We start from the raw sequence: 115,343 nt of genomic DNA on the forward strand, positions 1-115,343 counted from the left end.
CCCCCGCATCGTAAAGCGGCCTTCCTGACATAAAGAAGCCTCCCATTTCTCTTGTCCAAGAAATGGGAGGCAGTTCAATCTTGCGGGCGCTTTCCTTTTCTCGCCCGGCATCCTTCGCCGCCAAGCCGCATCGGACCGAAGGTCGCCTCGCCCCTTCCCCCGCACCGCAGCCGCGTCCGCCCGGCACCGCCGCCCGACAAGAGACGGGACTGTCTGATCCGAGGCCGCCTCGGACAGCGCCGGTCTCCCGGACGCCTTTTCGGGACAGGAAAGACGAGAATCGGGCGAAACGGAACTTTGAGCGCCCGCGAACCCCTCCCACAATGATGTAGCCGAGCCGTTTCCGCTCGGCTACATCGCAAGAGAAGGGGGAAAGATGGAGAAGACCACCGATGCCGCTGCCCGGCATGAAGGCAGCAGGTCCCTGGGCCGCCGCGCCTTCCTGAAGGGCGCCGCGCTGACCGCAGGACTGGCCGCCGTGACCGGCGTCGGCTGCAGCCCGAGCCAGCCGCAGCCGACAGACGACGCGCCCAAGAAGCCCGAAGCCGACGCGCAGCCCGCGAAACCCGTCAAGCAGGCGCCTCCCGAGGAGGTGTACCAGGGCATCTGCCGTGGCAACTGCGGCGGCGGCTGCATCATGAACGTGCACGTGCGCGAGGGCAAGATCGTGAAGACCTCCGCCATCCACCAGGAAGACGACCTAGACACCCGCATCTGCCAGCGCGGCCTCACCCATCCGCAGCGCGTCTACGCGCCCGAGCGGCTGCAGTACCCGCTGCGCCGCGTGGAGGGCACAGCGCGCGGAGCCGGCGAATGGGAGCGCATCAGCTGGGACGAGGCCATCACCTACATCACCGACAAGTGGAAGGGCTACATCGAGGAGGTGGGGCCGCAGTCCATCGGCGTGTTCTGGGGAGCAGGCACCTACTCCTACAACTACATGGTGTGGAACCGCCTGGTCAATCTCATGGGGCTGACCCACATAGAAGCCGGCTACGACATGGCGGCCCTCAACCAGGGTTGGCGCATGTACGGCATGTCCCAGTACCTCATCGGCAACCACGGCAACGACGTGGTGGACTCCAAGTACATCTTCACCTGGGCCCACGACGCCACCATCGCCGGCCAGTGCCGCTGGGCCTACTACCAGGAGGCCATGAAGCGCGGCGCGAAGCTCATCGTCATCGACCCGGTGTACACCGGCGCCGCCCAGAAGGCCGACCTGTGGGTGCCCATCAAGCCCGCCACCGACGGCGCGCTTGCCCTGGGCATGATGCACGTCATCTTCGAGGAAGGGCTCACCGACGATGCGGCCATGGCCCGCGCGACGAGCGCGCCCTACCTGGTGAAGGCCGACGACAACAAGATCCTGCGCATGAGCGACCTGGGCGTGGAGCCTACGGAGGGCCCGATCAACCCCATGACCGGACAGCCCACCCTCGTGGACCCCATGGTGTTCATGGCCGCCGACGGCACCACGGGCACTCCCGAGGAGATCGCCGACCCGGTCATCCACGGCACCTTCGAGGTGAACGGCATCTCCGTGACCACGGCCCTCGACCTGCTGGTGGAGCGTGCGAGCGAGTGGACTCCCGAGCGCACCGAGGAAGTGACCGAGGTGCCCGCAGACACCGTGCGGGAGCTCGCCCGCATGTTCGCCGAGGGACCGACCAACCTCAACGTGGGATTCGGCAACGACCACTGGAGCAACGGCCGGTCCATCACCATGTGCCAGCTGACGCTTCCGCTGATCACCGACCAGTTCGGCAAGAAGGGCGCGGGCGTGGGAGGCACCCAGGGCGCTTCCACTTCCGGCTGGGCGGAGGCCAACCTTGGCGGGCTGCTCTTCCCTCCGGGAGCCGTGGGCGGCCTGCAGTTCCCCATCAACTACCTGCCCGAGATCATGGAGACGGGCATGTACGGCGAGATGCCCTTCCCGGTGAAGTGCGTGGTCAACGTGGCCTCGAACCTGCTCGGCTGCGCCCCCGACCGCAACGCCTTGACCGCCGCCTTGGACAAGGTGGAGCTCGTTGTGAACGTCGACCAGGTGATGAACGACATGTCCCGCTACTCCGACGTCGTCTTGCCGGTGCCGCACTGGTTCGAGTTCGAGACCATCTCCAGCTGCCCGGGCAAGTGGGCCGACCTGAACGAAGCGGCTATCCCGGCCCAGTTCGAGTGCAAGGAAGACGTGGAGATTGCCGCGCTGCTGGGCCAGGCTATGGGCATCGAGCAGATGAACATCACCCCCGAGGACTTCTACCGCACGCTGCTGGACACCGACGCCCTGCGCGCCCGAGGCATCACCCTTGAGACCCTGCGCGAGAAGAAACGCATCAAGGCCTTCGACGACCAGTGGCTCTACGGCTCTCCCGAAGCCCCCTTCGTCACCGCAACGGGCCGCGCGGAGTTCTTCCTGGAGGACGTGGCCCCGCAGTTCCCGCTGATGGGATACCCGGTGGACGCGAAGCTCAACAGCCTTCCCCACTACGAGGAGCCGCTGGAGGCCTACGACGGCAACCCGCTGCGCGAAAAGTACCCGCTGACCATATGGAGCCATCGCGACAAGTTCAAGGTACACTCCACCTTCGCCGTGAATCCCATCTTAAACGAGATCGAGCCCGAGCCCACGGTGGAGCTGAACCCCGCCGACGCCAAGGAGCGCAACATCGCCGACGGCGACATGGTGTGCGTGTTCAACGACCGTGGAGAGGTGACCATGAAGGCCTACCTGGACGCGTCGATGCGACCGGGCTGCGTGTGGACCGAGCACGTGTGGCTGCAGGAGCAGTACGCCTCCGGCCATCTCATGGAGATAACGAGCCATGCGACAAGGGACGTGTGGATCGGAAACCAGCCCTTCGACACCCTGGTCCAGATCGAGAAGCTGTAAGGAGGAGCGACGAACATGACTCGATTCGCAATGGTCATCGACCTGAATACCTGCATCGGCTGCCACGCCTGCTCGGTGGCCTGCAAGGTGAACAACAACCTGCCCGTGGACCTGTGGTACAACCGCGTACTCACCGACGGCAGCGCCTACATGGACACGGCAAGCGGCACCTATCCCAACGACGTGCACCGCGAGCACATCCCCATGACCTGCCAGCACTGCAGCAACGCCCCCTGCGCCACCGTGTGCCCCACCGGCGCCACGTCCATCCTTGAGAACGGCGTGGTGGCCGTGGACGCCGAGCAGTGCATCGGCTGCGGCAGCTGCATCGAGGCCTGCCCCTACGACGTGCGCACCCTCATCAAGGAGGAGCCGAAGTTCGTCATGGACTTCGCCCTGGGCGATTGGGACGCGCCCGAGCACAAGGCCGGCGTGGTGGAGAAGTGCACGTTCTGCCAGAACCGCGTCGAGCGCGGAGAAGTGCCCGCACGCCCGCTAACCGCGGCTTCGCGCGCAACCGCCAGCTCTGACGACGCCCCCAGCATCGGCGCCCCAGGGCCAGCGCGCCGATTAATTGTTACACCTGCACTCATCGCCAGCCCCCTTGTGCTATGATTCGCCCGTTGTGCATGGTAGAGGCGCGGTCGCCATCAGTACCTTCCGGAAACGCGCTCGAGCGGCGCGGGGGCGAAAGGGTCGGCCGCCGAAGGGTTCGCGCACGCTCGAAGGCGCGGATGCCTGGGGTGCAGCCATAACAGGCTGCGCACTGTCGCTTGAATGCGGAGAGCTGCCTGTGAACGCGCGCCAACGCCCTTGACGCGCCTCCACGGCCCCAAGCTTTTCGCGGAAAGGAAGGACGTGGAATTCGTCAACACTGCCTGGGCATTGGTCCCGGCCCTGGGCGCCATCATCCTGGCCCTGGTGACCAAGGAGGTCTACGTGTCGCTCTTCGTGGGCGTGCTCGTGGGCGCGCTCCTGGTCTCGGGCTTCGACCCGGTGGCCACCTTGGACGCCATCATCGGCGACGGCTTCATCCCCGCGGTGGCCGACAACGCCGGCATCTTCATCTTCCTGGTCATCCTGGGCATCCTGGTGGCCCTGCTCAACCGCACCGGCGGCGCTGCCGCCTTCGGCAAGTGGGCCGCCAAGCACGTGAAGAGCCGCGTGGGCACCGAGTTCGCCACGTTTCTGCTGGGCGTGCTCATCTTCGTGGACGACTACTTCAACTGCCTTACCGTCGGCTCGGTCATGCGCCCCATCACCGACAGTAAGAACGTCTCCCGCGCCAAGCTGGCCTTCATCATCGACGCCACCGCAGCTCCCATCTGCATGATCGCGCCGGTGTCCTCCTGGGCGGCGGCGGTGTCGGGCGTGGCGGAGGATTTGGGCGTGAACGGCATCGAGCTGTTCATCCAGGCCATCCCCTTCAACTTCTACTCGCTGCTCATGATCGTGTTCGTGATCGGGCTCATCTTCCTGAACTTCGACTACGGCCCCATGGCCAAGGCCGAGCTTGCGGCCTATCGCGACGGCGACCTGGACAGCCTTGACACCGAGGAGCCCGAGACCAACACCAAGGCCTCCGTGGCCGACATGATCATTCCCATCCTGGTGCTCATCGTCTGCTGCATCGTGGGCATGCTCTACGTGGGCGGCTTCTTCGGCGGCGAGACCGACGGCGACATCATCGGCGCCTTCGGCAACACCGACGCCTTCGTGGCGCTGCCCTGGGGCTCGCTCATCGCGCTGGTGTTCGCGTTCATCTACTTCATCGCCCGCCGCCTGGTGAAGCTCTCCGAAGCCTCCGAGGCCTTCGTGAGCGGCTTCAACGCCATGGTGCCCGCCATCCTGGTGCTCACCTTCGCCGTGGCCCTGAAGAACATGACCGGCCTTCTGGGCGCCGACGTGTTCGTGGCAACCCTCATGGAGAACGCGGCTCCGGGGCTCTTCAACCTGCTGCCCGCCGTCATCTTCCTGGTGGCCGTGTTCCTGGCGTTCTCCACCGGCACCAGCTGGGGCACCTTCGGTATCCTCATCCCCATCGTGATGCCCATCTTCGCCAACGACCCCACGCTGCTGACCATCGGCATCTCCGCCTGCCTGGCCGGCGCCGTGGCCGGCGACCACTGCTCGCCCATCTCCGACACCACGGTCATGTCCTCGGCTGGCGCCGACATGCCCCACGTGGACCACGTGAACACCCAGCTGCCCTACGTCATGACCATGGCCGCGGTGTCCTTCGTGATGTTCGCCATAGCGGGCTTCGTGCAAAACGCCCTCATCTGCCTGCCACTGGGCATCGTGCTGACGCTGGTGGTGCTGGTGGTGCTCAAGAAGACCATCGGCCAGAGCGTGAAGGACATCACCCCCGCCAAGCCTGCCGCGTAAGAGCTCTCGCTCCCACACCCGCAAAGGCAACCCCCAAGCGGCGCCCCTTCGACAAGGGGCGCCGCTCTTTTTGTAGCGGGTCGCTGCGAGCACGCACCAACAAACATGGAGGCGGCCAAGCGCAAGCAAGCACTGGCCCAACTGAGAAATCCTCAGCGGGGCCGGGGCTTTCCGGCAACGTTGCGGCAAGGAACGCGCTAGCCAGCCGCTGCCAGGACGCGGGCGGCTTTCTCCACGGCGGCCTCTCGCATGAACTCGGATTTCTTGACGCCCGAGATGCGCGCCGCCCGCCCTATCATCTGAGCCGCAGATTCCGGGCATTTGAACGAGAGGTTCGCATTGGGCTCGCCAGACAGCCGGGGGCGGCCAGCGCGAACCGCCACAGGGCTGCCGCCCCAGGCGCCGTCCTCCCATTCGCGGGCGCGACAGGCGAAAGACCGCCTATCGACGCGCCCCGCTTCGCACAGGCTAGTCCCCTAGCGGCATGCGGAAGGCTGTGCGGGCGATTGCGGCGGCGGCTGCAAGCGCCACGGCTGACACGGCTGCGGACACCAGCGCGGCATCGACGGCGCCTCCTGCCAGAACGGTGCAGGCGCAGGACGCCGCCAGGCCCGCGATGGACAGCGCGATGCCGCCGAGCAGGGAGGCCATCACCGGGACCGAGCGCTTCACCACTTCGTAGGCGCTCTTCCAGCCGTAGTTGGGCATGCGGGCGTTGAGCAAAGCCCCCAAGCAGGCCGAAAAGCACGTAACCGCAGCCGGCACCAGCAGAAACAACGCAGCGTTTGCAGGAGGCACGCGAAGGCCCGCCGCCGCGAGAGCAGCGCCCGTCAAAATGGGAGCGCCTGCGAACAGCAGGTTCGCCAATACCTTCGACCCAAGCACCACCGAGGTCGGCTGCGGGACGGTCTCCATGATCCAGCGGGCGCTGCCCTCAAGCGACACCGAGCAGGAGCTGGTAACACCGGTGGCAGCGCAGAAGGCGAAGGCCCAGGGAAGCCCGGCCGCGGCAAGGCCTTCGAGGGTGACGGAGCCAAGCGCGCCCGCGCCGGCAGGCAGGCTCTCTGCAACAGTCGACAAAAGGGAGGGACCCGCCACGAAGCACGCGCATCCTACAGCGAAACCCAGCACAGGCCCGATGCCCATATTCATAAGGTAGATGGGCGTGGACAGCACCAGCCTCAGCTCCTTTTCCACAAGCGCCCGCACGGGATTGCGGGGCTGCTGCCCGAACGTTGCCCGACGGCCGCGCGACGAAGCGGGGGACGAGACGGCGGCGTTGAGCCGCTCGAAGAAGCGCGACACCACGGCGACGCAGAGAACGGCGCAGGCCACCGATGCCGCAGCGAACAACGCAAGGGCGAGCGGCTGCCCTTGGATAACCGCCGCCTGCACCCAGCCCGCGGGAAGCCACAGCCCGCTCGCAAACGCAGCGAAGGACGCCACCGCCTGCCCTAGAGCCGCCTGGGCGTCGCCTCCAAGCGCAGACGACGGCTGGGAGAGCCCTCCCATCGCCACCACCAGCGCCACCACCAGGACAAGCCCTGCGATGCCTGCAACCGCTTGGGCATGGCGCATCCGCGAAGCCACCAGCGACACCAGGAAGGCGACGGCCACGGCCAAGGCCAGGGGAATCGCCGGCACGAGCACCATGGAGAGCAGTGCCGCCAGCCAACCGGCGACGCCCACGCCAGCGGCGGGCAAGCTGGCAACATAGAGCGGCACCATGAGCACCGCGCACAGCAGCGCCGCCATAGCGTAGAGCGACGCCAGCCGGGACAGCACCACCTGCCATGTGGGAACCGGAAGCGCCATGACCGTGTCGTAATCCTTGAAGCCGAAAAGGGCCCCGCCGGCCTTCAACAGCGATGCCGCAGCTGCGGCGCAGGACCCCGCGAACACGGCGAAGGACGGCACCGACGAGGCCGCCCCCACCGACGCCATGGCTGCGCCCGTCGCATAGCAGTACACCGCCATCACCACGCCCACCAGCACGAACAACAGCGCCATGCCCGCCAAGGTCATACGCCGGCGAACATCGGTGCTGCGGATCGCCGCGTTGAGGCCGAAGGCGCCCAGGGCCTGGACGCGCAAGAGCGCCGCAAGCTTAGCCACGGCCCTCACCCCCTTCACGAGCCAGGCTCAGGAACACCGACTCCAGGGACTCGTCGCCGCACACGGACTCGGTCGCCCCCGCGCGCACGATGACGCCGTTCTGGATGATGGCCACCTCGTCGCAGAGCTTCTCCACCACCTCCAGCACGTGGCTGCTGAAGAAGATGGCGCTGCCGCTGCGGGCAAGCTCCCCCATGATCTGCTTCAGGTCGAAGGCCGCCTGCGGGTCGAGCCCCACGAAAGGCTCGTCGAGCACCAGCAGCTTCGGGTCGTGCATAAGGGCGCCGATCAGCACCAGCTTCTGCCGCATGCCGTGGGAGTAGGCGCTCACGAGCTCGCTCAAGCGCCCGGTAAGCCCCAGGCGGTCGCTGTAGCTGCGAATTCGCCGCTCGCGCACGGCCTTCCCGACACCGAACATGTCGGCCATGAACGAGAGGTACTGCCCGCCCGTCAGGTAATCGTACACGTCCGGGTTGTCCGGTACGTAGGCGACAACGGCCTTGCACCGCACGGGATGCTCGGTCACGGACATGCCGTCGATGAGGATCTGGCCGCCGTCGAAGCGCTGCGCCCCCACGATGGAGCGAATCAGAGTGCTCTTCCCCGCCCCGTTGGGACCCACGAATCCGAAGATGCGCCCGGGCATCACCTCAAGCGACAGGTCGTCGATCACCTTCTTGCGCCCGTAGCTCTTGGAAAAGCCCCGCACCTCCAGCATGGGTGCATTCGCGCATGCGTCGTCCATAGCGTCCTCCTTTGTTCCATCTGATATAGTTCATATATAACAGATTAGCGCAAAGGAAGCGCCGCCGCAAGGGCCCGCAACCCATCAACCCCATCGGCGCCGAAAAACGAGAAGACACCTCCATGGGCGAGGGCGGAGCGACGAAGGAATGCGGCGGCTCGAAATGAGGGAGGCAGCTAAGAGCATGGCAAACGAAGGCGGCCCGCGCCGAAATGACGCGGGCCGCCTTACGGAAAGGCTTTAGCAGCGCTGGCTAGTACAGCTTGGCGCCGGCGGGAATCTTCGGGTCCACCATGAGCAGGTTCAATCGCTCCTGGGGCTGCCCGTCCTCGCCCGGTTCCTCGTGGATGGCGGACAGCAGCATACCGCAGGAGTCGATGCCCATCATCTTGCGCGGCGGCAGGTTCGTGATGGCGATGAGCGTGCGGCCAACCAATTCTTCGGGCTTGTAGTAGGCGTGGATGCCCGACAGGATGACGCGGTCGACGCCGGTGCCGTCGTCCAGCACGAACTTGAGCAGCTTCTTCGACTTGGGCACCGCCTCGCACGCCTTCACCTTCACCGCGCGGAAGTCGGACTTGCTGAAGGTGTCGAAATCCACTTCGTCGGCGAACAGCGGCTCCACGATTACCTTCGAGAAGTCGATAGCGCCCGCGCTCTGTGCAGGCTCGGCAGCCCCCGCAGCAGGCGCCGCAGTCGGGGCAGCCCCCTTCCCCGCCGCCGGCGCCTCGTCGCGCATGTGGGGGAACAGCAGCACGTCGCGGATGGAGGGAGCGTCGGCCAGCAGCATGACCAAACGGTCGATGCCGATGCCCACGCCGCCGGCCGGCGGCATGCCGTACTCCAGCGCGCGGATGTAGTCGGCGTCGAAGCCCATGGCCTCGTCGTCGCCCATGTCCTTGGCCTTCACCTGGGCCCAGAACCGCTCGGCCTGGTCCACCGGGTCGTTGAGCTCGCTGAAGGCGTTGGCGTACTCGTGTCCCATGATGAACAGCTCGAAGCGGCTGGTGAGCTCGGGGTTTTCCGGTTTTTTCTTCGCCAGGGGCGAAATCTCCAGCGGATGGTCCACCACGAAGGTGGGCTGGATCAGCTTCTCCTCCGCCACAGCTTCGAAGATCTCGGAGATGAGCTTGCCCTTGCCCCAGGCCGCCTCGGCATGGCCTCCGTTCCTTTCCAGGATGGAAACCAGCTCGTCGCGGCTGCGCTCGAAGGACACCTCTTCGCCGGCGCCTTCGCTGGCCAGCTCCATCATGGAGGCCACGCGCCACTGGCCCGACAGGTCGATCCGGGTTCCCTGGTAGGTAATCTGCAGCGTTCCGTTGGCAGCCAGGCATGCGTCTTGGATGAGTCCGCGCGTAAGTTCAATCATGCCGTCCAGGTCGCTGAAGGCGCGATAGGCCTCCAGCGTGGTGAACTCGGGGTTGTGGTAGGCGTCCATGCCCTCGTTGCGGAACTGGCGCCCCATCTCGTAGACGCGCTCGAAACCGCCCACCAGCAAACGCTTCAGCGGCAGCTCCGTGGCGATGCGCAGAAAGTAGTCGCGATCCAGCGCGTTGAAGTGGGTGACGAAGGGCTTGGCGTTGGCGCCGCCCAGGATGGGATGCAGAAACGGCGTCTCCACCTCGTAGTAGCCGTCGGCCTCCATGTAGCGGCGGATGGCGGCCACGATCTTGAAGCGCTTCTCGAAGACGGTCTTCACCTCGGGGTTCATCACCAGGTCAACGTAGCGCTGGCGGTAGCGGGTCTCCTTGTCGGCCAGGCCGTGGAACTTCTCGGGCAGAGGCCGCAGGCTCTTGGACAGCAGGGTGTACGACTCCACCGCAACCGACAGCTGGCCGCGGCGGGTGCGCATCATGGCGCCGCGGGCGCCGATCCAGTCGCCCACGTCTATGTCGCACAGAGCCGCGTAGGCGTCCTCGCCCAGGGCGTTCACGCGGCAGAACAGCTGCATGTCGCCGGTAGCGTCGCGCAGCTCCAGGAAGGCCACTTTGCCCTGCACGCGGCGGGCCATCACGCGACCGGCCACCACCACCTCGTCGTCGGTGGACTCGCCATCGGCCAGGTGCGCGTAGGCGGCGTCCAGGTCGGCAAGATGGTGGCTGTAGGCGAAGGCGTCGCCATAGGGGTTCTGCCCGGCGTCGATGAGCGCCTGGCGCTTGGCCTGGCGGACCTTGATGGGATCGTCCTCTACCACCGACACGATGCTCTCTTCCTGCATCTTCGCTCCTTCATCAACTACGAATCAGACAAGCAGGTCGCCCAGGAGAGCAGTCGAGAACTTTCTTGGCGAGCGCAGATGGCGTGAAAGCGCTGCGAAACGGCCTTCGGACCGCAATCGGGGCTTTAAGTGTCATATGCGCCGCCAGGGAAGGCCTCGGCGGACGACCCGTTCCGTCGGCCGTCGGGTCGACGGAACCCGTTACTTAGCCTGCTCGACCTTCAAGATGGTCATCTCGATGTCGCGGCCGGTGGGGCCGGTGGTGGTCACCTTGTCGCCCTTCTTGTGGCCGAGCAGCGCCGCGCCCACGGGCGATTCGTTGGAGATCTTTCCCTCGTGGGCGTTGGACTCGGCGGCGCCCACGATGGAGAAGACACGCTCGCGGCCGTTCATGTCCACGGTCACGGTGCTTCCGATATGCACGCTGCTGGAGCGCTTGGGGGTGTTCACCACCGTTGCCTCGGCCAAGATATGGGTGATCTCGGCGATGCGGGCCTCCATGAGCCCCTGCTCGTTCTTCGCGTCGTCGTACTCGGAGTTCTCCGAGATGTCGCCGAACTCGCGGGCCACCTTGATGCGCTCGCCCACCTCGGCGCGCTTCTGGGTCTCCAGATAGTGGAGCTCCTCCTCCAGCTTGTCCTTGCCTTCCTGGGTGAGAATGTAGCTGCTATCCGCCATGGTTCAAACTCCTTGCCCGGCTGCCGGCCGGCGCTTCTGGGGTTCGGCGACCGACGCCGACCCGATGGTCATCCAAACATAAAACAAGCGGCACGGAAAGGGCCTCGCCCTGCTTCCGCGCCGCTAGCAATCATGAGTTAACGGCTACTCGGCCTTCTTCTTCACCGTCTTCTTCGTGGTGGTGGTCTTCTTAGCGGGAGCCTTCTTGGCGGGCTTCTCCTCTACCTCCTCCACCTCTTCGACCTCGACCTCTTCCTCGTCGTCATCGTCGGCGTCCTCGATTTCCTTGCTGCCGCCGCCCATGCCGTCGCGCAGGTTCTTGACGGTCTTGCCAAGGGCGCTGCCGAGTTTGGGAAGGTTCTTAGGACCGAAGATAAGCAGGATCACCACGAGGATGATAAGAAGCTCAGGAACGCCCATGCCCAAAATTTTCATGCCAAGTCCTCCAAGTGCTCGCCGGGACGGGACGAAGCTGTCGACCCCTCCCCTCCGATCGGCCCATCCGATACGGAGCCCTGATGCAAAAAAGGGATGCACTTCGCGTTCAAAGAACATCCCTTCGTAGCCTGGTCGGGATGACAGGATTTGAACCTGCGGCCTCTGCGTCCCGAACGCAGCGCTCTACCAAGCTGAGCCACATCCCGCTGACTGCCTTCCGACAGCGCAGGCAATCATAGCACATCGTTTGCAGTCGCCTGGGAAAAAAGCAACCTTCCGCGCCGCTTTCACAACCTTCGCGCAACTTGCCGGATATGCGATGCACATGTTAATTTGCGAGGCTAGCTGAACACCACCCCTTTTGAGCATGTCTACCCCCATATTCAGCTGAACAGTTCGGCTGAGTATGAGAATGGCCCTTGCAGGGCCGACGCTGCGGCATGGGGATGCAGTGCGGATCCAACCTGCGGGAAGGGGGCTCGGGCCTTCGAGCGAGCCCCCGAAGACGCTTGCCATCGCGCGCGTGCTCTCCAGCGACGCATCGAACATGTCGTTCAAGCGCCTCGCGGTCTGGCTCGTCGACACTTCGAGGTATTGGGAGTTCTGCTCGACGATGCGCTCGGAGTTCGATCCCATGAAAACGAGTAGCGCGCCCGCCATCACCGCAACGGCTAGTATCGCCGCGATGATCTGGGCACGCAGATCGCTTGGGTGCTTGCCTTTTCAATTCTCGCCAGCTGCCCTTTGACTGCTTTCCGCCGCTATGGAGCGACATCTATTCCTCTAAGCCGCGCTTACCCGAAGCGACCCGACACGTAATCGGCTGTGCGACTGTCCTTTGGATGGGTGAACAGTTCGTCCGTGTCACCCGCCTCCACCATCTCCCCCAAGAGGAAGAACGCGGTCTTCGTGGAGACTCGGAGGGCTTGGAGCATGTTATGCGTGACCATGATCACGGTGTATTTCGATGCGAACTCGGTGACCAGATCCTCGATCTTCGCCGTCGAGATCGGGTCGAGCGCGCTTGTGGACTCGTCGAGCAGCAGGACCTCTGGTTGCACTGCTAGCGCACGTGCGATGCACAAGCGCTGTTGCTGGCCGCCTGAGAGCCCAAGGGCGCTCTTCTTCAAACGATCTTTGACCTCGTCCCAGATAGCGGCGTCACGAAGCGACTGCTCAACGATCACATCGAGCTCCGCTTTGCCCTTGATGCCATGGGTGCGCGGGCCGAAGGCGATGTTGTCGTATATGCTCATGGGGAATGGATTGGGCTGCTGGAACACCATGCCCACTCGACGACGGAGGTCATTGACCGGCACATCGCGATAGATATCGTCGCCATCCAAGGAGACGAGCCCGTCCACGCGACAGCCGTCCACCAGGTCATTCATGCGGTTCAAGGCCTTGAGCAAGGTTGACTTGCCGCATCCCGAAGGCCCGATCAGTGCCGTGACCTCGTTCTTCGGGAAGTCAAGCGTGACGCCTTTGAGCGCTTGGAACTCCCCGTAGAACAGGTCGAGTTCCTCTACCCCCATCTTCGTCTCAGATGTGACAGGCAGCGACGGCGCGATCCGCGCATCCTGTTTTATCTCTTGCATCATAAGCCTCTCCTCTGGTGCCATGACTGCTTCAATCATCTACATTCCTCTCTTCAGTCTCTTTGCGGCGAAGTTGGCCCCCGTGTTCAAGATCACCACGAGGATCAGGAGCACGACGGCCGTCGCATAGGCCTCGTCCATGTGAAGGCCCTCGCTTGCGAGGACGTACATATGGACCGCAAGCGTCCTGCACGAATCGAATAGTGCAAATATCCCTTGACCGCCGAAGTCGGGAATCTGAGCCACGGTGCCAGCGGTGAAAAGAAGCGCTGCGACCTCTCCGACACATCGCCCCAGAGCGAGGAGCACGCCGCCCACGATGCCCGGAAGCGCGCTTGGCAGCACGCAGCGGAAGATCGTCCTGACATGGCCTGCCCCCAAGGCGAAGCCGCCTTGCTTGTAGGATTCGGGGACCGCCAGCAGCGCCTCTTCTGTGGTGCGCATGACGACGGGAAGAACCATGATGGCGAGCGTGCATGCGCCCGACATGAGGGAGAGCCCCCACCCGAGCATGGTCGTGAAGAAGAGCAGCCCGAACAGTCCGTAGATGATCGATGGTATGCCCTGAAGCGTCTCAGCCGTCATGCGGACGACTCTCACGAACCTGCTCGTCGATCGCGCGTACTCAACCAGATAGATCGCCGCACCCACACCCGTCGGCACCGCTAGCACCAAAGCGAGCAGGGCCATAAGGATGGTATCAACGAGAGCGGGCATGAGCGAAACGTTCTCGGATGTGTAGGTCCACTCGAACAGGGAGGGCTTGAGATGAGGGATGCCGTTTATAAGGATGTATCCCACGATCCCCGCCAGGACCAGAGCCGTGAGGATGGCTCCCACGTACACGAGAGCGCGCAGAATCTTCAACGTCATCGCTCCTCACCCCGCTTCTTAATGGCGCTGAACAGGAGGCTGATGAGCATGATGAAGACGAACAGCACGACGCCGGTTGCTATGAGGGCGCCCCTGTGGAGGTCGGCGGCATAGCCCATCTCCATAACAATATTCGCGGTCATCGTGCGAACGCCTTCGAAGATGGAGTTCGGTATGACGGGCTGGTTTCCCGCGACCATAACGACCGCCATGGTCTCACCGATCGCACGCCCGACTCCCAGCACAACAGCCGCCATGATTCCCGAGAATGCAGCAGGCACGAGGATGCGGAACACGGCCCGCTCACGGGTTGCGCCCAGGGCAAGGGCCCCCTCGTAGTAGCTTCTCGGAACGGCATCGAGGGCGTTCTTCGCCACGGTGATGACAGTGGGAAGGATCATGATCCCCAGCAGCAGGGATGCTGCCAGAAGCGAAAGGCCCCTGCCAGGCATCGTCGCCCTTATGAAGGGTACGAGCACCATCAACCCGAAGAAGCCATACACGACAGAGGGGATGCCGGCGAGCAGCTCGATGCCCGGCCGCAGAACGGATGCGACCCTGCTGCCCGCAAAGCGCGACAGGTATATCGCCGTCAGGATGCCCGCCGGAACACCGACGAGGATGGCACCGGCGGTCACGTAGATGCTCCCCACGATCATGGGAAAGATGCCGTACATGTCGCTTCCCGGCTTCCAGGTGGTGCCCAGCAGGAACTCGGGGATGCCGATCTGGGCCATCGCCGGAAGCCCGTTGGCGAAGAGGAACACGCATATCAGGGCAACTGCCAGAATCGAGATCGCGGCAGCGAGGGTGAACAGCACCCTCGCAAAGCCTTCTTTCCTTGCAGACTTCGACATATAGCTAGCCGATCACTTCTGCCCACGTGAGCGCTTCGCCGGAAAAGATCGCCTTCACTTGGCCGCTGGTGAGGCTGTCGACGATGGATGCGGGGGCGACGATCACGGCGATTCCGTCCTTGGCGATAGCCGTGGCGCTGACCCCGGACGAAACCTCCGAATCCTTCAGGTCACGCGATGCCATACCGATGTCGCACATGCCCTCGATGGCCATGTTGACGCCGGTGGTGGAGTCGGATTGCTGAACCTCGATGGTTACGTCAGGATTCACGGCCTTATACGCTTCGGCGAGCTTCTCCATGATGGGGGTGACCGAGGAGGACCCCGCGATCACGACTTTGCCACTTGCGCCAGCAGCGGTAAAGGGAGCCGCATTCTCGTCAACGCCTATGTAGCCGTTATCCTCGATGATTGCCTGACCATCGGAGCTCATGATGAAGTCCACGAAGTCCTGTGCCGGTGCGCTGAGGTTCTCGGCGAACACGATGTTGAATGGCCTTGACACCTTGTAGTCGCCGCTCTTCACGTTCTGGGCCGTTGCCTCGATGCCGTCGATCTTGACGGCCTTGACTGTGTCGTTGAGCGATCCCAAGGAGATGTAACCGATGGCATCGGGATCGCTGGCGACAGAGGTCATCATCACCGAGGTGGAGTTCGTGATGGCTGCGGCATCTGTCGTCATGTCCACCTTGTTGCCAGCCGCATCCTTCTCCTCAAGCCCGAACAGCTCTACGAACGCACCGCGCGTGCCTGAACCGTCTTCTCGCGAGTACACAGAAATCTCGCCATTGGCTTGGTTCGCAGACGAGTCGTTGCTTGACGAGTCTGAGCCGTTCGATGCGCAACCGACCGCACTGAGAAGACCCAGGGCGCAAATCGCAACAAGCACTGCGGTCAGGCCCTTTTTGATTAAAGCTTTGCTCATTTCATTTCCTTTCTTTGGATGTGCCTCCTCTTGTGGAGGGAGCCTGAAGAAGAGGCTCATTTGAAAAGATAACAAGAGCCCTTAAAGAGAGTGTCAGGCAATCGCAAAGCTTTTGTAAAGTCTCTCTAGCTCGCGCCGCTCAGCACCTGCGTATTCCTTAGATAAGGCTCGTTTCGCATTCAGACTGAAACGCCGGCAAAACTCTGAACGGAGCCATCTCGCTCATGCTTTCAGGTGGTGGCTTGGTTAGTCGCCCTTTCAGCGCACCTAGCAACCCGCATGCTCGCAGGCACCCGCGCATACGCGCAAGGGCCGCGTTCTCACGCTCCGAAACAAGTATCCTGTCTATCAGCGCATTTATATTCCGATAAAAACGACAAAAGAAAAACCGCAAAGGCTCTGTGACCTCTACGGTTATAGGAGATATATGTTCTATTAAGTGGAGATTCTACTTCTGGTTTCGTGGTGAGAAGTAGCGTTGCATAAGCAGGGTTTTTTTAACTGGCTCAAAGATTTATCAGATATACATATGCTTCCTCGTTATCAAAAGTAAAGCTCCTACAATAATTCCCACCATTTTTCTCGATTGTTTTTATTGAAGCAGCGTTGTCCTTTTCAACTGATAACTGCAACTGTTTCAAACCGTATTTTCTCGCAACCAAACATATTTGTCTTAATATTTCAGTAGCGTACCCTTTTCTTCTTTCTGACGGTCTTACGCTATATCCGCAATTACCAAAATCTTTTAGGAAATCATTTAATTGATATCTCAGATCAACAATGCCAACAATTCTATTATCTGACACCCTAACTGCAAAAAATGTATCTGTTAAAACCCAATTAGGGTCAACAGTCTCCGTACTTGAATTGGCAATAACCTTCTTAAGCCATTCCTCATAAGAAGAAATCTTATCAAATAATTCACTCCCATTGATTATCTGTTCTCCAAAATCAAAATGCTCCTGCCGATATTCAAGCGCTTTATCTTTCAATCCTAAACTCGGCTTTACAAGCCGTATTTCTTCATATGCCATCATTCATTCCTCCACTTTATAAAACCATGATTTCCATGCCATCATAACCGAATAAGATATTATCAAGTTCTTTTCAAGTTCCTAAATGGCGACACGCCAAGGATGACTGCCGCCTCTTTCGCTGTGATAGTCCTGCTCTCCTGCACGTTGATGGGATCTTCCGCGCCTTTCATTGCTCCTCCTTCGTCAGGGGTGCCATGCTATGCAGGATTTGCCCCACTTTCCAGAGGGTTAAAGGCTTTCGAAAGATAGGTTTAGATTCTCGAAATCCCTATTGGGATTCGGCGAATTTACCTGGTGAAACGTAACAAAAGGCCAGTTCGCGAACAATGCACGAGTTGCCGGTTGTGCGGCCTGCCCCGCCCAATCCGAGCAAATGCGAAGATGCCGGTTGCACACCCTGCCCCGCCCGGCCCGAAAGATTACGAAACAGCGCAGGAACGCCAACGGCTGCCCACCAAGCGCCCTAAGCGGCGCCCGAAGCCAAGCCGGCGGGTCTACCATGACCAAAGGTAGCGTCGAACAATCAACCTATGGAGGTGTGCAATGGCTGCTGAGGCAACGAACTACGCTCCGCTTGCGGGGATCAAGGTCATCGACTGGACCCAGGTACAGTCCGGGCCTTCCTGCACGCAGATGCTGGCATGGATGGGCGCCGAGGTCATCAAGCTGGAGAAGGTGCACGGCGGCGACCCCACCCGTTCCGAGATGAACGACGTGGACGGATCGTACTCCCTGTACTTCCTCCAGCTCAACGCCAACAAGAAGTCCGTCACGCTGGACATGAAGGACGACGCCGGCAAGAAGATCCTCACCGACCTTCTGAAGGACGCCGACATCTTCGTCGAGAACATCGGCCCGGGAGACGTGGAGAAGCTGGGATTCGGCTGGGAGCAGGTGCACGCCATCAACCCGAAGTGCATCATGGCCTCACTGAAGGGCTTCAACCAGGGCAGCCGCTTCTCGCACGTGAAGGCCTTCGAGCCCGTGGCCCAGTGCGCCGGCGGCTCGGCCTCCACCACCGGCTGGAACGACGGCACCTACCCGCAGCCCACGCAGTCGGGCGCGGCCCTGGGCGACTCGAACTCCGGCATGCACCTGCTCATCGGCATACTGGCCGCATTGGAGCAGCGTCATAACACCGGCGAGGGCTGCTACGTGTACCAGTCAATGCAAAACGCCGTGCTGAACCTGTGCCGCATCAAGCTGCGCGACCAGCTGATCTTGGACAACCTGGGCGAGCTTTCCTACTACGCCTGCTACCCGGGCTACAAGTGGGGCAAGGCCATCCCCCGCGCCGAGAACGCCGAAGGCGGCCTGGTGCTGGGCTGGTGCTACCGCGCCAAGGGCTGGGAGACCGACCCCAACGCCTACGTCTACATCGTCATCCAGCAGTCGCCGAAGGGCTTCGAGAACTTCTGCAACGCCATGGGCTTCCAGGATTGGCTGACCGACCCGAAGTTCGCCACGGCCAACGCCCGCGACGAGCACAAGGCCGAGGTGTACAAGCGCGTGGAGGAGTACACCATGCAGTACGACAAGTACACCCTGACCAAGGAGCTAGGCGCCAAGGGCGTGCCGGTGGGACCGGTGCTGGACTGGTACGAGATCGAGAACGACCCAGACCTGAACAGCGACGGCACTATCGTGACCATCGACCAGGGCGACGCTCGCGGCAGCTTCAAGACCATCGGCATGCCGTTCACCATGAGCAACTACACGCCAGACTACCAGCGCGCGCCGAAGTTGGGCGAGAACAACGACGAGATCCTGGGCGGGCTGGGGTACACCGCCGACCAGATCGCGCAGCTGAAGGCCCAGGGAGTCATCGGCAGCAACGACGGCGTACCGGCCGACCTGAAGCAGTCCTAAAAGGCGACAGCGCCGGCAAACCGCCAAACCGCAAAACACAAGGAAGGGGCTCCGTTCGGGGCCCCTTTTCGTATGCCGCCGGGCAAGACCCAAGGGGTTCGCGGCAGACCGAGACTCAAGAAGCGAACGGCGAACCGAAGCCCGAAAGCAGGGGAAGGGCCCCGATCGGGGCCCTTCCCCTGCACGGCGCCAGGCAAAAGGCCGCGCAGCATCGTCGCAGGCAGGCGGCTAGCCCTTGTACACCTCCACGGTGCGCACCAGCTCCTCGTGGCCGCGCACCACGTCCTTGGCGAGCTCGCTTTGCAGCAGCGCCGACAGCTCGGGCTCGCGCTCGGCAAGCGAGGCGAAGCGGTTCTGGCCCGAGAGGAACGACGGCAGGGTCTTGTCGGGCACCGTGCAGTCGATGGTGAGCGGGTCGGTACCGGCGGGAGCCGCCGGGTTGAAGCGGTACAGCGGCCAGTAGCCCGTGGCCACGGCGCGCTTCTGCTCACGTACCGCCGCATGCATGCCCTCGCGGATGCCCCAGGAGATGCAGGGGCACAGGGCTATGACGATGGAGGGGCCGTCGTAGGCCTCGGCTTCGCGTAGGGCATCGATGGTCTGCTGCATGTCGGCGCCCAGGCATACGTGGGCCACGTAGACGTAGCCGTACTGCATCATCATGCGGCCCAGGTTCTTCTTGGGCGTAGGCTTGCCGTTCACGGTGAAGCCGGAGACGCTGCCCAGCTGGGTGGCCTTGGACATCTCGCCGCCGGTGTTGGAGTAGCCCTCGGTGTCCAGCACCAGCACGTTGATGTTCTCCTTGCTGGCCAGCACCTCGTCCAGGCCGCCGAAGCCGATGTCGTAGGCCCAGCCGTCGCCGCCTATGCACCACACGCTCTTCTTGGCGAACAGGTCGGCCCGGGCCAAGAGCGCCGAAGGGTAGTCGCTGCCGTCGAAGACGCGCTTGAGCGGGGCGGCGTCGGAAGCCGAGCGGGCGCGGGCCGTCTGGGCGTCGAAGGCCAGCCGCCGCCGCAGCACCTCGCCTATCGCCCGCGAGCGCTCCGGGTCGCCCATGGCGCCCTTCCACTCCCGCAGCAGCGCCGCCGTCTCGCACGCCACGCCGCAACCGTCCGGGTCGGCCAGCGCCTCGTCGACCAGCAGGGAGAGGCCCTCGCGGCGGACGCGGATGCCCCGGGCGATGCCGTAGCCGTACTCGCCGTTGTCCTCGAAAAGCGAGTTTCCCCAAGCAGGGCCGCAGCCGTGCTTGTCCACGGTGTAGGGCATGGCCGGCATGTAGGCACCCCAGATGGAGCTGCAGCCGGTGGCGTTGGCGATGACCAGCCGCGGGCCGAACAGCTGGGTCAGCAGCTTCACGTAAGGGGTCTCCCCGCAGCCACCGCAGCAGCCGGAGAACTCCAGCAGCGGCTGGCGCAGCTGGGTGCCGGGCACGGTGTCGGCCGGCGCTACCTCGTCTTTGAGCGAGACGTTGTTCTGGGCGAACTCCAGGTTCCGTCGCTGTTCGTCAAGCTGGGTGGAAAGTGGCTGCATGACCAGCGCCTTGCCCGGCGCCGGGCAGTTGTCGGCGCACGACCCGCAGCCAACGCAGTCCTGCGGGTACACCTGGATGCGGAAGCTCATGCCGGCAAGGGCGGGCAGCTTGGCCGGGACGGTGTCGTAGCCTTCCGGCCTGTGGGCCAGCTCCTCGTCGGTGGCGACGAAGGGACGGATGGCCGCATGGGGACACACGAACGAGCACTCGTAGCACTGGACGCATTTGAGCGGGTCCCAGCGCGGGATGTCCTGGGCCACGGTGCGCTTCTCGTAGGCGCTCGTACCTGCAGGCACGAAGCCTGCCGGATCCATGGCCGACACCGGAAGCCGATTGCCCTCCAGCCGCTCCATGGGCTCGAACACCTCTTTCAGGTACGCTTCGTCGAGCACCGCGTTCTGGCGCGGGGGCAGTCCTTGCAGCCCTTCGTCGGGCGAGGCCGCTTCCTTGAGCGCGCTGGCCCAGGAATCCGGGTAGCGCACCTCCCGCACCGCGCCCGCTGCCTCGTCGATGGCATCCAGGTCACGCTTCACCGCGTCGGCGCCCTCATGGGCGTACAGCGCGCGCACGGAATTCTTCAGCGCGTCCACGGCCGTCCCGTAGGGCATAAGGTCGGTCAGCTTGAAGAACACCGCCAGCATGATCATGTTGATGCGGTTGCCCAGGCCGTGCTTGGCCGCCAAGCCTGCCGCGTCGACCACGAACAAGCGCGCCCGGCGCTTAGCCAGGGCCGCCTTCAGCGCCGGGGGCAGCTGCCGATCCAGCTCGTCGTCGGTCCACTGCGCGTTCAGCACGAAGGTGCCGCCTTCTTTGAGCTTGTCGGCCATGCGGTAGCCGCGCTTCACGTAAACGGACTTGTTGCACGCCACGTAGTCGGCGTTCTCGATGAGCCAGGGGGCGCGCACCGGTCCGTCGGCCAGGCGCAAATACGATATGGTAAGGCCGCCGGATTTCTTCGAGTCGAACCACGAGTACTCCTGAGCGAAGAGCCCCTTCGCCTCGCCGGCGATCTTTGCCGCCTGCTTGCTGGCCCCCACCGTGCCGTCGGATCCGAACCCGTAGAAGACGTACTGTCGCACGGTGTCGGGCAGGGTGGAAAGCGCGGGGCCCTTGGGCAGCGACAGATGGGTCACGTCGTCGTCGATGCCCACGGTGAAGCGGCGCTTCGGCTGGTCGGCGGCCATGTTGTCGAACACCGCCGCCGCCATGGAGGGGGTGAAGTCCTTCGACGACAGCCCGTAGCGCCCGCCCAGGACCGCGATGGCGCGCCCGCTCTCCTGCACCGCCGAGCACACGTCCAGAAACAGCGGCTCACCCAGGCTTCCCGGCTCCTTCGTGCGGTCAAGGGCGCACACCACCTTCGCCGTAGCAGGGATGGCGTCCATCAGGTGCTCGGCCGAGAAGGGCCGGTACAGGCGCACCTTCACGAGCCCCACCTTGCGACCCTGCGCCGCAAGCGAGCGCACCGCCGCCTCCGCCACGTCGCAGCTGGAGGCCAGGGTCACCACCACGTGCTCCGCATCCGGCGCGCCCACGTAGTCGAACAAGTGGTACTGGCGCCCGCACACCTTCGCCAAGCCGTCCATGTAGCCCTGCACGATGGCGGGCAGACGGTCGTAGCGGGGATTTGCGGCCTCGCGGTTCTGGAAGTAGATGTCGGGGTTCTGGGCGGTGCCGCGGATGCGCGGGTGCTGCGGCTCCAGGGCCTGGTCGCGGAAGGCCTGCACGGCGCCCCAGTCCACCAGGGGCGCTACGGCCTCGGGCGGGACGTCCTCGATGGTGCAGATCTCGTCGGAGGTGCGGAAGCCGTCGAAGAAGTGCACGAAGGGCAGCGACCCCTCGATAGCCGACAGGTGCGCCACCCACGACAGGTCCATGCACTCCTGAACCGAGGCCGACGCCAGCATGGCCACGCCGGTCTGGCGCACCGCCATGACGTCCTGGTGGTCGCCGAAGATGGACAGCGCGTGGGCCGAAAGCGAACGGCTGGTCACGTGCAGCACGCCGGGCAGCAGCTCGCCTGAGAGCTTGTACAGGTTCGGGATCATGAGCATGAGCCCTTGGGATGCCGTGAAGGTGCTGGCCAGGGCGCCGCCGGCCAGGTAGCCGTGCAGGGCGCCGGCCACCCCCTTCTCCGACTGCATCTCCTTGACCGCCACCGTCTGCCCCATGAGGTTGGTCTCGCCCGCCGCCGACCACGACTCCACGGTCTCGGCCATGCGCGATGCCGGCGTGATGGGATAGATGACGGCCGCCTCGGAAAGCGCATAGGCCGCACGTGCTGCGGCCGTCATCCCGTCTACTGTGATCTTGGTTGCCATGATCGGTCCTTCCCTCTTCGGGCGGCCGCTCGCAAAGCGGGCGCCCGGGCCGCAGACGGCGCCCGAGCGCTCGCGCGAAGCTAAACCGCTAGCCGAACATCTTGGTGATGATGGGCATCAGCCACACGATAAGAATGCAGGTGGCGGCGAAGCCCACGGTGGACACGGCCACCGACGAGGCGCCCTCGCGCACGTAGATGTTGTAGCGGCTGGAGATGATGATGCCGGAGAACGCAGGCGGCAGAGCCACGGCCATGACCAGCATGGACAGCTTGTCGCCGTCGCCGGCCATACCGCACAGGATGCCGGCCACCACGAACACCGCAGGGGTGAGGATCAGGCGGAAGAACGTGTTCCACAGCGTCTCGACGGACAGCGAGAACTTGACCGTGGACAGAGCCAGGCCGGCGGCCAGCACGGCCACGCCGGAGTTCGCCTTGGCGATCAGCTCGAAGCAGGGGTCGAGCTCGGCGGGGAACCGCACGCCGATGATGACCAGCGCCACGGCCAGAAGCGGCGCCCAGCAGACCGGCTGCTTCAGCGCGTTCACGATGGCGGCCACGTTGGGGTTCATCTTGCGTGCCGGCGCGTTGCCGCGGTTGCTGGAAGCGGCCACGTCCACCTCGCCCTTGGGGGTGAGCACGTCGTGGAGCTTGGTCTTAGCCTCGGCCAGCAGCCCCTCGTCCTTGTAGCCGCAGGCCTCGGCGGCCTTCTGACCGTCGGTCTCAGCTGCAGCAGAGGCAACGGCCTTGGCACCGGTCTGGGCGGCGTCGCTTACCTTGGCAGCCACCGAAGCACCGGCACTAGCCAGCTTGGCCTTGGCCTTGTCCTTCTCCTGACCCAGATTGATCAGGTAGAAGCCGATGGGGATGGTGATGGCGTTCACCACGATGGCCACGATGGCGATGACCAGGTTCGTGTCGACGTTGTTGCCGTAGATGGGATCGAGCACCGCGAATCCCAGAAAGCCGATGGTTGGCGAGCCGGCGATCAGGGCGCAGACGGCCGCCTCCTGGGTGGTGTGGTGGAACAGCACCTTGCACAGGACGAAGCTCAGCATGAACATGCCCACGACGCCCACCACCGACAGGATGGTCAGCGTAAGGTCGCTCACCAGCATCTCGCGGGTGGCCTTCACGATGGACACGAACAGCGCGGCGGGAAGCGCCACGTCAAGCACCAGCTTGTTCAGGCCCTGGCGCTGGTCGTTGTCAAAGAAGCGCAGCTTGCCGAAGATGTAACCCAAGATCATGATCACCAGGATCGGCAGAATGTCGTTGATGAGGATGGTCTCCATGACCCCTCCTTTCAATCCGCCGTGCGCGCCCCAACGAAGGCGCGCCCGGCAGCGTGCCGAGCAGGCTGCTCGCCCGCCCGGCACGTTCCCGAAGAACTCGCTAGTTGGCCGCCGGCTCCTGCACCAGCTTGCCGTCCACGATCCTCTCGTTCAGGTCCACCATCTCGGAGGTGGCCAGAGGACCCACCACCGGCTTGGGGTTCAGGTTACCGATATGCCCGCTCTCCACGCCGGCGTGCACGGACAGCTGCACGTTGATGAAGCAGGGCTTCTTCGAGGCCAGCGCCTCGGCGGTGAAGCGCTCAACCTCTTCGGGCGTGGTGGCGAAGTAACCGGTGCCGCCGAAGGCCTCGATCAGCTTCTCGTAGTGGGCCGTGGCGTCCAGGGTCAGAGGCGACGGATCGCCGTCGGTGCCCAGGTTCTCGAAGTCGCCGCGGTAGATGCCGCCGTTGTTGAGCACCATGAAGGTGATGGGAAGATGGAAGCGGCAGGCGGTCTCGACCTCCATGCCGTCGAAGCCGAAGGCGGAGTCGCCGTGGATGGACAGCACCGACTTGCCCGTGGTCACCGCAGCGCCGATAGCGTACCCGGTGCCAACGCCCATAACGCCCCAGGTGCCGCAGTCCAGGCGGTGGCGCGGCAGGTACATGTCCACGATGTCGCGGCAGTCGTCCAAGGTGTTGGCGCCCTCGTTCACCACGATGACGTCGTGGTTCTGGTCGATGACCTTCTTGACGGCGCCCAAGGCGTTGTAGTGGTCCATGGGCACGGTGGTCGCCGCGGTCTTGCCGGCGAACTTGGCGTCGTTTTTCGCAGCGTCGGCGGCCAGCAGGTCGGTCCATTCCTTGCTGGCGTGGATGCTGCGGGTGGAAAGCCCTTCCAGGAACAGCTTCATGGTGGACTTGATGTCGCCCACCACGGGGCACTCGATGGGACGCGAGTTGTCGATCTCCACCGGGTCGATGTCGATCTGGATGAATTTCACGTCCGGGTTCCAATGGCGCCCCTTGCCGAAGCTGAGCATCCAGTTCAGCCGCGCGCCCACCAGCAGCACTACGTCGGCCGTGCGCATGGCAAGGCCGCGGCAGGAAGCGGTGGATTGCGGGTCGTCGTCGGGGATGAGGCCCTTGGCCATGGACATGGGCTGGAAGGGGATGCCTGTCTTGTGCACGAACTCGGCGACCTCGTCGTCGGCCTGGGCGTAGGCAGCTCCCTTGCCCAGCAAGATCCAGGGGTTCTTGGCGTTGGCCAGAAGGTCGAGCGCCTCGTCGACGCTGGCCTGGTCGGGAACCATGGCCGGGGCCGGGTTCTTCACCGCGTACAGGCCGGCCTTGGCCGCCGCCAGATCCATGGTCTGGCCCAGCATGGTGTCGGGGATATCCACGTACACGCCGCCCGGACGGCCCGACACCGCGGCGCGGATGGCGCGGGCGATGCCCAGCGGGATGTCCTCGATGTTGTCGATGCGGTAGGCCGCCTTCGTGAACGGCACGGCGTAGGCGCGCTGGTCCAGGCCCTCGTACTGGCCCTCCTGCAAGTCGACGGTGTCGCGCGAGGACGAGCCGCCTATCTGGATGCAGGGAAAGCCGTTCATGGTGGCCTCCAGAAGCGGAGCAAGCCCGTTGAGGAAGCCGGGGGCGGAAACCGTCAGGAACAGTCCCGGCTTGCCGGTCAGGAAGCCCGAGGCGGCCGCAGCGTTGCCCGCGTCGGCCTCGTGGCGCATGCCCACGTACTTCATGCCCTTGGCCTGGGCCACGCGGGCGAAGTCGGTTACCGGGATGCCCACGACCCCGAACATGGTGTCGAGGCCGTTTTCAAGCAGCGCCTCCGCAAGGTAGTGGGCCCCGTCGGTGATGGGAGCCTGAGCGCTCGCTGTCGGCTGTACTGCGCTGTTCTCAGCCATAGAATGCCTCCTAGAACGATGGTCGAGTGAACAATCTCAATCGATTCTAGAAGCACTTCCGCCGAAAACCCGACGCGTCCCGCCAACTGCTAAGGCCCTGTAATCGCCAAGGCGCCGAAACGTCACCTTCGGCGAAAGCTGCGACAACGCGCCCCTAGCCGGTGTAGCCCACGTAGCTGCGGGGCACGATCTTGGCCACGAACACGCCGTCGGAGAGCACGTCGCCCGCGTCGTCGGTGGCCTTCACGTTCCAGAACAGCTTGCGGCCCACCTTGCTGGAGGGCTCGATGCGGTCGAGGTCGGCCGTGGCGTGCAGTCGCCCGACCTTTCCGCTGCGGCGATGGCGCACGTCGATGCCCACGCCGAAGGGGATCTCATCGTCGGCGGCCCACCCGTGGCTGGCCACGCTTGCCACCGACTCGATCAGGGCCAGCGTCGCCCCGCCGTGCACGTAGCCGAAGGCCTGGTAGATGGCGGGGCTGATGGGCATGGACATTTCCGCATGCTCGCGTTCGAGCACGTCGATGCGCATGTCTAGGGTGTCTGCAAGGGTCATAGGACCGCCTCCTTATCGGAAACTCGCGCACAGCGCCGCCAAGCGAGGGGCTCGGCAGGCTGGATCCGCACGACTCGTCAAGCGGGATCGCCGGGGCTGCCCTCCGGCTCCGCGGGCTTTTCGCCATCCCGGGCCGCAGGCTCGGCGCCGCCCTGGGAGGCAATTCCGCCCGGGGAGGCCAGCACCACCGCGAGCGCCTTCACCTGGCTGCGATCCCGGTCGCGCTGGGCGGAAAGCTCCCGCACCCGCTGCCCCACCGACGCGGCCACGGCGGCCACGTCCTTGGCACCGCCGCTCTGCAAGCCGCCGGCGCCCTTTTCCTTCGCACCGCGGGCCCTCACGCGGTTCCACCAGGCCTGCACCCTGCCCGTTTGCTCCTGGTATTCCTCGGCCAGACGCGGCGCCGACTCGCCGGGGATGATGGGCCGATCGAAGGCGCGGCGCTTCACGAACAGCCACACGGCCAGAAGCGTCACCGCAAGGCCCACCTCCCAGGTGTTCACGAACAGAAGCTCGCCGCCGGCCACCAGGATGAGCACCGTCTCGCACACAGCCCAGGCGGTACGGTAGCGCAGGATGAGTCCCACAGCCACCACCAGCAGAAACAGGCTTCCCAGCACGGAGGCGGGCCCGGCCACCAGCCCGCTCATATTCACCCAGTCGGTCAGCACCGTGAAGGGGGTGAACGTCTGCGGGATGATGGAGATTCCCAGGTTCACCAAAGCCACGATCATCACCAGCGTGCCCAAAAGCCACGCGGTGTCCTTGTCCTTCTTCTCCTGCGAGGCGTCCTTCTTCTCGGCGAAGAAGCCCGACTGGGACAGCAGCAGGGCGCCGATGCAGAAGGGGATCCAGAACATGATGCCGCGGTAGACAAGCGCGATGGCGGCGGCGGTGGCCACCGAGCAGCCGGCAGCGGTGAGGATGGCCGTGATGGCCGCCTCCACCACGCCCACGCCCTGGGGGGTGGGGCTTAAGATGACCGAGATGGCCGCCACCGCGAAGGCGGCGATGAGGGCCGAGACGTTCTCGAAGCCGAAGGCGTAGCCGATGGCCACCAGGCAGGCCATGTTCAGGATGGCCGAGAAGGCGGCGTAGGCGATGCACACGGCGGTGCCCTTGGGATTGCTGGCCAGAATGTTCGCGGATTCCTTGAAGGAGCTGGCGGTCTTCTCCCCCCAGCCGGCCGACAGCGAGCGCTTCACCACGGAAAGCACCTTGTTGACCGCCCGCTCGACGAAGGCGAACAGCCGGTAGAGCACACTGGGGCGGCGATGCCCCACCACGAACAGGCTGGACAGGCCCACCAGCACGCCGGCCAAGGCCAGGCCGCCTATGAGGAACAGCGTGTTCATGTCGCCGGAGATGAGCATGGTGAGAAACCCGATGACCGAGATGACGAACACCGCGGCGAAGTAGCCGATCTGGGACAGGATTGCCCCGGAGGTGGACTGCCCCGCATCGCAGCCGCGGCGATGGGCGTCGTCGATGATGAAGGCGACGCCGGTGGCGCCGGAGAACAGGCAGAAGGTGTTGATGAACACCAGCGAGAAGATGAGCACCACGTTGTGCCAGAACCCGGTGGCATGGCCCACGGCCTCGAAGGCGGCGTCGTAGGAGGCGGCCTGCACCAGATGGCGCGCCAGCATGAGCACGATGGAGACGATGAGCGGAATGAGGGCTCCGGTCTGCAGCGTGTTGACGAAGCTGTTCAAGTAGTCCACGTTGGCCAGCAAAAAGCACATGGCCACGATGGCCAGGACCAGCAGCAGCGCCTTCTTCATGAACCGTCCCTCCTTTCAGGGCCGCAACGCATCCCTACGCGCAGGACGCCCGCAGCGCGCAGGCGGCGGGGTCGCTACAACGCGCCGATGCGCAGGCGTCAAAGTATAGCATCACCCTTTCCCGCCGCCCGCGAAGCTGCCGCCTGCCTGCCGCCACTGGCCGTAGGTGCGGCTCACGTTGCTGTAATCGAACAGCGCCGCGAAGCAGAAGGCCAGAAGCAACGCGCCGGTGAGCATGCCGTCGCGCGGGGCGATGAGGAAGATGAGGGGCGCGCCGAGCAGGGCCAGGGGCACCGCCGCGTAGAGCAGGCACCCGCCGAAGCGCTTCCACAAACCCCACAGCACCGAGGCCATCACGTACAGGAACAGCCCCGAGGCCAGCGACCCCAAGGCCGCAAGCAGCGCCACGGCGGCCAACTTCGCCGCTATCACGGCGCACTCCAGCTTCAGCGTGCGCGCCGCCTCGGCCCGCAGCTGCTCGGGCGTCTTAGCGGGGCGCACCACGCGAAACGCCGCGAAGGGGTCGAAGGGGTCGGCGCCTGCGAAGGGATAGCCGCCGAAGGGGTCGGACGGGCCTCCCGGGCCGCGGCCGCCGACCGCCTGGCCGGAAGCCGGAGGGGTCGACGAGGCATGCACCCCGTCCCACGACGTCCACACGTAGGTGGTCCGCCCCGGTGCGAACGGCCAGCCGGCGAAGGGGTCGCCGCCCGCAGGCGAGCCCGCGCTGCCGCCCGGGCGGGCGTAGGGGTTGCCCGCATAGGGCCTGGGGTCGCGCCTGGGGTCGAACTCCGGGGTCCAGCTGCGGTTGAGCAGCACGTCGCGCGCCTCGTTGATCTCTTTGGTCAGCTCCTCGGCACGGGCATGCTCCGGCGAATCGAGGGGGTACTTGTCCGGGTGATGCTCGATCACCAGCTTGCGGTGGGCCTTTTTCACCTCGTCGTCGGTGGCGCCGTTTTGCAGCCCCAAAGCTCTCAGCGCTTCTGATTTCTTCATAGCCAAACTATAGCCAACCAGCGAAAAAGCCGCTTATTCGTTGCCGCGATGTCAGGAATAAAGCAAAAGCGGCGCGTACGGGTCAAGGTTTGTGGGCTTCGCCGAATCCCCGCTCGCCCGCCCTTCGCCAGCGGCGGCCCATGGGGTACACTTCGGGCATCTTCGCGCATTGCCCGCCCCCGGTTCGGAGAGGACGTACCATGGCCACCAGCAACCTGCGCTATCTGGAGCTGCTCTCAAAATCGTTTCCCACCGCGGCCAAGGCTTCGGCCGAGATCATCAACCTGAAGGCCATCCTGAACCTGCCCAAGGGAACGGAGTTCTTCTGCTCCGACATCCACGGCGAGGCCGAGGCGTTCTCCCATATCCTGCGCAACGCCTCCGGGTCCATCCGCATGAAGGTGGACGAGGTGTTCGGAGACGAGCTGACCGACGCGCAGAAGCGCGCGCTGTGCACCCTCATCTACTACCCGCAGGAGAAGCTGGCCGTCGAGCTTGGGCGCTGCGCCGACGAGAACGAATGGTTCTACGCCACGCTGCCGCAGCTGGTGGAGGTATGCCGCCGGGCGGCGCAGAAGTACACGCGCTCGAAGGTGCGCCGGGCCATGCCGGCCGATTTCGCCTACATCATCGAGGAGCTCATGAGCGAGAGCACCGCAGGGCCCGACAAGGAGGCCTACTACCAGGCCATCCTTCGGGCCGTGGTCGAGACGGGGCGCGCCCGGGAGTTCGTGGTGGCCATGGCCGAGCTCATCCAGCGCCTGTCCATCGACCAGCTGCACATCGTGGGCGACATCTACGACCGCGGCCCGGCGCCCGACACCATCATGGACGCCCTGGCCGGCTACCACGCCATCGACATCCAGTGGGGAAACCACGACGTGGTGTGGATGGGCGCCTCGCTGGGGCAGCCCGGCTGCATCGCCCACGTGGTGCGCAACTGCGCCCGCTACGGCAACCTATCCATCCTGGAAGACGCCTACGGCATCAACATCCTGCCCCTGGCCGCCTTCGCCATGGAAACCTACCGCGACGACCCCTGCGTCGCCTTCGGGCTGAAGGGCAACCCCGACCTGTCACCCTCCGAACTTGATATGAACGTGAAGATCCAGAAGGCCATGGCCATCATCCAGTTCAAGGTGGAAGGCGCGCTCATCGACCGCTACCCCGAGTTCGGCCTTGACAACCGCAAGCTTCTGGACAAGATCGACTACGAGCGCGGCACCGTGGTGATCGACGGCGTGACCCATGAGCTCACCGACAAGCTGTTCCCCACGGTGGACCCGGCCGACCCCTACCGCCTCACGGCCGAGGAGCAGGAGGTCATGGACCGGCTGGCCCAGGCGTTCACCTTAAGCGAGAAGCTCACGCGGCACATGCGCTTCTTCCTGGAGGCGGGCAGCCTGTACAAGGTATGCAACAACAACCTGCTCTTCCACGCCTGCGTGCCCCTGAACGCCGACGGCACGCTCATGGAAACCGACGTGTTCGGGAAGCGCTACGCGGGACGGGCCCTTTACGACGCGCTGGAGCAGTGGGTGCGCGAAGCGTTCTTCGGGCAGGACGACGAGCGGCGCCGGCGCGGGCGCGACCTTCTGTGGTGGATGTGGCTCTCGCCGGGGTCTCCCCTGTTCGCGAAGAGCAAGATGGCCACCTTCGAGCTGTACCTGGTGGCGGACAAGGCGGCGCGCAAGGAGCACAAGAACCCCTTCTACGCGCTGCAGGACGATGCGCAGGCCATGGGCAACATCTTCCGCGACTTCGGCCTAGACCCCGAAACGGCGCGCATCATCTGCGGCCACGTACCGGTGAAGGTGAAGGACGGCGAGGACCCGGTGCGCCTGGGCGGGCAGGTGCTCACCATCGACGGCGGCTTCTCGAAGGCCTACCAGCCCACCACCGGAATCGCCGGGTACACGCTCATATCCAACTCCTACGGCATGGTGCTGGCGGCCCACGAGCCGCTGGAGTCGGCCCAGGCCGCCGTGGAGCAGGAGCTGGACATCCATTCCGTGCGCCGCGTGGTCGACGAGGTTGACCGGCGCACCCTGGTGGCCGACACCGACACCGGAGCCAAGCTGAAAGCTCAGATAGCCGACCTGGAAGAGCTGCTGTCAGCCTACCGAAGCGGCCTCATAGCCGAGAAAGCCTAGGGAGGTCGGACCAGTCAAACCGAGGGCCGCCCGCAGCAGCACAGGCCGATGGCGCCTGCGCTGTTTCTCTCGTGCAGGATGCTGCGCCCGGCCGATTGCGCCTGCGCGCATGCTACACTACCCATATGCTGCGACTGACGGAGATACGTGGGGCACCACGGGGGAGCAGCTGCTACATATTCGCCGACCGTCTGGGCAAACTGTTTCAATGGAAGCGGTTTGCCCTTTTTCGTGGGCGGCCGCCCTCGCAGAAAGGACGCGTGATGCAGGACCTCGTCGAGCTTTTGAAGGGCAACCCTTACCCCGGACGCGGTATCGTGGTGGGCCGCGACTGCGTGTACTACTTCATCATGGGACGCAGCGTGAACAGCCGAAACCGCATCTTCGCCGCCACCGAAGACGGCATCCGCACCGAAGCCCACGACCCGGCGCTTCTGGAGGACCCGTCGCTGATCATCTACCATCCGGTGCGCACCCTGGGAGATGCGCTGGTGGTGACCAACGGCGATCAGACCGACACCATCGTGGAGGCTGGCGGTTTCCGCGAGGGCTGCATGCAGCGCGAATACGAGCCCGACGCGCCCAACTTCACCCCGCGCATCTCGGCCATCGTGAACGCCGACGGCACCTTCGAGATGTCCATCTTGAAGCACGGCGAGAGTGACCGCTGCATCCGCGAGTTCTTCTGCTACGAAGGCGCCGACGAGGGCTGCGGCTACTTCATCAGCACCTACCAGGGCGACGGCAACCCGCTGCCCACCTTCGCCGGCGAGCCCGTGCCGGTGCGCCTGGCCTCGCCCGACGAGGTATGGGCCGCCCTGAACGCCGACAACAAGGTGAGCCTCTACGCCAACGTAGGCGGCACCGTCACGCTGTTCAACAAGAACCTGGGAGACTAGAGGAGGAATCCATGAACGAACTGGAGCTCAAGTACGGGTGCAACCCGAACCAGAAGCCGTCGCGCATCTACATGAAGGACGGACGCGAGCTGCCCATCACCGTGCTGAACGGCAAGCCCGGCTACATCAACTTCCTGGACGCGCTGAACTCCTGGCAGCTGGTGCGCGAGCTGAAGGAGGCCACGGGTCTGCCGGCCGCCGCGTCCTTCAAGCACGTCTCCCCCGCCGGCGCCGCCGTGGGGCACCCGCTCACCGAAACCGACCGGGCCATCTACTTCGTCGATCAGGAGGGCGAGCTCTCCCCCATCGCCTGCGCCTACATCCGCGCCCGCGGCGCCGACCGCCTGTGCTCCTACGGCGACTGGGCGGCCCTTTCCGACGTGTGCGACGCCGACACCGCCCGCTACCTGAAGGGCGAGGTGTCCGACGGCATCATCGCGCCCGGCTACACCGACGAGGCCCTGGAGATTCTGAAGACCAAGAAGGGCGGCAAGTACAACGTGGTGCAGATCGACCCCGCCTACGTGCCCGCCGAAACCGAGCTCAAGGACGTCTTCGGCGTAACCTTCGAGCAGGGCCACAACAACTTCCGCATCGACCGCGAGCTTCTGGGCAACATCGTCACCGAGAACAAAGAGCTGCCCGAGCGGGCCGTCATCGACATGCTGGTGGCGCTCATCACGCTGAAGTACACGCAGTCGAACTCGGTTTGCTACGTGAAGGACGGCCAGGCCGTCGGCGTGGGAGCCGGCCAGCAGAGCCGCATCCACTGCACGCGCCTGGCGGGCAGCAAGGCCGACAACTGGTATTTGCGCCAGAATCCGAAGGTACTGGGGCTGCCCTTCAAAAAGGACGTGCGCCGGCCCGACCGCGACAACGCCATCGACGTGTACATCTCCGACGAATGCGACGACGTGCTGCGCGACGGCGAATGGCAGCGGGTGTTCACGAGCCAGCCCGAACCGCTCACCCGCGAGGAGCGCGCGGCCTGGATCGCCACCCAGGAAGGCGTGACCGTGGGATCGGACGCCTTCTTCCCCTTCGGCGACAACGTGGAGCGCGCCCGCAAGTCCGGCGTGGCCTACATCGTGCAGCCTGGCGGGTCGATCCGCGACGACAACGTCATCGAGACCGCGAACAAGTACGGCATCGTCATGCCCTTCACCGGCATGCGCCTGTTCCACCACTAGGAGGCGCGGAGGAGGCGGGAGAGAATTTGCATTTCGCCGATTCTCTGCCATAAGATTTCAGGCCCCTGACCTGGTATTTCTATAGTTTTACCAGGTCAGGAGCCTGGCAGAAAACGGCCGAATGACAAATAATCACGGCTCTCGCGCAGGGCCGCAAGCCCCCGCGCCGCCGCCCCTACCGCCCCAGGCTGGCCTCGTGGCGGTCGCGGGCCTCCTGGGAGTAGCGGTCGCGATAGCGCACGTCCACCAGCTCCGCCACGATGGCGATGGCCAGCTCAGCCGGAGTCTTCGCCCCGAACTTCAAGCCGATGGGACGCTTCACCGCATCCCACTGCTCTTCGGTCATGCCGCGGGAGATTACCAGGTCGTGCACCGTATTGTTCTTGCCGGCACAGCCCATCATGCCCGCGTAGCGCACACCCTCGCGCGCCGCCCACAAGCAGCCTTCGGGGTCGAACATGTGGCCGCGCGTGAGCACGCAAACGTAATCCCCGGATGCGGCATGCAGGTCGAACAGCTCGTCGAAGTTGCCGCCGCCAAGCAGGATGCGCTCCGCCTCGGGGAAGCGCGCCTCGTTCAGGTAAGCGGGATCGTAATCCACAGCCGTCACCTTGAAGCCCACGTGATGGGCCAGGGCCGCCACCTCGGCCGACGAGTCGGAAGCGCCCAGCAGCCACACGCGCACCTGGTCGAACAGCGGCACGCTCGTCCAGGTGAGGCCGTCGAACTGCTCGTTGTGCATGGAAGGCCCGCGCGTGACATCCTTCATCTGGAACAGGTCGCGGGGCGAGTAGGGCCGGCCCGCAACCACCTCCTTGGCATCGTTGCAGAAGAACACGAGCGCCTCCCCGTCAGCCGAGCCCGCATCTCCGTACTTCTTCGTCACCTCGTTGTCGGTGTTGGCCATGGCGGCGTCGGCGTCAAAGACCACCTTGAAGCCGATCCAGGCAAGGTCGCCCTCGTCCATGGCACGAGCGGCCCGCTCGAACACCACGGCGTCGTCGGCGCCAAGGGCTGCGGAGATGGCTGACAGCGTGCTAGGCGACACATGGGGGTTGCCCTCGGTAGCCTCGGCCGAGAAGCAGGGGAAGTCATCGACGGACAGAGAGACGGCATCGCCCGCGCGCAGGGCCTCGGCGATAGAGCGCAGCTTTTCGGGAGTCATGGCGCTTCCTTTCAAACGAAATGATTCGCATCCGAGAATAGCACAACTCCATCACGCAGAGGAGAGTGGCGCAGGATGACAGAGTGGGCCTCAGATGGCGGCAGGGGGGATGACGGAGGCCCTCCGTCGCTCGCCGTTTACACCAGGCCGCCCTTTACGGACACCTTGCGGGTTTGCGGGTCTACGGACACGCGGCCCTCGGCCAGGGCGCGCAGCACCTGAGGGTACAGGACGTGCTCCACGGCGTGGATACGCGCCTCCAGGTCGTCCAGACTGTCGGCATCGAGCACCTCCACGGCGCGCTGGGCGATGATGGGGCCGCGGTCGTAGTCCTCATTGGCCAGATGCACTGTGACGCCCGTCACCTTCACGCCGGCATCGTAGGCCTCCTGGATGGCATGGGCCCCCTTGAAGGCCGGCAGCAGCGCCGGATGCAGGTTCACCACGCAGTCGGGAAACGCGTCAAGCATCACCGGGGTGACCTTGCGCATGTAGCCGGCCATGACCACGTACTCGGCCCCCGCCTCGCGCAGGGCACCCACGATCATGGCGTCGGCGGCAGCCGGGTCGGCGTAGAGCTCGCGGTTCATGACCAGCACGGGAATGCCGGCGGCTTCAGCCCGTTTGATGCCGAAGGCGTCGGGGCGCGACGACGCAACCAGCACGACGTCAACCGGCAGCCCGTCGCCGCAGGCATCCACGATCGCCTGCAAGTTCGTACCGCTGCCCGACAGCAACACACCAACCTTGAGCTTTTCCATCCCGCACCTCTCTCGCCCGACCGCAGGGCCGGCTCGCCCGAAAAACAACTCAGCCCAGTATAGCGAAGGAAGGCGCATTATCGGACAGAGACCGGCGAAACGGACAGCCTTAGCAAGCGATGCCGCGCGGCTCAGCTTCCCGAAGTCGCAAACGGCCGAACCTATCCATCGACCAGATTTCACCCGCAAGCAAAAGCGCCCCCGCCACGGTAGCGAGAGCGCTTGTTCGCGGATTCAACCGAGGCCGATCCTGGCCCCGAACGCCTAGTTCGTGCCGGGGGTCAGGCAGGCGAAGCCGTAGTCGGCGCTGCCTCCATCGAAGGTGGCGTTGATGAAGTATAAGTAGCCGGGCTCCATGGTAAAGGCCACGGCGCCGGGCATCCCGTCGCCTGCGGTCGTCTCCACAGGCTGGGTGGTCGCCTGCAGGCGCGTACGGTCCACGGTGGGCTGGCCGCCGTCGGTCTTGCCCATCTCCACGCGGCTGACCTGCACGGACACCGGCGTCGCCAGGAAGGACACGGTGGCTTCCGTAGGCCCTTCCACCCGCGCGTCCGCAACGCCGTCGCGCAGCGTGCCGTCATCGGTGAAGGGGGTCCCGGCCAAGACGGCATCGGAGGCGCCTTCGGGGGTATCCGCGGCGAAATCGCTGCGATATGCCTCGAGCATAGACGTCACGACGGCAAGGTCGGTTCTGTAATCCAGCGAGCCGGAGGGCACCTCGTTGGGGTCCAAAGCAGCGCCCGCGCCCACCGATTCCACCAGGTCGGCGTATCGGTCGGCATCGGCGGGGCTGCCCACTTCGATCACCTGCACCTTGTAGATGCCCGGGTACTGGCCCGGATAGCTCTCCAGCATGATGCCGTTGCCGGTGACCTCCACGATGTTGCCCACCGCAAGGTCGCCATCCGCCATGGGTTGGCCGTCCACGTTCAGCACGGCGCCTTCGGGAAGCGTGGGATAGTAGGGCGTCTGGGTCTGCTGGTCAACGAACAGCACCGACGCACCGTCCTGCATGACCACCATGGCCGTGGACACCTGCTCGTCGGAGGCCCTCATGGCCGCAGCTCCCTCCTCCCCGCCAGAACCGGTGCTGCCGGAGGAGCAGGCAGTCAGGCAGACGGCCATCGCACATGCAGCCGCCAGGGCGACAGTGCGCGTCAAACGCGAAGAGCTCATGGGTACCTCCTTGGATGCATCCGATAGATACGACCAGTATAGCCAGGGAACGGCAACGGCAGGTAAACGCGGCCGCAACCGATGGGCGGGCCTTGCGCGCGAAGCGGAGTCTACAGCAGGGCGCCCTCGTTGACGTAGGTCACGTTGCCCTCGCCGGCCACCACCTGGCCCACGGGGTACACGGTCTCCCCCGCCTCCGCCAGCGCCGCGCACACCTCGTCGACAGCCATGGGATCCACCGCTAGCACCATGCCAAGACCCATGTTGAAGGTCTTGAGGGCTTCCTCTTCGGAGAGGTTCGCCGCATCGCACACGTAGCGCACGATGGCGGGCGCCGGCCACGTGCCCAGCTGCACCTGGGCGTCCACCCGCTCGTTCAGAGCGCGGTTAAGGTTTTCGGTGATGCCGCCGCCGGTGATATGGGCAAGGGCATGCACGGCGCCAGGGCAGCGGCGCAGCACCTCGAGCACCGGCTTCACGTAGATGCGAGTGGGGGCCAGCAGCGCCTCAGCCACCGATTGGCCCTCGAGCGCGTCGCAGGGAGCAGTGAGCTCCTCGACCGTCTTGCCCTCCACGCACACCTTGCGGGCGAGCGAGTAGCCGTTGGAGTGGATGCCGCTGGACGCCAGGCCGATGAGCGCATCGCCCACCTGCACCTGCTCCGGGTCCAGCATGGCTGGCCGGTCGACCACGCCCACGCAGAAGCCGGACAGGTCGTAGTCGGCCGGGTCCATGACGCCGGGGTGCTCGGCCATCTCGCCACCGATAAGGGCGCACCCGGCCTGGCGGCATCCTTCGCCGATGCCAGCTACCACCTGGGACACAGCCTGGGCATCCAACTTGCCCACGGCCACGTAGTCCAGGAAGAACAGCGGCTCGGCGCCGGTAGCCAGAATATCGTTGGCGCACATGGCCACAAGATCGATGCCCACGGTGTCGTTCTTCCCCACCAGCTGGGCCACCTTGAGCTTCGTGCCCACGCCGTCGGTTCCGCTCACCAGGATGGGGTCGGCCATGCTTTTCGCCGCAGCGATGGAGAACAGGCCGCCGAAACCGCCGATGTCGCCGATGACCTCGGGCCGGTAGGTGGAATGCACCGTTTCCTTGATCGCCTGCACCGCGCGGGCGCCCTCCTGGATATCGACGCCGGCGTCGGCGTAGGTGACGCTGGCGGCGGCGGTCTCTTCGGCAACATTGCGCTCGGCCATGGGCTCTCCTCTGGTTTGCGTGCGGGAACTCGTCGGCATCATTATAAGCCAAGGCCACGCGCCGACACGCCCGCGCACGGGTTCCCCAAAAGCCCCACCGCCCTCGACGGCCAAGGAAAAAGCCCTGCTGCCGAAAACCGGAGCCGAAACCCGACGCCGAAGCCCTAGAAGCCTGGCACGGGCACCGGGTAGTCGCCGGTGAAGCACGCCTCGCAGAAACCGGGATGGCGCACGCCCGAAACGCTCTCTCGCAGTCCCTCGATGCTGATGAAGGCCAAGGAGTCGGCCCCTATCCAGCGGGTCATCTGCTCCAGGTCCATGTTGGCGGCGATGAGCTGGTCGCGGGTGTCGGTGTCGATGCCGTAGAAGCAGGGCCACAGTACCTCGGGGCTCACGATGCGCAGGTGCACCTCGGCCGCGCCCGCCTCGCGCAGCATGGCCACCAGCTTCTTGGAGGTGTTGCCGCGCACGATGGAGTCATCGATGACCACAAGGCGCTTGCCCGAAATCACCGACGGCAGCGGGTTGAGCTTCAGCCGGATGCCCAGCTGGCGCATGGACTGGGTCGGCTGGATGAAGGTGCGGCCCACGTAGCGGTTCTTCACGATGCCGTCGGTGAAGGGGATACCGCTTTCCTCGGAGAAGCCCAGGGCCGCAGGCACGCCGGAGTCGGGCACGCCCAGCACCAGGTCGGCCGCAGCCGGCGCCTCCCTCGCCAGGATGCGACCCATGGCGCGGCGCGACTGATAGACGCTCTGGCCGTCTATCACCGAGTCGGGGCGAGCGAAGTACACGTACTCGAAGATGCACGACGCGCGCCGACCGGCCGGCACCCCCTGCTCGCTAGTCATGCCCTCGGCGGAGAAGCGCACGATCTCGCCGGGAGCCACGTCGCGCAGGTAGGCGGCGCCTACGATGTCAAGCCCGCAGGTCTCGCTGGAGACCACCCAGCCTCGGCCCTCGGGCAGCTCGCCGATGCACAGCGGGCGGATGCCGTTGGGGTCGCGGAAGGCGTAGAGCGCATCAGGGCTGGCAAGCACCATGGCGTAGGCGCCCGAAAGCTGCTCCATGGCGAAGCGGATGCCGTCGCGCAGGTGATGGGTCTTGCGGGTGATGGCGCCGATGACCTGGGCGGCCACTTCGGAATCGGTGCCGGCGCGGAAACGCACCCCCTCGGCGGCCAGCTGCTCGCGGATGCCTTCCGTGTTCACCAGGGTGCCGTTGTGGGCCAAGGCTATGAGCACCTCGTCGATGGCGGAGATGTGGGGCTGGGCGGCCTCCCATGAGGAAGCGGCGCCGCTCGTGGAGTAGCGGGCGTGCCCCACGGCCACGAACCCCTTGAGGGCCGAGAGCTTCGCCTCGTCGAAGGCTTGGGTGACCAGGCCCAGGTCCTTCGATACCAGCACCGTGGAGCCGTCGGCCACCGCGATGCCCGCGCTCTCCTGCCCCCGATGCTGCAGCGCCTGCAAGCCGTAGCAGGTCATGCGGGCCACGTCCTCGCCCGGGGCGTACACCCCGAAGACGGCGCACTCCTCTTCCATCCGGTCGGGTTTCTGCGTCGCCTCGTCTGCCATGGTGCTACTCCGCCGCCTCTCCAGCCGCCTCGCCGATCGCCGCCTGCGCGTCTTCATCGCCAATGCCCTCGGTTATGGTGCCGCCGTTCTCGACAGCCGTCTCGCCGTCGGCCTCGTCGCCGCTTTCGGGTGCCGCATCCTGGCCGTCGTCGCCGGAGCCTTCGCCGGCATCGGGCGCCGTCCCGTCGAAACGCACCTCCTGGTACACGTAGGCGAACAGCACCCAGCGTCCGTCGCTGGCAAGGTTGTCGCAGGTGGCGAACGCGAAGGTCTTGGGGATGTCGGAAGCCGCCGGCACGTCGGAGGGTACCGCCACGGCGGAGCGGTCCATCTTGTCCTGCACGTAGCTGGCAAAGGCCGCATCGGTTTCGAAAACCACCTGGGCCAGCGGGTCGTCGGCGGGCACGTGGTCGATGGCGAAGGTGCGCAGCAGGTAGTTCGCCTGAGGCGTGAGCAGGTACACGTCGCGATGGGAATTGAACTGGGCCGCGTCGCCGAACGTGGAGAAGGCGGCGAACATGGAGCCGTCGTTCATGTGGTGGCCGTAGATGATGTTGTTGCGGTCCCTGAAGCCCGGGTCGTTGTCGGCGGATAGGAACACGGTGCCGAACTGGGCGAGCCAGCCGCCCTGACCCTTGAAGTCGTGGTGCAGGTAGTACTCGTCGTCATCGCCCTGCACGATAGGGTAGTTGACCACGGTGCCGGGAACGTAGATCCAGGCCACGATGTCAGGGTTGATGGCGCGCAGCGCGTCCCAGTCGACGTCCAGCGCATCCGAGGTCAGCGCCTCGTCGGCCGTGGTGCCGCTCAAGGCGACGTCCAGGTCGGCCACCGCAAGCCCCACGCGCTCGACGTCCTTGTAGGTCTGCTGCCCCTGCCAGTAGCTGAAGGCGATGGCGCCCAGGGCGACAACCGCCCCCACGAACACCACGAGCGCAACCCAGAACACGATGCGCCACACGCGGCCCTTCTTCTTGGAGGGCATGACAGGGTACTGGACCTCGCCGGTGGCCTGGGCGTGCATGCCCGGCCGAGAGAAGAAGTCCTCGGGTTCGGCGTTTTTTTTGCTCTTCCAGCCCATAGGAGGTCAAAGCGCCTTTCTCTTCGCCGCGCTCCCAACGCGCGCCGACCACCGGTCGGCATGGTAGCGCTCGTCCGTTTCCGTTTCGTTACCATAATACGGCGAAGCGCCCCCTACACACGAGGCGCTTCGGCTTTTCAATCACTTTTCAGAATCGGGGCGGCTTGCCCCGGCAAAGCAGCGTTCGCTACTTCTTCATCTCGTCGATGAAGCCCTTGCCGATGAAGGCGATGAGGATGATGACGATGATGGCCGCCACGATCCAGATGGCGTAATCAGGGATGGTGACTCCGAACAGTTCCATGGTTCGCTCTTTTCTATCCAGCGCCGGCAAGGGCGCGCCGAACTTCTTTCAGACGGCTTCCGCTCCGCAGAGCATAGCGCATTAAGATTACCCCAACATCATCAATCGCGCAAGCGTGCTTCCAGGGCATCGTTGATGATTTTCAGAGCTTTGACGCGGGCATGGCGCTTGTCGTCGCTCTCAAGCACGATCCAAGGCGCGAACGGCGTGGAGGTGAGCCGGAACATGTCGTCCACGGCCGCCTTGTACTGAGGGTACTTGTCGCGGTTGCGCCAGTCCTCGTCGGTTATCTTCCATTGCTTGGCCGGGTCGGCGGCGCGGGCCTTGAAGCGGGCCAGCTGCTCGTCGGGGCTCACGTCAACCCAGAACTTCAGCAGGATGGCGCCCCAGCGCACCAGCTCCTGCTCGAACTCGTTGATCTCGTCGTAGGCGCGCGCCCATTCGGCGGGCGACGCGAAGCCCTCCACCCGCTCCACCAGCACGCGGCCGTACCAGCTGCGGTCGTAGATGCCCACGTGCCCCGCCTTGGGCAGCCGCGTCCAGTAGCGCCACAGAAACGGGTGCATGAGCTCGGGCTTGGTGGGAGCGGGGCTTGGGAAGATGGTGTAGGCCCGCGCGTCCAGGGCCTGGGCCACCCGCTTGATGTTGCCGCCCTTGCCGGCCGCGTCCCACCCCTCGTACATGAGGATGAGCGGGATGCGGGCCCGGTACATCTCCATCTCCAGCTTGCCCAAGCGCTTCTGCTGGCGCTTCAGCTGCTCGCGGTACTCGGCTTCGTCCATGGGGTCGGCCGACGAGGTGTGCACGATGCCGTCCACCGTGGGATGCCCCTCGACGATCTTGAAGCGGGAGGCGCTGGGCGCCCGGACCGCCTGGGCGCGGGCCTGGGCCTCGGCCGCCTCCCGCGTCCCCTGCTGCCGGGGAGCATCCTCGGGCGCCGCCTCGCCCGCCGCCGCCGAGTTCGCTTCGGCCCTGGCCGCCGCCTCGGCCGTCGCCTCGTCCTGGCCGGCGGCTAGCGCCCGTTCCAGCGCATCCACCAGCGTCTGGGCGACCTGGACGTTGGCCCGGCGCTTGTCCTCGCCGGCCACCAGGTGCCACGGGGCGTAGCTGAAGTCGCTGCCCTCAAGCAGGTTGTCGAACAGTCGGTAGGTTTCGGCGTACTCGTCCACCTGGCGCAGACGGCTCTTCGGCGCGCGCCAGCGGGTGGCCGGGTCGTCGTGGAGCTTGCGCAAGCGCCGCCTTTGAGCTTCCTGGGATATATGGACGAAGAACTTCACCACCACGTAGCCGTCGTCGGTCAGCTGGCGCTCGAAGTCAGCGGCTGCGGCCAGCGAGCGGCGAAGCGTGTCGATGCGCCGCTCTCCCCGCGACGCCTCCACGGCCCGACGCACCGGCTCGGCCTCGTCCTTCGGGGCCTCCTCGCCGAAGGCCGCGCTCGCCTCGCGCGACTCCTCGAAGAGCATCTGCTGCACGGCCGCCGTGTACCAGCCCCGGTCGTAGAAGGTGATGGTGCCCCGCTCCCCCAGCGCCCGCCAGAACTGCTCCATGACTGAGTGCATGCCGTCCACGCCGTAGCGCAGCCCCGCGAAGCGCGACAGCGACTCCGCATCCGCGTCTTCGGTGACGTGAACGCTGGTGGCCCGGGCGTCAAGGTTGTACATCAGGTCGGAGATGCGGCTGCCCTTGCCCGCGCCGTTCCACCCCTCGAACAGCACCACCAGGCCGATTCCCCGGCTGCGCGCCTGCTGCTGCAACACCACCAACCGGTCCGTGAGCTCGCGGCGCACGGTCTTGTACTCGCCCTTGTCCATGTCCTTCGCGGACAGGTCGACGGTCTCAAGCATGAGAGCCTCCTTCTCGCTGTGAAGCGCCCGCCGGCAACGGCCCGCGAAGCGGCAGCCCTATTCTAGCGCCCGCGCCCCCTTCGCGGCGGCGCCGTCGGCCTTAAGGTTGACAAACGTTTCCAAACAATCAGTCCACAACGCCCTCTCGGACGGGCCAGCTGCAGACCTTGGACTATACTGGTAGCCAACGCTGAGGAGAGTCCGCAGCTGGCGCCGAAGGGATACCGGGGACGGGGGGCGCTGGCCGCGATGCAGCACGCACGAGAGCAAGGCGGTGTATGACCATGAGTGCAGCGAAGAGCGCGAAACCCCAGGACAAGCCTGTCAAACACGAAAAGGGCTCCAAGCCTGCCAAACACGACAAGCACCCGAAGGAGCCGGTGGAAACCCACGAGGCCAAGCGCTCGGGCGACGAGCGCCGCGCCAAGCAGCGCTTCGACGGGGCGGACGAGGTGGCCCAAGGCGCCAGCAGCGTGGCGGCGCCGGCCTACCTGCAGAACCGCGAGCTATCCTGGCTGTCGTTCAACGAGCGGGTGCTCGACCAGGGCGCCGACGAGACCGTGCCGCTGCTCGAGCGGCTGAACTTCATCTCCATCTTCTGGAGCAACCTGCGCGAGTTCTTCATGGTGCGCGTGGGCAGCCTCACCGACCTGTCCCTGGTGAAGAAGTCCATCGTCGACTCCAAGTCGGGCATGACGCCGGCCCAGCAGCTGGACGCCATCTACGCCCGCTGCCGCGAGCTCTACCCCGTTCAGGAGCGAACCTTCCAGACCGTGCGACGCCAGCTGGCCGAGCAGGGCATCCGCCACCTCATGCCCGACGACCTGGCCCCGGACCAGCGCGAGTACCTGCACCTGCACCTGCAGCGCAACGTCATGCCGTTCCTGTCGCCCCAAATCATCAACAGCCGCCACCCCTTCCCCCATCTGGAGAACAGCGCCCTGTACGTAGTGGTGGGCCTGGGCGTGGAGGCGGAGGAGTCGCGCAAGGCCCGAGCCCAGGCGGTGAAGGACGCGAAGAAGGGCGGCAAGCAGGCCAAGGGCAAGGCGGACCGGGCGAACCTGGGCGCAGAGGACGTGTCCATCGGGCTGCTGCCGCTGCCGCGCCAGTGCGAGCGGCTGATCGCGCTTCCCGGCGACGGGCTGCAGTTCGTGCTGCTGGAGCACGCCCTGGAAACCATCGCCGGCGAGGTGTTCTCCATGTACGAGGTGAAGGAGACCAACGTGGTCTGCGTCACCCGCAACGCCGACCTGGACGCCACGGAGGCCCCCGACGAGGACGACGACGACTACCGCGAGCACATGAAGCGCATCCTGAAGAAGCGGGCGCGGCTGGCGCCGGTGCGGCTGGAAAGCGAGCGGCCCCTGTCGTCCACGGCGGGAAAAATGCTGCTCAAGCGCCTGGGCCTGAAGGCACACCAGGCCTACGTGACCTCGGTGCCGCTGGATCTGAGCTACACTTGGCAGCTGGCCTCCCGCCTTCCCGAGAAGCGCCGCGCCGCCCTCACCGATACCCCCTTCGCACCGCAATGGCCCAGCTGCCTGGACCGCTCGCGACCGGTCATGGACCAGGTTTGCGAACGCGACGTGCTGCTGTCCTACCCCTACGAGACCTTCGACGCCTTCGTTCAGCTGCTGCGCGAGGCGGCGACAGACCCGGCGGTCATCTCCATCAAGATCACGCTGTACCGGCTGGCGCGCCAGTCGCACCTGGCCGAGGCCCTCATCGCAGCGGCGGAGAACGGCAAGGAGGTCACGGCCCTCTTCGAACTGCGCGCACGCTTCGACGAGACAAACAACATCGAATGGTCCCAGCGCTTCGAGCAGGCCGGCTGCAACGTCATCTACGGCTTTCGCGACTTCAAGGTGCACAGCAAGATCTGCTGCATCACCCGCACCACGGAAAGCGGCCTGCAGCACATCACGCAGCTGGGCACCGGCAACTACAACGAGAAGACGGCCGGGCTCTACACCGACCTGTCCTTCATCACCGCCGACGCCGCCTTCGGGCGCGACGCCGTGGAGTTCTTCCGCAACATGCAGCTGGAGAACACCTCCGACAACTACGACGTCCTAAGCGTGGCCCCGTTGCAGATAAAGCCCATGATCTTGCGGCGCATCGACCAGCAGATCGCCTTGGCTGGCGCAGGCGAGCCCTGCGGGCTGTTCTTCAAGACGAACTCCATCACCGACATCGACGTCATCGAGAAGCTGGTGCAGGCAAGCCAGGCAGGGGTGCCCACCACGCTGTTCGTCCGCGGCATCTCGTGCATCGTGCCGGGGTTGGCCGGCTACACCCACAACATCCGCGTGGTCTCCATCGTGGGCAGGCTTTTGGAGCACAGCCGCATCTACGGCTTCGGGCCGCGCGACTCCATGAAGCTCTTCCTGTCCAGCGCCGACCTCATGACCCGCAACATGGACAAGCGCATCGAGATCGCCTGGCCCGTGCGCGACGCCGAGCTGCGGGAGCGCATCCTGGGGTATTTGGACATCTGCCTGTCCGACACGGCGAAGCTGCGCGAGCTTCTGCCCGATCGCAGCTACACCGCCCTAGGGTCGTTCGCCCACCAGGACGAAAACGGCGTGACCTCGCTGTTCGAAAGCCAGGAGTACCTCATCCGCCAAGCCCAGGAGGCGCGCTTGGAGGCCGCCGAGCAGGAAGCCGCCGGCCGCGAGCCCGCGCGACGCCGGGCAGCCGACTTCGACGCAGCCGCCGAAACGCGGCGGGCGCAGGCCGAGATCCGCGAGGTGCTCGAGCGCGCCTACGCTGACACGCGCAGCGCCCTTGCCGAGGCCGAGGGCAAGATGGACGACACCATGGACCGCACCGCCGAGCAGGCCGCCCAGATCGCCCGCGAGACCGAGGAGCCCGTACGGGCCATCGTGCTCTCAAGCGAGCCCATCGCCGCCTCCTGCGAGCCCAAGCGCGGCTTCTTCGCACGACTGAAGTACCTGTTCACCGGCAAGTAAGTGCCTGTCGACGCCGGGGGCGCCCATCTCCCGGAGCAGCCTCCCCCCCCCCCAACGCAACGCGGCCCCTCCCGAGCAATCGGAAGGGGCCACGGCCTTTTCAGAGCATGCGGCGTACGCCAGCGGGCTGCTACACGTTGGCCTCCACCACTTCGGCGATGGCCTTCGCATGCTTTTCGGCATCCTCGGCCGAAGCGGCCTCCACCATCACGCGCACAACAGGCTCGGTGCCGCTGGGACGCAGCAGCACGCGCCCGGAGTCTCCCAGGGCCTCCTCGGCTGCGGCCACGGCTGCGGCCACGGCTTCGTTGCCCTCCACGGCATGCTTGTCCTTCACGCGCACGTTGATAAGGGTCTGGGGAAAGCGGGTCATGACCGCAGCCGCCTCGCCCGCGCTCTTGCCGGCGCGCTTGCACGCCGCCAGAAACTGCAAGGCGGTGACCAGGCCGTCGCCCGTGGAGTTGTGCTCCAGGAAAATCATATGCCCCGACTGCTCGCCGCCGACGACGAAGCCGCCCTCGCGCATGGCCTCCAGCACGTAGCGGTCGCCCACCTTCGTCTGGATAAGCTCGATGCCGGCGTCGCGCAGCGCATGGGCAAGGCCCAGGTTGCACATGACCGTGGACACGGCGGTGTTGCCCGCCAGAAGCCCGCGCTCCTTCAGGTCGATGGCGCACACGGCCTCCACCACGTCGCCGTCGATCTCGTTGCCGGCGGCATCCACCAGCATCACACGGTCCGCATCGCCGTCATGGGCGATGCCCACGTCGGCGCCCACCTCGGCCACGAAGGCGCGCAGGGGCTCCAGGTGCGTGGAGCCGCAGCCCACGTTGATGTCGGTGCCGTCGTAGTCCTCGTTGATCACCGACACCTCGGCGCCCAGGCGGCGCAGGGCTTCGGCGCTCGACACGCAGGAGGCGCCATGGCCCACGTCCAGGGCCACCTTCATGCCAGACAGGTCGATGCCCTGGTCGGTCACGGTCTTCACCGCATGGGCAACGTACATCTCCACGGCCTCGGAAACAGGGATGGCCACGCCTACGGCATCCCCCGCCGGCAGCTGGTCTGCACGGGCTCCGCCGGCGGTCACGAAGGCCTCTATCTCGTCCTCCACGGCATCGGGCAGCTTGAAGCCCTTGCCGTCGAAGAGTTTGATGCCGTTGTACTCCGGCGGGTTGTGGGAGGCCGAGATCATCACGCCGCCGTCGCAGGACAGCTCGCGCACCAGAAGCGCGATGGCCGGCGTGGGGATGACGCCTGCCAGAAGGGCCGTGCCCCCCATGGACATGACGCCGGCGGCCACGGAGGCCTCCAGCATGTCGCCTGACTTGCGCGTGTCCTTGCCGATCAGGATAGTGCCGCCCTGGAAGGCCACGGCGGCCTGGCCCAGCTTGAAGGCCAAGTCGCAGGTCAGCTCGTCGTTCGCAAGGCCGCGAACGCCGTCGGTTCCGAATAGTCGAGCCATGCAGATCCTCTCTCTCGCCCGGGCATGGCGCCCGGTAAAGCCCCGTTGCGGGGCAGATGCTACCTTCCCCGGTTCACGTAAGCCGGATGCAGTCGGACGGCGCCGCAGGGCCGCTCGGCCTCGGTCATGCGCTCGTTGAGCTCGGCGGCGAACTCGTCCAGGGTCACGCCGTAGCGCTCCAGCACCACCAGCAGATGGTACACCACGTCGGCGGCCTCGTAGCGCAGATGGTCCACCGCGCGCCCGTACTCCTGCGGAAGGGCTACGGGAAGCGGGCCCTCGCCTTCGGCGCCCTCGTCCACGGCACCGCACGCCACGGCCGCGGCAAGCGACGCTGTGGCCCAGGACTCCACGTCCTTGGCCGCCAGCGCCACCTCGCCCGCCTCTTCCATGACCTTCTTCAGGACGCCGTCCACGTTGCCGCTCAGCAGGCGATGGGTGTAGCTGGACTCGTCAGCGTCGCGCCGGCGGGCGATGGTGGCCCCCAGCGCCTCCAGGGTGGCGCCTATCTGGGACGCCGGGGCACAGGCCCCTTCGGGAACGTAGGTCTTCGATGCCATGGCGTCCTTCCCTTCCCTCAAACCAAGAGGGGACGCGCCTCGCACGTCCCCTCTAACGACAACCGCTGCGTTACTCCTCGCCGTTGCTCATGCGCTCGTTGCTGGCTTCCTCGTCCTCGCGGCTGGTGATGCCGAAGCCGAAGGACCCGAGCGAGCCCATGGAGCCCAGAAGCGCGTCGAGCTCCTCCAGGTTGCGCTGGTAGGAACGGGGCGGCAGCGCCTCGCCCAGCATGTCCTCGCCCTCGGTGTTGAAGGTGGGCGGCTCGGTGCCGCCGATGAGGATGGTGTCGTCGGGGCTGAACACCATGTCAAGCAGCTGGGACATGTCATCGCTGGTGGCCGACAGGTCGTCCTCGATGACGTACATGAGGTCGCGCTGCTCCAAGCCCTCCTTCAGCTCCTCGATGGCCTTCACGCCGATGCCCTCGATGCGCAGCAGGTCGTCCTCGGTGTGGCCCACAAGATCCGCCACGGTCTCGATGCCGGCCTCGGAGAACTTGTTGGCCCAGCGCTGGGACACGCCCAGGTCGTCGTAGATGTACAGGCGCGCGTCCTCGTCGGAGAGCTGCGGCCCGCGATGACCCAGGGAAAGGCCCGGGTAGTAGCTGCTGAAGCCGTTGCCCATGGACAGGTACCCGTCGCCGTCCAGCGACCAATCCTGCGGCTGGGGCAGCAGCTCCTCGATGTCACGCAGGGCGTCGGGAGCGAAGTCCGGCAGCGCGTCGGAGGTGATGGGGGTCACCGGGTTGCCCTTGTAGGTCAGGCGCACGTCGCGGTAGCGCGGCAGGCCCGTGCCCGCGGGGATGGGCTTGCCGATGATCACGTTCTCCTTCAGGCCGGCCAAGTGGTCGGTCTTGCCCTCGATGGCCGCGTCGGTGAGCACCTTGGTGGTCTCCTGGAACGAAGCGGCGGACAGGAAGGAGTCGGTAGCCAGCGACGCCTTGGTGATGCCCAGCAGCAGCGGCTGGCCCACCGGCGGGTTCTTGCCCTCGGCGATAAGCTTGTTGGCCACGTCCTCGAACTCGAAGCGGTTCACCTGGCGGCCCGGCAGGAAGTCCGAATCCCCCGCGTCGGTCACGGCCACCTTGCGCAGCATCTGGCGGGCGATGACCTCGATGTGCTTGTCGTTGATGTCCACGCCCTGGGACACGTACACGTCCTGGACCTGGCTGACGATGTAGCGCAGCGTGGTGTTGGGGTCGGTCAGGCGCATGAGGTCGTGCGGGTTCACCGAGCCCTTGGTCAGCTGCTGGCCCATGGTCACCTGGCAGCCGTCGTAGATGCCGGGCATCAGCTGGGCGCGGGCCGACACGTCGTACTCGCGGTAGTTGCCCTCCTGGTCGTGGATGGTGAACTTGCGCGAGTTCTTGTCGCCCGAGATCTGCAGGGTGCCGGAGATGTCGGCCAGCACCACGGCGCCCTTGGGCTTGCGCGCCTCGAAGAGCTCCTGGACGCGGGGCAGACCGTGGGTGATGTCGTCACCGGCAACGCCGCCGGTGTGGAACGTGCGCATGGTCAGCTGCGTGCCGGGCTCGCCGATGGACTGCGCGGCGATGATGCCCACGGCCGTACCGATGTTCACCGGACGGGCCGTGGCCAGATCCCAGCCGTAGCACTTCTGGCACACGCCATGGGCGGCGTGGCAGGTCATGATGGTGCGGATGGTCACTTCCTCCACGCCGGCGCGCTCGAAGGTGCGCAGCAGGTCCATGGAGTCGATGTAGCTGTCCGCGTCGGCCAGGATGACGCCGTCGCCGTCCACCACGGGAGCCAGCAGGTTGCGCCCGATCAGGTTCTCGTCCAGGTCGCCCTTCTCGTTGTGGATGGGGTACGGCACGCCCTCGTGGGTGCCGCAGTCGATCTCGCGGATGATCACGTCCTGGGCCACGTCCACCAGACGACGGGTCAGATATCCCGACTCAGCGGTACGAAGCGCCGTGTCGGCAAGACCCTTGCGAGCGCCGTGGGTGGAGATGAAGTACTCGAGCACCGACAGACCCTCGCGGAAGTTGGCCTTGATGGGACGGTCGATGATCTCGCCCTTCGGGTCGGACATCAGGCCGCGCATGCCGGCCAGCTGGCGGATCTGCTTGATGTTGCCTCGGGCGCCGGAGAACGCCATCATGTAGATGGGGTTGAACTTGTCGAAGTTCTCCGCCATGGCGTCGCCGACTTCCTCGTTGGCGTTGTTCCAGATGTCGACCACCTGGGAGTGACGCTCCTCGCGGCTCATGAGGCCCATCTCGTAGTCCTCGTCGATGGCGGCCACCTTCTGGTCGGCCTCGGCCAGGATCTCGGCCTTGTTCGGCGGCACGGTGGCGTCGTAGACCGACACGGTGACGCCGGCGCGGGTGGCGTAGTGGAAGCCCGCGTCCTTCAGGCCGTCCAGGATGCCGGGCACCTCGGAGAGCTCGTAGCGGTTGCAGACGTCCTCGACCAGGCGGCTGATCTCCTTCTTGTTCATCTCGTAGTTCAGGAAGGGATAGTCCTCCGGCAGCACTGCGTTGAAGGTGATGCGGCCCACCGTGGTCTCCAGGCGCTCGCCGGCCTTCTTCTCCTCGAAGGCGCCGAAGCCGGTGGCCACCTGCATGTCGCGGGGCAGGCGCACCCAGATCTTGGCCTGCAGGTCAAGCTCGGCGCGGGCGTCGTAGGCATTCAGGGCGTCGTTGAAGTCGATGAACGCGCGGCCCTCGCCCTCGAATCCGTCGCGGGCGGCGGTGAGGTAGTACAGGCCGATGATCATGTCCTGGGTGGGCACCGTGAGCGGGCGGCCGTGGGCCGGCGACTTGATGTTGTTCGAGGACAGCATCAGCACGCGGGCCTCGGCCTGGGCCTCGGCTCCCAGCGGCACGTGCACGGCCATCTGGTCGCCGTCGAAGTCGGCGTTGAAGGCGGTGCAGACCAGCGGGTGCAGCTTGATGGCCTTGCCCTCCACCAGCACCGGCTCGAAGGCCTGGATGCCCAGACGGTGCAGGGTTGGGGCGCGGTTGAGCAGCACCGGGTGCTCGGTGATCACCTCGGCCAGCACGTCCCACACGTAGCTGGCGCCACGGTCGACGGCGCGCTTGGCGGCCTTGATGTTGCCCACGTACTCCAGCTCCACCAGGCGCTTCATAACGAAGGGTTTGAACAGCTCCAGGGCCATCTGGCTGGGCAGGCCGCACTGGTGCAGCTTCAGCTCCGGGCCCACGACGATAACGGAGCGGCCGGAGTAGTCCACGCGCTTGCCCAGCAGGTTCTGGCGGAAGCGGCCCTGCTTGCCCTTCAGCATGTCGGAAAGCGACTTGAGCGGACGGTTGCCCGGGCCCGTGACGGGACGGCCGCGGCGGCCGTTGTCGAACAGGCTGTCCACCGCCTCCTGCAGCATGCGCTTCTCGTTGTTCACGATGATCTCGGGCGCGCCCAGATCGAGCAGGCGGCGCAGGCGGTTGTTGCGGTTGATCACGCGGCGGTACAGGTCGTTCAGGTCGGTGGTGGCGAAGCGGCCGCCGTCCAGCTGCACCATGGGGCGCAGGTCGGGCGGGATGACCGGCACCACGTCCAGGATCATGTCCGTGGGCTTGTTGTCCGACTTCAGGAAGGCGTCGACCACCTTCAGGCGCTTGATGGCCTTGGCACGCTTCTGGCCCTTGCCGTTGGCGATGGTGTCGCGCAGCTCTTCCGCCACGGCCTCCAGGTCCATGGCCTCCAGCAGATCGCGCACGCTTTCGGCGCCCATGCCACCGGTGAAGTAGTCGCGGTAGTTGGCGCGCATCTCGCGGTAGAGCGCCTCGTCGGGCACCAGCTGCTTGGGCTCGATCTTCAAAAACGCGTCCAGGGCCTCAGCGCGCAGGGCCTTGCGCTCGTTGAACTCCTCGTAGATGTCGGCGATCTCGGCCTCCACCTCTTCGGGGGTCATGCGCTCGGAATCGTCCACGTCGTCGACGAAATCATCGTCCTCGGGCACGTAGTCCACCGACAGGCGGCGGGTGGCCTCGATGATGCGGTCGCGCTCGGCGTCCAGCTCCTCAAGGTCGGCCGCCAGCTCGTCGCGCAGCTCGTCGACGTCCTCGTCGCGGGCTTCCTTGTCCACGCTGGTGATGATGGAGCTCGCGAAGTACAGAACCTTCTCCAGCTCCTTCGGCGGGATGTCCAGCAGGTATCCCAAACGCGACGGCGAGCCCTTGAAGTACCAGATGTGGCTCACCGGGGCCGCCAGCTCGATGTGGCCCATGCGCTCGCGGCGCACCTTCGAGCGGGTGACCTCCACGCCGCAGCGCTCGCAGACGATGCCCTTGAAGCGCACGCGCTTGTACTTGCCGCAAGCGCACTCCCAGTCCTTGGTGGGACCGAAGATCTTCTCGCAGAACAGGCCGTCCTTCTCGGGCTTGAGCGTACGGTAGTTGATGGTCTCGGGCTTCTTCACCTCGCCGCGGGACCAGCTGCGCACGTCCTCGGCGCTGGCCAGGGAGATGCGAAGCGCGTCGAAATTGTTCACGTCGAACTCAGTCGCCATTTACAGCTCCTCTCCATTGCCGATCAGCTCGTTGTCCTCGCTCGCCGGAGCGGCTCCTATGAGCTCGCCCAGCTCGGCAGCGATGCTGTCAAGAGCGTCGGCGCGCTCCTCCTGCTCGGTCTTGCGGGCATCCTCGGCAATGGCCTGCATCAGGCCCGCGTCGCCGGAGGCGTCCTCGTCGTAGTCCTGGGTGACGTCGATGGCCTCGTGGTTGCGGCCTTCGAGCTCCACGTTCAGGCACAGCGACTTCATTTCCTTGACCAGCACCTTGAAGGACTCGGGCACTTCGGCGGCGGGGATGTTCTCGCCCTTGACGATGGCCTCGTAGGACTTCACGCGCCCGGCGGTGTCGTCGGACTTCACGGTCAGGATCTCCTGCAGCACGTTGGAGGCGCCGTAGGCGTAGAGCGCCCACACCTCCATCTCGCCGAAGCGCTGGCCGCCGAACTGCGCCTTGCCGCCCAGCGGCTGCTGGGTGATGAGGCTGTAGGGGCCGGTGGAGCGGGCGTGGATCTTGTCGTCGACCATGTGGCCGAGTTTCAGCATGTAGGTCTGGCCCACGGTGATCGGCTCGCGGAAGCGCTCGCCGGTGCGGCCGTCGTAGAGCCAGGTCTTGCCGGTGCGGGACAGCTGCGGCACGAACTCGTCGCGGGCAGCGTCGCCGTACTTGGCGCGGTTGGCGTTGATGAGGTTGCGGTTGGCCTTCTCGATAGCGTCGGAGATTTCGTCCTCGTTGGCGCCGTCGAACACCGGCGTGGCCACGAACATGGGGCCCTCCACCACTTCGGTAGACTCCTCGGCGTCGGACCAGCCCCACTTCGCAGCCCAGCCCAGGTGGTTCTCCAGCAGCTGGCCCACGTTCATACGGGAAGGAACGCCCAGGGGGTTCAGGATGACGTCGATGGGGGTGCCGTCGGCCAGGTAGGGCATGTCCTCCACGGGCAGCACGCGGCTGATGACACCCTTGTTGCCGTGGCGGCCGGACAGCTTGTCGCCCTGCTGCACCTTGCGCTTCTGGGCCACGTAGATGCGCACCAGCTCGTTGACTCCCGGAGGCAGCTCGTCGCCGTTCTCGCGGCTGAACTTGTTGATGCCGATGACGCGGCCGCCGGAGCCGTGGGGCACCTTCAGCGAGGTGTCGCGCACCTCGCGGGCCTTCTCGCCGAAGATGGCGCGCAGCAGCCTCTCCTCGGCCGTGAGCTCGGTCTCGCCCTTCGGGGTGACCTTGCCCACCAGCACGTCTCCCGGGAACACCTCGGCACCGATGCGGATGATGCCGTCGGCGTCCAGATCGGTGATCATGTCGTCGGAGATATTGGGGATCTCGCGGGTGATCTCCTCGGGGCCCAGCTTCGTGTCGCGGGCGTCCAGCTCGTACTCCGAGATGTGGATGGAGGTGAGCAGGTCCTCGGCCACCACGCGCTCGGACACGATGATGGCGTCCTCGTAGTTGTAGCCTTCCCAGGGCATGTAGGCGATCATGAGGTTCTGGCCCAGCGCCAGCTCGCCGCCGTCGCACGAGGGGCCGTCGGCCAGCACGTCGCCGGCCTGCACCTCGTCGCCCTTGCGCACGATGGGACGGTGGTTGATGCAGCCGGACTGGTTGGAGCGCTGGAACTTCGGCACCAGGTACTCGTCGTACTCGCCGTCGTCGTTGAGCACGATGATGGTCTGGCCGTCGACGTAGTCGACCACGCCCGGGTTCTGCGCCACCAGCATCTCGCCGGAGTCCACGGCGATGCGGTGCTCGATGCCCGTGCCCACCAGCGGCGCGGTGGGACGCAGCAGCGGCACGGCCTGACGCTGCATGTTCGAGCCCATGAGGGCGCGGTTGGCGTCGTCGTGCTCGAGGAACGGGATGAGCGAGGTTGCCACCGAGGTCATCTGGCGCGGGGACACGTCCATGTAGTCCACCTGCGAGGGCGGCACCTCGTCGGGCTCGCCGTAGGTGCCCGAAGCATCCTTGGTGCGGCAGAGCACGCGGGCGGCCGGGATGAAGTTGCCCTCCTCGTCGAAGGCGCCGAACTCGCGGGTCTCCAGGTTGAACAAATCGTTGGCCTGGGCGATCGTGTAGTTCTCTTCTTCGTCGGCGGTCAGGTAGTCGATCTCGTCGGTCACGCGGCCGTCCACCACGCGCCGATACGGCGTCTCGATGAAGCCGTAGCCGTTCACGCGGGCGTAGGTGGCCAGCGAGCCGATGAGGCCGATGTTGGGGCCTTCAGGCGTCTCGATGGGGCACATGCGCCCGTAGTGGGAGGTATGCACGTCGCGCACCTCGAAGCCGGCGCGCTCGCGGGACAGGCCGCCCGGGCCCAGAGCCGACAGGCGGCGCTTGTGGGTGATGCCGGCAGCGGGGTTGGACTGGTCCATGAACTGCGACAGCTGCGAGCTTCCGAAGAACTCCTTGATGGCGGCCACGATGGGGCGGATGTTCACCAGCGACTGCGGGGTAATCTCGTCTGCCTCCTGCATGCCCATGCGCTCGCGCACCACGCGCTCCATGCGGGTAAGACCGATACGGAACTGGTTCTGGATCAGCTCGCCCACGGTGCGGATGCGGCGGTTGCCGAAGTGGTCGATGTCGTCGGTGGAGGCGTCCTCGGAGCCGGCGTGCAGCGCGATGATGTAGCGCATGGTGGCCACGATGTCCTCGTCGGTGAGGGTGGAAGACTCGAAGTCAGGGTCGAAGCCCAGCTTCTTATTGATCTTGTAGCGGCCCACCTTGGCCAGATCGTAGCGCTGCGGGTTGAAGAACAGGCCGTCCAACAGCGTGCGGGCCGAGTCGATGGTGGGCGGCTCGCCGGGACGGAAGCGCTTGTACAGCTCGATGAGGGATTCCTCGCGCGTGGTGGCCGGGTCGCGGTCCAGGGTGCGCAGCACCATGTCGTCGTTGCCAAGAAGCTCGATGATCTCCTCGCGGGTCTCGGCCAGACCCAGGGCGCGCACCAGCAACGTGGCCGGCTGCTTGCGCTTGCGGTCGATGCGCACGGACAGCAGATCGCGCTTGTCGGTCTCGAACTCCAGCCACGCGCCGCGGCTGGGGATGACCTTCGCATTGTATATAGTCTTGTCGGAGGTCTTGTCGCGCTCGCTGCCGAAGTAAACGCCGGGGCTGCGGACCAGCTGGCTTACCACGACGCGCTCGGTGCCGTTGATGATGAAGGTGCCGCGGGGGGTCATCAGCGGGAAGTCGCCGACGAACACGTCCTGCTCCTTGATTTCGCCGGTGGCGCGGTTGATGAACCGGATCTCGACGAACAGCGGAGCCATGTAGGAGACGTCCTTCTCCTTGCACTCGTCCACGGTGTACTTCGGCTCGCCGAACTCGTGGCGCCCGAACTCCACGGCCATGTCCTTGGTGGAGTTCTCGATGGGGCTCACGTCGCGGAAGGCCTGGGCAAGGCCCTCGGTCTTGAACCACTCGAAGCTGTCCACCTGGATGGAGATGAGGTTGGGCACGTCCATGACGTCCGGAATCTTCGCGAAGCTGCGGCGATTCCTATAAAGCTTGCTCTGATCTGGGCTTTTTCCTTCTGGCACGAGGTGTTTCCTCCTTCATGAACTCCCGCAGAACTGCAAAAAGTCGCAATTTGCTAAAATAACCGCCCGTAGGGAGCGAGTCAAGAAAAATTTTCACGAATTATGGAAATTGCCTGTTGATTAGGCAAAACGCAACCACCCATCCAGGCCGTCCGACGTCCGAGCGCCCACTTCCCAACTTTTTGGCTGAAATCTCCGGTTTTACATTCCGCATGGCTGAAAAAGCCGGCTTTACATCGCCACATGGCTTGTTTCTCCGGTTTTGCATCCCCTTTGGGCCTTTTCCCTATGCAAAACTGGAGATTTCAGCCAAAAAGGGGATGGGCATCTGCTGCCCAGGGGAAAACGGGGCGATAGGGTGCGGGCACGGTTGGTGAAAGCGGCAAGCATGCACAGTCACAACTGGCCTATGTCTGCCAGCATCCCGAAGAACGCTCCGAACTACAACGGGCAGAATGCCGCGCGTCCGGAAAACCCCGAACAGCATGCGACGCTTGAGGCAATCTTGAAAGCTGCGCCCGGCAAGCTCAGCGGCTAGGCACCGATGCAGAGGCGGAATGCGTCGGTGCGCCTTGCAGCCGTTGCGACCGCTCGGACCAGCACGCGATGCCGCAACCGACGAGTTCGGTAGCTAGACGTTGACGGGACCGTGCATGCCGATCGACATAGAGCTGCCCGCTGCGAAACTCGTCCGCCCGGGCCTCCCGCTGACTGCACGCGCCTGGTCGAGCCACTCGCGATCGTACAGCCCGTCGAAAGACTTGCGCGTTGCCGCCACAAGGCGTTGCTCAGATTCGAATCTTGCGCTCTGCGTTCTCACTCGCGCACCCATGACGCGTGCCGCCTCCTTCGCCACGTCGCGCATTCGGTCGAGGGAGGCGAGCTGGCGCGTGGTAACGGTGATCACCTTCATGCCCATGGACTCAAGCGCCATCCTCTTCGTGGCATCGCGAGACAGCTGCTCCCCGTACGTATGGGTAGCATCGGCGTCGTACTCGATGGCCAACCGATGCTCGAAATCGCACAAGTCAGGAACCACGTACGCGCGACCCGCTATTCCCGCCGCCTTCTTCCCCAGCCTTACCACGCGATTCGCCTCAAGGGACCGCAAGCCAAAGCCGCCCCAGCGCGGAGGAAGCGTAAGCACCATCATCTGGTAGATCTCCGCAGGAGATGCTGCCCCCTCACCGATGTGCCCCGCCGCCACTCTGGCGTTTTTCACCCCGCGCAGCCCCGGATGGAAATCGATGAAGGATGCAAGCTCGGCCTGCGTCGTCAAGGGCTTTCGCTCTGCGAGCCCGAATGGCTGAGAAGGATCGAGGGCAAACGTCGAACAGAGGGCGCACCCCGCTTTCACGGCCTGGTGGAAGGGCAGCTGCTCGGCAATCTGGACGAAGCAAAGCTCGGGCACGGACACGCGAATCCCGTTGGACACCGCAACTATATCTTCAGCCGAAGCGGGAGCACTTCGCACGTGCTTGACGAACCCGTCCTGACTCGCCCGGCATGCAGGCGGAACCGCGATATGCAGCGGCTTCGCCAGGAACGAAAGCAGATCGCAAGCGCCAGCGGGCATGCGGAGCTCCCGGCTACACCGAGTCAGCCAGAACGCAAGGGCCGATATGCCGTAAAGCTCGATATCCATAGCGCAACACTACCACTAAGCCCAAGCGGCATCCGCCAGCTTTTTTGCTGTTGCTGGCCTTTCTTGAAACCACGTCAAAACCAGAGAAAACGCCCGCGAACCGCTTCGCTAAGCAGCGGAAGGGGTCTGGGGGTCCGGGGGTCCGGGGGTCCGGGGGTCCGGGGGTCCGGGGGGCCTGGGGGGGTCCGGGGGTCTGGGGGTCCGAAAAGCATCGGCTCGGCATCAAGTATGTGTTCATGTTGCCGCTTACGGGCGATGCGCGGCTGCCGGCACGCCCGCTTCGCTAGAATGGAGGGACTTTCAAACCTGCGACGCGCCCCTGCGCACGGCGGCGCCGAAGCAGCACGACGACCTGTCAAGGAGACACCCATGAGCAACGAAGGCAAGAAGGTAAAGGCCCATTACACCGGCACACTGGACGACGGCACCAAGTTCGACTCGTCGCTGGACCGTGGCGAGCCCATCGAGTTCACCTGCATGGCCGGCCAGATGATCCCCGGCTTCGACGCCGCAGTGAAGGACATGGAGGTCGGCGAGACGAAGACGGTGCGCATCCCCGCCGCCGAGGCTTACGGCGAACGCGACGAGGCCATGGTGCAGAAGGTGCCCGTGGCCCAGATTCCCAACGGCGACCAGCTGCCCGTGGGCCAGACCGTCTACATGATGGGGCCGGGCGGCCAGCCCTTCCCCGTGTTCGTGAAGTCTATCGAGGACGGCATCGTCACCTTCGACATGAACCACGAGCTGGCCGGCAAGGACCTCACCTTCGAGATCACCCTGGTGAGCGCCGAGTAGCGAAGCGCTGAAGGCGAAGAGCGAGAAGCCGCACACCCCTCGCGAGCACGCGCACCGCGCAAACGCGCAGGGCACGCACGCAACGCGCAACTCCAAGGACCCGCTTCGGCGGGTCTTTCTCTTTGCCGAAAGGCAGCTATGCCGCTGGGGGCTCGGGCAAGGCAGGGGCCTTGAGGGACCATGGGCGCCGGCGGGGCCGCAGGGAGCCGGCGATGCTCAGCAGGCAGCCGAGGACGAAGAGGGCGAAGCCGGCCCAGACGAACAGCACCAGCCTGTTGATGCGCACCTCGACCATGAGCTCCATGGTGGGGTCGTCCTCCCCGACACCCGGCACCGCGCCCTTGTAGACCACGAACAGGTCCTCCAGCGGCATGGTCGCAACGGCAGAGAGGTAATGGGTCTGGCGCGTCGTCGCCACCACCTGCATCGCAGGCTCCATCGTCCCCAGGCTTCGCGCCCGCGCGGCCACGCCGTCCGCTCCGTCGGCCCCGCCTTCCCGGAAGACCTCGATGAAGGCGGTGTTGAGCATATCGGTCCGGTTCTCCATGACGACGGTGCGCATGCCCCGGTACTCGAGAGCATAGCCGCCCAGCTCCATGGGATCGGTCTGCCCCGTTGGTCCTCCGCTTTGATGGTCTACCGTCAAAAAGAAGGTGCTGTCGGAAACGTAGAGCGTCGAGCCCACCAATCCCACCAGCAGAAACGCCATGGCCCCGTGGGATGCCGACGCCCCGAGAAGGCGCAGGCGCGCCCGAAGGCCTCCCGCGGGGCGGTCCAGCCCGCGCAAAGCCGAGGCAGCGGCGCTTCCCGCCAGCAGCGCCGCCGTCGCGAAAGCAGCGAGCGCCAATCCGTTGCGATACACAATGGAACCCAGAATCGGCTGCGGGGCGCCTTCGGCCGCCTGCTGGGCAAGCTCGACGGAGGTCGGAACCAGCACCTCTGCCCAATACCAGGCCAGAAGGGCGAAGCAGACGGTGGCGAAGGTGGCGAGCACGGCGCCGCGACGGCCGCGAAGGGCCCCGCGGCCCGTCAGGGGGCAGACGGCCAGGAGAAGCAGATAGGCCACGGTCAGCGGCGCCGCCACGGAGTTGTAGGCCTGGGCGGAGAGCACCTGCCCTCCGAGCGGCATCCAGCTCGGCAGGGCCGGGGCGAGGGTCCCGTAGGCGACGATGGCCGCAAAACCCATGACGGCCACGTTGTTCAGGTAGCACAGGGCCTCCGGCGAGAAGCCGCGCCTGCCTTCTTCGGCCTCGGTGGCACCCGGGGCCGGACCAAAGGCCCTCCATCGGGCGAGCACGCCCACCGCACCCAACCCGACAGGCAGCACCGTCATGGCCCCGAAGAGCGCGAAGGCCTCGTCGTTGCCCGCGAAGGCATGGACCGAGCCTATGATGCCCGAGCGGGTTATGAAGGCGTCGAGCCCCACCAGCGAGAAGAGCAGGCACGCGCACAGAAGCGTCCAGCGGTGAAACGCGCCGGTTCGGCGATAGAGCCCAAGGCTGTGGACAAAGGCCACGCAGGCGAGCCAGGGCAGGAGGCTCGCGTTCTCTACGGCGTCCCACCCCCAGTAGCCGCCCCAGCCGAGCACGGCATAGGCCCAGGCCGCGCCCGTCCCGATTCCCAGGCTGAGGAACAGCCACGCCACCAGCAGCGGCACACGCACCCGGCCGGCCCAGCGCGAGGAGCCGTCGCCGAGGGCGAGGGCGGCCAGGGCGTAGGCGAAGGGCACGGTCAGGCCGGCGTAGCCCACGAAGAGCAGCGGCGGGTGCACCGCCATGGCCCAGTGCTCCAGAAGCTCGCTCAAACCCCACAGCGTCGCCTCCCCTGCGAGGTTCCCCGATGCATCCAGGTACTGCGCATCGAGGGGCGCGAACACCTGCCCGCTGGGAAAAAGCAGGCCGTAGCCGAGAAAGACGACCATGATGGCGACGAGGACCGCCAAGGCCGCAGCATCGAGGGCGTTGCCGCGGACGCGCCCGCCATCTCCCGGGAAGCGGGCCGCAGACACGCAGCGAAGCGCCGGGGCGCAGCCGAACGCCGCGAGCATGAGGGCCCAAATCAGGAGGGACCCCTCGGCGCCGCCCCACATACCCGAGAGCTTGTAGAGCCACGCGAGGGGGGCCGCCGAATCCGAGCGGTAGTACACCACGTAGCGAATGGAGACGTCCCCGGACAGGAAAGCCCAGGCCAGCACCGCAGCGCACAGAAGCAGGGCCGCGAACGCCAGCAGAAACGCGCCGGAGCCCCACGCCGAGAGCCGCGCCGCCCAAACAGGTTCCGGGGTGCGGCGGCCCAGGACCGCAGAGGCGACCAGCAGCCCGAAGGCCAGCACCGCCAAGACCAGCGAAGCCCCCAGAAGCGCGCCGCCTGCCATCGCAAGGGTCACAGCCCCTCCTCTCTTCCGGACATCAGCGCATCACGTCCCCTGCCGAATCCCATGCCGCGGCTCAGGCCCCGGGGACCCGCAGGCGCCAGCCGAACCGCCAGACGGTCTCGATGTGGGTGGGTTCGGAGGGGTCGTCCTCGATCTTCATGCGAAGGCGCCTGATGTAGGTGGGGATGCTGATGGCGCTGTCGGTGTAGTCCTCGCCCCAGATGGCCCCTATGATGTCGTCGCGAGTGAACACCTGACCGGGGCTCGCCGCCAGAAGCGCGAGGATCTGCAGCTCCTTGGGCGTGAGCTTGATGACCCGACCGCCTACGGTGACCTCGCATTTGCTCTGGTCGATGGCGAGGTCGCCCACCGATATGACGCGGACCAGGCGCCCCGGATCGGACACTTGGGCCTGGCTGCGGCGCAGAAGGGCCCGCACCCTCAGCAGAAGCTCCCCGTTGTCGAAGGGCTTTACCACGTAGTCGTCGGCCCCGGCCCGAAATCCCGCCTTGCGGTCGATGACGTCGCTTCTGGCCGAGAGCATAAGCACCGGCACCTGGGGGTCGACAGCCCGGATGGCCTCGCACACCTCGAACCCGTCGAGCTTCGGCATCGACACGTCAAGCACCACCAGATCGGGCATCTCCCGACGAAACAGCTCCACCGCCTGCTGGCCGTCCTGGGCCACGACCACCTGGTAGCCCTCGCCCTGGAACAGCAGGCCGAGGGACTCGCACAGGCTGGGCTTGTCATCGGCAAGAAGGATCTTCACCGCGCACCTCTTCCTCTCTCTTCGCATCCGAACCGGCCGTCGCCGGGCCTTCCACGGGCAACGAAACAGTGAACCTGCAACCCTCGCCAAGGGCGCTCTCCAACTCGACCGACCCTCCCAGCTGCTCGGCGAGGGAGCGCACGACGAACAGCCCGAGGCCGCTGCCCCCTGCCGCCTGATGGTCTCCCCCGTCGCAGGCGGGCGCTTGGGAGAACTTCCTGAAGACCGATTCCTGGTCCGCCGGGTCGATCCCGCAGCCCGTATCGCGCACCTCCATCACCACCCATCCGGGACGCTCCCCCGGCGCAACGGCCACGGAGACCGACCCGCCGGCGGGAGTGAACTTGACCGCGTTGCCCACCAGGTTCAGCAGCACCTTGCGCACCGCTTCCCAATCGGACCAGATGAGGGGGACGCTCGCATCCACCGACTTGGTCAGGGCGACCCCGCGCGACTTCGCTATAGGATCGGCGGAAGCGAACACGGCCCCCACCACGTCGGTCAGGTCGACCTCCTCGAAGGTCAGCTCGAAGCGCCCGGCGTCCAACCGCGCCACGTCGATGGAGTTGTTCACCATGTTGAGCAGCACGGCGGAGTTCTGCTTGATCTCGTCCACCAGCCGCCGCTCCTCCGCACTGCGCTGCTGGGGCATGCGCTCCCACAGATCGGCGAAGGAGATGATCGACGCCAAGGGAGTCCGCAGCTCGTGGCTCATGACGGCGAGGAAGTCCGACTTCTGCTTGCTCTCGCTGCGCAGCTGCTCGTTGGCGCTCTCGAGGGGAACCGACACCAACCGGTGCAGCATCCAAAAGAGGACCGCCACGATGGCGATGGCGAGCAGGCAGAAGAAGGCCACGGAATGCTCCAAGCCCTCCTGGGCCTCCGCTTCGTAGGCGGCGATGGGGATGGTGATGCTGACCGCCCCGGCCACGTCCCCGTAGGCCATGCCCTCGCGCAAGTATCCGGTGCGGTCGATGCTGCCCGCCGGCTCGCCGTGGCAGTCCAGGCAGTTGTGCTCGACCCGGAGAAGGGACACGTAGCGAAACACGGGCTCGCCTTCCACCGTATCCATCCGGTAATGCTCCGTCGCCGTACCGGCCGCGAAGCGCTCGAGGGCGGCCTCCTCGAACGGGTCGGGGACGTCGGTGCCGGATCGAGGGTCGCGGCGGACATAGCGGATGGTGTAGCCCTCGGCGTTTCGGGTGAAGCGCTTGGCTATGCCCTTGCCCGCCACCGAGCAGTACACCCCCTTGAAGTCGTAGGTACCGTCGCTGTTGGTGTTGATGCGGGTCTGGGCATCGTCCACGTAGTCCCATACGGCCTGCATCTCGATGGCCAGCGTGCGGGCCTCCGTGAGCACCTTGCTCTCCACGTTGGCGCTGTTCTCCGCCTGGGTCCAGGACAGGTAGGCCAGCGCCGCCACGGCCACCACCACGGCCATGGCCGCCGCCATGCGCACGTAGACGGACCCCATAGGGCGAACCCGTGCGGGCTTTCGGCCCAACCTCGTTCTCATAGCTTCCCTCCCAGCGGACCTGCGCCCCGTCTTCCGAAAACATGACCTTTCAAGTTATAGCATCCTGGGCCATTGTAGCGGTTCCTCAGCGAAGGGGCGCCCCGCACAGCCGCAGCCGCACGGGGGCGCCCCTCCAGGCAAAACGCGTTGTCAGGCACCTCGGTGCTATGGCGCGGTCCTAGGAAAGCGTGGCGATGATGCCGTCCAGGATCACGTTGGCACGGGACAGGTTGTCGGCCAGCTTGTCGGGGTTGTGAACCGCGCGGCCGTTGCTGTCGGTGTTGCAGATGTAGATGTAGGCATGGGCCTTCGTGTAGTCGTCCTTCGCCTGCTGAAGCGTCGCCTCGTCCACGGTCTTGTCCTCGACGGCGGCCTTGATCAGGTCGTAGGCCTGCTCGCGCTTCTCGGTGGCGGCGGCCACGTCGGCGCGGGCCTGGCGCTGCTTGCCGCGAACCATCTCCACCATCTCGTCGGTCGAATCGATGCCCTGGGACTTATGGCAGCTCATGCACTTCTCCAGGGAGGCCTCTTTGTCAAGCGGGCTGCCGGAGGCGTTGTGGTCGGTGTAGGTCTCGCCGGATTCCGCATCAACGGTCTTGGGCATATGGCAGTCGACGCAGGTGAGGCCCAGTTCCGCATGGTTGCCGCCCTGGGTGTTCTCCAGCTGGGGCTCGTCGAAGCAGCCCTCGATGATGCCGGTGGCCTCGTCGATGTCGATGATGCCGTCCTCGATCTCGGCCTGCAGCAGACCGTCGATGTCGAAGCCGTAGCGATAGGGGTCGCACTTGTCGATGGACGCCTGGTCGGTGATATGGCTGCGATGGTTGAAGGTGTTGTGGCACTGGCCGCAGACGCGCTCGAAGGGATCGAGCTCGTCGAAGGCATCGCGGGAAAGCTGCGTGAACATGGACAGCGTGGCGTCGGGCGAGCTGCCCGGATTGTCGCCATGGCACACGGCGCAATCCCACATCTGGCCGTTCAGGGTGTCCATGACCTCCTGGTCCATGGGCATGGAGTAGGCCGCCGCGCCGTACTTCTCGTAGAGGTCGTCGAACTTGGAGCTGCGGCAGGCGTAGCAGCCGGCCGTGTAGCCGCCGGCGTTGATGTCGTCCAGCCACGTGCTGTTGTCGACCACCCACTGCTTCGTGGTGCTGTCGTAGTGCAGGTCGCGGACGTTGATGCTGTTGTCGCCGCCGAAGACGAGGCTGCCCTCCTCGTCGCGGGCGACCGGCCCCATCTCTAGGGCCAGCGTGCCGTAATGGCCGTGGGGACGGTAGAGCTTGTTGCCCTTGTTCTCGTAGAGCACCAGCCCATCCTCGGCGAAGAACTCCGAAGCGACGTCCTTGTACTTCTCGGTGGCGTAGGAGCTGTACTGCAGCGGGTACATCTCCGCCCAATCCTGCATGGTCTTCTCGCCCGTCGCCGCTGCCGGCGTGGTCGAGGCGTCCGCCTGCGCCGGGGTCTCGGCCTTCGCCTGGGCCGGCGTGCCCGTTGTGGACCCGTCGGTTGCGGCCGTGCCTTCGGAGCAGCCCGCCAAGGCGCCCCCGGCGGCGACCGCCCCTACCAACGCGAACGCAACGACGCTGGTCATAAGCTTCGTCTTCCTCACGTTCTCTCCTCTCCTCGTAAAGCATAGTACGCGTTTTGCGCTTGGATGAAATCATACGAAGTCCACACCTCCTCCGCGATGCAGGCTCCGTTGCGTTTGGATTGCGAAACCGCAATGGTCGCCACCTCCCTCGCCGCCTCGCCCCTTCCGTCATGGAACTGAAAGCGGGCCGCAACGATTCGCTGTGCTGGCGGCTCTACAATAGGGTGCAAGGAGGTGCGCCGTGAAGAGAAACGCGAAGAAGCTGTTGGTGGCCGTGGTGTTCATCGCGGTGCTCGCGGTGGTGCTTGTCCACGGGAAGGGCGCCGATGCGGTGCTGCGCGACATCCGCGAGGGGCAGACGGCGTTTCTGGCCGTGGCCATCGGGCTGCAGGTCTGCAAGTACGCCTGCCAGGGCATGGCCTACCGGTGCGCTTTCGCCTCGGTCGGGTCGAAGATGGGCTTCGGCGAGGGCTTCAAGCTGGTGTTCGAGACGTTCTTCGTCGACACCATCGCCCCGTCCATGAACGTTTCGGGCGAGGCGCTGGTGGTGAGCCAGGCCACCAAGCGCGGGGATTCGACGGGAGCCGCCACCGCCGGAGCGCTGCTCATGCAGGCCGCGGTGAACGCCGGGTTCCTCGTCATCATGGTGGCGGGCTTCGCCGTGCTGGTGGCGACCGTCGGATTGCAGCCGGGCATCGTCGCCCTCGGGCTCGCCGCCGTCGTCACCGTGGGCGGCATGGTGGCCGCCATGGCCGTGGCCGCCGTTCGCCCGAAGCTGGTGCTCAAGATCGCCGCGCCCTTCCTGAAGCTGGCCGACCGCGTGGCGGCACGTTTCCACAAGGGGCCCTTCGACCGCACCGTGGCCCAGGCAGTAGACTCCTACGCCTCGGCTGCGGGGCTGATAGAGAGCCACAAGGCCCAGGCAGTGCAGGCCATCGCCTGGTGCGCCTTGGGCAGCGCCGGCGAGCTGGGATGCTTCGCCAGCGTCTGCCTAGCGTTCAACATCCACGTCCCCGCCGCCTGGGTATGCGGCTACGTGGTGGCCACGCTGGCGGCCATGGTGTCCATCGTGCCCCAGGGCGTGGGCATCGTCGAGGCGGCCAGCATCGTGGTGTTCACGCTCTTCGGCGTGCACCAGGCCACAGGCCTCACCGCCATCGCCGTGTACCGCGCCTTCGTCTTCTGGCTGCCCTTCCTGGCCGGCGCCCTGGTCATGGGCGCATCGAAGCTGCACAGGACGCAATCTGCGACAACGCCGCGGAAATAACCATCGCTGCGGCGTAAAGCGGAAGCCTACCACAGTCCCAGCATATACTGCATCCCCAAGCTGGCAGCGGCGATGCACACCCAGCAGGCAAGCCCCATGAGAATGGGGTTCCCGCCGGATCTCACCAGTTTCACAATATCGGTGTTAAGCCCGATGGCCAGCATCGCCATGCAGATGAAGTATTTCGAGAGCGTCTTTGCGGGAGCGAACAGGCCCGTGTCCACGCCGAACGCTGCGCAAACCGTGGTCAGAAGCGATGCCAGAACGAACAGAACGATGAAGCTGGGAAGCGCCCGCTTCAGCGAGAAACCCGAAAGCAAGCCGGACTTGGCATCCGACGCGCCCGAGACGGCGGGTGCGGATGCGCCGGAGACGCCGGGGGTGCCGAGGGCGCCAGGGACGGGTGCACACCCCGCCGGATTTCCGACGGCAGCCTCCGATGCACGAGCGGCGGCCTTCGGCGAGTCCTGCGGACGCCGAGCGTCCCTGCGCGCTACCAAGATGGACAATACAAGCGTGATGGGGATGATAGCAAGCGTCCGCGTCAGCTTCACGATGGTAGCGTCGTCAAGGGCGTTAGACCCAGGGTGCATGCCGTCCCACGCCGCCGCAGCCGCCGTCACCGAGGACGTGTCGTTCACGGCCGTGCCCGCGAAGAGGGCAAACCCCTCGTTGGTCATGCCGAGCGCCACCCCCAAGGAGGGAAACACCAGGGCCGCCACCACGTTGAACAGAAAGATGACCGATATGGCCTGGGCCACGTCGGCGTCCTTCGCGCGGATGACCGGAGCCGTGGCCGCGATGGCCGACCCGCCGCAGATGGAGGACCCCACGCCGATGAGCGTAGCGGTGTCGGCGTCGGTGCGCAGCAGCTTGTGCATAAGGTAGGCCGCGAGAAGCGCCGTGGCGATGGTGGAGCAGATGATGGGAAGGGAGGTGGCCCCCACCTGGGCAATCTGGGTCAGGTTCAGCCCGAAGCCCAGCAGGACGACGGCCCACTGCAACACTTTCTTCGCCGTGAAGGCGATGCCTATCTGCACGACCCCGCGCCTGCCCTGGCCCCAAGCTAGGGCCACGGCCATGCCCAGCAAGATGGAAAACACCGGGCCGCCGATAACGGGAAAGACCTGCCCCAAAAACCAGCATGGCGCTACCAGCACCGCACACAGAACGATGCCCGCAAGCTTGCCCTGCCGTTCGCTCAGCTTCTCCAGAACATCCATGTTGCGCCCCGCCTATCGAAATTCACTCGAACCCGCCAAGCCCGCAACCCCGGCGACGCAACGCGTGAAACCGTCGCCCGACGCAGGCACCGGCAAATTCTAGCGCAACAAAAGGCGGTCCATCTCAGGAATCGTCCACAGGACGCAAAGCCCCTTGCGCGGCACGCCCCGCCGCTCAATCCGCCTTCGCCTTGCGGGACTGCGCCACGCGCCCTCCCACAAGCTTGGGTAAGAACAGCAGGATAGCGACGCAGGTGAGAGGGCCCAGCAGGAACGCCGCGAAGTAGAACTCCCAGAAGCCATAGCCCTTCCAGCGCCCGGCATAGGCGATGGGTATGGCAATGAGAGCCTTTACCGCGACCAGAGGCAGAATCATCATGAAGAACGAGAGCCATCCCAGAGACGAGGGAAACAAAACCGTCAGGGGAATCGTCATGTCGACAACCTTTCTAGTAATCATGGCAACCCGAACGGACGCCCGGCCAGCCTCCGACCGGATACCGGGAAGTCGGTTATCTCAGCCAGAACCGAAGCGAATGCTCCGTCTGCACGTTCCCTAATCCGTCTATATTCCCAGCGCTCCAACCGTTGCCGAGCGTGAACATGCCCCAGTCGACGAACGAGCAATCCTCCACAAGCGCCCCTTCAGGAAACGATCGGGTTTGAAAAAGCTGAAGGCAAGGGCCTTCACAGTAGTATTTGACGAACGAATACGGAGCGAAATACGAGGGCCGCCCGAACCCCACAAGCCCCGTCAGCATGGATCCTTCTATCCTGGACCCGTGTATATACCACGTCACGTTCTCGTCGCACATGTAGTATTCGTGCCCGTCGTAGGCCAGGCGTCCCTTGTGCATGGCGCCGTCGGGATCGAAGTAGAACCAGTATGCACCGAGCTTCGCCCAGCCCACGACCATTGACCCTTCCGGGCCCGGCGTCGGCTCGTCGTCGGCGGTGCGCAGGTAGTACCGGTACTCCCCGTCCTTCACCCACCCTGTCTGCCGCGTACCGTCGGAAGCCTCGCAATACCATTCGTCCCCCACCTGCTTCCATGTCCCCGCGCGGGCGATGACATCCGCCTCCGAAGCGCCGGGGACGTCTGCGGAATCGACAGGTGGAGAGTAGAAGAGCTCCTCTTCGGTCAGTCCGACACGCGAAGACCCAATCGCCGTAAACCCCATGCGACTAACCGCGAAGCCCGCAACGAGAACGAGCACCGCCAGAGCGACCGCCAGAACGGCCCGTCGCCGATACGCCTTCGCGCTCCGAAAGACCTCCAAACGAGACCCGCCCATACACACCCCTTTCACGAGACCAGAGAACAGCACACCTTTCGGGCAGCCGACCTAACCCTCTTCAACGCACGCGACGGAATAGCCTACGGCATCGCGCACCTCCGGCACGACGGCCAGCACCGCCGCGCACGCAATCGGGTCAAGGAAGAACGCAGCCAGAAAGAAGGTTGAGAACCTATACCCTTTATGCCGAGCCCAATAGCCCAACCCCACGGCGACGAGCGCCTTTGCGACGAGAAACCACAAGCGCGCCTCCGCCGAATCGAAGGAACGCCATGCGTACAGCGCGCTCATAGCGCCTCCCTCCCAGCTTTGAGGGCAGCCTTCCGAGGTTGACGGCTGCGCAGCTTCGGCATAAGCAGATAGAGCGCCAGGCACGTGATCGGGTCGACAAGGAACGCGACGAGAAAGAACCGCCCGTACTTGTACCCCTTCGACTCGAAGAGCGAAGCGGTAAACAGGGCGAGCAGAAACCGAGCCACGATGATGAGCAACACGAACCAAACGGTCATGCCAAACCCCTTCCTTTGCCCGAGCTTCGCATCTAACGCTCTCCGCAAACCCCGATCGACCGCCCGGACTAACGCAAGGATCGACTTGCCTCCGCCCGATCGGCACGCTTCATCGGGATTTCTGGCCGCCCCTTTTCGGATTCCCCAAGCTTCTCTGCGCACCCGCTCTACCACGAGGAAGCGCAACCAGCACGGCTGCGACCGCTGCGGGCATAAGCACCATAGCCACCAGGAAGAACCCCCACCAGCTGTAGCCCTTGCGCTGAGCGAAGTAGGCAACGGGCGCGGCGACAATAGCGCGAACAAGGGTGTCACGCACCGCAAACCCCGCGAACCACTGCCACGCCTCCGCAGAATCGAGCATCGGCGCAAAGGGCACCTCCGTGCTGAACAAGGCCCCAAGCAACGCCAAGAGACCAGATACAACCACTTGGGTTACAGAATCCACGACCTTCTCCTTCCTCTCTGGATGTCCATCGAAACATCCTCGACATCGCAATGCCCTACCGACCCGAAAGACGACAGAAAAGACGGCCCCTACAAATTCGAAGAGCGAAACGGCATGCAGAGCGAGCAGAAGTCTTGCCACCGCAAGAGGCGCAAGTATCAAAAGCGCCGCGCAAACGCTCGCCTCCTCCCGAATCGACTCCCGCCCATTGGCCAGCACCGCGCCTAGGCGACCTTCTCGCTCATCCCTCCCAAGGCTCCCGCGGCTTCGCCGCGCGCCCATTCTCGAGCTTGGGCAGGAACAGCAGGATGGCGATGCAGGTGAGGGGGCCCAGCACCAATTTCTACGGTTTTACGCGACCGGACGCGTTCGTATAGCCGGACCTCTTCCCACCCTTATAGTCTATGTTGTTAAAAATCCCGTTTTTAACAAGCGATCCCTCGGGACCAATCGGCCCGGTGAATGCACTTCGGTCCGAATTCCTGACATAGTAGTACTCGAATCCCATGTAATCGTGAAAACCCGTCAGCATTACCCCATAACCGCTGGTTCCAAAAGGCGCATTAACATACTCGTCAGCAAGATAGTAGTCGTAACCATCGTAATTGAGCTTTCCCGCATACATAGAGCCGTTCGCATTAAAGTAGAACCACTCGTCATCTACCTTCTCCCAACCAATAGCCATGCTGCCGTCGGGGCCGTTGATGGGCGGCTTGGAGACGTCGCGCAGGTAGTAGTATGTCGTCCCCTCTTTATGCCAACCGTGCAGCATCGAGCCGACGGATTGGAAATAGTACCAGTAGCCGTCGAGGCTCACCCATGAGTTCTCGACCATCGCCCCCGTGGGACCCGAGACGGGGACCCCGCTGGCGGTGCGCAAGTAGTACCAGTTGCCGTCGCGGCTGAGCCAGCCGGTCTGCATGATGCCGTTGCTGACGGCGAAATGGTACCACCAGCCGTCAACCTTGTACCAACCCGTCGCCCACTTACCGTCCACGAAGTAGTACCAGTCGCCGGTGTTGCTCTGGTACCAGCCGCTGTAGACCCGTGCTATAGCGAAAAGCACCTCCTCGGCGTCCGCAGCCTCCGAGGCTGCCATGATGCCATCATCTGCCGTCACCACGTCCGCTATGCGCAGGACGCCCTCGTCGTCGACCTCGCCAACCAGGGTGAGGCTGTCGCTCACCGGTATCTCCATCGTCCGGACCGCATCGGCAAACGCAAGCCCTGGGGCAAATGCCAGCAGCAGTCCCAACGCGCCAGCGGCAACCACGAACGGCGCGCGGTCGGTAAACCATCTCCTTAACGTGTTCATATGAACCCTTCCTTCCTTTCTTCGCCGTTGCTCCGGTTTCCTCCCAACGCCACATGCTTCGAATCCTCCGTCGCGGCGTCTCGCGTACGCTGACAAAACCGATAAGCAGACTATCGCCTAACCAACTCGTACAATCCATACCCCCCGCAGAATGTTTCCCGCGCAAAACCGGGAATCACCCCGCTGGGGTGAGCAGCACGCCCCAGGTCGACCATGCGAAGCACCCTTGGCCGACAAGGTTTAGGACCAATCGGCGAATGCGAACCGAAAGGATTATACTTGCGATACGTACAACCATGCCGCAGAAGGAAGACATCCCCCTTGAGCTCGCCCCAACCCGCAACCTCACCCTTCGACGAGTCGTCCGACAACGCCCCCTCGCGCACCGTCGCAGGCCTGGGGCTCACATGCTTCGTCACCTGGACCACCATGCTGCTGTGCTTCGACGGCTCGCTGCGCGACGACGTGGCTGACGGAGGGCGCATCGTCCATGACCCGTTCTTTTGCGCCGTGCTGGCCCCAGCCGTCCTCGTGCTGCTGGCCGCAAGCTGGGCAAGCGCCCTCGGACGGTCGGGCGGTGCGAGCCGCAAGGGTGCCATGGAGTCGCTTGCGACGGGACCGGCGTTCGGCATTTTCGTAGTGCTGGCCATGCTGGGCTCGGCGCTACCCTCCGTCCTCAGCCACGCCCTCATGCGAAACACCGTGGCACCGCTGCCGTTCGCCACGGCCATGGGCGTCATCGCAGGGCCGGGACTTGCCCTGCTCACCCTGCGCTGGGGTCGCGTGCTGGCCTCGCTTTCCCTGCACGACGCCGTGCGCGTCCTGTGCTTCGCCTTGTGCGGACAATGGCTCGCGCTCTTCGTGATAAGCGCGCTGGGCTTCCCGGCCGAACCGCTGGCCGCCCTGGTGCTCCCGTTGGTTTCGTGGCAATGTCTCGCAAGGCTGTCCAAACGCCCCGCCCCCGCCTTCGAAGACGTCTCCGGGGGGACCGGGCCTTACGGCAAGCACGCCGTGCCGCCTCTCGCGCGCATAGCCGCAGCAATGCTGTGCTTCAGCTTTGCCGTGCAGTTGATCAGCGCATCCTCGATCGCCTTGAACGGCGCCCAGTTGCACTCCGACGACCCGTCCACCCTGTTCCTGGGGATATTCCTTGAAACCGGCGCGGTCGTCGCTGGTATGCTGTACGCCATGCAGCGCCTCGGCTCCTACCACCTCGAGCTGTTCTACCGCGCAGCGTTCTTCTTCGCCGTCATGGCCTGCTTCGCATTCGCCTTGGTTCCAAACATCTCGGCCGAGCTGGCCTACATGGGCATCTACGTGTCCTACGCGCTTCTGCTGCTGACGGTGTGGATACTGTCGTACAACGCGGCGCTGCTGAAGGGGAAGCGGCCCGACTGCGCGTTCGGGCTGGTCTTCGGTGCCGAGCTGCTGGGGTTTCTGGCAGGGTTCACGCTGTCGTCTGCGCTGGGGGTCGAGGCGTTCGCAGGCGAGGGTACGGCCGCCTCGCCGAAGCTGGTGCTGCTGGTCGCCTGCGCCATCGTGAGCGCCTACTGCTTCATACTGCCCGAGAAGAACCTGCTGGAGTTCTCGCCCCGCGTGCTGCAGCTGTCGCGCGCGGGGATGGATGAGCGTTGCGCCGTCATCGCGCGAGAAGCAGGGCTTACGGAACGCGAGGCCGAGGTGCTTTTGCTGCTGGCTCGCGGCCGCGATGCACTGTTCGTCGAGCAAGAGCTTCTGATCAGCCGAAACACCGTGAAGACCCATCGCAAGAACATCTACCGCAAGCTGGGTATCCACACCCAGCAAGAGCTGCTGTCGCTCATCGAGGAGCCGCAGTAACAGAGGGTTTGCGCAAGCCAACCAAAACACTCCGCAAGTTCCGCACTCCCCGACGCGCCCCGAAGGCCAAACAGAATATTCGCGGATTCCGCATCAGATTGCGCGTTTGGCAAATGCTTTTCGCTCGCCCTTGGCGTAAACAGAAGGCTTCAGCAAAAACGGAAAACGAATCGCAGAAAACCACCTGGTCACAAGCATGCACCCGCATAGAGAGAGCGTATCGGAGAGAACAAGGCCTGCGACTGCCATGCGGTGATTTGCCAAGCGCCTATTCTCATGCAGAAAATAGCGGAATTCTGTTTGCTGGACGCTTCGACAAGAAACGTCCAATTGCACCCGCGACGTCTCAGCAACTATCCGGCCCGATAGTCTTGGAAGCCGTCGAACTGGCCTTATTGGCAACAATATCACGGTCGTAAGCATTAGGTCAATGCACGCTACCCGCATAGCCTGTCGCACGAACCAATGAAAAAGCCTGCCGGAGGAGGGAACCGGCAGGCTGCGGATATGCTGTCTCGCTCTCGTGCGGAACGGGGCGCCTCTGGCCCCAGAAAAGGCGCCCTACGCCGGCGCACCGCCGCCAGGGCCCTCAGCACCGCCTTCGCCGCCAGGACCACCGGCAGCTCCGCCCTCGCCGCCGGGACCACCGGCAGCTCCGCCCTCGCCGCCCGGGGCGCCGCCGCCCATGGGCGGGCCGGCCATGCCCTTGTCGGACTGCTTGATGTCGGCGTTGCCGGCACCCAGGGTCACGTACTGGTCAATGTCCTCGGTGGCCAGGAACTCGCCTAGCGTGTAGCCCAGGCACAGGCACATGCCGATGGACACGCCGTTCATGATGCCGTTGTAGCCCATGGTGAAGCGGCCGCCGGAGGTGTTGCCGCAGGCGAACAGGCCCTTGATCGGCTCGAAGCCCTGACCCTGCACCTGCTGCTCGCCGGTCACCAGAAGCCCCGACGTAGCCACCAGCGACCCGCCGCCCACGCGCTTCTGGCACACGTAGCCGTAGTAGGGGCCGCCCGTGATGGGCCACATGGTCTCCGGGTCACGCCCGAACTCCAGGTCCTCGCCGGCATCGTGGGCCTCGTTCCACTTCTTCACGGCCGCCACAGCGTTGGCCTTCACGCCGGCCTCCATGCCCATGTAGTCGCACAGCTCCTCCACGGTGTCGGCGCAGTACATGAACTTACCGGAGGTGTCGTCGCCCTCGGCACCGGTGCCCTGGACGTTTTCGAAGTAGGTGGCCACCTTCACAGCGGTCTCGCTATCCCACTCCTTGGGGGCCAGATGCCCCGCCAGCTGGTTGAAGAACACCTCTTCCCAGTCGGACCCCCAGATGAGATAGGCGCGGTCGCCGGGCTGGCGGGCGCCGGCGCAACCGGAGAGCAGCGGCCCGCCGAAGGCCTCGTTGCAGTAGCGCTTGCCGTACTTGTTCAGCCACAGGCTTTCCACGCCCTCCATGGGAGACAGCGGGATGAAGGCGTGGCTGCCCATGTCGCCGCCGGTGCCCAGCTCCACCTTGGCGCCGATGCGCATGGCCATGGCGATGCCGCTGCCGTCGCGACCGGACATGGCCGAGCAGTCGCGGTACTCGCCCAGCTCGTAGTTCTCGCGGCAGATGGCGTTGTACATGGCCGAGTTCGACCCGATGTCGCCGCAGGACAGCACCACCGCACGCCCGTTGTACTGCACGTAGCTATCCTCGCCGGTCTTCTTGGCGATGACGCCGGTAACCTCGGTGCCGTCCTCGTTGTGCACCAGACGAACCGCCTGCTGGCCGAAGTTGAACACCGCACCTGCGGCCTTGGCCTTCTCCTGGCTGCGCTTCACGGCGTCGGTCATACCCACCGATCCGCCGAACTGGCAGGTGCCCACGTAGGAGGTGAAGGGGCCCTTCTTGTAGTTGTAGCCGTCAACCACAGGCCAGTTGAGCGGGATGAGCTCGTCCTTCTCGGCCTCAGTGTAGCCGTCGATGAACCAGTCGAGCGCCTCGCCGGAGCGGTTGGCGAACTGGGAGAGCAGCGTGGGCTGCACGCGGCCGGCGCCGTACATCTGGTACTCGTTCATGAAGTCGACGACGGAGTACTCGGGGATGCCCACGCGCTTGAGCTGCCACTCGGAGTTCAGGTGCCCGATGTCGTTACCCAGAGCGCTGAAGGTGTCCTCGGGCTGCACCTCCACCACGATGACCTTGGCGCCCAGCTCGGCGGCGCGGCGAGCGCAGGCGGTACCCGCATGGCCCGCGCCGCAGACGATGATGTCGGCCTCCTGGGTCTCGGAGATCTGGTCGGCGGCTATCTCGGGCTCCTCGCCCAGCCAGCCGGCGCCCAGCACCTGGCCCATGGTCTTGCCCTCGTTGCCCGTGGCCGCCGCGGCGGTTCCGGAAGCGGTCGAGGCGTTAGCGGCAGTCGGGGCCGCCGCATTCGCGGAAGGTGCGTCGCCTGCAGACGACGCCGGGGCGGCAGGGCTGCAGCCCGCCAGCGCCCCCAAGCCGGCCGCGCCCGCCAAGGCGCCCATGCCGGCCAAAAAGCCGCGGCGGCTCAAATCGATGCGCCCGCGTCCCGCGGAGAACGCCGCACGGGCGGCGTCGCGATGCTCGTTGCTCGAAGATGCCATAGCACCCTCTCCTCTCTCTCGCGCGGCGCTCCTAACGCCGCTCCCTCGCCCCCGGCACCCTGCAGCCCCGGAAGCCCGCGTCCCCTTTCCGCGTCGTCTGCGCAACGGTGCAAGCGATGCGGAGCGGACAAGCGAACTATGCCCCGGAACCGGGAGCGCGAGCCATACCCTCGATTTGATGATTTGGCCCGAAAAGCCCTCACCTTCTGATGGTGAAATCGACGAAACCCCACATGGGAAAGCCGGCGTTCAGACCACCTGGCAGCCCGAAAGACCTATAATCGAGGCGGGAAGCAAGCGGGCCGCCGCACGACCCCCGGCTAGGGGCCGACCGCGAACGCCCCGCCAGCCGCAACGCAGGAGGAGAGATGACGCATCAGGACTCGCCCTCGCCGTCAGCCGGGCAGACGACGCCGACCATCCTCGTCGCCGAAGAGAGCGGCCACGGCACCTCGCGCCGGGCCGGCGTTCCCTGGGCCGTGCTCGTAGGCTTTTCCTGCTTCGCGTCCTGGACGAACATGCTGCTATGCTTCGAAGGCCCCCTGCGAGACCAGATAGTCTACGGGGGCGGCGTGGTCCACGACCCGTTCTTCTTCGCGTCGCTGCTCGTTGCTACGGTCTTGCTGCTGGGCGCAGCTCGACGCGCGCGGCGGCGCCCGGGAGCTGCTTCGCCAGGCGGCAAGAAACGCGGATTCGCCGCGTCCGGAGCGCCGCTCGCCCTCTGCGTCGCCCTAGGAGCCGTCGCTGCCGCCGCCGGCGTGCTCCTGGCGGCTTTGGCCGACCAGGACACCGCAGCCCTGCGGCTGACGGCATCGGCCCTGGGCGTTGCCGCAGGCATCGGCTTCGCCGCCTTCACGCTTTGCTGGGGTCGCGTCATAGCCTCCCTTGCGTTGCGGCCGGCCCTGCTTTCCATGGGGATCGCCCTCTGCGTCCAGTGGCCGCTGCTAAGCGCCGCCATTGCCGGCGGCCTTCCCGCGAAGGTCGCCGCTGCCGCGGTGCTGCCGCTGGTTTCCTGGGGCTGCCTTGCCAAGCTGGCGCCTCGCGCATCCGACGCCGCAGCGCAGCCGGCGAAGGCGAAAGGACAGGTCCTGCCCCTCGACGGCTCCCTCTGCCGCATAGCCGGATCGCTCTTCTGCTTCTCGGCGGTCATCCAGTTCGTGTGGACCTGCCACATCGGCTTCGGGGAAAGCCCTCTCGACGAAGGGTTCTTCTGGATGCTGTTTCTTGCGGTGTTCGCCGTGGTGCTAGCGGTAGCGGCCGTTTCCCTTGCCCTCATGCAGCGCCGGAAGAGCTACAGGACCGAGTTCTTCTACCGGGCGTCCTTCCTCTTCGCCGTCGTGGCCTGCGCCGGCCTGGACGTCCTTCCCGCCGCTCCCCTGCTGCCCTACGTCGGCATCTACGCCGCCTACGCGCTCATCATGCTCACCATGTGGACGCTTGCCTGGAGCGTGGTCTTCCTCAAGGGAATCGATCCGGACCGGGCCTTCGGAGGGGTCTTCGGCGTGCAGTTCGCTGCTTTCATCGCCGGGTTCAGCGCAGCGAAGGTACTGGAATGGGCCATGAGCGCGGTCGGGGGGATACCGCTGCTGCCCTGGATCTCGGTCGCTTCGGTAGCCATTCTGGCCTGCGCATTCTGCTTCATCCTGCCGGAGCGCGACCTGCTGGAGCTCTCTCCGCGGCTCACGCGCCTGAACCGCGCGGGGCTCGACGAGCGCTGCGAGGCCCTGGCCGCCCAACACGGCCTGACCGCCCGCGAGACCGAGGTGTTCTCCTACCTTGCCCGCGGCAGAGACGTCGGCTTCATAGAACAGGAGCTGTTCATCAGCCGAAACACCGTGAACACCCACCGCAAGAACCTCTATCGCAAACTGGGCATCCACACCCAGCAGGAGCTGCTCTCCCTCATAGAGGAACCGGAAGGGATCGACTAGTTCCAGAAGCTTCTGCTGCCGCGGCGGCATCCGCCTCCTTGCTCCGTCCACCCGGTTTTCGGGCCGAAGAAAAGCCCCGCCGATCACGATCGACGGGGCCAGCAGCTGCAGCTTGTCAGCAAATCGCTAGAGCGTCTTCTTGTAGTCGTTCCACCAGACGAGCACCTGGTTGCGCATCTCGTCGGGGGTGCCGTCGTTGTTGAACACCACGTCGGCGGCCTCGATGCGGTCGGCGTCGGTGATCTGCTGGGCGATGCGGCGACGCACGTCGCCCTCTTCCCAACCGGAAGCCACAGCCCGCTGGATGCGCAGGTCGATGGGTGCGAGCACCGCGATGACCACATCGGCATCGTAGGCCAGCGAGGTTTGGCGGTTCTTGAACACCGAGTACTCCACCACCACGGCCTTGTGCCCCTGGCGCTCGAGCTCGTCCACCTGGTCGGTGAACGCCCCTTCGATACGGGGCAGCGTTATGCGGTTGAGCTTGCGGGTCTCGGCCGGGCTCGCGAAAGCCTTCGCCGCCAGAGCCGGGCGGCTGATCTGGCCGTCATCGCCCAAAATGTCGGCTCCGAAGGTTTCCACCAGCTCGTCTTTCACCGTATCCCAGCGCAGCACATCGTGGCCCACCTTGTCCAGGTCGATGGCGGGAACGCCGTCTTCCGTAAGCACCTTGCGAGCCGTGGATTTGCCAGCGCCCATGCCGCCGATGACGAAGAGCTTCTTCATGCTTGCACCACTTTCCCTATCACAGCCGCCCCGATGACGGTGTCTCCTACATAGAATACCGCATATTGGCCGGGAGCCGTAGTCGGCTGCGGCTCGTTGAGACGAACGGTCGCGCTGCCTCCGGTCGCAGGCTCCACGACGCAGGGCACGGCACGGCTGCGGTAGCGCAGCTTCACCATGGCCCGTATGGGCTCGGAAAGCCCTTCCACCGCCTGCCAGCTCACCGGGCCCGTGCGCACCTGGCCGATGAGCGCCTGGTCGGCCGTGCCCACCACCAGGCGGTTCGCCTCCGCCTCCTTGGCCACCACGTAAAGGGGCTCGCGATACGCCACGCCCAGCCCCTTGCGCTGGCCCACCGTGTAGCCGTGCAGGCCGTCGTGGCTTCCCACAGGCGTGCCGTCCGCAAGCACGATGGGGCCGGGACGGTCGGCCACTCCCCGCTGCGCGAGGAACGCCCGGTAGTCGCACGCATCGCCCAGGAAGCAGATGTCTTGGCTCTCCTCCTTCTGAGCCACGGGAAGTCCCGCCTGCGCAGCCGCCTGCCGCACCGCCGGCTTGGTCATGCCCCCCAAGGGCAGGATAAGGCGCGCCAGCTGCGCCTGGGCCAGCATGGAAAGCATGTAGCTTTGGTCCTTGGAGCCGTCCAAGGCCGTGCGCACGGCGTAGCGAAAGCCCGCCGACGCATCCGGCCGCCCCTCGCCGTCACCCGCGGCCGGACCGCCCGACGCCAGGGGCACCTGCGCGATGCGGGCGTAGTGGCCCGTGGCCACGAACTCGCATCCCAGCTCGTCAGCGGCTTCGCACAGGCTCGGAATCTTGCAGAGAGCGTTGCAGCCCACGCACGGGCTGGGGGTGAGGCCTGCAGCGTAGCCCTCCACGAACGGCTGCACCACCACGCGCTCGAACTGCTTGGTGGCGTCGAAGACCGCGTGCGCTATGCCCAGCCGCTCGCACACTGCCTGCGCGTCCCGCTCGGCCGCGGCGGTCTTGCCGTCGTCGCAGAAGCGGCACGTGACCCCCACCACCCGATAGCCCTGCTGCAGCAGCGCCAGGGCGGCCACGGAGCTGTCCACACCCCCGCTCATGCCCACGGCCACCGTCTTGCCGTCGCCTGCCATGCCCACCGGATTTCCTTTCCGCAGCCCGTAGCCGCTGTTCCCTCGCTGTGGCTAGTATAGCCCACCGCTGATGCTATACTCTGCACTGTTTGCTTTTGCATGCAGCCCGCAACCGGGCCCCATGCAAAAACAAACGCCCCTCGGTACACAGCTACAAGGAGCAAGGCGCCCCCATGCCAGCACAACCCTACAGGGACACGGCGTCCCGAAACCCCCGTCGCGGAATCGAAGGCGAAGCCCTTCGGGGCTCTGCATCCTCCCGCACGACGCGGCCCGCCTCCGCCCGGCCCGCCGGCGACCCGCGCGCGGCCGCCGGCAGCCCGGCATCAGCCCCCCGCACAGCCCGCCGTGACACGGTGCGAGCCGCCCAGCGCCCCTCCCCCGCAGCCGGCGCCGGACAGCGCGACGGTCAGCCGGCGCGCAGTCGCGGGGTGCAGCAACCGTCGGCCCGAAGCGAAAGCGCCAACCGGCGAAGCGCCCAACGCGGCGACAGCGCCCGAAACGACGAACGCGAACGCTACAGCGCTCGCGGCTCCCGGAGAGGCCGGGACGCCGCCCCTGCGAAGTCGAAGGCCCGCTACATCCCGGCCCTCGACGGCCTGCGCGCCCTGGCGGTGCTGGCCGTCATCGTCTATCACATGGGCGTCCCCTGGGCATCCGGCGGCCTTCTGGGCGTCACGGTGTTCTTCGTGCTGTCGGGCTACCTCATTACCAGCCTCCTGCTCATCGAGCTGGACGACACCGGCCGCATCAACCTGCCCCAGTTCTGGCTGCGCCGCATCCGGCGCCTGTTCCCCGCCATCGTCTTCGTCGTCTTCGGCACCGCGGCGCTGTGCACCGTCTTCGACCACAGCCTGCTCACCAAGCTGCGCGAGGACATGTGGGCGGCACTGTGCTGGGTGACCAACTGGTGGTACATCTTCCACGACGTCTCCTACTTCGACGCCCTGGGCGCACCGAGCCCGCTCACCCACTTCTGGTCGCTCGCTATCGAGGAGCAGTTCTACTTGTTCTGGCCGCTTGTCCTGTTCATCGCCCACAAGCTGGGGATCAAGCGCTCGATCATGGCCAACGCCACGCTGGTGGTGGCCCTGGCCTCGGCGGTGGAGATGGCCGTGCTCTACGACCCGCTGGCCGACCCCTCCCGCGTCTACTACGGCACCGACACCCGAGCGTTCTCGCTGCTCATAGGCGCATGGCTCGCCTACGTGTGGCCGAGTCACCTGCTGGGTGCGAAGAAGAGCGTGCAGCTGCCCGTGCCCGTGCGGCGCGCCCTGGACGGCGTGGGGCTGGCGGCGCTCGCGGCGCTGGTGGCCATGATCGCGCTGGCCGACGGCTTCTCCCCCTTCCTTTACCGGGGAGGCCTGCTGCTGGCATCGGTGCTCACCGCCGTGGTCATCGCCGTCATGGTGCACCCCGCAAGCCTGGTCGGGCGCATCGCGGGGGCGGCACCGCTGGTGTGGGTGGGCAAGCGCTCCTACGGCATCTACCTGTGGCACTACCCGCTGCTGCTGATCATGAACCCCGGCAACTCCGTGGCCCAGGCGCCCTGGTGGATGCTCCTTCTGCAGATGGCGGTCATCTTCGCAGTGGCGGCGTTCTCGTACCGCTTCATCGAGGAGCCCTTCCGCCACGGGGCCTTGGGCAAGGTGATCGCCGAAGTCAGGTCCGGCACCTTCGATGTCCACGACTGGCTCTACTTCAACGGCATCATCGGGGGCGCCTGCTCGGTGGTGGCGCTCGTGGCCGTGGTGGGCCTTGCCGTGGTGCCCAACACCTCCGCCCTCGAGGGCGCCGACCTGCTGAAGGACGCTTCTCCGAAGACCGCCGGCGTGCCCCTGATCACCGGCGACGAAGAGGAAACGCCCGTGCTCGACGTGCTCATGATCGGCGACTCAGTTTCGGTGCGCGCCATCCCCGCCTTCCAGGAGGCCTTCCCCTTCGGCGCCATCGACGCGGCCGTCAACCGCCAGCTCTTCGTCGGCGAGGACGTGTACGACTACTACGCGCACCAGAACATCGTCGGCGACGTGGTAGTGTTCGCGCTGGGAACGAACGGCCTGGTCACCGATGACCAGCTTGACGAGCTGATTGAAATGGTGGGCACCGACAAGCACATCTTCTTCGTCAACACGCGCTCCACCCAAAGCTGGATGGGCGAGACCAACGAGGCCCTGCGCCGGGCCGCCGAGCGCTACGACAACGTGAGCGTCATCGACTGGTACAGCTACAGCGCCGACAAGGGAGATCTGTTCGACGGCGACGGCACGCACCTGACCGAGGACGGCGCCCGCGCCTACATCGCCCTGGTCCGCGACGCCATCGCCGAGTACCTGCCCCAGCACGACGAGGGCGACGAGGCAGCCGAAGTGCTCACCCCCTGGGAGTTCGCCCAGAAAGGCGCCTCGAAGACCTTGGACAAGTTCCTGCGCAACACCCAGAACGCCGTGGCGCGCAGCATCGACGCGCCGCTTGCGCCCTTCACCGACGAGGAGCGCAAGGCCCGCGAGGAAGCGGAGGCAGCGAAGGCCGACGCAGGCGACGAGTCTAACAACGCCGACAGCGACGCCGACCAGGATGCCGAAGGGGCTGACAGTTCCGACGCCGAAGGCGAAGCTGCCGCCTAGCCCCCGTAGACCACCAGACCCAACGGCGCGCCCTACCCGCAGGAAAGAGCTGCGCACGAGCGCAGGAAGGGGGGCGACCGTCAATCGTCGCCCCCCTTCCGTCGAACGCCCTGCGTCGTCAATCACGCAGCCTTACGCCGGGTCGACCCAGCCTTCCGGCAGCGTCGCATTGTGGCACTTGTTGCAGTACAGCTCCGACTCGCGATGCACGCTGTGGCAGTCACCGCACTGAACGTCCTTGCCCACATGGCTTGCGTGGGGATTGAAATCCGTGCCGCCCCAATCCTCGGTCGCCGCCGCGATGTCGGCCCGCACATGGCAAGCCTCGTTCAGGCACAGCTCCTCGGTTCCCAAATCATGCTTCGCAAGGTCGGAATAGAAATCCCCCGTCGCCCATGCCACAGCTTCGGACACCTGTTCGGACAGGGTGGGCTCGTGGCAGTCGAGGCATTCGTACCCCTCTTGCGCATGGGCGCTCACCAGCAGATTCGGGTCGTTTGAATAATAGCCCTCGACATAGGGATCCATGGGATCGTGGCAGATGGCGTTGCAGAAACCAGGCTGCTCGTGCCAGACCAGAAAGCCGGCGCCCGCCGCAACCAACACCACGACAACCACTCCCACAACGATGGGCCACTTGCGGGTGCGCTTCTTGGCCGAAGGCTTCTTCTCCTGCGAAGAGTCGCTCATAGGTACGTCTCCTTCCGTCCGTTACGCCGTCTCGGGGAAATCGGGCATGACGAACGCGGGGAGCTTGCCCATGATCTGCTCTGCCGCCATGAAAGCAGTGGTAGCGGCGAAGCATACGCCGCCGTTGGGGCCAAGGCAACGACCATAGCTCTCGTCAGGCCCGCAGTTACCGCCAACGGTGCAGCCCGCTGCGTACAGGTTCGGCATAAGTGCTCCGTCGCTGGCGTACACCTGCATGTTCTCATTGGTGAGCAGGCCCACGTGAGTGGAGAACATGATGCTGCCCACGGCTACGCCATAGAAAGGCGCCTTCTCCACCGGGGTAAGCCATGCGCCGGGTATGCCGTCGAACTCCTCGGGCTTCGATGCCACGGTGGCATTCCACGTCGAAACCGCCTCCTCCACCGTCTCGGCGACAACCCCGAGCTTCGACGCGAGCTCCGCCAACGTGTCGGCCTTCACAATGCGACCCTCGTCGATGCCGCGCTGGGCCCCCAGCTTCCAATCATGCTCGATGAGCGCCTCGGGGATACGATCGATGTCGGGCATCGTCGGAACGATGAGATGACGGCAGCACTCTTGGTCGAAGGTCTCGGCGTACTGCTCGTAATTGCTGTCGAAGAAGCAGTACTTCTGGCCGCCCGGAAGCGACTGGTAAAGCTGAGCCTGGGCGCCGTACTGGGCGACGGAGGTGTAATAGGGCACGAAATTGCCGCGCAGGTCGATGCTGCACCAAGCCTGGCGGGCCAGCTGCACATCGCCGTTGTACAGGTAGTAATCCCACGGAACGCCATCCAAGCCGCCGTCGAAGGCCTGGTAGGAGTCGAAACCGCCCTGCTGCGCCCCAGCGCCGAAGCCCATGCGGATAACCTCGCCGGAATCCTGGGTACCCGCAGAGGAGCACTTGACGCGCTCGTAAGCGGACGGGATGTACTTGGCCAGCATCTCGCGATTGGAGCACATGCCGCCCGCGGCCAGGATGACGCCCTTGGTTGCCTTCAGGTACTTCGTCTCGTTGCTCTCGTCGAGAACCTGGACACCGGTGACGGTGTCGCCCTCCTTCACCAGGGCCGTCACCTTGGTGTTTAGCTTCATAGTACCACCGAACTTGCCCAGCTGCTCCTCAAGGAACGTGTAGGCGTAAATGTTGGTACGAGCTGCCAAGCCGTCGAGCTCCTTGCCCGCCGGCGACACGCCGGTCATGCCGCCCTGGGGACCGCCGGTAGTGGTGGGCTCAAGCTCCAATCCCAGGTCGGAGACCCAGTCCATGGTACGAGTGGCGTTCATGCCCACGTTCACGATGGTCTTCTCGTTGCCGGCGCCGGGCACCTGCTTGCCCAAAGCACCCTGGATCATCAGCATCGAGATATCAGGCAATCCGGCAGCCAACTGCACCTTCGTGCCGGAGCAGGCGAAGATGGAACTCTCCTTGCTGGCGCCACCTACGGAAGCGGACTTCTCGACGCAGCAGACCTTCGCGCCCAGCTCGGCGGCACGGACAGCACCGAACAAGCCGCCACCCGAACCGACAACGACGACCTCGTACTCCTCATCCCAGCTAGCCGGAGCCGAAACGGGCTCGATGTCGGCAGCGTCGCCCTCCGTCACGCTGTCGGAGCCGTTTGCGGCCGACGCTCCCCCGTCGTCGGACTTGCCCTGGCCGCAGCCGGACAGCATTGCCGCACCGGCGACCGCCACCGTAGCAGCCGCCCCGGTCAAAAAGCCCCTGCGCGTCAGGGAGAACCGCTCTTCGGCCTCCATCAACTGATCGTGCTTCTCCATGAAACCCTCCTTGTGTTTTCGGACTAACACTTGGAGCTCACTCTAGAAAACGCCGGAAAGGGCCTCAAGATGCAAGGAGAAGCGTTCATCAGGAACCCGAGGCAAAGCGCCGCACTCGTAAAGCCCTTGAAACTATTCGACCCGCTTCGTAACCTATTCGCTACCGGAGCCAGCCAGTATAATGGAGGGCAAAAGGGGAAGGGGATACATGGACCGACTCTTGTTTCTTTCGAAGGGCGATGAGGTCAAGCTGCGCGTCCTCCACGCCGTCGGCAGGCCCATCGACGAGCTGACCGTCGAGGCGCTCTGCCGCAAGGCCGGCATCTCGAAGCCAACGTTCTACCGGCACTTCGACTCCAAGTACGACCTGGCCCGCTGGGCCTCCGACTTCATGTGCAGCATAACGCTCGACCAGATAGGGCGCAGCCTCACCTGGGATGAGGGGCTGGAATCCTATTTCGCGCTCGGACTTTCCGAGCTGGAGCCCCTGCGCAACGTCAGAAGCGACGCCGCCGAATACGAGCGCTGCTGCGCTTACCGAGCCCAGCGTCGATTCGCCACCATAGCCGAGACCCTCGCCCTCCACGGCGTGACCGTCGACGAGACTATGCGCAGCATTATCGAAGGACACGTTCGCATGGAACTGCACTTTTCCGAGGAACGTCTCGACCCTACGCGCACGAGGGATGTCAAGAAAATCGTATCGATATTCAAGTCGTTCATTCCTGCCGCGCTCTACAACGCCCTGGCAACGCCCCTTGACCCGCAATAAAAGAAGGAGCCCCGCAGGGCCCCTTCCGACTTGCTGAGAGCTTTTCAGCGCGAAACCGCTTACTCCTCCACGGTCTCCACAGCCTCGACCACGGCTTCGGCAGCCTCGGGCTCGGCGTCGGCCGGCTTCTCTTCGGCCTTCTTCTCGCGCTTCTTGGCCGGCTTCTCCTCGGGCTGGATGGACTCGTCCACCTCGATCTCGAAGCCCAGCTCGGCGGCGGCGGCCTTCATGGACAGCGAGATGCGACGACGCTCGGGGTTGATTTCCATGACCTTCACCTTCACCACATCGCCCGCCTTGGCAACCTGGGCCGGGGTGTCGATGTGACGCTGAGCCATCTCGGAGATGTGCACCAGACCCTCGATGGACTGGCCGAGCTCGATGAAGGCGCCGAAGGGCACAATCTTGGTAACCTTGCCGTCCACGATCGAGCCCACGGGGTAGCTCTCCACCAGCTTGATCCAGGGATCCTCGGTGGTCTGCTTGAGGCCCAGAGAGATGCGCTCGCGCTGCAGATCGACGTCGAGCACCTCCACCTCCACCTCGTCGCCAACCTTGACGACCTCGGAGGGATGGTTGACATGGTTCCAGGACAGCTCGGAGATGTGCACCAGGCCGTCGATGCCGCCCAGGTCCACGAAGGCGCCGAAGTCCACGATGGAGGAAACGGTGCCCTTGAGGCGCATGCCCTTGGACAGCTTCGAGAGGATCTCGGCGCGCTCGTTGCGGCGGCCTTCCTCAAGCAGCACGCGGCGGGAAAGCACCACGTTGTTGCGGTTGCGGTCCATCTCGATGACGCGGGCCTCGATTTCGGTGCCCATGTACATGTCCAGGTCCTTGACGCGGCGCAGGTCGACCAGGGAGGCGGGCAGGAAGCCGCGCAGGCCGATGTCCAGGATCAGGCCGCCCTTGACCACTTCGATAACCTCGCCGGTAACCACTTCGCCGGCCTTGAACTTCTCTTCCACGCGGTTCCAGGCACGCTCGTACTCGGCGCGCTTCTTGGACAGGATCAGACGGCCGTCCTTGTCCTCCTTCTGCAGGACCAGCGCCTCGATGGCGTCGCCCAGAGCCACGATGTCCGCCGGGTCGGCGTCCTTGCGGATGGACAGCTCGCGGGAGGGGATGACGCCCTCGCTCTTGAAGCCGATGTCCACCAGCACCTCGTCGCGCTCGATCTTGACGACGGTGCCGTCGACCAGGTCGCCTTCGTCGAAGTCAGTGAGCGTGCCGTCGATCAGCGCATTCATCTGGTCGTCGGAGACATCCTCGAAGTCGATGACGGACGTGTTCTTGATTTCGGTCAAAACGGACCCCTTTCAAAAAACGGTGGGGACCCCTTGCCGGCGGTTGAGTGCCAACATTGCTTCCACGGTTCCGCACCCGCTGCGAGCCTGAGCCCGCCCCGTGCGCGGCCCCGTGTCTCGGGGGCCAACAATTCCTTACCTGCAAGGCCTTTCCTTACAAGCCGAATTAGTGTATCACGGCTTGCCCGACGCGCCCCCGAAAAAGCCGGCGGCCACAGAGTTTGCACGGGAAGGTAAAGGGCAGCACGCCCGCAGAAGCAGCGCGCCGGGAACGGACGGCCGCGGCGCGTCCGGGAGGCGTGCATGCACGACGCATCCCCGAAGCCCGCAATCCTAGTCCGTCACATCGCCCGACTGGTCCAGGCTGACGGGGTCGCCGATGAAGGTGGGATCGGTCTTCAGCAGCGCCAGGAAGAAGTCCTTGGTGCGGGCCGGCACCTCGCGGGCGTCGAAGAGCAGCTGGTTCGCGAAACTATGGCGGTCGGCCGGCACTCCTATTGCCTCCAGGCCCAGGGCATGGGCAGACCAGAGCGCACGGTACAGGTGGTAGCGCTGGGTGGACACGATGATGCGCTCGGCCCCAAACACGCTTTTGGCCCGGTGCATGGACTCGTAGGTGGAGAACCCCGCATGGTCGCAGAACACGTCCCCCGAAGGAACGCCCAGGCTCACAGCGTAGTCCTTCATGGAGCGCACCTCGTTGTACTCCAGCGTGGAGTTGTCCCCGCTCATGATGATCTTCGGCGCGGCGCCGGCCTGGTACAGCTCCACGGCGTTCTCCACACGGTCTTTGAGGATCTGGGACGGGGTGCCGTCGGGCAGCACGGATGCCCCCAGCACCACGATGGCGTCGGCGTTGTAGTCGGCAGCCTCCTCGGCGGACAGGATGCTGCCGGAGGCGGTGCCGATGACCACGGCGTTGGTGACGCCTACCACGGCTGCAGCCAGCACGACAACGGCGATACAGGCCGCGACCAGGGCGCGCACCATGCCGATCGGCTTCTTGGCCGGCAGGCTCTTAGCCTTCTTCGCCACGGACCCACCTCCCTCGCGCTGCATCGTTCTCCGTCCGTTTCGCAAGGGTGCCATACTAGCAAAGGAAGCGCCGCTTGTGGCGACGCTTCCCCGGTTGCCCGAACTTCTCTCACGCGATACCCACAGAGCTTCGGGCGCGCTTTCCGAACGCTTAGGCCTTCAGGTCGCCTGCCAGAAGCCGCGCCACATGGCGACCTTCGGTGGACGAGCGGCCCGAGGCGCATCCTACGATGTACTCGGGGTAGTTGCCGCTGAAGAAGCTGCCGGACACGTCGCCGGCGGCGTAGAGGCCCGGAATGATAGATCCGTCCTCGCGCAGCAGCTGGCAGTCGGCGTTGATCTGCAGGCCGTCGATGGTGGTCAGAAGCGACCCACCGAACCAGCAGCCGTAGAAGGGCGCCTGGCGCAGGGCGGACAGGCGGTAGGCCTCCTTGCCGAACTCGTCGTCTGCCTGGGCGTCGAACTGGGCGTTGTAGCGGTCGGCCTGATCCAGGAACGCCTGCTTGGCCGCCCCTTCGAAGCCCAGCTTGTCGGCCAGCTCATCAAGCGTGTCGGCCTTCTGCATGACGCCCTGCTCAAGAGCCACTGCGCAGAACTCCCCGATAGGCATGCCCACGGCCATCATCTGGTTGGCGAAGGCGGAGCAGCCGATGGTGGCGAAGCGCAGGATGTCCTCGGGGGGCGTTCGCGTCGAACACCTGGCAGAACACGCCGCCCAGCTGACGTCCCGCCTGGAAGCACAGGATGTCGTAGGGGGTGGACTCGTTGCAGAAGCGCACGCCGTTGCGGTTCACCTTCATGAAGGGCTGGCTGCCGATGTTCTCCTGGAAGATGGTACCGGGAAGCGCGGCGCCTCTGGAAAAGCCGTCGAAAGCCCAAGGGCCGACGCACCAGGCGAATCCCCCACCATCGACCAGCGTTGCGCCGCCGTAGCCTGCCGCTACCAGCTGACCCCTCGCGAGGGGGAGGTGCTGACCCTTCTGGCTCGCGGACGCACCAGCCCCATCATCCAGGAGAAGCTGGTGGTGTCCCAGAACACCGTGCGCACCCACGTGCGCCACATCTACGCCAAGCTGAACGTCCACTCCCAGCAAGAGCTCATCAACCTGGTGGACTCTGCCGGATAGAGCACCGACCAACCGTCCTGCTCGACCCCGCTGTCTATCCGTCCTCCAGCCAAGCCCCCGTATCGCCGAGCTGCCCAGCTCCCCTTTCGCCACGCCCCGCCGACCCGCCCACGCACCCCCAGCTGCCGACCTGTTCGGTCGTCTCCGAGCCGCCATGACGAGCTGCCCAAATCTCCCTCCGCCGTCCCCATCCCCCACCGCAGAACTCCACCTGTCAAGCGCTTCGTCGCATCCCCTTCCAAAAAGCGTCAAAGATTGCCCGGAATCCAAATACCACACGCCGTCAAATCGGAGTTCGTCCATCCAACCAACGCGCATCCTCCGAAGGCGCGCTCCCCACCTGGTCTTTTATCCGCAGCCCAAACCGCAAGACCTTCATTCTTCCCCTGACAATTTGGATTCCGGGCAATCTTTGCCATATCCTGCAAGCCTGCGCAACAAGGCAACCCGCACTGAGCCGTCGGCCTTCCGCGCGCCTCGTGCTGCAAGCCCCTGCACGCTCGGCATATCCGAGCCGAGAAACATGAGAGCCCACATGACCCGTACATCCCGCTGCAAGCATCGGACCGGATGCCCCGCGGCCCCAGCAACAGTCCATGCACCTCTTTGAGAGCACCAGGACGGCGCGCTACCTCATCAGCTTGGGATTCCTCAACCGACCCAAAAGGCGAAGCCTCAGCCCGACATGCTTTTCCTCAAAATCCTTCGGCAGGCGAAGCCTTTTCCCAAGGACAGACGCGACATCTCGCGCCATCGCAAAAAACGGCTCGTAGTAAAGAACCTGCGTTTTCCTCACCTCGATGACGGAGTACCCCGCAAACCTCAGCTCGTTCCTGCGTTGAGCGTCGTTGCCGTATTGCCTGTCGGGATGAAACTCATCGCTGTCGTACTCGCAAATCAATCCCGCCTCAGGCCAGCACACATCTGCGTAACGAACCCCGCCCCGCCGCCTGCCTCCCACAGAGACGGGGTGGTTGAGGCTCGGTCGGGGAAGGCCGAAGCCGCCCAGACGCACGGGCATGCACAACATCATGGCGAGCATCGTCTCCATCGGCGAAGCCGAACCGTCCTGCACGAACGCTACAGCCCTTAGCGCCGCCGGCCTCCCGGGTCCCCTCGCCGCTTCGACAAACGATCTTAGCTTCGCTACGGTAGTCAGCGAAGGCTTCCCGTACACAGTCTTTCCGCCCGGCATCACTACGTAGGTCCCGCATAGCTCGAATCCCAAAACAACCAGCTCGACAAGGTGGAGCGTTCGGGCCATCTGCATGAAACAGTATTCCGGACAAGGCGCAAGGAACCCTTCCCCAGCGTCGACCATAGATTGGTCGGGCACGGATGCGCAGATCCTCGAATGACCGAAACGTCTGGTAACGCGGCCGCTTTTGGCCCCGACGATGGTCTGCAGAGGAAAAGTGCAGCCCGCAGGTATGCGGTCGCCCTTCGACACCGACGGCTTGCGCCCCTTCGCAAGGAAAGTGCGGGCCCGCGAAGTAGCGCCCCTAAGCTCCCTGCCGCAAAGAGAGACCCCTCCGCAAGCCACTCGCCGTTCGCGCCAATAGAATACTGCCGACCAGTCGGCCAAGATTCCCCTTGTTTCCATACTCTCCCACACAGCCTGGCCGAAACTTGCGACTGCTCGGCCTAAGACACGCATCACGCAACCAGTCCCCAGGGAAAGTGTAAAGCGCCGAGGACCCGCCGGCGACGGGATCTTTTTGCCGTTGCGAACTAGTATCGATACCGCAGCATCTTCACAACACGTCCCTATATCTGCCTTTCGACAGCCGCCCCATCCCAGGGTACAGCCGATGCACACCGGGCCCCGAGCCCATCCACCAAGCAACCCGCGAATCCCGGCCGCCGCCAGGCTCCCGCCTTCAGCTCGTCGAAAAGCTCTCGTCGAGGTATCACGCCGAACGATTCGCAACATCGCGCAATCAGCCACCCAGCGCCATCCGGGCGTAAGCGGCGCCACGACAATCAGCCAGAAGCGATGAGGCACGACGCGACAGCACCGCTCCTTGTCGCAAGCGCCACCCTCTGTCGTCCGCGCCGCTCCTCGCTGCCGCCAGGCGAGCTTTTTGCCGTCCGCGCTATCCCAAGATGGCAAGAATTGCCCGAAATCCAAATATCGGCACCCACCCATGACCATCTTCGATGCCATTTTGCGCCAATGCGTGCAACAGAGCCTTTGCCAACAGGGGCTTTCTACTACTCCATCGCCGAAGAGAGAGCATGAGGCTACTACGTTTTTGGATTTCGAGCGATTCTTGCCACAAATCGACCCGCAGGAAGACGCACCGCGAAAGAGGGAAAGGAATGCGGGATGCGGGGAAGGCGTGGGAAAGGATGATGCGGAAGGGATACGCGGGGAGGGTGGCGCAAGACACCCCGGCCCCACGGCAATCGTCGACCGACCATCGGCGCTGCTTGCGGCCGGAACGACGGACTGCGGACGTTGAGCAAGAACCGCCGAGCCGCATCGGCCCGCCAGCAAAGCCCTCGCTCAGGCCGCAACCATCGCCGGCCGCAAAACCCCCAGGTCGCAGCCAGCCGTCGACCACAGGGCAGCACCCCGACCGCAGCAGGCTGCGGGCGACAAGGCGCCGCCCCGGCCTCAGCAGAGCTGCGGGCGGCGCAACACCGCCCGCAGGAGACCTACTTCGCCACCACGTTCACCAGGCGACCTGGCACCACGATGGCCTTCTTCACGTCCTTGCCCTTCAGATCGTCGGCCACGGCAGCCAGGCCGGCAGCGCGCACCTCGTCCTCGGGCGCGTCGGCTGCTACCGTGATTCGGGCCTTAATCTTGCCGTTGACCTGCACTGCAAGCTCCACAGTGGACGCAGCGGCCTTCGCAGGGTCGAAGTCGGGCCACGGCTGCACGTGCACCGAGTCGTCGTGGCCGAGCACCTTGTGCCATAGCTCCTCGGTCATGAACGGGGCGATGGGAGCCAGAAGCTTCACCAGCACCTCGGCCACTTCGCGGTCGAAAGCGCGCGAGAAGTCGGAGGCCTTGCGCTCAGCCGGACCCGCAGTGCGCAGGTAAGCGCCCGCGGCGTTGGAGAGCTCCATGATGGCGGCCATGGCTGTGTTGAAGTTGTTGCGGTCGATGTCGGCCTGCACCTTGCCCACCACGCGGTGCCGCTCGCGCATCAGCGTATCCAAAGCCTCCTGAACGGCCTCAGGCGCAGCACCCGGCTGGTAGAACGTGTCGTCACCGGCCGTGCCCACAAGGTCGGCCACCTGGCGCCACACGCGCGAGAGGAACTTGTACATGCCCGCCAGGCCGTCCTCGTTCCACAGCTTCTCCTTGTCGGGAGGGCCCATGAACAGCATGGCTGCGCGCACCGCATCGGTGCCGTAGCCCTTGATCATCTCCTCGGGCGAGACCACGTTGCCCTTCGACTTGCTCATGACCTCGCCGTTGGCGTCCAACACCATGCCTTGGCACAACAAGTTCGTGAAGGGCTCGTCGAAGTCCAGCATGCCGCAGTCGCGCAGCACCTTCGTGAAGAAGCGGCTGTAGAGCAGGTGCAGGATGGCGTGCTCGATGCCGCCGATGTACTGGTCCACCGGCATCCAGGCGTTGGCCTTGGCCGGGTCGAAGGGCGCCGCATCGTTGTGCGGGTCGGTGTAGCGCATGTAGTACCAGCTGGAGCATGTGAAGGTGTCCATGGTGTCGGTCTCGCGACGCGCGGGCCGCCCGCACACCGGGCAGGCGGTCTCCGCGAAGCCGGCGTGGGTGGCAAGCGTCTCACCTGCCGCCAAATCGATGTCCTCGGGCAGCAGCACCGGCAGCTGGTCCTCGGGCACCGGTACCACGCCGCAATGCTCGCAGTGCACGGCAGGGATGGGGTTGCCCCAGTAGCGCTGGCGGCTGATGAGCCAGTCGCGCAGGCGGAACTCCACCGTGCGCCGGCCGGTCCCCGCCGCCTCCAGGGCCGCCACCACGGCCTCCTCGCCCGGCGAGTGCTTGCCGCCCACCATGCCCGTGTAGGGGCCCGACTGCACCAGGATGCCCTCGGCGGCGTAGGCCGCCGGCCAGTCGACCGAGGTCACCATGCGATCGGCTTTGTCCTTGAGCTCGGGGTAGAGCGGGTCGTCCTCGGGCAGAATGATGGGGATGATGGGCAGGTCGTACTTGCGGGCGAACTCGAAGTCGCGCTGGTCGCCGCAGGGCACGGCCATGACCGCGCCGGTACCGTAGTCGGCCACCACGTAGTCGGCCACCCACACCGGCACCAGCTCGCCGTTGACGGGGTTGCGCACGTAGCGCCCGGTGAACACGCCGTGCTTGTCGCGGTCGCCCTGGGCGCGCTCCACGGCCGACACCTTCTTGGCGGCATCAGCGAAGGCCATGACCTCGGCCTCCTGGGGCATGCCCGCCACCAGGTCCGCCAGGCCGGCGTACTCGGGCGCCAGCACGAAGAACGAGCAGCCGAACAGCGTGTCGGCGCGCGTGGTGAACACGGTGATGACCGGCCCTTCGGCGGCGGCCACCTCTTCGGCGGTCGCGTCCTGGATGCCCGCGGGCATGAGCGTGAAATCAACCTGGGCGCCCTCGGAGCGACCGATCCAGTTCGCCTGCTGCTGCTTCACGCGCTCGGGCCAGCCGGTAAGCTGGTCCAGGTCATCCAGCAGCTGCTGGGCGTAGTCGGTGATCTTGAAGTACCACTGCGTGAGGTCGCGCTTCTCCACCGGCGAGTCGCAGCGCCAGCAACGCCCTTCGATAACCTGCTCGTTGGCCAGCACCGTCTTGCAGTCGGGGCACCAGTTCACGGGGCTGTTGCGCCGCTCTACCAGTCCGCGCTCCCAGAACTTCAGGAAGATCCACTGGCCCCAGCGGTAGTACTCCGGATCGCACGCCACCACGGTGCGGTCCCAGTCGTAGGAAAATCCCATGCGCTTGAACGACGCCTTCTGCGTGTCGATGTTGGCGTAGGTCCACTTCGCCGGATGGCTGTGGTGCTTGATGGCTGCGTTCTCGGCGGGAAGCCCGAAAGCGTCCCAGCCCATGGGATGCAGCACGTCGAAGCCGCGCATGCGCGAATAGCGCGCCACCACGTCGCCATAGGTGTAGTTGCTCACGTGGCCCATGTGGATGTCGCCCGACGGATAGGGAAACATCTCAAGCACGTACTTCTTCGGCTTGCCCGACTCGCGCGAGTCCGGCGTCGCGTAGAGGTTCGCATCCTCCCACGCCTTCTGCCAGCGGGGCTCCAACTCTTGCGGATTGTAAGCTTCCATGGGTGCGCTGCCTTCCCGTTTTCGTTCGCTGCATAGGGCCCGCGCGGGCATGCGAAAGCCCGCCGCGCGGCGAATTTCCCTATTATAGTGAAGTTGGCGGATTGCGCCTGGTTCCTCGGGCGAAATCGTATTCTTTTCCGCAACAGGCGCAACGGGCGCGCCGCGGGCACGGGAGGTAGAGATGGGCAGCCGGAAGAAATCGTCGTGGGCCAGGGAGAAGGCGACGTTCGCGGCGTCTTTGGACACGCACTGTCGCAAAAGCGGCCTCGGCAGCGCACGCGGCGAGCACGGTTTCGACCCGGAGTCTCAGGGGGCCGGCAGCACCAGCGACCTCTGGGACGCCCTGGACGAGCCCGCGCCCCGCGACCCCTGGGAGCACCTCTTCGCGAAGGAGCATGCTCGTCAGGCGAAAGCGGAGGCCGAGCACGACGCAGCCCTTCGCCGCAAGGCCTGCGAGAGAAAGCAGCGCTACGCCACGGCCGCCGACGCCCAGGAGGCCGCAGATGCCTGCGCCGCCCACGGCACCCGCGGCCTGCGCACCTACGAGTGCCGCTACTGCAACGGCTGGCACCTCACCAGCAAGCCGCAGTAGAGCGCGCGTTGTCGCGAAGGTGACACACAACCAACCTCCTACTTCAAAGGAATTCTCCCCACAATTGAACCGTACCGAAGGCCATGGGAGCGAACTTCTTCGGCTGTATAAAGCCTTTCCATGTCAGCTTCTTCGTCGGGGGGCAGGTAAGCTGCAATGATAAGCTCTTCATCGGGGCTCATCACCCTTTCACCGGGAAATCCGTCCACATAGGCGCAAGCGCCCTCACGGATCAGCATCCGCTCCACATAGCGCTCGGCTGCCCCAGAGGTCCTCGGAACGAACGTGTAGTCCGAATAGGCCGTTTTTCCTTCCGGTACCTCGTCTTCGGCCACGGAGAGAGCCTTCCATCTGGACAGGAGGAACGCCGAATCGCTGGAAACCTTCTCGTCGTCGTACGTGGCGGCTACCAGATAGCCAACGTACTCGTCTCCCCTATAAACCGGCCACAAATCAGCGGCCAGCTTCACAAGGTCCGTACCGCGAACGCGATATCCCGGTATCGGGTTGCCAAGCGAAAACGCCCCAGACCCGATATCCAAACCCGCCCCCTCGAGAACCGCAGGAGCCGCAGCAACCACCTGCTGACGCACTTGCTCGGAGGCCTCATAAGTCAACTCCGCCGGAAGCGGGTCGAAAGCCGACTCGTCCACAGGAAGCCCGGCAATACCGTCATCTTTCGGCGCCGAACAGGAAACGAGACCACCTGCGATGGCAACCATCGCAAGCAACGCAAGTCCACAACACACCGTTCTTGACCGCAGCATGGAACACCCCCCTCTACGGATTCGTGCAGACGCCGGACGAGTTGAAGTGATAGGTCTTGCCATTGATGTACCAAGAACCGTTCGCGAGCATGCCCCCCTGCGGCCCGCTTGCAGGCACGTTCGTCGCAGTCCGTTTCAACGAGCACCGTGAAGCGGTTCCAGTCTATCATGGAAATTTGGTGAATACTATACTCAATTACTAAAGTTTTCTGGATAAACTGCTAACTGATCCCACTCGAAGATGCAAATCCTCCCTCACGCCAGCTGGTCGGCGGCCCATTGGGCGGCTACCATGGAGCCTTTCACCAGGGCCGATTCGTCTATGTTGAAGTAGCAGCTGTGCTGGGGGTGATCGCAGCCGAGCTTCGGGTTGCGTCCTCCCACGAAGGCGAACACGCCGGGCACGAGCTTCAGGTACTCGCTGAAGTCCTCGCCGGCAAGCGACCCCTCGTAGCTGGCCACGGCGTCCTCGCCCAGCACCTTCACCACCGCCTGCCGGCACGCCTCGGCGTACTCCGGCGTGTTCGACAGGCCGCCGTTTCCATGCTCGAAGGTGAACGTGCACTGGGCGTTGAAGGCATGGGCGATCTTGCCCACGATGCGCTCCAGACGGTCGGGCACTTCCTCGCGAAGCGTATCCGACCAGGTGCGCACGGTGCCCGTAAGGTAGGCGCTACCGGCCATGACGTTGCGGGCCTCGCCGCCGTGGAACTCGCCCACAGTCACCACCACCGGCTCGAAGGGGGACACGTCGCGGCTCACCAGCACCTGCAGCGCGGTCACCATCTCGGCGCCCACCACGATGGCGTCCACCCCTTTATGCGGCATGGAGCCGTGGGCCGAGGCGCCCGTGATGTCTATGCGAAACCAGTCGGTATGGGCCATGCGCCGCCCCGGCTCGCAGGATACCTTGCCCGAGTCCACCTCGCTCCAGATGTGCGCCCCGTAGATGGCGTCCACCCCTTGAAGTGCCCCGTCGGCGATCATGGCCCGGGCGCCCTGGGACACCTCCTCGGCCGGCTGGAACAGGATGCGCACCTCGCCACGCAGATGCGGGCGCAGCGCAACCAGCATGCGCACGGTGCCCAGCATCATGGCAATGTGGCAGTCGTGGCCGCAGGCGTGCATGACTCCGTCGGTTTCGGAGGCGAAGGGCAAGCCGGTTCGCTCGGTGACGGGAAGCGCGTCGACGTCGGCCCGAAGCGCGATGCGGCGGCGCGGCTTGCCGGCGTCGTCGTAAGAGCCGGGCGCCTCGCCGGCGATGGTGGCGATAACGCCCGTGCCAGCTGCCTTGACGTAAGGGACCCCGAGCGCGTTCAGCTCGTCGCAGATGCGCTGCTGGGTGGAAAACTCGCGGTTGGAAAGCTCGGGGCTGGCGTGGAAGGCGCGCCGGTAGCCGACGATCTGCGGCTCCAGCTGCCGTCCCAACTCCAGAATCGCTTCCGTGACCTGCGCATGCTCCTGTGCGCTTCCGCCGTTTCGACCCATGGTCGCCTGCCCTTTCCGTGGTTACAGAATCGCAGGCGCCGCAGCACCCGCGCCGAACAGGGTAGCAGCCGCCGCGCCCCGCCGCAAGCAGCCCCTTCGCGGACGCGCGCTGGCAATCCGCCGGCGAGCCGACAACACAGGAGACGCCGGCCCCGACGGCTCTCGCGAACGCCGCACCAGTCGAAGACGCTCGCGGGCGCCGCGCCGCAGCCGCGCAGCCCGACACGGCTTCGGCAGCCGCCAGGTCCGGGCGCCCAAGCCGCACAGCCCCGGGTACGCCCTCTACTTCTTCGCCAACGCGCTTAGGGCCCGAAACGCCACGCTGCGGTCGGACACCTCCACCTTGTCGCGATGGCCGTCGGCGAAGGTGCGCACGAAAGTCACCCGGTTGCCGATGCGCGTCACGGCCAGCGCCGATCCCACCATGTAGCCGGCGATGCTCCCCCACGCGTACAGGGCGCTTCTCCAGGGACTCGCCCAGGCCGCCGACCCCGTTGCGTCCGCCAGCAGCCACACCGCGTCGAAGGCAAGCCACACCAAAGCACCCAGCACCGCGCCCAGAAGCAGGATGACCACGTAGTTCGCGAACAGCTTGCCCTTCTCGCCCGCGCGGAAGTACGCCTCCAGCGCAATGCCCAGCGGCGGCAGCACCGACAGCGCCGCGTTCATGAGGACCGAGCCCGCGAAGAACACCTGCGAGTGTTCCGAAGGCGACACCGACGCGCCCACCTGCTGGCAGACGGCGCCGGCCAGGGCGATCAAAGCGAAAAGCGCGCTCATACCCCAAGGCAGGGCTTTGCGGAAGGCCTGCGCGAAGCTTGCAGACTCGGGCGCCTTCTCGCACGAGGCGGCCACCACCGCCCCATGAGGGTAGGCACGGTTCGGCCCGGTGGTCCGCGGCGTGAGCCCGGCAAGCTCGTCGGATTTCACCACGGCCCAGGCGAGCACGCCTATCACCAACACGATGGCAACGAAAACGATCATGGGCGAACCCTCCCGAACATATGACACGAAACCTCGCAGCACGGCCGCCAAAGGACAGCGGCGCGCCACGAGCACCATTATAGCGTCCCGACTTGCAGCCGAACGCTCGACGGCGGTTGCACTCCCGGCATTCCGCCCCTCTCCTTGCGCCCCGCAGCGGTCGGTTCGTCCCGCCCCCGCGCCATTGCCGCAGCATAAAAGATACCTATTTGATAACATATATATGGAGCTTTCGCGTCGAACGAAACCGTTGCGCTACGAATCGCTCTGCACCACTGACGGAAGCGCTATCATTTACCGACGGCCTGAGACCGGCGGCGCTGCTGCGCTCCGTCGCTGCACGAGGCGCATTCCATGCGCAAGCCGCAGCGCAAACCGTCCCATGCCGGGAAAGACGAACGCAAGACGAAGGAGCACACCGATGAAGGTACGCGAGACCATCCCTACCGCTGAGAATTCCCACAACATGAACCAGATGCCCGACTCCATGCTGGTGGTCGGCACCACCCTTGACAACCTGAAGAGCGCCATCCTGGGCGAGACCGGCGCCTCCGCCAAGTACGCCGCCTACGCCAAGGCCGCCCGCGAGCAGGGCTACGACCAGATCGCTCGCCTGTTCGAGGCCACTTCTGCCGCCGAGCAGATCCACATCGGCCTGGAGTTCGGCCTGGTGTCCGAGATGGACCCCGACTACGTGAAGCCCACGGCCGAGGCGCCCGAGGCCCATGCCTCCGACCTGAACCTCATCGACGGCGCCAAGGGAGAGATCTTCGAGACCTCCGACATGTACCCCGCCTTCATCAAGGTGGCCCAGGAGGAGGGCAACGCCAAGGCCGTGCAGGTGTTCACCCGCGCCAAGCTGGCCGAGTCCGTGCATGCCGAGCGCTACCTGGAGGCCTACAACGACATCGACGCCGCTGACGACGACAAGTTCTACCTGTGCCCCATCTGCGGCTACATCCACAAGGGCGAGGACTTCGAGAAGTGCCCCATCTGCTTCTGCCCGAAGGCCTCCTTCCGCGCGTTCTAAACCGCCGCGCGCAAACCCCTCCCCCCAAGGAGCCGAGAGCCCGCAAGCCATCGAAGCTTGCGGGCTCTCTTTTTCAAGCAGCCACCAACGGCTGCCGCGTAACCGTTTCCGTCTGCCGAGCAACCGCCCCGAACATCGTGCAGTCACTTTCGCCTGCTGCACGGCCGTCTCCTGCTGCAGCGCAACCGATTTCAGCCGCCATCCACCTGCCGCCTGACACGTTTTGGCTGGTTTCTCCGGTTTTGCATCGCGGGTGGCTGAAAAGCGCGGTTTTGCAGCTCCTTCTGGCTTGTATTTGCGGTTTTGCATCTCCGGACGCCTTTCGCCCTATGCAAAACCGCGTTTTTCAGCCATTTTTTCAACAGCGAAGCCCGCCGGCAGCATCGTCCCATGCAAATCCGCGCTTTTCAGCCATCAATCAGCAGCAAACCGACTACCGGAATCAGTCTCGACCCGAGCCAGCAGCCTCGGTACAGGCTAACAGCTCCCAAGCCGGCGTCCCCGGCCCGGTCAGAAGCTCCCAGGCTACCCCGCCTAGCGGTTGTCCACCTTCTCCGGATACAGGTCGTGATGGCTCAGGCGATCCCAGGCCACCTGCTCCCACGGCGTGCCGGGGCGGCCGTAGTTCACGTAAGGGTCGATAGAGATGCCCCCGCGCGGCGTGAACTTGCCCCACACCTCGATGTACTTCGGGTCCATGAGCGCCACCAGGTCCTTCATGATGATGTTCATGCAGTCCTCGTGGAAGTCGCCGTGGTTGCGGAAGCTGAACAGGTACAGCTTCAGCGACTTGCTCTCCACCATGCGCTCGCCGGGCACGTAGGAGATGTAGATGGTGGCGAAGTCGGGCTGGCCCGTGATGGGGCACAGGCTGGTGAACTCCGGACAGTTGAACTTGACGAAGTAGTCGTTGTCCGGATGCTTGTTCACGAATGTCTCCAGCACGCCGGGATCGTAGTCGCTGGGGTAGTGCGTCCCTTGGTTTCCCAGAAGCGTGAGGTCGGAGGTTTCCTGGGCGCTTCGCCCGGATTGCGCAGTGGTGCTCATAGAAAGCCTTTCGGTCGACGATCGGTGATGGAAGCGGTCAACCCTTGCTGCCACGACGGATGGCGAATCGGCCCTTGCCGCTATGACGACGAGCGCGAGCAGCAGGGGCAAACAGCCGAAGCGGGCGGCGCTACCCCAGAAGCGGGTCGGACGCGCCGTTGGCGGCGAAGGCTGCGGCGCGGTCCAAGCAGGTGGCACACGTTCCGCAGGGCGCGTCTCCCCCTTCGTAGCACGACCAGGTGAGCTCGTAGGGGACGCCCAGACTCAGGCCCAGCGCCACGATGTCGGCCTTCGACCAGCTTACGAAGGGCGCTTCCACGCGCAGCTCGTCGGCGGTGCCCAGGCGGATGGCCCGGTCCATGGCCTCCACGAACGCCAGCGAGCAATCCGGGTAGGCCTCACCCGCCACGTCGTCATGATGGGCGCCGTAGTACAGCACCGAGCATTCCAACGAAAGGGCCATGGAGGCAGCGCAGGACAGAAACAGCCCGTTGCGGAAAGGCACGTAGGTGCTCACCGGGCCGCCGTCGGACTCGCGCTGCTGTTCGTCGTAGGTCCCTTGCGGAACGGCCGCGTCGGAATGGGCCAGAAGCGAGCAGGTGCTGTCGGCGAAGATGGCGCCCACATCCAAAAGACGCAGCTCAACGCCGTAATGATCGGCAATCGCCCGAGCCGAGCGCAGCTCGCGGCTGTGCTTCTGCCCGTAGCTTACGGCCAAGGCGAACACGTTGTCCGCCCCATGATCCGCCACCGCCTTCGCCAGCAGCGTCGACGAGTCGGCACCGCCGGAGCAAAGCACCAGCGCCTTTTCGGAAGTATCGCAATCGCTCATAGGTTTCTCCTTTCGCGCCCATTCTACCCAATGCCGGGCAGACAGGCCTTTCCGCCGAGGGCAAACCATCGAATCGCAACCGGGAGGACCGCAGAGGAAAGCGCGGGAGCCGAAGCGCTGTCGTCCCTCGACCGGTGCGGCCGCCGGAGCCCGACGCAAGTGCACCTACACGCCCTTCTCCACGCCCGGCCAGATAATCTTGTGCAGTTGCAGCTGCAGCCGTGCCCGGTCGAGCTTACGGTCCACCAGAAACTCCGCGATCTCGGCCGGCTCGATCTTGCCCCACACGGGGCTCACCAGCACGGCGCAGCGGTCCCACAGGCGCCACTTGCCCGCCACGCGCTCCATGAACTCCAAGTCCTCGCGCGAGCCCACGACGAACTTCACCGAGTCGCCCCCTTCGAAGCTCCGGAAGTTCTGCTGCATCATGTCGTCACCCATGGGGTTGCCCGACGAGGGCGTCTTGCAGTCGATCGTGAGCACAAGTCGGCCCGGCAGCTGCTCCTGGCGGGCGGTGATGCGGGCCGCACGCAGGTCTTGAACCGAAACCGAGCCGTTGGTCTCCACTTCGACCCGCAAAGGTTTCGGAGAGCCCACGCGCAGAAGCGCAAGCACGAGCTCCCGCAGCCCCGCCTGCAGCAACGGCTCGCCACCGGTAAGCGTCACGCAGGACAGACCCGTATCGCGAACCCAGTCCACCACATCCCATAGCCGCAGCTCCTGCGCCCGAGCATCCGAGTCGTTCGCCCAGCGCGTGTCGCAGTAGGAGCAATCTAGGTTGCAGCCGCGAAACCGGACGAAGGCCGCAGGCCTGCCGGCGCACAGCCCCTCGCCGTTCAGGCTGACGAAGCGCTCTACCACGGGAAACGCCACGGACGCGCCCGGCATATGGTCGCCGACCGCCTCCGCCGCGCGGAAATCGCCGAGCCCGTCCGCCGCATAGAAGTCCCCGATCCCCATGGACTAGGCGTCCTTGCGATAGATGGCGCAGTTCGTGGGGGTTTCGTACACCTCCACCTGGCTCACCGGCAATCCCTGCGAGGCCAGCCGGTCGAAAAGATAGCGGGCCAGATTCTCCGCAGTGGTGCGGAACGGCACCGTGAACAGGCAGAAGCCCTCGCGCTCAAGACAGGCTACCGTGTCGGTGGCAAGCGAGCCCTCTTCCACGATGAACCGATGGTCGAGCTCCTCGGTCAGCTCGCGCAGCGCGCTCTTGAACACGCCGAAGTCCACCACCATGTCCTTCTGCGTGCCGTCCGTCTCAAGCGCCTCCGCTTCCAGATAAGCCACCACGCGCCACCGATGCCCGTGCAGGTTCTCGCACTTGCCGTGGTAGTCGGTGAGAAAGTGAGCGGCGTCGAATTCGCTCTCGGTCCGAAGTCCGTACATACGTGTTCCTTTCGAAAAGCCATGGAGCAGGCCGCACGGCCATCCGGCGCAACCAGCCGCCGAGGCCGCCCGCTAGCGCAGCCGCCCGGTGGAATCGCCCGCCCGGCGCGGATGTCCCATGACGCAAGCTACTATCCTGCCGACATTATACGTTCCCCGCAGCGCCACAAACGACACGCCGGCTCCCGAACCATTGAATATCAGATTTTCTGGTCACCGGAAAATATGCTATTGAACTGGTCTTTTACAAGTATTCCCAGGTAAATCGCCCCATTTTCGTCGCCCAAATAATCCGATTATCAATAGATACGTTGCACGCAAAAAGGGATGAGGAACGCACGCGCTGGCGGGATGCGGGCGCTAGCAGGACGCAGGCGCGGGAGAGATGCGCGCTCTAGGGGGGCGTGCGCGTGGAAGCTAGAAAGGCTCGCCCACGCTCACCAGCGGCGAGCCGGCCAAGGTCTCGATGCGCGCGCCCAGGATGCGGCCGTCTTCCACCAGCATCTTTCCTACCGTGCGCCCCATGTCGCTGCGGGGCCGAAACACCGCGCCCGGGTTGATGAGCAGGTCGGCCGGACGGGCCTCGGCGTCGGTCGCCAGCTTGGGCACGTGGGTATGACCATGCATGCGCACCTGGGGAATGGGGTCGCCGGGCGCCAGGCCCGGGCACCCGTTGAAGCCGATGAGCACATCGTTGGGCTTGTGGGCCACCAGAAAGCGCACGCCGTCGATGACCGGATGGGCGTAGCGCCCGACGGAAGGGCCGTACTCGTCGAAGTCGTTGTTGCCCAAAACCGCCGTCACCGGCGCCAGGGCTTCGAGCGCACGCAGTACCTCGGGGCCGCCTATGTCGCCCGCATGGATGATGGCGTCAACGTCGGCCAGCGCCGCATAGGCCTGGTCGGACAGGTGTCCGTGGGTATCCGACAGCAAGCCGATGAGCGTCGCCATGAAAACCGCCTTTCGCCGAAAGCCAATCCGCAGGACCGCAGGGCCGTTGCACCGTATTGCGGTACCCGGCACCGCCGACCGGAATCGCGGCCACCGTCCCGCAACGTCGCAGCAAGCCGCCCGAACGGCCAGCCGAAACCGTACCCGACCGCGCCGTCGCGCAGCGCCGCTGAGCAAGCACGCCCTATGCCCTATACTAACCCCAAACCACGCGAAATCCCAGGAGGCGCCATGGACAGCACAACCCTTCCGCCTGCACCGAGGCTTGCGCACATCGAGCAGGTCTCCCAAGGCTGGATCAACAAGTACCTGCTCACCTTCCGCCTTCCCGACGGAACCGACTACGTCTACGAGGCAGCGTCCCGCAAGGGGCCCGAGGCGTTCCGCCAGCACCTGCAGGCCCGAAGCGCCGGCATCGCCACCCCGCCCGACGCCGTCTGCATCGTGCCCCGCACCGCCGACGACCAGCTGCTCATGATCCGCGAGTTCCGCTATCCCCTGGGCAGCTGGTGCATATCGTTTCCCGCAGGGCTCGTCGAAGTCGACGAGGACCTGGAAGCGGCCATCGACCGGGAACTTCGCGAGGAAACAGGCTACGGGCTCGTACAGGACGGGCAGCCGGCCATCCGCCCGCTTCCCCAACCCGGCTTCTCGTCCACGGGCCTTACGGACGAGTCGGTGACGGTGGTTTTCGCCCGCGTGGAAAAAGTCCAGGATGCCCGCCCCGAGCACGGCGAGCTCATAGAGCCCTTCCTGCTGCCCGTCGTCGACGTGCCCGCCTTCGTCGAGGCCAACACACTGCCCATGGGCACCCGCGCCCAGCTGATCCTGCAGCTGTTCTGCCAACGACCCTAGCAAACCGCCGACAGCCAGCCCGCCTCAGCCACGCATCAGCCGCAAGCCATCGCGCGCGAGGGAAGTCGCCGTCCGACATGCGACCGCACGCAAAGGAGGGCCGCCCGCCCGGACGACCCTCCCGCATCTTTCCAGAGAGCGCTGCAGCTACGCTCCCAGGATCTTGAAGCCTTCCTCCAGCAGCTGTTCGGCCTTGTCAAGGTTGGCGTTGGCCGCAGAGGGATTGTGCGCGCCCTCGCTGTTCTCCACCATCACGTAGTCCCAATACCACTGCGCCTCGCGATGAATCTGCTGGGCGCGAGCCAAATCATCGGCGGAAAGGGAGTCCTTCTTCGCAGCAAGCTCGTCGATGTAGCGCTCGATCTCGTCGGAGATGGCGTGCTCGCGCGCGGTGATCTCGTCCTGCCACTGGGCCACCTGACCGGCCAGGTCGGCATGGCAGGGCTGGCACTTCTCCATGATAGCGTCGCTTTCCGTGGGTTTCACCAGCTGGTGGGAGACGTACTCGTTGCCCTCGTCGTCCACGGCCGGGGCCATATGGCAGTCGGCGCAGCTGTAGCCCTGGGCGGCCATGCGCGAGCCGGTGCCGCCGTAGATGGTCTCGAACTCGGGATGCTGGGCCTTGAGCATCTTAGCGCCGGTGTCAGGATGCTCCCAATCGGAGAAGCCCAGCTCATTGTAGTAGGCCAGCATCGCTTCGGCCGTCATGGCGTCGGTACCCGAATAGGGGTTCGTGGTAGCCTTGGTGTCCGGGTCGAAGTAGTACTCGTTGTGGCACTGTCCGCAGGACTGCGCCTCCACCGGCGTAGTCGATGCGGAATCGCCCAGGGAGTTCGCGTAGAAACCGTTGGTGAACGTCACGGTCTCCGGGTCGTTCTCGTGGCAGTTGTAGCAGCTGATGGGCTCGTCGAACTGGCTGATCAGGTCAGCGAAGGGCATGGCGTACACCTCGTCGCCCTGGGAGTTCACCATGGCGGTGAACTGGGGCGTCTTGCAGGTGATGCAGTTGGCCAGCGTCTTCTCGTTCACGCGCGGCGTCTCCAGGATGGACTGCAGCGTGTAGTTGTGACTCGCCGCCTCGTCATAGCCCTTGGCGAAGCCGTAGCCCTTGTACATGGTGTTGAGGGCGGGATACTCCTCCAGGTAGTTCATCTTACCCGACTCCGGAGAGTTCGCCTCGTTCATCATGTAGGTGGCGTACTCGTTCGGATAGGTCTGCGACCAGGCCTCGGCCGTGATCACGCCGAACTGGTCGGGCTCCGGCGCGCTCGCCGCCGACCCGCTCCCGCCGTTTGCGCAGGCGGCCAGCCCGCAGGAAAGCGCGACGGCGCACAGGCCGACAGCTACGACGGTTCTCTTGCAGCTCTTCCTCATGGTTCCCTCCTTGGCTTGCGGGCCTGCGCGCCGTCGCGCCTGCGCCCGTCCTCCATGGTTTACCGATAGGCTTATAGTACGGAGCCGCGAGTCGGGGATGTAGGGACAGTATGCAACCGTTCTATGGGGACGGTTTCCGAAACAACAGGTACAATATCACCTATCCTACACATACACCTCGATGCAGAAGGAGTGCCGCCGTGCATTTGGACGAAACCGACTCCACTCCACTGTACCAGCAGATCTTCAACCAGATACGCCAGCGAATCGACGCAGGGGACTACGCCCCGGGAACAAAGCTGCCCAGCATACGCGGGCTGGCCGACACGCTTCAATGCGCCCGGAACACCGTGGACGCCGCCTACAGTATGCTCGTTTCGGAGGGGTTCGCCGTCAGCAAGCCTGGCTCGGGGTTCGTCGTCGCCAACGTCGGGCTATTGCACGGCGATCCGGCATCGGCTGCCGCTCCCTCCAACCGCCACGAAAACGACACGCTCCTCGGGGCCGCCCGCAAACCGCGCTTCGACTTCACCTACGGAAACCTGGAGCCGGGAACGTTCCCTGCCGCTGCCTGGCGCTCCATCACCGACGACATCCTCATGAGCGTGGAGGCCGCCCCCTGCAACGACTACGGCGATCCGCTCGGCGAGACGGCACTGCGCGACCAGATAGCCTGGCGCCTGGCCACCCAACGCTCCGTGGACTGCGACGGCGGCTCCATCGTCATCCAGGCCGGCACCGCCGACAGCGTGGTCAACCTGCTGTCGCTGCTCGACCGCCAGTCCGACGTCGTGGCCATGGAGGAGCCGGGGTACCCGGGCGTGCGCGATGCCATCGTCCGGTCCGGATTCGCCATAGCCCCGTGCCGCATCGGGGAGGGCTACGAGCACTTCATGGCCGACCTGGAGAAAAGCGGCGCGAAGCTGGTCTACGTCACCCCGTCGAGCCAATTTCCCACCTGCGCCGTCATGCCCGTGAAGCTGCGCGCCCAGCTCATAGCCTGGGCCGAGGCCAACGACGCCTACCTCCTGGAGGACGACTATTGCCGCGACTTCCGCTACCGCGAGCGCCCGCTGCCGCCCCTGCAGTCCATGGACCGCTGCAGCCGCGTCATCTACATGGGCACGTTCTCGAAGTCGCTCTCCCCCGCCTTGCGCATCAACTACCTAGTGCTCCCCCCGCTGCTGCTCGCACGCTGGAAAAAGGCGTTCGGCAGCTCCTACCCCACGGTGCCGTGGCTGTCCCAGGCGGTGCTGGCCCGATTCATGGCCGACGGCAGCTGGGACAGGCACCTGCGCCGCCTGCAGGCGCGCAACATGCGCAAGCATCGGGCGCTGGTGGATGCGCTGGACGCGCACATGGGCAACCGCATCGGCGTGCTCGAGAACGGGACCGGGCTGCACCTGCTCGTGTCGCCGCGCGATGGGCGCTCTCAGGAAGAGCTCATCACCACGGCGGCAGCGGCCGACGTCCGGGTCTACGGAACGCGTCACTACTGGACGGGCAAGCCGGAAGCAGGCGACAGCAGCATCCTCGTTGGCTTCTCCGCCATCGCCTTGGAGAATATCGAGCCGGGCGTGAAAACCCTGGCCGAGGCCTGGTTCTCCTAAGCCGCACCGCGTCTCCGGACTGCACGAGTTGCCAGATATGCATCGCACAACCGACAACTCGTGCATTATGCAAAACAACGAAACGACCTGGGGAAACGGAAAAACCCCAGGTCGTTGAAACTGATCGAGTTGCCGGTTGCGCGATGGAGCCCAAGCCGCCGGCAATCCGCTACACGAAGCGCAGGCAGTGGGTAAAGCCGGAATAGCTCAAGTCGTCGGTGTCGCGCACAACGGTGTTGAAGTTGGGCGCATGCACGTAATGGGTGCCACCTTCGTTAAGCGCGATCCCCACATGCCCGTTGAAGCCGTCCCCGTCGCCGCGCCACAGCACGTCGCCCGGGCGCGCTTCGGAAACGGGAAGGCGCGCATCGGCCCTGTGGTAGAGCGCCTCGGTCTGATGGGGCAGCGACATGCCTATCTGCAGGTAAGCCCAGCGAACCAGCCCCGAGCAGTCGAAGGAGTCGGGGCCCTCGGCGCCCCACACGTAGGGGCACCCCTTCTTGGAGAGCGCGTACTCGCACACCTCCTCGTGGGAGGGCACGTCGCGGGTGATCTCGGACGTGTAGGTGTAGATGCGCTTCGACCCTTCGAAGGCCACGGTCGCGCGCTCCATGTGGGCTTTCTCTAGCAGAGCGTCCACCTCGGCGTCCACCTGCTCCAAGAGCTCTTGCAGGTCAAGCAGCGTCTGCTCCGCTTCGTCCTTGAGCTTCTCGGCCTCCTCGGTCACCCGCTCGGCCTCGTCTATGGACTCGTCGGCCCGGGCCTCCTGCTCTTCCAGCTCGGCCTTGAGCTCTTCGGCCTTGGCGCGCTCCAGCTTCGTCGTGCGCACCAGGTCGGCATCGCTGTCGTTGAGCATGGCCAGAAGACTCCAGTTGCGAGCGAACTCCTCGAAGGTGGTGGCGCCCAGAATCAGGTCGAACGAGGTCGCCTGCCCGTCGCGATACATCTTGCGGGCGCGCTCGGCCAGGATCTTCTGCCCGGCCTCTATGCGGGCGTTGGCTTCCGCAAGCGCCTCCTTGGCCTCCTCCACAGCGGCCAGGGCCTGCTCGTGGTCGGCCAGGGCCTGCTCGTGGTCGTCGAGCGCCTTGTGGTAGGCTTCCTCGGATTTCGCGAGCGCGTCCTCCGCCTCCACTATCTGCTCGGCCAGCTTCTCGGCCTCGGCAATCTTCTCCTCGGCCTTCTCCTGAGCTTCGCGGGCAGCCTTCTCTTCGGCTTCCTTGGCCTCTTTCTCGGCCTTCTCCTGCGCTTCCTTCTCTTCGCGCTCTCGGCGCTCCTCCTCGGTCTCCTCGTCTTCCTCGTCGGCCCATGCCTGGGCGGGGTTGAGGATGACCGAGGCGCCCAGCAAGGCAGAGGCCGCAACGAACGATCGGCGGTCGAGGGGCAGGGATTCTATGGTTTGAATGGTACGAGCCATGGCGCGTTTCCTCCGGTTTGTGTGCGTCAATACCATCTCAATTGCGATTCGTTTTATCAAGTTTTTGGCATCTGACGTGGCCGTTTGGTAACGGTTGTGCGTCAATGCCGCGAGCTTGCACTATAGCATGGTATGCGGCGATTTGCACAGAATGCCTCTTCGTTATACGGCAATCCGCCAGAGCAAGCCCACAAGTTATGGGGTTCGTTAACGAAATGCATCAACATGTTGAGAGGATGAAAAGCTGTTCGCGACGAAACGAACACATCGCCGCCACAGGACGTCCACCTTTTTCCCCAACAACCAAGGTCAGGTTCGGCAAACGAAAACCGCGGCAGCAGAAGGGAGGGCGGGGGCAACGAAGGGCGGGGAGCATCGAGGGGCGGGGGCGAAAGGCGCAGAGGGCGAAGGAGGCAGGAAGCGTCGTGGAGCGAGGGCGAAGGGCGCAGGAAACGAAAGGGGCGAAAAGCGGCGGAAGGGACGGAGACGCAGAGGGGCCGAACCGGGCGTCAGACCCGCTCGCCGTCCGCGCGCAGCACCTCCAGCGCCGCAGCGTAGCCGCCGGCCCCGTAGCCCAGGCACTTGGAGACCCGTGCGATAGTGGTGGCCGACGCCCCGGTCTCGGACTCGATGGCGGCGTAGGACTTGCCTTCGTCAAGCAGGCGCGCGACGGAAAGCCGCTGGGAGATCTCGCGGACCTCCCGCACGGTGAACAGGTCTTCCAGCAGCGCCCCCACCGCCTGGGGGCTGTCGAGAGCGGCCAGAACGGCGACCAGGTCTTCCGCATCCCGTGCAGGCTCAAACGCCATGGAGCTCCCTTCTCGCCGCAGTGCCGAACCGCTCGTCCGCCGAGGCGCGCTACAGGGGAACGACCCCGGCGCGCACAAGCCCGTATTCTATCGAATCGACCAGCGCGTTCCAAGAAGCCTCGATGATGTTCTCGGAAACGCCTACGGTGCCCCAGGTACCCTCGTCGTCGGAAGTGGTGATGACCACCCGGGTGATGGCGTCGGTGCCGATGTTCTCGTCCAGGATGCGCACCTTGTAGTCCACCAGCTCCATGGTGGATAGCGTCGGGTAGAACGGCGTGATGGCCAGGCGCAGCGCGCTGTCCAGAGCGCCCACCGGGCCCACGCCCTCCCCCGTCGCCACCAGCCTGTGGCTGCCCACGTGCACCTTGATGGTGGCCTCGGACTGGGCGTCCTTGGCAAGGGCGCCGGAGTCCTCCCGGTCGTCGACGATGACGCGGAAGCTCTCAAGCGTGAAGTGCGGCCGGTGCAGCCCCAGATGCCGCTGAAGCAGCAGCCCCAGCGAGCCGTCGGCAGTCTCGTAGCTGTAGCCGCGGGCCTCGCGGGCCTTGATGTCGTCCAAGATCTCCTGGTCCTTGCCCGGATGCGCGGCCAGGTCGACACCCAGCGTGGCCGCCTTGGCCGTAAGCGACGCCTTGCCCGCCAGCTCGCTCACCAGCATGCGGGCGGTGTTGCCCACCGACTCCGGCCGGGCGTGCTCGTAGGCCTCGGGGAACCGGGCGATGGCGCTCGCATGCAGCCCGCCCTTATGGGCAAAGGCCGACGAGCCGGTGTAGGGATGATGGGCCGAGACCGATACGTTGCAGCACTCGGCCACGAACTGGGACACGCCGGTGAGCTCGCGAAGCGCATCGCCACCCACGCAATGGGCGCCCATCTTCAGCTCCAAATCGGCGATAACCGTGAGCAGATCGGTGTTGCCCACGCGCTCGCCGATACCGTTGACGGTACCCTGCACCTGCCGCACCCCCGCGCGCACCGCCGCCAGGGTGTTGGCCACGGCGCAGCCGGAGTCGTTGTGGCAGTGGATGCCCAGCTGGGCGCTCGGCAGCTCCGCAGCCGCGGCAGCTACGATCTCCTCCACCTCGAAAGGCAAAACGCCCCCGTTGGTCTCGCACAGATCCACCGAGTCGGCGCCCGCATCCGCTGCAGCGCGCACGCAGGCAAGAGCATAGGCGGGGTTCGCCTTGTAGCCGTCGAAGAAATGCTCGGCGTCGAACACTACATAGCGGCCCTGCTCCTTCAGGTAGGCCACCGAATCCGCGATCATGCGCAGGTTCTCTTCCAGCGAGGTCTGCAGCGCGCGGGTCACCTGGGCGTCCCACGTCTTGCCAACTATGGTGACCACCGGAGCGCCGCTGCCCAGCAAATCGGCCAGCCCCTGGTCTTCCCGGGCCGCAACGCCCTTCTTGCAGGTGGAACCGAAGGCGGCAATGCACGCATGGCGAAGAGGCAGGGTGCGCACGCGCTCGAAGAAAGCGATGTCCTTCGGGTTCGAAGCGGGAAAGCCCCCTTCCACGATGTCGATGCCGAAAGCGTCCAACCGCTCGACGATGCGCAGCTTGTCCTCTAGGGAAAGGGTGATTCCCTCGCACTGCTCGCCGTCGCGAAGCGTGCAGTCGTAGGTGGTCACATGCATGGTTTCAACCTTACTCGACGGGATACAGCCAATCGGAATACTCGGGGATCTTGCCCTGCACCAGGTCGAAGAAGCGCTCCTGCAGCGCGCGGGTGACAGGTCCCGGCTTGCCCACCACGCGCCCGTCCACGCTGCCGATGGGCGTGAGCTCGGCGGCCGAACCGGTCATGAACACCTCGTCGGCGATGTAGAGGTCGCTGCGGGTAAGGCTCTCCTCCAACGCGGGAATCTCCAAGTCGTCGGCAAGGTTGAGCACCGTGTCGCGCGTGATGCCTTCCAACAGGCCGTCGGACAGCGGCGGCGTGGACAGGATGCCCTCGCGCACCACGAACAGGTTCTCGCCGGTGCCCTCGCACACAAGCCCCGCCTCGTTGAGCATGATGGCCTCAGCGTATCCGTGCTCCTTGGCCTCCATCTTGGCCAGGATGGAGTTCATGTACGAGGCTGTGGACTTCATCGAGGGAGGGATGGCGTTGTTGGAGCGCTGCCGCCAGCTGGACACGCCCACCGCCACGCCGTTTTCCAGCGCGTCGGGGCCCAGGTAGGCATCCCACGGCCAGCAGGCGATGACCACGTCCACGTCCGAACCTGTGGGGTCGACCCCCATCACGCCGTAGCCGCGGTACACGAGCGGGCGGATGTAGCAGGCGGGCAGATTGTTCGCCTTGATGAGCTCCACCGTGGCCTCGCACAGCTCGTCGACCGAATAGGTGAGCTCGATGCCGGCGATCTTGCAGCTACGGTGCAGGCGCTCCATATGGTCGCGCAGGCGGAAGACGCAGCTCTCCCCCGTCTCCTGGTTGCAGTAGCAGCGTATTCCCTCGAAAACACCCGACCCGTAGTGAAGCGAGTGAGACAGCACGTGGGTGGTCGCCTCCGCCCAGGGCACGAGCGTCCCGTTCTTCCAAATGTAGTCGACTGCGGTGATTCCGGCCATGGCCTTCCCTTCTCGACAAGCGATAAATGCGTGTTTGCGCATTGTACGCCAGAAAGCCGCCGACGAAAGGCACTCCCTGGCGAAGGGACGCCGCTTCACCCCGAAGAGCACGCTGGATCGCGCGCCTTCCGCTTGCAGGAATCCGAGGGCACGGCCCCTTCGGTGTACTACCTGCGCTAAACGGTTCCGCTTCCGGCGAGCGCGTCGTCTCTCTGCCGCCCCCTCAGGAGAGCGCGGCCGCTCGTTGGGTCGAACAGCAAGCGGCGGCTCCGTGTAATGCGGGCCGCCGCTTTCGTTTGCCTTGGATGCCTTGGGGTGCGGGCTAGAAGCGCCCCATTCCGCCACCCTTGCCGCCCATGCCGCCCATGGCTCCCATGCCGGCAGCGGAGGCGTCGGTTCCGGCAGTCACCGCGGTTGCAGCGCCGCCCACCACCACCTGGTAGCCCTGCCCCGACACCATGCCGTCGCAGGAGGCCAGCACGCCCGTGAAGCGTTGGCCAGCGCTCATGGAGGCAATCGCCGTACCGTCGGCGTCGGCCAAGGCCACGGTGTCGCCGGCGTTGCCGGATACCTGGGCCGACACGAAGGGCTGGGTGGACTGGTCAAGTCCCGCGGTGTTGCCCACCGACCCCAAAAGTATGAAGGTGCCGCCGTTGATCACGGTCGACAGGTCGTAGTCGAGCGACCCGTCCATGCCGCCGCTCGGGCCGCTGCCCAGCACCAGGCCGCCGTTGATCTCCACGTTGCCGTTGCTGTCCAGGCCGTCGCTTCCGGCGTTGAACGCTATGGTTCCTCCGTTGATCTGGATCAGGCAATCGGAGCTGCTCTGGGCCATGCCGCCACCCATGCCTCCCATACCGCCCTTGCCGCCGAAGTCGCGCGCCTGGCCCTCGTCCGACCAATCGCCCAGCGTTTCGCCGGCGGGCATCTGGCCTCGGCCGCCGCGGTCTTCAGGCAGCTGGGACGGATCGAAATCGTCCATGCCCTCGGGCATCTGCCACCCTTCGGCCCCGTTGGCTCCCTCGGGCATCTGGCTGCCGTCGAAGCCTTCCGGACCGCCCGCGCCCTCGCCCATCTGGCTGGGCTCGCCGGGCGTCTGGGCAGTTCCCGCCGCAGCAGCCGTCTCATCACCGCTGGTCAAGTCGGCCACAGCCGCATTGAGCGCGTCATCGCTTGCCTCCACGGCGATGTCGCCGCCGTTCACGATGACTTCCTGGGCCTCCAGGCCCTCGACGCAGGACTGGATGTCGATGACACCGTCGTCCACCACAAGCCGCGTCTCCCCGTGGATGCCGTCGTCGCCGGCGTTGATGGTCATCTCGCCGCCCGCTACCAGCACTTCTAGGCTAGAATGAACTGCGTCGTCAGCCGAAACGATGTCCAGCTTGCCGCCGGCTATGCGGGCGTAGAACTCCGCCTTGATACCCTTGTCGCCCGCGTTCACCGCAATGGTGCCGCCGTCGATGCTCACGAAGCCGCGGGTGGCGTCGGAATCGTTGTTCGACTTGATGCCGTCGCCGCCGGCCGTCACGGTAATGGTGCCGTCGGCGATCTTCACACAGTCCTTGCCGCGCAGGCCATCGTTCGCCGCGTTGACGTTGATGGTGCCGCCGGTGATGACCAGGTCGTCCTTGGAGACGATGCCGTTCTCGTAGGCACCCTCCACCGTCAGCGACCCCGCGCCGTTGATGGTGAGGTCGTCCTTGCTGAACAGGGCTCCGTAGGGCTCGTCCTCGGCGTCGGCTGCGTAGGTCGCGCCGTCGGCCAGCGCGTTTTCGGAGCCGTCGGCCAAGGTGACGAAGCACTTGTCGGCGCTCTTCACGTAGAAGGCCGGCCCGTTGGAGCACGTGACGTCCACGCCGTCGAAAACCACCTGCACCTTCGCAGTGTCGGGGGCGTCCACCACCACATGCCCGTCGCTCAGGCTGCCGCTCAGCACGTAGGTGCCCTCTTCCAAGATGGTGACCACGATGCCGTCGGCCGCAGCGCCTGCGCCCTCCACGCTGCACCCGCCGTCGGCCAGCACCACCTTGGTGGCGGAAGCTGCGTCGTAGCTGGCGTTCGTATCGCGCTTGGAGTACTCCAAGTCCAGCGCGCTTGCATCGAAGGTGGCCGCCACCTCGGCGAACGTCTGCGCCGACGAGTCGCCTTGCGAGGCGCTGTCACCGTTCGAGCCCTGCGCGCCGCCCTCGGTCGCAGCGGCTCCGTCCTGCTGGGCCTGCTGGGCCGGTCCATCGGCCTGCCCCTCGCCGTTGCCGCATCCGCCCAGCGTCAGGGCGCCGGCTCCCAGAGAAGCCGCCACGGCCAGGGCCAGGGCGCCGTTCAGAAACGTCCGCCGTCCCTGTATGTTCATGTTCCTCATCGAAATCCTTTCATTCGAAGCAAAGGCCGCCGCTGCACTACAGCGTTTCGCGGGTCACCGCGCGGCCGAGGGATACCTTGCAGTTGCCGTTGAGGCACCGCACGTCGTCTATCAGGGCCTTCTCCATGCCCGGCTGCCTCATGCGCACCAGGTACTCAAGCTGGAAGAGGCTCCCCATGTTGGTGGTGCGCACCTCCACGAGCTCAGCGGAGGAGGTGTAGCTCGCCAGCGTCTCGTCGAACACGCCGTCGAAGTCCAGATCCTCAGGGATGGTGATCTTGAGCGACTTCTGGGGCTGGCGGGGCTTGCCGAAGGGCGACAGCACGTAGGCCACGTTCACGATGGCCACGATGACCGTGAAAATAACCGCCAGCGTAAGGAAGCCCATACCCGTGGCAAGGCCGATGGCCATGGCCAGAAACACGCTGCCGATGTCCTTGGCCGAGCCGGGGATGGAGCGGAAACGCACCAGGTTGAACACGCCCATGACGGCAATGCCGGCGCCTAGATTGCCGTTGACCAGCGTGATGACCATCTGCACGATCAGCGGCAGCAGCGCCAGCGTCACCACGAAGTTCTTCGAGTAGGCATGACGGAACATGTACACGCAGGCCACCGCCAACCCCAGCACGATGGAGGCGACGCTGCACAGCAGGAATTCCACCGTGGTCACGTTGCCGATCATCGATTCGGCGGCGCCGTAGACGGAGGCGAATCCGAGGTCTTGCATGGGAGGTCCTTTCAGTTGATCGATCGGTCTGTGGGCTAGGTACTGACCCGGCCCGGCTGTTCGACGCGGCTACGGCACCCTTAGGCGCACAGCCGTCTGCGCTCCTGTTCCAGTCGCTCCTGCTCCAAGGTGTAGGCGCTGCCGTACTTGGAGAACGACGAAGGCACGCAGCCCAGGCCCGAGAGCAGCTTGGCCAGCCACAGAGGGAAGGGCCCGGGCACCTTCACCTCGGCGATAACCTGGTCCCGTGGCAGCGCGAAGCCGTCGCAGCCCGTCACCAGGTCGCGGTAGCAGATGTCCACGTCGAAGGTGATGCGCACGCCCTCGGCCTCGGGTGCCTCGGGCAGCGGGGCCCAAGCGGTGCGGCTGCAGCTGATGAGCATGGAGGGCACCAGAGCGCCCGTCCGGGCGCGGAAGCTCTCGATCTCGCGGATGACCTGCCGATTTCGCCAAGTCAGGTCGCACCCTTCCTCGTCTCCGGCTACAGAGGCGCCGAAGTCGAAGGCGCCGCCGTCCAGGAACGCCCGGGCGCACCCCAGGGAGCAGCCCACGCGCCGCTTGTACACGATGCCCTTGAATTTCTTCTTGAGCTCGACGAACGCCGGGGTGTCCAAGCCGCAGGCGGCATCGCCATACCAACGCACCCGCAGCTTCTCCTTGTAGACGGGCTTGTCCAGCGACCGCTCGATGAGGGCTCGCTCGGGGGTGTCGTAGTACAGGCTCGTCACCTGAGTAGTGCCGAACTCATCGGGCGCCATGCGGGCTGCCAGGGCATCCTGCAGCCGCCGTGCCCGCTCGGCGCTCAGCCGGTACTTCACTTCCTTGCGCTCGAAGACGTCGTTGTAGCTAGCCATAAGCCTAAAACCGCTTTCGCTTCCGATGGATGGAGCCGTCGGGGCAACCGCCCCTTGCGAGGACGCAGCCTGACAGCCGCCCCTGCGCTGCGGCGCATGGTACAGGCCCATCCTGAAATCCCCCTGAAAGCAAGGGTGCGTAGTCGGTCCGAGCGAAAGGTCGGCCGCCGCTCAACCCGCTCGCACGAAAGAAGGCGGCTCCATCGGTCAGCCGGAAAAGCAAAAAGCGGGCCGGAAGCTTGCTCCAGCCCGCTCGCATTCGACGGTTTCGGCAACGCTCTTCGGCAGCCAAACCGAACGACAGTCCCTTATCCCAGAGTTGCCGCGTTCACCCCGGCCAATCGACCGAGGCTCAAAGCAATACCATGGCTTATACCTGGTGCGGTCATGGGATACTCGGCCCCAAAGCGACACCCCTGGGTGTTTCCGCATACGTACAGCCCGGAAACAGCACTTCCGTTTTTGTCGAGCGCTCGGCATGAATCATCGCAGTCGATGCCACCCATGATCACGAGCATGCTGCCCGGATGGCCCTCGTACACATAGTACGGCGGCTCTATAGCCGTCAACTTCGAAGGATCTTTGCCGAAGTCGCGATCCTCGCCCGCTGCTGCAAGCTCGTTGTACCGGTCGATAGTGTCCTGGAGCGTAGCGGCTTCGCACCCCACAACCGCCGCGGCCTCTTCGACGGTAGCGATTG

At 65.2% G+C, this 115,343-nt stretch carries 88 protein-coding genes, 1 tRNA gene and 2 riboswitches (1 of these 91 running past the window's edge); of the genes, 20 read left to right on the forward strand and 69 right to left on the reverse strand.

Going from position 1 to position 115,343, the window contains the following annotated elements; translation table 11 throughout:
• Positions 1 to 376: 376 nt before the first annotated feature.
• The 3 genes from NFR41_RS05875 to NFR41_RS05885 all read left to right on the forward strand — a co-directional run bounded on the left by NFR41_RS05875 (position 377) and on the right by NFR41_RS05885 (position 5,281).
• Entirely contained in the window at positions 377 to 2,893 is a 2,517-nt protein-coding gene (locus NFR41_RS05875; protein ID WP_251231089.1) for a molybdopterin-containing oxidoreductase family protein, read from the forward strand.
• 15 nt (positions 2,894 to 2,908) lie between these two features.
• Positions 2,909 to 3,508 carry a 4Fe-4S dicluster domain-containing protein gene (locus tag NFR41_RS05880; RefSeq protein WP_251231090.1) on the forward strand — a complete coding sequence of 200 codons (600 nt, stop codon included), beginning with the start codon at positions 2,909 to 2,911 and terminating at the stop codon, positions 3,506 to 3,508.
• Positions 3,509 to 3,518: 10 nt separating this feature from the next.
• A riboswitch (Lysine riboswitch) is annotated at positions 3,519 to 3,691 on the forward strand.
• A gap of 60 nt (positions 3,692 to 3,751) precedes the next feature.
• The gene (locus tag NFR41_RS05885; RefSeq protein ID WP_160213876.1) at positions 3,752 to 5,281 is read left to right on the forward strand and encodes a Na+/H+ antiporter NhaC family protein; all 1,530 of its coding nucleotides are present in this window, start codon (positions 3,752 to 3,754) and stop codon (positions 5,279 to 5,281) included.
• Between the two features lie 197 nt (positions 5,282 to 5,478).
• Here the strand turns inward: NFR41_RS05885 and NFR41_RS05890 are convergent, their stop codons facing one another.
• The 12 genes from NFR41_RS05890 to NFR41_RS05945 form a co-directional block, all read right to left on the reverse strand.
• A complete protein-coding gene (locus NFR41_RS05890) occupies positions 5,479 to 5,664 on the reverse strand; it encodes a type II toxin -antitoxin system TacA 1-like antitoxin (RefSeq protein WP_251231091.1) in 186 nt (61 codons plus the stop codon).
• A gap of 85 nt (positions 5,665 to 5,749) precedes the next feature.
• Complete coding sequence (locus tag NFR41_RS05895; RefSeq protein ID WP_251231092.1) at positions 5,750 to 7,396, reverse strand: putative ABC transporter permease subunit; 1,647 nt, start codon at positions 7,394 to 7,396, stop codon at positions 5,750 to 5,752.
• Positions 7,389 to 8,141 carry an ABC transporter ATP-binding protein gene (locus NFR41_RS05900; RefSeq protein WP_251231093.1) on the reverse strand — a complete coding sequence of 251 codons (753 nt, stop codon included), beginning with the start codon at positions 8,139 to 8,141 and terminating at the stop codon, positions 7,389 to 7,391. Before NFR41_RS05900 ends, NFR41_RS05895 begins: the two co-directional genes overlap by 8 nt.
• A 253-nt stretch (positions 8,142 to 8,394) precedes the next feature.
• Positions 8,395 to 10,359 (reverse strand): lysine--tRNA ligase, encoded by a 1,965-nt coding sequence (gene lysS / locus NFR41_RS05905; protein WP_251231094.1) that lies wholly within the window; start codon positions 10,357 to 10,359, stop codon positions 8,395 to 8,397.
• 201 nt (positions 10,360 to 10,560) lie between these two features.
• Positions 10,561 to 11,037: a transcription elongation factor GreA gene (gene greA, locus NFR41_RS05910; protein WP_160213885.1), complete on the reverse strand. Its 477-nt coding sequence runs from the start codon at positions 11,035 to 11,037 to the stop codon at positions 10,561 to 10,563.
• A gap of 144 nt (positions 11,038 to 11,181) precedes the next feature.
• On the reverse strand, positions 11,182 to 11,472 hold the full coding sequence (gene tatA, locus NFR41_RS05915) for a twin-arginine translocase TatA/TatE family subunit (RefSeq protein ID WP_160213887.1): 291 nt from the start codon (positions 11,470 to 11,472) through the stop codon (positions 11,182 to 11,184).
• A gap of 132 nt (positions 11,473 to 11,604) precedes the next feature.
• Positions 11,605 to 11,681 (reverse strand) — tRNA-Pro (locus NFR41_RS05920).
• A 588-nt stretch (positions 11,682 to 12,269) separates the two neighbouring features.
• Complete coding sequence (gene pstB, locus NFR41_RS05925) at positions 12,270 to 13,112, reverse strand: phosphate ABC transporter ATP-binding protein PstB (RefSeq protein WP_432762695.1); 843 nt, start codon at positions 13,110 to 13,112, stop codon at positions 12,270 to 12,272.
• Positions 13,113 to 13,946 carry a phosphate ABC transporter permease PstA gene (pstA, locus tag NFR41_RS05930; protein WP_251231095.1) on the reverse strand — a complete coding sequence of 278 codons (834 nt, stop codon included), beginning with the start codon at positions 13,944 to 13,946 and terminating at the stop codon, positions 13,113 to 13,115. It abuts the gene before it with no gap.
• Positions 13,943 to 14,767, reverse strand: a complete 825-nt coding sequence (gene pstC, locus NFR41_RS05935) for a phosphate ABC transporter permease subunit PstC (RefSeq protein ID WP_251231096.1) — start codon at positions 14,765 to 14,767, stop codon at positions 13,943 to 13,945. Before pstC ends, pstA begins: the two co-directional genes overlap by 4 nt.
• Before the next feature lie 40 nt (positions 14,768 to 14,807).
• Entirely contained in the window at positions 14,808 to 15,788 is a 981-nt protein-coding gene (locus tag NFR41_RS05940) for a substrate-binding domain-containing protein (RefSeq protein ID WP_349665471.1), read from the reverse strand.
• A 446-nt stretch (positions 15,789 to 16,234) separates the two neighbouring features.
• Positions 16,235 to 16,765, reverse strand: a complete 531-nt coding sequence (locus tag NFR41_RS05945) for a GNAT family N-acetyltransferase (RefSeq protein WP_251231098.1) — start codon at positions 16,763 to 16,765, stop codon at positions 16,235 to 16,237.
• 543 nt (positions 16,766 to 17,308) lie between these two features.
• Here NFR41_RS05945 and frc point away from each other — a divergent pair.
• Entirely contained in the window at positions 17,309 to 18,634 is a 1,326-nt protein-coding gene (gene frc, locus NFR41_RS05950; protein ID WP_251231099.1) for a formyl-CoA transferase, read from the forward strand.
• 228 nt (positions 18,635 to 18,862) lie between these two features.
• Here the strand turns inward: frc and nifJ are convergent, their stop codons facing one another.
• From nifJ to NFR41_RS05980, 6 genes are all read right to left on the reverse strand, one after another.
• On the reverse strand, positions 18,863 to 22,486 hold the full coding sequence (nifJ, locus tag NFR41_RS05955; protein ID WP_251231100.1) for a pyruvate:ferredoxin (flavodoxin) oxidoreductase: 3,624 nt from the start codon (positions 22,484 to 22,486) through the stop codon (positions 18,863 to 18,865).
• 88 nt (positions 22,487 to 22,574) lie between these two features.
• Positions 22,575 to 23,783, reverse strand: a complete 1,209-nt coding sequence (locus tag NFR41_RS05960; protein WP_160213901.1) for an AEC family transporter — start codon at positions 23,781 to 23,783, stop codon at positions 22,575 to 22,577.
• Between the two features lie 100 nt (positions 23,784 to 23,883).
• Positions 23,884 to 25,686: an oxalyl-CoA decarboxylase gene (gene oxc, locus NFR41_RS05965; protein ID WP_251231101.1), complete on the reverse strand. Its 1,803-nt coding sequence runs from the start codon at positions 25,684 to 25,686 to the stop codon at positions 23,884 to 23,886.
• Positions 25,687 to 25,840: 154 nt separating this feature from the next.
• Positions 25,841 to 26,242, reverse strand: a complete 402-nt coding sequence (locus NFR41_RS05970) for a PaaI family thioesterase (protein ID WP_251231102.1) — start codon at positions 26,240 to 26,242, stop codon at positions 25,841 to 25,843.
• Between the two features lie 77 nt (positions 26,243 to 26,319).
• Entirely contained in the window at positions 26,320 to 28,026 is a 1,707-nt protein-coding gene (locus NFR41_RS05975; RefSeq protein WP_160213907.1) for a lysylphosphatidylglycerol synthase domain-containing protein, read from the reverse strand.
• 111 nt (positions 28,027 to 28,137) lie between these two features.
• Positions 28,138 to 29,019, reverse strand: coding sequence for a J domain-containing protein (locus NFR41_RS05980; RefSeq protein ID WP_251231103.1), 882 nt, complete (start codon positions 29,017 to 29,019; stop codon positions 28,138 to 28,140).
• Positions 29,020 to 29,219: 200 nt separating this feature from the next.
• Between NFR41_RS05980 and NFR41_RS05985 the strand changes: the two genes are divergently transcribed.
• The 3 genes from NFR41_RS05985 to NFR41_RS05995 all read left to right on the forward strand — a co-directional run bounded on the left by NFR41_RS05985 (position 29,220) and on the right by NFR41_RS05995 (position 33,261).
• On the forward strand, positions 29,220 to 31,172 hold the full coding sequence (locus NFR41_RS05985) for a fructose-1,6-bisphosphatase (protein WP_160213911.1): 1,953 nt from the start codon (positions 29,220 to 29,222) through the stop codon (positions 31,170 to 31,172).
• 120 nt (positions 31,173 to 31,292) lie between these two features.
• A riboswitch (ZMP/ZTP riboswitch) is annotated at positions 31,293 to 31,376 on the forward strand.
• A 59-nt stretch (positions 31,377 to 31,435) separates the two neighbouring features.
• Positions 31,436 to 32,071 carry an IMP cyclohydrolase gene (locus tag NFR41_RS05990; RefSeq protein ID WP_251231104.1) on the forward strand — a complete coding sequence of 212 codons (636 nt, stop codon included), beginning with the start codon at positions 31,436 to 31,438 and terminating at the stop codon, positions 32,069 to 32,071.
• Between the two features lie 11 nt (positions 32,072 to 32,082).
• Positions 32,083 to 33,261 (forward strand): phosphoribosylaminoimidazolecarboxamide formyltransferase, encoded by a 1,179-nt coding sequence (locus NFR41_RS05995; RefSeq protein ID WP_251231105.1) that lies wholly within the window; start codon positions 32,083 to 32,085, stop codon positions 33,259 to 33,261.
• A gap of 175 nt (positions 33,262 to 33,436) precedes the next feature.
• On the opposite strand, the gene NFR41_RS06000 is transcribed toward NFR41_RS05995, so the two are convergent.
• The 7 genes from NFR41_RS06000 to NFR41_RS06030 all read right to left on the reverse strand — a co-directional run bounded on the left by NFR41_RS06000 (position 33,437) and on the right by NFR41_RS06030 (position 42,374).
• Positions 33,437 to 34,426 carry an XdhC family protein gene (locus NFR41_RS06000; RefSeq protein WP_251231106.1) on the reverse strand — a complete coding sequence of 330 codons (990 nt, stop codon included), beginning with the start codon at positions 34,424 to 34,426 and terminating at the stop codon, positions 33,437 to 33,439.
• Between the two features lie 137 nt (positions 34,427 to 34,563).
• On the reverse strand, positions 34,564 to 35,187 hold the full coding sequence (purN, locus tag NFR41_RS06005) for a phosphoribosylglycinamide formyltransferase (RefSeq protein WP_251231107.1): 624 nt from the start codon (positions 35,185 to 35,187) through the stop codon (positions 34,564 to 34,566).
• A 264-nt stretch (positions 35,188 to 35,451) separates the two neighbouring features.
• Positions 35,452 to 36,363, reverse strand: a complete 912-nt coding sequence (locus NFR41_RS06010) for a YobA family protein (protein WP_251231108.1) — start codon at positions 36,361 to 36,363, stop codon at positions 35,452 to 35,454.
• A 110-nt stretch (positions 36,364 to 36,473) separates the two neighbouring features.
• Positions 36,474 to 37,571 carry a phosphoribosylformylglycinamidine cyclo-ligase gene (gene purM / locus NFR41_RS06015; RefSeq protein ID WP_251231109.1) on the reverse strand — a complete coding sequence of 366 codons (1,098 nt, stop codon included), beginning with the start codon at positions 37,569 to 37,571 and terminating at the stop codon, positions 36,474 to 36,476.
• A gap of 164 nt (positions 37,572 to 37,735) precedes the next feature.
• Positions 37,736 to 39,145, reverse strand: a complete 1,410-nt coding sequence (gene purF / locus NFR41_RS06020; RefSeq protein WP_251231110.1) for an amidophosphoribosyltransferase — start codon at positions 39,143 to 39,145, stop codon at positions 37,736 to 37,738.
• Positions 39,146 to 39,149: 4 nt separating this feature from the next.
• Positions 39,150 to 40,226: a class B sortase gene (srtB, locus tag NFR41_RS06025; RefSeq protein WP_251231111.1), complete on the reverse strand. Its 1,077-nt coding sequence runs from the start codon at positions 40,224 to 40,226 to the stop codon at positions 39,150 to 39,152.
• Between the two features lie 405 nt (positions 40,227 to 40,631).
• The gene (locus NFR41_RS06030) at positions 40,632 to 42,374 is read right to left on the reverse strand and encodes a polyphosphate--AMP phosphotransferase (RefSeq protein ID WP_251231112.1); all 1,743 of its coding nucleotides are present in this window, start codon (positions 42,372 to 42,374) and stop codon (positions 40,632 to 40,634) included.
• 278 nt (positions 42,375 to 42,652) lie between these two features.
• On the opposite strand from NFR41_RS06030, the gene ppk1 reads away from it, so the two are divergent.
• Positions 42,653 to 45,346 carry a polyphosphate kinase 1 gene (ppk1, locus tag NFR41_RS06035; RefSeq protein WP_251231113.1) on the forward strand — a complete coding sequence of 898 codons (2,694 nt, stop codon included), beginning with the start codon at positions 42,653 to 42,655 and terminating at the stop codon, positions 45,344 to 45,346.
• Positions 45,347 to 45,476: 130 nt separating this feature from the next.
• Here ppk1 and glmM read toward each other — a convergent pair whose 3' ends face one another.
• The 4 genes from glmM to rpoB form a co-directional block, all read right to left on the reverse strand.
• Positions 45,477 to 46,811, reverse strand: a complete 1,335-nt coding sequence (gene glmM, locus NFR41_RS06040; protein ID WP_251231114.1) for a phosphoglucosamine mutase — start codon at positions 46,809 to 46,811, stop codon at positions 45,477 to 45,479.
• Between the two features lie 59 nt (positions 46,812 to 46,870).
• Entirely contained in the window at positions 46,871 to 47,371 is a 501-nt protein-coding gene (locus tag NFR41_RS06045) for a phosphoribosyl-ATP pyrophosphatase (protein ID WP_251231115.1), read from the reverse strand.
• A gap of 70 nt (positions 47,372 to 47,441) precedes the next feature.
• On the reverse strand, positions 47,442 to 51,866 hold the full coding sequence (locus NFR41_RS06050) for a DNA-directed RNA polymerase subunit beta' (protein WP_251231116.1): 4,425 nt from the start codon (positions 51,864 to 51,866) through the stop codon (positions 47,442 to 47,444).
• On the reverse strand, positions 51,867 to 55,406 hold the full coding sequence (gene rpoB / locus NFR41_RS06055; protein WP_285833857.1) for a DNA-directed RNA polymerase subunit beta: 3,540 nt from the start codon (positions 55,404 to 55,406) through the stop codon (positions 51,867 to 51,869).
• 388 nt (positions 55,407 to 55,794) lie between these two features.
• Here rpoB and NFR41_RS06060 point away from each other — a divergent pair, with 388 nt between their 5' ends.
• Positions 55,795 to 55,944, forward strand: a complete 150-nt coding sequence (locus NFR41_RS06060; RefSeq protein WP_251231117.1) for a hypothetical protein — start codon at positions 55,795 to 55,797, stop codon at positions 55,942 to 55,944.
• Between the two features lie 93 nt (positions 55,945 to 56,037).
• Here NFR41_RS06060 and NFR41_RS06065 read toward each other — a convergent pair whose 3' ends face one another.
• On the reverse strand, positions 56,038 to 56,982 hold the full coding sequence (locus NFR41_RS06065) for a PDDEXK family nuclease (RefSeq protein ID WP_251231118.1): 945 nt from the start codon (positions 56,980 to 56,982) through the stop codon (positions 56,038 to 56,040).
• 438 nt (positions 56,983 to 57,420) lie between these two features.
• Between NFR41_RS06065 and NFR41_RS06070 the strand changes: the two genes are divergently transcribed.
• Positions 57,421 to 57,846 (forward strand): FKBP-type peptidyl-prolyl cis-trans isomerase, encoded by a 426-nt coding sequence (locus NFR41_RS06070; protein WP_160214209.1) that lies wholly within the window; start codon positions 57,421 to 57,423, stop codon positions 57,844 to 57,846.
• Between the two features lie 136 nt (positions 57,847 to 57,982).
• Here the strand turns inward: NFR41_RS06070 and ccsA are convergent, their stop codons facing one another.
• The 4 genes from ccsA to NFR41_RS06090 form a co-directional block, all read right to left on the reverse strand.
• A complete protein-coding gene (ccsA, locus tag NFR41_RS06075) occupies positions 57,983 to 60,232 on the reverse strand; it encodes a cytochrome c biogenesis protein CcsA (protein WP_251231119.1) in 2,250 nt (749 codons plus the stop codon).
• A 61-nt stretch (positions 60,233 to 60,293) separates the two neighbouring features.
• The gene (locus NFR41_RS06080) at positions 60,294 to 60,992 is read right to left on the reverse strand and encodes a response regulator transcription factor (RefSeq protein WP_251231120.1); all 699 of its coding nucleotides are present in this window, start codon (positions 60,990 to 60,992) and stop codon (positions 60,294 to 60,296) included.
• Positions 60,970 to 62,508 (reverse strand): ATP-binding protein, encoded by a 1,539-nt coding sequence (locus NFR41_RS06085; RefSeq protein WP_251231121.1) that lies wholly within the window; start codon positions 62,506 to 62,508, stop codon positions 60,970 to 60,972. Before NFR41_RS06085 ends, NFR41_RS06080 begins: the two co-directional genes overlap by 23 nt.
• Positions 62,509 to 62,686: 178 nt before the next feature.
• Positions 62,687 to 64,117, reverse strand: a complete 1,431-nt coding sequence (locus tag NFR41_RS06090) for an ammonia-forming cytochrome c nitrite reductase subunit c552 (protein ID WP_251231122.1) — start codon at positions 64,115 to 64,117, stop codon at positions 62,687 to 62,689.
• Positions 64,118 to 64,340: 223 nt separating this feature from the next.
• Between NFR41_RS06090 and NFR41_RS06095 the strand changes: the two genes are divergently transcribed.
• Entirely contained in the window at positions 64,341 to 65,366 is a 1,026-nt protein-coding gene (locus NFR41_RS06095) for a lysylphosphatidylglycerol synthase transmembrane domain-containing protein (protein ID WP_251231123.1), read from the forward strand.
• Between the two features lie 26 nt (positions 65,367 to 65,392).
• On the opposite strand, the gene NFR41_RS06100 is transcribed toward NFR41_RS06095, so the two are convergent.
• The 7 genes from NFR41_RS06100 to NFR41_RS06130 all read right to left on the reverse strand — a co-directional run bounded on the left by NFR41_RS06100 (position 65,393) and on the right by NFR41_RS06130 (position 70,159).
• Positions 65,393 to 66,589 (reverse strand): YeiH family protein, encoded by a 1,197-nt coding sequence (locus NFR41_RS06100; RefSeq protein ID WP_251231124.1) that lies wholly within the window; start codon positions 66,587 to 66,589, stop codon positions 65,393 to 65,395.
• Between the two features lie 175 nt (positions 66,590 to 66,764).
• The gene (locus tag NFR41_RS06105; RefSeq protein WP_251231125.1) at positions 66,765 to 67,025 is read right to left on the reverse strand and encodes a hypothetical protein; all 261 of its coding nucleotides are present in this window, start codon (positions 67,023 to 67,025) and stop codon (positions 66,765 to 66,767) included.
• 76 nt (positions 67,026 to 67,101) lie between these two features.
• Complete coding sequence (locus NFR41_RS06110; protein WP_251231126.1) at positions 67,102 to 67,884, reverse strand: N-acetylmuramoyl-L-alanine amidase family protein; 783 nt, start codon at positions 67,882 to 67,884, stop codon at positions 67,102 to 67,104.
• 51 nt (positions 67,885 to 67,935) lie between these two features.
• The gene (locus NFR41_RS06115) at positions 67,936 to 68,178 is read right to left on the reverse strand and encodes a hypothetical protein (protein ID WP_251231127.1); all 243 of its coding nucleotides are present in this window, start codon (positions 68,176 to 68,178) and stop codon (positions 67,936 to 67,938) included.
• The gene (locus NFR41_RS06120; protein ID WP_251231128.1) at positions 68,175 to 68,396 is read right to left on the reverse strand and encodes a hypothetical protein; all 222 of its coding nucleotides are present in this window, start codon (positions 68,394 to 68,396) and stop codon (positions 68,175 to 68,177) included. The genes NFR41_RS06115 and NFR41_RS06120 overlap by 4 nt, the downstream gene beginning before the upstream one ends.
• A 109-nt stretch (positions 68,397 to 68,505) precedes the next feature.
• Positions 68,506 to 68,844, reverse strand: coding sequence for a hypothetical protein (locus NFR41_RS06125; protein ID WP_251231129.1), 339 nt, complete (start codon positions 68,842 to 68,844; stop codon positions 68,506 to 68,508).
• 343 nt (positions 68,845 to 69,187) lie between these two features.
• On the reverse strand, positions 69,188 to 70,159 hold the full coding sequence (locus tag NFR41_RS06130; protein WP_251231130.1) for a hypothetical protein: 972 nt from the start codon (positions 70,157 to 70,159) through the stop codon (positions 69,188 to 69,190).
• A gap of 321 nt (positions 70,160 to 70,480) precedes the next feature.
• On the opposite strand from NFR41_RS06130, the gene NFR41_RS06135 reads away from it, so the two are divergent.
• Entirely contained in the window at positions 70,481 to 71,998 is a 1,518-nt protein-coding gene (locus tag NFR41_RS06135; protein WP_251231131.1) for a helix-turn-helix domain-containing protein, read from the forward strand.
• Positions 71,999 to 72,559: 561 nt separating this feature from the next.
• Here NFR41_RS06135 and NFR41_RS06140 read toward each other — a convergent pair.
• Entirely contained in the window at positions 72,560 to 74,611 is a 2,052-nt protein-coding gene (locus NFR41_RS06140) for an FAD-binding protein (RefSeq protein ID WP_251231132.1), read from the reverse strand.
• A gap of 368 nt (positions 74,612 to 74,979) precedes the next feature.
• Here NFR41_RS06140 and NFR41_RS06145 point away from each other — a divergent pair, with 368 nt between their 5' ends.
• Positions 74,980 to 76,542, forward strand: coding sequence for a helix-turn-helix transcriptional regulator (locus NFR41_RS06145; RefSeq protein WP_251231133.1), 1,563 nt, complete (start codon positions 74,980 to 74,982; stop codon positions 76,540 to 76,542).
• A 126-nt stretch (positions 76,543 to 76,668) separates the two neighbouring features.
• On the opposite strand, the gene coaE is transcribed toward NFR41_RS06145, so the two are convergent.
• Positions 76,669 to 77,268 (reverse strand): dephospho-CoA kinase, encoded by a 600-nt coding sequence (gene coaE, locus NFR41_RS06150; protein ID WP_251231134.1) that lies wholly within the window; start codon positions 77,266 to 77,268, stop codon positions 76,669 to 76,671.
• Positions 77,265 to 78,386 (reverse strand): tRNA 2-thiouridine(34) synthase MnmA, encoded by a 1,122-nt coding sequence (gene mnmA, locus NFR41_RS06155; protein ID WP_251231185.1) that lies wholly within the window; start codon positions 78,384 to 78,386, stop codon positions 77,265 to 77,267. Before mnmA ends, coaE begins: the two co-directional genes overlap by 4 nt.
• Before the next feature lie 431 nt (positions 78,387 to 78,817).
• Here mnmA and NFR41_RS06160 point away from each other — a divergent pair, with 431 nt between their 5' ends.
• On the forward strand, positions 78,818 to 81,013 hold the full coding sequence (locus NFR41_RS06160; protein ID WP_251231135.1) for an acyltransferase family protein: 2,196 nt from the start codon (positions 78,818 to 78,820) through the stop codon (positions 81,011 to 81,013).
• A 132-nt stretch (positions 81,014 to 81,145) separates the two neighbouring features.
• Here NFR41_RS06160 and NFR41_RS06165 read toward each other — a convergent pair whose 3' ends face one another.
• Positions 81,146 to 81,703 carry a cytochrome c3 family protein gene (locus NFR41_RS06165; protein ID WP_251231136.1) on the reverse strand — a complete coding sequence of 186 codons (558 nt, stop codon included), beginning with the start codon at positions 81,701 to 81,703 and terminating at the stop codon, positions 81,146 to 81,148.
• Positions 81,704 to 81,724: 21 nt separating this feature from the next.
• Positions 81,725 to 83,485, reverse strand: coding sequence for an FAD-binding protein (locus NFR41_RS06170; protein WP_160214195.1), 1,761 nt, complete (start codon positions 83,483 to 83,485; stop codon positions 81,725 to 81,727).
• Between the two features lie 208 nt (positions 83,486 to 83,693).
• On the opposite strand from NFR41_RS06170, the gene NFR41_RS06175 reads away from it, so the two are divergent.
• Entirely contained in the window at positions 83,694 to 84,257 is a 564-nt protein-coding gene (locus NFR41_RS06175; protein ID WP_251231137.1) for a TetR/AcrR family transcriptional regulator, read from the forward strand.
• 59 nt (positions 84,258 to 84,316) lie between these two features.
• On the opposite strand, the gene rpsA is transcribed toward NFR41_RS06175, so the two are convergent.
• The 3 genes from rpsA to NFR41_RS06190 all read right to left on the reverse strand — a co-directional run bounded on the left by rpsA (position 84,317) and on the right by NFR41_RS06190 (position 87,209).
• Positions 84,317 to 85,564, reverse strand: a complete 1,248-nt coding sequence (gene rpsA / locus NFR41_RS06180; protein ID WP_251231138.1) for a 30S ribosomal protein S1 — start codon at positions 85,562 to 85,564, stop codon at positions 84,317 to 84,319.
• 333 nt (positions 85,565 to 85,897) lie between these two features.
• Positions 85,898 to 86,599, reverse strand: a complete 702-nt coding sequence (locus NFR41_RS06185; RefSeq protein WP_251231139.1) for a SanA/YdcF family protein — start codon at positions 86,597 to 86,599, stop codon at positions 85,898 to 85,900.
• Positions 86,600 to 86,750: 151 nt separating this feature from the next.
• Entirely contained in the window at positions 86,751 to 87,209 is a 459-nt protein-coding gene (locus NFR41_RS06190; protein WP_251231186.1) for an FAD-binding protein, read from the reverse strand.
• 40 nt (positions 87,210 to 87,249) lie between these two features.
• Between NFR41_RS06190 and NFR41_RS06195 the strand changes: the two genes are divergently transcribed.
• Entirely contained in the window at positions 87,250 to 87,726 is a 477-nt protein-coding gene (locus NFR41_RS06195; protein ID WP_251231140.1) for a helix-turn-helix transcriptional regulator, read from the forward strand.
• 628 nt (positions 87,727 to 88,354) lie between these two features.
• On the opposite strand, the gene NFR41_RS06200 is transcribed toward NFR41_RS06195, so the two are convergent.
• Positions 88,355 to 89,062 (reverse strand): endonuclease domain-containing protein, encoded by a 708-nt coding sequence (locus tag NFR41_RS06200; RefSeq protein WP_251231141.1) that lies wholly within the window; start codon positions 89,060 to 89,062, stop codon positions 88,355 to 88,357.
• Positions 89,063 to 90,387: 1,325 nt separating this feature from the next.
• Positions 90,388 to 92,979: a leucine--tRNA ligase gene (gene leuS, locus NFR41_RS06205; RefSeq protein ID WP_251231142.1), complete on the reverse strand. Its 2,592-nt coding sequence runs from the start codon at positions 92,977 to 92,979 to the stop codon at positions 90,388 to 90,390.
• Between the two features lie 181 nt (positions 92,980 to 93,160).
• Between leuS and NFR41_RS06210 the strand changes: the two genes are divergently transcribed.
• Positions 93,161 to 93,571 carry a hypothetical protein gene (locus NFR41_RS06210; RefSeq protein WP_251231143.1) on the forward strand — a complete coding sequence of 137 codons (411 nt, stop codon included), beginning with the start codon at positions 93,161 to 93,163 and terminating at the stop codon, positions 93,569 to 93,571.
• Positions 93,572 to 93,609: 38 nt separating this feature from the next.
• On the opposite strand, the gene NFR41_RS06215 is transcribed toward NFR41_RS06210, so the two are convergent.
• From NFR41_RS06215 to NFR41_RS06225, 4 genes are all read right to left on the reverse strand, one after another.
• Complete coding sequence (locus tag NFR41_RS06215; RefSeq protein ID WP_251231144.1) at positions 93,610 to 94,293, reverse strand: hypothetical protein; 684 nt, start codon at positions 94,291 to 94,293, stop codon at positions 93,610 to 93,612.
• A gap of 58 nt (positions 94,294 to 94,351) precedes the next feature.
• Positions 94,352 to 94,429: a hypothetical protein gene (locus tag NFR41_RS10595; RefSeq protein ID WP_432762696.1), complete on the reverse strand. Its 78-nt coding sequence runs from the start codon at positions 94,427 to 94,429 to the stop codon at positions 94,352 to 94,354.
• Positions 94,430 to 94,593: 164 nt separating this feature from the next.
• Positions 94,594 to 95,826 (reverse strand): amidohydrolase, encoded by a 1,233-nt coding sequence (locus NFR41_RS06220; RefSeq protein WP_251231145.1) that lies wholly within the window; start codon positions 95,824 to 95,826, stop codon positions 94,594 to 94,596.
• 282 nt (positions 95,827 to 96,108) lie between these two features.
• A complete protein-coding gene (locus NFR41_RS06225) occupies positions 96,109 to 96,810 on the reverse strand; it encodes a hypothetical protein (RefSeq protein WP_251231146.1) in 702 nt (233 codons plus the stop codon).
• A gap of 421 nt (positions 96,811 to 97,231) precedes the next feature.
• Here NFR41_RS06225 and ngr point away from each other — a divergent pair, with 421 nt between their 5' ends.
• Complete coding sequence (gene ngr / locus NFR41_RS06230; protein WP_251231147.1) at positions 97,232 to 97,840, forward strand: nigerythrin; 609 nt, start codon at positions 97,232 to 97,234, stop codon at positions 97,838 to 97,840.
• A 534-nt stretch (positions 97,841 to 98,374) separates the two neighbouring features.
• Here ngr and queF read toward each other — a convergent pair.
• The 5 genes from queF to NFR41_RS06255 form a co-directional block, all read right to left on the reverse strand.
• A complete protein-coding gene (gene queF, locus NFR41_RS06235; RefSeq protein WP_251231148.1) occupies positions 98,375 to 98,887 on the reverse strand; it encodes a preQ(1) synthase in 513 nt (170 codons plus the stop codon).
• A 130-nt stretch (positions 98,888 to 99,017) separates the two neighbouring features.
• Complete coding sequence (queC, locus tag NFR41_RS06240; protein ID WP_251231149.1) at positions 99,018 to 99,719, reverse strand: 7-cyano-7-deazaguanine synthase QueC; 702 nt, start codon at positions 99,717 to 99,719, stop codon at positions 99,018 to 99,020.
• A 165-nt stretch (positions 99,720 to 99,884) separates the two neighbouring features.
• Positions 99,885 to 100,679, reverse strand: a complete 795-nt coding sequence (locus NFR41_RS06245) for a radical SAM protein (protein WP_251231150.1) — start codon at positions 100,677 to 100,679, stop codon at positions 99,885 to 99,887.
• 3 nt (positions 100,680 to 100,682) lie between these two features.
• A complete protein-coding gene (locus NFR41_RS06250) occupies positions 100,683 to 101,108 on the reverse strand; it encodes a 6-pyruvoyl trahydropterin synthase family protein (protein WP_251231151.1) in 426 nt (141 codons plus the stop codon).
• Between the two features lie 417 nt (positions 101,109 to 101,525).
• Positions 101,526 to 102,059, reverse strand: coding sequence for a metallophosphoesterase family protein (locus NFR41_RS06255; RefSeq protein ID WP_160214181.1), 534 nt, complete (start codon positions 102,057 to 102,059; stop codon positions 101,526 to 101,528).
• Positions 102,060 to 102,290: 231 nt separating this feature from the next.
• Between NFR41_RS06255 and NFR41_RS06260 the strand changes: the two genes are divergently transcribed.
• Positions 102,291 to 102,914 carry an NUDIX hydrolase gene (locus NFR41_RS06260; protein WP_251231152.1) on the forward strand — a complete coding sequence of 208 codons (624 nt, stop codon included), beginning with the start codon at positions 102,291 to 102,293 and terminating at the stop codon, positions 102,912 to 102,914.
• A gap of 147 nt (positions 102,915 to 103,061) precedes the next feature.
• Here the strand turns inward: NFR41_RS06260 and NFR41_RS06265 are convergent, their stop codons facing one another.
• Positions 103,062 to 104,288 (reverse strand): ammonia-forming cytochrome c nitrite reductase subunit c552, encoded by a 1,227-nt coding sequence (locus NFR41_RS06265; RefSeq protein ID WP_160214179.1) that lies wholly within the window; start codon positions 104,286 to 104,288, stop codon positions 103,062 to 103,064.
• A 200-nt stretch (positions 104,289 to 104,488) separates the two neighbouring features.
• Between NFR41_RS06265 and pdxR the strand changes: the two genes are divergently transcribed.
• A complete protein-coding gene (gene pdxR, locus NFR41_RS06270) occupies positions 104,489 to 105,898 on the forward strand; it encodes a MocR-like pyridoxine biosynthesis transcription factor PdxR (protein WP_251231153.1) in 1,410 nt (469 codons plus the stop codon).
• A gap of 169 nt (positions 105,899 to 106,067) precedes the next feature.
• Here the strand turns inward: pdxR and NFR41_RS06275 are convergent, their stop codons facing one another.
• The 8 genes from NFR41_RS06275 to NFR41_RS06310 all read right to left on the reverse strand — a co-directional run.
• Positions 106,068 to 107,312 carry a C40 family peptidase gene (locus NFR41_RS06275; protein ID WP_160214177.1) on the reverse strand — a complete coding sequence of 415 codons (1,245 nt, stop codon included), beginning with the start codon at positions 107,310 to 107,312 and terminating at the stop codon, positions 106,068 to 106,070.
• 509 nt (positions 107,313 to 107,821) lie between these two features.
• Positions 107,822 to 108,121, reverse strand: a complete 300-nt coding sequence (locus tag NFR41_RS06280) for a YerC/YecD family TrpR-related protein (protein ID WP_251231154.1) — start codon at positions 108,119 to 108,121, stop codon at positions 107,822 to 107,824.
• Between the two features lie 49 nt (positions 108,122 to 108,170).
• A complete protein-coding gene (cimA, locus tag NFR41_RS06285) occupies positions 108,171 to 109,760 on the reverse strand; it encodes a citramalate synthase (RefSeq protein ID WP_251231155.1) in 1,590 nt (529 codons plus the stop codon).
• Positions 109,761 to 109,770: 10 nt separating this feature from the next.
• Positions 109,771 to 110,697, reverse strand: coding sequence for a branched-chain amino acid transaminase (locus NFR41_RS06290; protein ID WP_251231156.1), 927 nt, complete (start codon positions 110,695 to 110,697; stop codon positions 109,771 to 109,773).
• Positions 110,698 to 111,019: 322 nt separating this feature from the next.
• Positions 111,020 to 113,059, reverse strand: a complete 2,040-nt coding sequence (locus NFR41_RS06295; RefSeq protein ID WP_251231157.1) for a carbohydrate-binding domain-containing protein — start codon at positions 113,057 to 113,059, stop codon at positions 111,020 to 111,022.
• Between the two features lie 37 nt (positions 113,060 to 113,096).
• Positions 113,097 to 113,789 (reverse strand): DUF4956 domain-containing protein, encoded by a 693-nt coding sequence (locus NFR41_RS06300; RefSeq protein WP_251231158.1) that lies wholly within the window; start codon positions 113,787 to 113,789, stop codon positions 113,097 to 113,099.
• Positions 113,790 to 113,869: 80 nt separating this feature from the next.
• Positions 113,870 to 114,643 carry a polyphosphate polymerase domain-containing protein gene (locus NFR41_RS06305; RefSeq protein ID WP_251231159.1) on the reverse strand — a complete coding sequence of 258 codons (774 nt, stop codon included), beginning with the start codon at positions 114,641 to 114,643 and terminating at the stop codon, positions 113,870 to 113,872.
• Positions 114,644 to 114,951: 308 nt separating this feature from the next.
• Positions 114,952 to 115,343 carry the end of an FAD-dependent oxidoreductase gene (locus NFR41_RS06310; RefSeq protein ID WP_251231160.1) on the reverse strand. The gene runs 1,123 nt beyond the window's last position, so only the last 392 of its 1,515 coding nucleotides appear in the window; its start codon lies beyond the right edge, outside the window; it ends in the stop codon at positions 114,952 to 114,954.

Source organism: Adlercreutzia aquisgranensis (assembly GCF_943193145.1).
In the GTDB taxonomy this organism is placed as follows: domain Bacteria; phylum Actinomycetota; class Coriobacteriia; order Coriobacteriales; family Eggerthellaceae; genus Xiamenia; species Xiamenia aquisgranensis.

Coding starts and splice junctions, on each gene's coding strand:
- NFR41_RS05875 (WP_251231089.1), top strand. CDS start 377: ATGGAGAAGACCACCGATGCCGCTGCCCGGCATGAAGGCAGCAGGTCC.
- NFR41_RS05880 (WP_251231090.1), top strand. CDS start 2,909: ATGACTCGATTCGCAATGGTCATCGACCTGAATACCTGCATCGGCTGC.
- NFR41_RS05900 (WP_251231093.1), bottom strand. CDS start 8,141: ATGGACGACGCATGCGCGAATGCACCCATGCTGGAGGTGCGGGGCTTT.
- lysS (WP_251231094.1), bottom strand. CDS start 10,359: ATGCAGGAAGAGAGCATCGTGTCGGTGGTAGAGGACGATCCCATCAAG.
- greA (WP_160213885.1), bottom strand. CDS start 11,037: ATGGCGGATAGCAGCTACATTCTCACCCAGGAAGGCAAGGACAAGCTG.
- tatA (WP_160213887.1), bottom strand. CDS start 11,472: ATGAAAATTTTGGGCATGGGCGTTCCTGAGCTTCTTATCATCCTCGTG.
- pstB (WP_432762695.1), bottom strand. CDS start 13,112: ATGATTGAAGCAGTCATGGCACCAGAGGAGAGGCTTATGATGCAAGAG.
- pstA (WP_251231095.1), bottom strand. CDS start 13,946: ATGACGTTGAAGATTCTGCGCGCTCTCGTGTACGTGGGAGCCATCCTC.
- NFR41_RS05940 (WP_349665471.1), bottom strand. CDS start 15,788: ATGAGCCTCTTCTTCAGGCTCCCTCCACAAGAGGAGGCACATCCAAAG.
- NFR41_RS05945 (WP_251231098.1), bottom strand. CDS start 16,765: ATGATGGCATATGAAGAAATACGGCTTGTAAAGCCGAGTTTAGGATTG.
- frc (WP_251231099.1), top strand. CDS start 17,309: ATGGCTGCTGAGGCAACGAACTACGCTCCGCTTGCGGGGATCAAGGTC.
- nifJ (WP_251231100.1), bottom strand. CDS start 22,486: ATGGCAACCAAGATCACAGTAGACGGGATGACGGCCGCAGCACGTGCG.
- NFR41_RS05960 (WP_160213901.1), bottom strand. CDS start 23,783: ATGGAGACCATCCTCATCAACGACATTCTGCCGATCCTGGTGATCATG.
- oxc (WP_251231101.1), bottom strand. CDS start 25,686: ATGGCTGAGAACAGCGCAGTACAGCCGACAGCGAGCGCTCAGGCTCCC.
- NFR41_RS05970 (WP_251231102.1), bottom strand. CDS start 26,242: ATGACCCTTGCAGACACCCTAGACATGCGCATCGACGTGCTCGAACGC.
- NFR41_RS05975 (WP_160213907.1), bottom strand. CDS start 28,026: ATGAAGAAGGCGCTGCTGCTGGTCCTGGCCATCGTGGCCATGTGCTTT.
- NFR41_RS05980 (WP_251231103.1), bottom strand. CDS start 29,019: ATGAAGAAATCAGAAGCGCTGAGAGCTTTGGGGCTGCAAAACGGCGCC.
- NFR41_RS05985 (WP_160213911.1), top strand. CDS start 29,220: ATGGCCACCAGCAACCTGCGCTATCTGGAGCTGCTCTCAAAATCGTTT.
- NFR41_RS05990 (WP_251231104.1), top strand. CDS start 31,436: ATGCAGGACCTCGTCGAGCTTTTGAAGGGCAACCCTTACCCCGGACGC.
- NFR41_RS05995 (WP_251231105.1), top strand. CDS start 32,083: ATGAACGAACTGGAGCTCAAGTACGGGTGCAACCCGAACCAGAAGCCG.
- NFR41_RS06000 (WP_251231106.1), bottom strand. CDS start 34,426: ATGACTCCCGAAAAGCTGCGCTCTATCGCCGAGGCCCTGCGCGCGGGC.
- purN (WP_251231107.1), bottom strand. CDS start 35,187: ATGGAAAAGCTCAAGGTTGGTGTGTTGCTGTCGGGCAGCGGTACGAAC.
- NFR41_RS06010 (WP_251231108.1), bottom strand. CDS start 36,363: ATGAGCTCTTCGCGTTTGACGCGCACTGTCGCCCTGGCGGCTGCATGT.
- purM (WP_251231109.1), bottom strand. CDS start 37,571: ATGGCCGAGCGCAATGTTGCCGAAGAGACCGCCGCCGCCAGCGTCACC.
- purF (WP_251231110.1), bottom strand. CDS start 39,145: ATGGCAGACGAGGCGACGCAGAAACCCGACCGGATGGAAGAGGAGTGC.
- srtB (WP_251231111.1), bottom strand. CDS start 40,226: ATGGGCTGGAAGAGCAAAAAAAACGCCGAACCCGAGGACTTCTTCTCT.
- NFR41_RS06030 (WP_251231112.1), bottom strand. CDS start 42,374: ATGCTTGAGACCGTCGACCTGTCCGCGAAGGACATGGACAAGGGCGAG.
- ppk1 (WP_251231113.1), top strand. CDS start 42,653: ATGACCATGAGTGCAGCGAAGAGCGCGAAACCCCAGGACAAGCCTGTC.
- glmM (WP_251231114.1), bottom strand. CDS start 46,811: ATGGCTCGACTATTCGGAACCGACGGCGTTCGCGGCCTTGCGAACGAC.
- NFR41_RS06045 (WP_251231115.1), bottom strand. CDS start 47,371: ATGGCATCGAAGACCTACGTTCCCGAAGGGGCCTGTGCCCCGGCGTCC.
- NFR41_RS06050 (WP_251231116.1), bottom strand. CDS start 51,866: ATGGCGACTGAGTTCGACGTGAACAATTTCGACGCGCTTCGCATCTCC.
- NFR41_RS06060 (WP_251231117.1), top strand. CDS start 55,795: ATGCACAGTCACAACTGGCCTATGTCTGCCAGCATCCCGAAGAACGCT.
- NFR41_RS06065 (WP_251231118.1), bottom strand. CDS start 56,982: ATGCCCGCTGGCGCTTGCGATCTGCTTTCGTTCCTGGCGAAGCCGCTG.
- NFR41_RS06070 (WP_160214209.1), top strand. CDS start 57,421: ATGAGCAACGAAGGCAAGAAGGTAAAGGCCCATTACACCGGCACACTG.
- NFR41_RS06085 (WP_251231121.1), bottom strand. CDS start 62,508: ATGAGAACGAGGTTGGGCCGAAAGCCCGCACGGGTTCGCCCTATGGGG.
- NFR41_RS06100 (WP_251231124.1), bottom strand. CDS start 66,589: ATGGATGTTCTGGAGAAGCTGAGCGAACGGCAGGGCAAGCTTGCGGGC.
- NFR41_RS06105 (WP_251231125.1), bottom strand. CDS start 67,025: ATGACGATTCCCCTGACGGTTTTGTTTCCCTCGTCTCTGGGATGGCTC.
- NFR41_RS06110 (WP_251231126.1), bottom strand. CDS start 67,884: ATGGGCGGGTCTCGTTTGGAGGTCTTTCGGAGCGCGAAGGCGTATCGG.
- NFR41_RS06115 (WP_251231127.1), bottom strand. CDS start 68,178: ATGAGCGCGCTGTACGCATGGCGTTCCTTCGATTCGGCGGAGGCGCGC.
- NFR41_RS06120 (WP_251231128.1), bottom strand. CDS start 68,396: ATGACCGTTTGGTTCGTGTTGCTCATCATCGTGGCTCGGTTTCTGCTC.
- NFR41_RS06130 (WP_251231130.1), bottom strand. CDS start 70,159: ATGAACACGTTAAGGAGATGGTTTACCGACCGCGCGCCGTTCGTGGTT.
- NFR41_RS06140 (WP_251231132.1), bottom strand. CDS start 74,611: ATGGCATCTTCGAGCAACGAGCATCGCGACGCCGCCCGTGCGGCGTTC.
- NFR41_RS06145 (WP_251231133.1), top strand. CDS start 74,980: ATGACGCATCAGGACTCGCCCTCGCCGTCAGCCGGGCAGACGACGCCG.
- coaE (WP_251231134.1), bottom strand. CDS start 77,268: ATGAAGAAGCTCTTCGTCATCGGCGGCATGGGCGCTGGCAAATCCACG.
- mnmA (WP_251231185.1), bottom strand. CDS start 78,386: ATGGCAGGCGACGGCAAGACGGTGGCCGTGGGCATGAGCGGGGGTGTG.
- NFR41_RS06165 (WP_251231136.1), bottom strand. CDS start 81,703: ATGAGCGACTCTTCGCAGGAGAAGAAGCCTTCGGCCAAGAAGCGCACC.
- NFR41_RS06170 (WP_160214195.1), bottom strand. CDS start 83,485: ATGGAGAAGCACGATCAGTTGATGGAGGCCGAAGAGCGGTTCTCCCTG.
- NFR41_RS06175 (WP_251231137.1), top strand. CDS start 83,694: ATGGACCGACTCTTGTTTCTTTCGAAGGGCGATGAGGTCAAGCTGCGC.
- NFR41_RS06190 (WP_251231186.1), bottom strand. CDS start 87,209: ATGCCTATCGGGGAGTTCTGCGCAGTGGCTCTTGAGCAGGGCGTCATG.
- NFR41_RS06195 (WP_251231140.1), top strand. CDS start 87,250: ATGGTGGCGAAGCGCAGGATGTCCTCGGGGGGCGTTCGCGTCGAACAC.
- leuS (WP_251231142.1), bottom strand. CDS start 92,979: ATGGAAGCTTACAATCCGCAAGAGTTGGAGCCCCGCTGGCAGAAGGCG.
- NFR41_RS06210 (WP_251231143.1), top strand. CDS start 93,161: ATGGGCAGCCGGAAGAAATCGTCGTGGGCCAGGGAGAAGGCGACGTTC.
- NFR41_RS06215 (WP_251231144.1), bottom strand. CDS start 94,293: ATGGTTGCCATCGCAGGTGGTCTCGTTTCCTGTTCGGCGCCGAAAGAT.
- NFR41_RS10595 (WP_432762696.1), bottom strand. CDS start 94,429: ATGCTCGCGAACGGTTCTTGGTACATCAATGGCAAGACCTATCACTTC.
- NFR41_RS06220 (WP_251231145.1), bottom strand. CDS start 95,826: ATGGGTCGAAACGGCGGAAGCGCACAGGAGCATGCGCAGGTCACGGAA.
- NFR41_RS06225 (WP_251231146.1), bottom strand. CDS start 96,810: ATGATCGTTTTCGTTGCCATCGTGTTGGTGATAGGCGTGCTCGCCTGG.
- ngr (WP_251231147.1), top strand. CDS start 97,232: ATGAAGGTACGCGAGACCATCCCTACCGCTGAGAATTCCCACAACATG.
- queF (WP_251231148.1), bottom strand. CDS start 98,887: ATGAGCACCACTGCGCAATCCGGGCGAAGCGCCCAGGAAACCTCCGAC.
- queC (WP_251231149.1), bottom strand. CDS start 99,719: ATGAGCGATTGCGATACTTCCGAAAAGGCGCTGGTGCTTTGCTCCGGC.
- NFR41_RS06245 (WP_251231150.1), bottom strand. CDS start 100,679: ATGGGGATCGGGGACTTCTATGCGGCGGACGGGCTCGGCGATTTCCGC.
- NFR41_RS06250 (WP_251231151.1), bottom strand. CDS start 101,108: ATGTACGGACTTCGGACCGAGAGCGAATTCGACGCCGCTCACTTTCTC.
- NFR41_RS06255 (WP_160214181.1), bottom strand. CDS start 102,059: ATGGCGACGCTCATCGGCTTGCTGTCGGATACCCACGGACACCTGTCC.
- NFR41_RS06260 (WP_251231152.1), top strand. CDS start 102,291: ATGGACAGCACAACCCTTCCGCCTGCACCGAGGCTTGCGCACATCGAG.
- NFR41_RS06265 (WP_160214179.1), bottom strand. CDS start 104,288: ATGAGGAAGAGCTGCAAGAGAACCGTCGTAGCTGTCGGCCTGTGCGCC.
- NFR41_RS06275 (WP_160214177.1), bottom strand. CDS start 107,312: ATGGCTCGTACCATTCAAACCATAGAATCCCTGCCCCTCGACCGCCGA.
- NFR41_RS06280 (WP_251231154.1), bottom strand. CDS start 108,121: ATGGCGTTTGAGCCTGCACGGGATGCGGAAGACCTGGTCGCCGTTCTG.
- cimA (WP_251231155.1), bottom strand. CDS start 109,760: ATGCATGTGACCACCTACGACTGCACGCTTCGCGACGGCGAGCAGTGC.
- NFR41_RS06290 (WP_251231156.1), bottom strand. CDS start 110,697: ATGGCCGGAATCACCGCAGTCGACTACATTTGGAAGAACGGGACGCTC.
- NFR41_RS06295 (WP_251231157.1), bottom strand. CDS start 113,059: ATGAGGAACATGAACATACAGGGACGGCGGACGTTTCTGAACGGCGCC.
- NFR41_RS06300 (WP_251231158.1), bottom strand. CDS start 113,789: ATGCAAGACCTCGGATTCGCCTCCGTCTACGGCGCCGCCGAATCGATG.
- NFR41_RS06305 (WP_251231159.1), bottom strand. CDS start 114,643: ATGGCTAGCTACAACGACGTCTTCGAGCGCAAGGAAGTGAAGTACCGG.